This is a genomic window from Rhodobacteraceae bacterium IMCC1335, from assembly GCA_039640495.1.
Lineage (GTDB): Bacteria > Pseudomonadota > Alphaproteobacteria > Rhodobacterales > Rhodobacteraceae > Thalassovivens.
Genome location: CP046864.1, coordinates 230,687 through 346,029, shown reverse-complemented (window position 1 = coordinate 346,029; position 115,343 = coordinate 230,687). Strand labels below are relative to the sequence as shown.

Here is a 115,343-nt window from a genome sequence, read left to right as displayed (position 1 = left end):
CCTATGGGGTGAAGAAGTGCTGCAACACCTTCGCGATGGGTCAAGCCCCAAAGACTCGGTGAACCATGTCACGTCCCACGACCGAGGCTGCGCTTACCGGCAACTTGCTGCGATGGACCTTCTTGGCAATGCCGCCGCATTTACAGGCTCGGAAAATCAGGACATCAAAGGCAGCATCACCTTCGCCGGCGGTATCGCGTCAGGCAACATGCTGGGCAGTGACGCTGTTCTGGGGACCATGGCAGAGGCCTATGCCGCCTCGCATTATCCGTTCGAGCGCCGTTTGCTGGAGGCCCTCACGGCAGCACAGAGTGTGGGCAGCGATTTCCGTGGCCTTTTATCTGCCGCGATGTTGGTGCTACATCCAGACCGCCCGCCCTTGACTTTGCGGATCGACTACCATCCCAACGATCCGGTCACCGCCCTGGAACAACTCTACCAGAAAGCCACATCGGGCGACTATGACGATTGGGCTAGGCAAGTGCCAGTTCTGTCAGACAGAGAGCGCACCCTTGACTAACTGGGGCGCGCGGGCAGAGGCACTGCTGGAAGATCTCGCGGCATGTTCGGAGGCCGGGCCAGGCGTGACACGACTGCCGTTTACACCTGAACATCGCGCGGCAATCGACTTCCTTCGTTCGCTTATGGAAGCGGCTGGCCTGACCGTCGACATAGACGACGCGGGAACTCTGGTGGGTCGGTACGAAGGCCCGCCGGGCTCGAAAACTCTATTGATGGGGTCACATCTGGATTCGGTTCGTGAAGGCGGCGCATATGATGGGATGATGGGTGTCGTGCTACCTTTACTTGCGCTTGAAAAACTACGCTCGGACGCTGTGAGCTTGCCGTTCTCTGTCGAGTTGCTTGCCTTTGCTGATGAAGAGGGCGTTCGTTTCCCGACAGCGTTGGTCGGATCACGGGCGCTGGCGGGAACCTTCGACCCGGCCGTTTTGTCGATGCAGGATACCCAGGGCATAACACTTCGCAATGCGATGAAATCCTTCGGGCTGAATCCCGACCGAATCGATGCATTGGCGCGCGGTCCCGCCGACGTGATTGGATTTGTCGAAACGCATATTGAACAAGGCCCTGTGCTTGAGCGTGAAGGCGAATCCTGTGGGGTGGTAAGTGCGATTTGCGGGATCGAGCGTCACCAAATCGTGGTCACTGGAGAAACCGGCCATGCGGGAACTTTGCCAATGGCCGGGCGGCGTGATGCACTGGTTTCGGCTGCTGCCATTGTGGCCGAGGTGGACCGGTTGGGCCAGTCCACCCCCGATCTACGCGCCACGGTTGGATCGTTCACTGTCGCGCCAAACATGGTCAACGCAGTGCCGCGAATCGTCAGGATGACTGCTGAATTCCGTTCGCCTTGCGACGAGACCCGACACCACGCGGGCAAAACGCTGCGCCGGTTCACCGAAAAACTGGCAGCGCAAAAAAACCTGACAATCGAGGCCAATTTGACCTATGCTCAAATCGCTCAACCATGCGATGACAAGCTGTCCGCCCACCTGTGTGAAGCCATCCAGAAAGCGGATGCAAATGGCCTGTACCTGTCTTCCGGTGCGACCCATGACGCATCGGCCATGGCCGACCTTTGCCCGATCGCGATGCTGTTTGTCAGGTGCCAAGACGGGGTCAGCCACAAACCAGAAGAATTCACTTCGGCGCATGATATGGGTTTGGCCATTTCCGCTCTTGCCTTTTTCTTGAGGACATTGGGCTCCACTACCGACCATATCTAGATAATCTGAAAATCGGATCCCGCCCTTTGAAGCTTCGAGAAATCAGCCCTTCTATACAGTTAAATTTGCGTGGCGCTGAATGTCCACTAAGCAAGCTGATCCGGCACTAGGCGAGCAATATAGATGCCTGCTTTGTCCACAAAGCAGACCTCAGGCATTGGCCCTGCGAATGTCTGATTTGGGTTGCAAGGTACAAATCGAAACGCTAATTGCGATTGCAAATCAGGATCACTTTTAGGACCGCTTTATAATTTCAGTTTAAAAATAAGTATATGTAATTAAATAGAAGTATATAAAGTACGACGTCCTCTCCTGGGCACCATTTTTTAATATACCGCATTGTAATACCTCACTATTTTGACTTTGATAGTGAGCCGTAGACCATGCTGGCAACCAAATCTAATAGTTGCACATTCCAAAAAAAGCGGCGTTTGGTATTTCTCCCGTCGAGTACCCGCAGATTTACGGCGGCATTACAGAACGGGTAGGATTGCTTATTCTTTAAGAACCAAATCCATCAAGGATGCTCGTGTTAGGGCCATGAGTGATGCCTCTAAGTTAGACAGGCATTGGCATATTCTGCGGATTTCCTCCGAAGATTTACCAGGCAAGCATTTACTCGCTGATGCCGTTCAAGAGCCAGCAGCTGAGGCTTCTGTAGATACCCATTCGTTGAAAGCAGCTGTGGCTGTTTATCTGCGATTAAAAGGCAATCATCGTCCACCAACGTTTGAGGCTGCTGTACGGCGCTGTTGCGGCTATCTGATTGATTGCTGTGGAATGAAAAACCTCGACGAATATGTTCGGTCTGATGCTACGAAGTTCCGTGATTATCTATTCGCCAAAGGGCTGAATGGAGCATCTGTAGCAAGGGTGTTTGGTACTGTAAGAGCCGTTATCAACCTAGCCCTGAGTGAGTTTGGGCTATCAATCGTCAACCCTTTCTCGAATGTCTATTTTGATCCAAGTCAAGGGGTTAAGAAACGCATTCCGGTAAAGCCTGAAGACATCGAGAAGGTTCAACAGAAGTGTTATAAAGCTGATGATGAAAAGCGGTGGCTTATTGCTCTGATAGCTGACACGGGCATACGCTTGGGTGAAGGCGCTGGGCTGTTAAGGTCAGACTTCGTGGAACAGGATGGTATTCTATGCGTCAACATCAGGCCGCATCCTTGGCGATCATTGAAAACTTTAAGCAGTAAAAGGCTGGTTCCACTTGTTGGCTCGTCTAAATGGGCCACAGAGCGCATATTAGCCCAATCGACAGATAGTCGCTTTGCCTTCCCCAATTACAATGATGGCCAACGCACCAATGCCAACTCAGCAAGTGCTGCCTTGAACAAGTGGCTAAAGTTAAAGATTGGGCGAGGTTATACAATTCACAGCTTCAGGCATTCAATGCGTGATAGGTTGAGGGCGGTAGAATGTCCCAGCGAGATTATTGATCAGATCGGTGGCTGGCTGACGTACGGCGTTGGGAATAGCTATGGCAATGGGTATCCGGAACGCACCTTGTTACAATGGCTTCGAAAACTCTGTTGATGGCAGCGTGTTAAATTTGGTTTGAAATGTCTATGGGGCTACCGTCTGGATCTCGAACAATGATCACGCCATCTATTCACCGTGATGGAAACCGTCTGGACTTCTCTGACTTTGATCTGTCCGTTATCAGTTTTTTAAGACCCAAGAACGATAAATCCTGTTGAAAAAATCTGGCCCGCCACAACGGCGGGCCAAATCCTAGTTTATTAGGCGCTGCGATACAATTTGGTCATCGAGAATTCACGATGTCCAAGCGCTTCCGCTGCAGTATTGCGCCCATTCGCGGTGCGGCGGATCATTTCGATCAACGCATCACCCGCTTGATCAATCGTCATATCGCGACGCAAAATACCCGATACATCCACATCCACATGCTCGCTCATCGTACGAATTGTACGCGGGTTGGCGGTAATTTTGATCACAGGAACAATCGGATTCCCAATCACATTACCCTGACCCGTTGGGAATGTATGCAACACATAGCCACCGGCGGCCATCAAGGTCACACATTCGGCCGCGGCTGACGAACTGTCCATGAAATAAAGCCCCTTGCCAGCTTTTGGCGCTTCGGCGGGCTCCAAAATATCAATGAATTTTGAAGTCCGGCCGATTTTCTCTAGATTGCCCAGCGCTTTTTCTTCGATGGTGGTTAAGCCGCCCTCAATATTGCCTTTGGTCGGCTGGCTGTCTGAAAGGTCATCGGTTTGATGCGCAAAAATCACATCATCCTGATAGGCTTTCCACATTTTATACCAACGTTCGCCAACCTCTTCATTGATGGCGCGTTTTTGGCAAATATGTTCGGCACCGGTGATTTCCGACGTTTCGCCAAAGCACCCGTAAATGCCTTCTGGCAACAATTTATCGTACATATTCCCAACGGTTGGGCATGATCCCAAACCAGTGGTGGTGTCAGATTCGCCGCATTTGGTTGAAATCCACAGATCCGCGATCGAGCATTCTTCACGCTGCAATTCAGAAGCGAAATGCACCATGTCTTTCGCGGCGCGCGAGGCATCCATGATTGTTTTCAAATCGCCATTTTGCTCAATTGAAAATCCGAGAACCGGTTTGCCAGTTGCGGCAATGCCATCCACAACGCGCTTGGTCCAACCCGGTTCAATCCCGATAACCACAACAGCGGCCACATTCGGATTGGCGCCCGTGCCAATAATGGTGCGGAAATGTAATTCAAGATCTTCGCCAAATTGCAACCGGCCATAGGCATGTGGGATGGCCAAAGTGCCTTTGATGTTATTCGCAACGGCTTCACACGCCGCGTTTGAAATGTCATCCAATGGCAAAATCAACACGTGGTTTCGCACGCCAACACGCCCGTTTTCGCGGCGATACCCTTGGATGGTGATGTTTGAAAGTTCGCTCATGATAGGGGCTCCTTACCAGCGTTTCGTTTTACAATTATGCGTGTGCAGATGATGGCCTTTTTTAACATCATCGATCATCACGCCGATATCTTCGCCATATTTGAAGACGGTATCGCCTTTGGTCATATCTTGCAGCGCAATTTTATGGCCAATCGGGGCCGCTTGCTCTGAGGTCAAGCGAAAGGTTGAATTGTCATGCGTAACACAGACCAACATATCGGTGCCGGCTTCCAAACCTTCAACAACAACGACCCCGACGCTATCGCCTTGCTCGTGAACCAAAAGATGGGGGATTTCTGACATTGTGGTTTCCTTTTATCAGGGTTTCAAAACTATTTTCGGGGCCCTTATGGCACCTTTGCGGATATCGTGAAAAGCTTGTGCGCCCGCAGAAAGCGCACGGGTTTCAAACCAATCTAACGGGCCCAATTGGCCTGCAAACATGGCTGCAGCAGTGGCTCTGAAATCCGCCGCCGTGTAGGTATATGTTCCGATGAATGAAAGCTCTTGCAAGGTGGCGCGGCGGATATCCAAGCCACCTTCGCTGGATCCAAGCCCGATATGCATAATCACCCCGCCAGGGCGTACCACTTGCGAAGCGCTCGCGCGGGTTTGGACAAAGCCGACACCGTCAATCACCAGCTCAAACGGCTCTGTTTCTGCCAATCCATCAAGGTGCAGCACGGTAACCGACAGCTTGTCAGCCAAATATGTGCGGCGCAAATCATTGGGTTCCACCAGAGTAACATTTGATATGCCTTGCGCTTGCAAACACAGCGCAGACCCTACGCCAATTGCACCGCCCCCAAGCACCAGCGCGCGAGCTTGCTCTGGCGCCGTATGCAGGGCTTTGCGGGCCAATCGAACGGCGTGCCAGCCGCAGGCGATCGGCTCGGCAAGGCTGGCCGCCAACAGAGAAAACCCGTCAGGCACGGTGACCAAATTTTCAAGCGGCATTGAAATATAGTCGGCAAACCCGCCCTGCCGCGGTGGCATGGAAATGATCTGGCGATCCGGGCACAGATTATCGCGGCCCTCTAAGCAGGCGCGGCATGTCCCACAAGAGACCAAAGGGTTCACCGTGACGCGGCGCCCTGCCTCGGGCCCTTGGGCGATCGTGCCCGCCACTTCATGCCCCAAAATTAGCGGCGCCGGGCGCCGTTCATCATGGCCCAAAAATGCATGCATATCCGAGCCACAAATACCAACGCCTGCAACTTTGATCAAAACCTCTCCGCGTTCGGGCTGCGGATCCGGCATATCCTGGAACGACAAAACCTCTGGGCCCCTATAGACAAGTGCCTTCATGATGCGTTCCTCCCATTGGCCGCGTATTATACGCTTTTGGAATTTAGCGCCGCGATTTATCCGCTAGCTTACACTTTTCTGATCTAAGCCTTTGAGTGACAATGGGCGCAATGAAGCGCAGCTGCAACGACTCATTCAGTCTTGATTTGGTCCGTATGTAAGCGCTTACATTTTGGTTTACAATCCTTAATTTGGAATTTATCACGGAAATAAGAAAATTCGTTAAAATGAGACAAATCCGTCAACTAGGCGCGTTTCGATGAGCCTGTTCAACAAAATGCCCAAAGCTTAGAAAGACAGGCTTGTGTCGCACACCCCTCTTCCCACCCTTCAAGATGTTGCAGATTTGGCTGCCGTTTCAACAGCCACCGTCTCGCGGTGTTTGAACAATTCCGGGCATGTCACGGAAAAGACCCGCCTGAAAGTGCAGCAGGCTATACAAACGCTTGGCTATTCGCCCAATTTTGGCGCGCAGGCCTTGGCCGCCAAACGCACCAATACCATCGGGGCAATCATTCCCACGATGGAAAATGCGATTTTTGCCAGGGGCATGCAGGCTTTTCAGGAAACTTTGGCCGAAAATGGCATTACGCTGATTATCGCCAGCTGCTCGTATCGCCCTGAGTTAGAGGAAGAGCAAATCCGATCTCTCGTGGCGCGGGGAGCCGATGCTTTATTATTGATTGGCCAGTCGCGGCCCGATGCAACCTATCAATTCTTAGCGCGCCGCAATATTCCCTATGTTTTGGCATGGGCTTATAAAAAAGACAGCGAGCATTGCTATATCGGCTTTGACAACCAGGCCGCCGCGCAAACAATCACGCGTCAAGTCTTAGAGCTTGGGCATCGCAACTTGGGGGTTATCGTCGGTTTGACGCGAAATAATGACCGTGCGCGCGATCGCATCACCGGCATCGAGCACGCCATCGCAGATTATGGCGCCCAAACCGCCCCGCTGCAGGTGATCGAGGCCGCATATACCTTTCAAGAAGGGGCAAAAGCCTTAGACCAATTGTTGGCCAACCCCACCCCCCAACTGCGGTTATTTGCGGAAATGATGTTTTGGCGGTGGGCGCGGTAAAACGCGCCAAACAATTAGGGCTCGCGGTTCCAGAGGATTTATCCATTACGGGGTTTGCCGATATTGAAGTGTCTGAACTGATTGATCCTGAACTGACAACCGTGCATGTGCCGCACCGCGAAATGGGCATTGCCGCCGCAAAATCGCTAATTGCCATGCTGAAAACCCAAACCCCCGTGGAAAGCCATTTGCTGGAGACCCGGATCGTCAACCGGCAAACTCTTGGCCCGGTAAAACCGCATTAGCCCCCAGAAATTGAGCATTGAAGGCCAAAGAATCCTGCCGCGCGCGCCCTCTTCTGTGGCCATCACCGCAGCGCCCGGGTAAGGTTTGAGGATGCAGATCTTTAATGCCATTCTCACCGATCGCGGATCAAAATATTCGGTATCCGGCGCGCCGGTTAAAACCAAGCAAGAGGCCCTTTTGATAATCAAAGCGCTGAAAAAAAATAAAAAATACGCCAAAGCCAGCCATAATAGTTGGGCCGCAGTGCTGCGCGAGGATGGGCCGATAAAGCATGATGATGGGGAAGCCGGCGCGGGCATGGTGATCTTGCGCATGCTTGAGCGCGCCGAACTGGTTGATCATGTCATTGTGGTAACGCGCTGGTTCGGGGGCACGCCTTTGGGCGGCGATCGCTTCCGCCGGATACAAGATTGCGTGACTCATTATCTTAACCACCGCCGCACAACCTGACGATATAAAGCCGCGTGAAAAACAAAACTGACCGCTGCAGCTCTGCGCGGCCCGACAATCTGCTCTGCCTCGCCTGTGAGCATTTAAATTGCGAACATCCCCATATATCAGATAACGCGCCCGCTGTTTGTTACGAACAGCTATTTCAAAACAACTGGGTTGCCGCGCATTCTAAATCAACGTGCAAATCAACAAAGGCTAGGGTAAACACGGAAAATGCGACTTTATTTGGACACGGCAAACACGCAAGATTGGGCTCAGCTCCTGCCGCTTGGGGTGTTTTACGGCATCACAACCAACCCCCTCTTGGCGCAACGTGCAGGGCTGGATTATGCGCGCTCAGATTGGCGTGGGTTGCTGGCGCATGCCAAGGCGCTGGGCGCACAAGAATTGCATCTGCAAGCGTTTGGGGATCCCAGCACTTATGTAAAATGGGCCAGAGAAATTTACGACATCGCCCATCAAGAAGAAATCACCGCCGTGATCAAAATTCCACTTGTGCGGCCCGCCATTGCGCAAGTGCCAGATCTCAAAGCCTTAGGTGGGAAAATCCTGATGACCGCCTGCTATGATGCGGTTCAATGCCTCACCGCAATCGCGCTTGAGGCAGATTATCTGGCCCCTTATCTTGGACGTATGCAGGCCAAAGGCATCGATGCCTTGGGGCATCTTAACGCAATGAACATGATCAGTCAGGGCAGCGGCTGTGAGGTGCTCGCGGCCTCGATCAAATCGCTGGAAATGCTGCGCCAGATTGCGCAGGCCGGCACCCCCTGCGCAACGCTATCTCCCGATTTGGCCCGCGCACTGTTCGACAATAGTAACTCAACCGAGGCGCATCACGCCTTCGAGGCCACCTGCCAATCGAACAAATAAAGGCCAACAGCCTTTTCCTTTGAACAGGATCGCCCTCCAATATCTTGCAACCGCAATCATCTACGCTGCACAGTCTTTACGTTGTAAAGCCGGATGTCACACTGTTCAAAGCGGGCTGAGCCGCCAGCGTAAAACTGTTTCAAAGGTGAAATTTTTCGCAAGATCATACCAAACTACAAATCGCGCTTGCCAAAAATAATTCACAGATGTCAGGTTCATGTCAGGTTAACACGAAATACTCCGCGCGTTCGGGCAACGAGGCCCAAAAGAACATGGGAGGAAATATCAATGACTATTAAACTGGGCCGCCGGGCCCTGATCGCAGCGGCGTCAGCCGCTTTATTGGCTGGCCCTGTAACGGCAGGCGGACATCAAGTTGTAGACAGCATTCACTTTTTGATACCTGGTGGCGCAGGTGGCGGCTGGGATGGTACGGCACGCGGCACAGGTGAAGCACTGACCAATGCCGGCCTTGTTGGCTCTGCATCATTTGAAAATATGTCAGGCGGCGGTGGCGGAAAAGCCATTGGATATCTGATTGAGAATGCCGATTCAAACCACGGCACGTTGATGGTCAATTCGACACCAATCGTGATCCGTTCTTTGACGGGCGTTTTCCCGCATAACTTCCGTGATCTGACATTGGTCGCAGGCACAATTGGTGATTATGCAGCAATGGTTGTGGGCAAAGACAGCCCGCTGAACAATATGAATGATCTGCTGGCCGCATACAAAGCCAACCCGCGCGATACAGCCATCGGGGGTGGCTCTGTACCCGGCGGTATGGACCACCTCGTTGCGGCGATGGTCATGCAAGCGGCCGGCGAAGATCCAACAGCTGTGAAATACATTCCATATGATGCAGGCGGTGATGCGATGGCGGCGTTGCTGTCAGGGGAAATTAACGCACTGTCGACTGGATTTTCCGAAGCCGTGGCCTTGGCCGAAGCTGGCGAAGTTAAAATTCTTGGTGTGACATCTGATGCACGGGTGGATGCCTATGCAGACGCACCCACTATGAAAGAGCAGGGCATCGATACGGCCTTTGTCAATTGGCGGGGATTCTTCGCGGCCCCTGGTTTGCCGGCTGATAGGCTTGCAGCCTATCAGGATGCGCTGAGTAAAATGTATGACACGCCCGAATGGGAAGCCGTGCGTGCGCGCAACGGTTGGGTCAACATTCATAACAATGGCGATGACTTCCGCAGCTTTTTGGAAGGCCAGGAAACCGTCATTGGGGATCTAATGCGCAAACTGGGCTTCCTGTAAGTCAGGTTTCGACCCCGTAATTGGCCCCTTTACCAGGGCCAATTTTTTTCTTGTTACAACCGATACAAACGAGGGAAGCTGATGGCTTTAGATCGCTGGATCGCCTTAGTAATTTTGGGGGTTGCTTTGGCCTATGGCTATGCGGCTTTTTTCTTGATGGACCACCTCTTGCCGCCATTTATGCAGCGCAATCCAGTCTGGCCATCAACTTTTCCCAAAATCCTATCGGTTCTGGCAATATTGATTGCTTTGAGTATTTTATTAGGTGTGGAAAAGCCCGCCAAAGAAGCGACAAAACTCGATATCGATTACCGAAGATTGCAAGATTACAATTCAGGACAGGCTTTTTTAATGCTGGTGATGATGGTGCTTTATGCTTTCACGCTGCGCCCTTTGGGGTTCTTTATATCAACAATTGGATTTTTAAGCCTGTCTTCGATCATACTTGGCGAACGCGGTTTTATAAAATTACTTCTGATCACCGGCAGCGCCACGTTTGTCATTTGGTACCTGGTCGAGCAAATATTGGGCATATTCTTGCGGCCACTGCCCGCATTTTTAATGGGAATTTAGTATGTTAGAAGGTTTACTGATTGGTTTAGAAACCGCTTTTTCCATCAAAAATCTTTTGATGGTGATTGGCGGCTGTCTGATCGGCACCTTTATTGGCATGCTGCCAGGATTGGGGCCGATGTCGATCATCGCAATCATGATTCCCGTTGCCGTTACTTTAGGCGACCCCTCCGCTGCCCTGATTTTGCTGGCCGGGGTGTATTACGGCGCAATTTTCGGCGGCTCAACATCGTCTATTCTGCTGAATGCGCCAGGCGTTGCTGGCACCGTCGCCACCAGTTTTGACGGCTATCCTATGGCCCGGGCCGGTATGGCGGGTAAAGCGTTGACAATTGCAGCCATTGCTTCCTTTGCCGGCGGCACGATCGGCGCCATTTTGCTGATGATTTTCGCGCCAGCCCTTTCCTCAGTGGCCCTATTGTTTCACTCCGCTGAATATTTTGCGCTAATGGTGGTCGGCCTGGGAGCGATTGCCGCTTTTGCAGGCTCCGGGCAAGTGTCAAAGGCGCTTTTGATGACCATATTGGGGCTCATCATGTCAACCGTGGGCGAAGGAGCGCTGTTCAACATGCCACGCTTCACAATGGGGCTGATGGATTTACAATCGGGCTTTAGCTTCATCACGCTTGCAATGGCTATTTTTGCCCTACCAGAAGCTTTGTTTCTGGTCATGAATCCTAGCCGCGCGGCGCAAGGCCACAGCGCCAAAATTGAAAATCTGCGCATCAACAAGTCGGAGGCCCGCGCCATTGCCCCTGTGATCGGAAGGCAATCCCTACAAGGCTTTTTCATCGGCGTTCTGCCTGGCGCAGGGGCTACAATTGCCTCTTTTCTGGGTTATTCGGTCGAGCGTAATTTGGCCTCGGAAACAGAACGCCGCGAATTTGGTCAAGGTTCTATAAAAGGTCTGGCAGCGCCCGAAGCGGCGAATAATGCCGCCTGCACAGGCTCTTTTGTGCCCCTTTTAACGCTTGGTATTCCCGGTTCGGGCACAACCGCAATCTTGCTTGGAGCCCTTTTGGCTTTAAACGTTAATCCCGGCCCTCGCCTGATGACGGATGAACCGCAAATTTTCTGGGCGGTGATCATTTCTATGTACATTGGCAATCTGGTGCTGCTCGTTTTGAACTTGCCACTCATTCCCTATATCGCCAAGGTCCTTGCGATACCGCGCAATTATCTGATCCCGTTCATTTTGTTTTTCACCCTAATGGGCAGCTATATTGGGCAGAATAACGCGACTGAACTGTTAATCCTTGTAGGGTTAGGACTCTGCGCCACGGTTCTGCGCTTTGCCAATTATCCGCTGGCGCCGTTGCTGATCGGGTTTATTCTCGGCCGGATGCTGGAAGATAATTTCAGCAGGTCTATGCAGCTTTATGACGGGATGGCTTTTATTTTGGAGCGCCCGATGACGCTGGGATTATTGGTCTTGGCGGCGATTTTGATTATTATTCCTAGCTATCGAGCTCGGCGCGCGCGCATTGCAAAAGCAGGCATTGCGGATGGAGATTGAGCCCCGAGGCTATTTCGCTCATCTCGCATATCAAGCACGGATGCTTTCTGTAACCAGGCAGCACGCATATTTTGCCAGCTCATTTGATTTTGACAAATGCCCACAGCTGGTTAACGTTTGATCCAGCGCCAGACACCAACCCGAGGCGATGCGAATAGAATGAAAGTCTTGATTGTCGAAGACACGCAAAAACTAGCGGAATCGCTGGCAGAGCATTTTATCTTAGGCGGGCATGGAAGCGATATTGCAGGTTCTTTAGAAATCGCAGAAGAGCTGTTGGCGGTCACACATTACGATATCGCCCTCTTGGATATTATGCTGCCAGATGGCAATGGCGGCGACTTTCTCCGCCGATTGCGACGACGCAAAATCATGATGCCAGTCATCGTGATGACGGCACGCTCCGAAGTGTCGAACAGGGTCGATTTACTCGATATTGGGGCGGATGATTATATTATAAAACCATTTGATTTTGTGGAATTAGAAGCCCGGTGCCGCGCGGTGTTGCGCCGTCATATAGGTACTCAGCAAACAGAATTAACCGTTGGTGACATCACCTTAAACCCGCTCACGGCAGAATTGCGCACTCCGCTCGGGCAGCATATGCTGCGCAACCGGGAATTGCGTTTGCTAGAAATATTTATGAATGCCCCGCAGATTATTTTCACCAAAGATCAACTCACCGACCGGTTGCTCACAATTTCTGAGGCGGTAACCGAAAATGCGATCGAAGTGTATATTGGGCGTATTCGCAAAAAACTGACCGGGTGCGAAGCGAGTATAGAAACAATTCGCGGCCTTGGGTATAAATTGGTTATCGCATGAACACGCGATTGCGATACCCTTTATCCTTGCGATGGCGGCTTTTATTGCCGCTTGTGGTCACCGCCGTGATCATTTCTATCCTCTTATTCGTCACCATGCGCCAAGTCACCAAACAGGCGGTACAAGCCACCCAAGATGCCTTGCTCTCCACAGCCGTTAGCTCAATCTTGCAGCAAACCAGATCCCGTGACAGCAATGTTGATATTGATCTTCCTTATGATATTTTCACCATGCTCGGCGCGATCAGCCAAGACAAAGTCTATTATCGCGTTGATCTAGATGGCGTGTTTTTAACCGGATATGAGGATTTAGCGCCTTTGATGGATGGCCCGCTTTCGGATCGCCCCCTCCTAACCTCGCAAAGCTTCAAGGGCGAACACGTGCGCCAAGCCACCATCATACAAAGCTTTTTGATCGATGGTCAGGCAAAAATGCTGCGCGTTACCGTGGCCCAAACACAATTGTTTCAAGAAGCTATTCTGCGCGAAATATCGCGCAATGCCTCGATCATTGGGCTCAGCTTCTTTGGCTTTGCGATTTTCATGGCACTTTTGGTGACCACGTCTTTTTTGCGTCCGATCAACCTTTTGGCCGGAGCTGTCAGCCGCCGGGGCCCGCATGACTTGCGCGATGTGAAACACCCGACTCCCCCGGAATTGGCGCCTTTGCTCACCTCTTTAAATGGCTTTATTGGACGCCTTCGCAGCACGTTGGGGCAAACCGAGACCTTTATCGCAGAGGCCGCACATCATATTCGCACGCCCCTCTCCTTGGTGAAATCAGAAAGCCAATTGGTGTTGCGCAAATCGGTTGATCCAGACACTCGCAAACATTTGCACAACGTCATCACCTCGGTTGATGAAAGTATCCGATCGGCCAGCCAATTGCTGGATCATGCGCTTGTGCTGTACCGCAATGAGCAAGCCCAAAAAGACCGCCTAGATCTGCCACTCATTTTAACCCATGTGCTCTCTAGCATGGCCCCACCGCCGATCTTAAAGATATCACGTTGAATATCGATATTGATGACAGCCAACCGCTTTGGGTGATGGGCGATCGTGTTTTGATAGAGGTGGCGCTGCGCAATCTGTTGGATAACGCAATCAAATATTCAGATCCTGATATGCAGGTCACTATAAGCGCCGAGCGGCGCAAAGAGTTTGCAACCATCGCCATCACAGATCAGGGCCGCGGGATAAAGGGGCTTGATATGTGCAGCTTGAATAACCGCTTTCGCCGCGGCAGCAACGTTGATGATGTGATTGGATCAGGCTTGGGCTTGGCAATCACATCGGAAATTTGCACCGCGATGGGCGGGGAATTGGCGCTCACAAACAACAAAGGAGCTGGCGCATGCGCCGTTTTACGATTACCTGCCTGTTAGGCCTATGCGCGCTTGCATCCAGCGCTTTCAGCTTTGAAATCGAACTGAGCACGCGCTTTGGAGATGCCCAAAGCCCCGCCCAACTGCGCATCTTATCTTCAACCGATCTGGACCGGTTTCAACCCGTGATTTCAGAATTTCTTAACCGGAACCCAAAATTCTCAATCACCTATGTCACCGCGTCAACCAGCGAAATTTACAAAGCGATCGCAGAGGAAAAACAAAAATTTGATCTGGTGATCTCTTCCGCCATGGACCTACAAATCAAATTGGCCAATGACGGGTTCACCCGAACGGTGCCAAATGTAGAAACCAAAAATGTTCCGGCCTGGGCCCGCTGGCGGCATGAGGTGTTCGGCTTTGCCCTTGAACCGGTGGCTTTGCTTGTGTCGCGCCGCGACTTTGCCGATTTAGAGCCACCAAAAACCCGGCGCGATTTATTAGCCCTAATCCGCAATAACCCAACAGTTTTCCAAAACCGCATCGGTGCCTATGACCCGCACATTTCGGGGGCTGGGTATTTGTTTTCCACCCAAGATGCCCGCCAGTCAGATACGTTTTGGCGTTTGGCCGAAGTGATGGGCCGCGTGGGCACAAAACTCTATTGCTGTACCAGCCATATGATCCGTGCGGTAAATACAGGAGAGTTGGCGCTGGCCTATAACGTATTGGGCAGCTATGCCAACGCCACGCTACCTGCGGGCAGCAATGCAAAAGTTATAACCTTGCAGGATTATACGCATATCTTGTTGCGCACCGCCGTGATCCCAAATACGGCGCAAAACTTTAGCAGCGGGCAAGCTTTTTTGAATTTTCTGATCAGTGATGACGGGCAAAGCATTTTGGACCAAAAAGCCAAATTACCCGCTTTGAACAATTCGGATATCGCCCAGCTTGCCAATCGCAAACCGATCCGGCTTGATTCCGGGTTACTGGTTTTTCTAGACCGTTTGAAAAAGCAAAGTTTCCTAAGCGAATGGGATGCGGCATTGATCCAAAATTAACCCATATTTTGCGCAGGCACGACAACCCTATTCAAAAAACAGGCTTCCTTTTCCGCGATCCAGCGCGCCGCATGCAAACCAAACCCACATCCGACTCATTTTCTGAAAGCAGCCCTTATTTTGCAAAACGCATCGCATATTTATAGAACGCTCTTAACCTTGCTCATTGGCCTTGTCGGCGCTGTTATCTTTCACGTCATTGGCTTTCCAGTGCCCATGCTGACAGGGCCGGCGGTGCTGGTCAGCTGCGCTGGTTTGCTGGGGTTGCGCATGCAACTTCTCGGCCCGCTTAAACCCCTGTGCTTCACACTTTTGGGCATTGTGATTGGTTGTACTGTAACCCCCGATGCGATGCGCGCAGCGCTTGCTTGGCCGCTCAGTTTTAGCATTTTGGCCGTAAGCGTGGTTTGCACGACCCTTTTATGCCGCTGGGGGCTGTATCGGCTGTTCGGATTTGACTGGGCAACGGCCAGCCTATGCGCGCTTCCAGGGCATTTAAGCTTCGTGCTGGCCTATTCCGAGGATGTGGCCGCAAACACATCCGTGGTTGCGGTTGTACAAAGCATTCGCGTTCTGTTTCTCAGCTTAGGGGTGCCAGCCATTCTTGCCATGTTCTTTGCCGCGCCAAATTTTGCCGCCGCGCCCCTGCCGACGCTTAACTTCAAAGAAACCCTGACGCTGGCGATGCTGGCACTGGGAATTGGGCGCGTTTTTCAACATATGCGCTTGCCAGCAGGATTTTTGCTTGGCGGATTGGTGATATCAAGCCTTGGCCAATTGAGCAGCTTGGTTGATGGCCGCTTAGCAGACCCGCTGGAGGCGGCCGCATTGATCGCATTGGGCGCGTTAATCGGCAGCCGCTTTAATGGCATCCAGCCCTCAATGTTAAAATCAGCTTTTTTTGCGGGCTTGTTCCTCACCTGCCTGTCTATCGTGGTGGCAGCTCTGGGCAGTCTATCCGCTGCAGCTTTTCTGGATCTTGATCTGGCAATCTTGCTTGTTTCTTTCGCCCCGGGCGGAGTCGAGGCGATGGCCGCTATCGCTGCGGAAATGGGTTTAAACCCTGCCTTTGTCGCGGGCCATCACGTTTGGAGATTGATGATTCTGACGCTTCTGCTTCCAGCCCTAGGCCTGGTCAAGCCGCGGCGCTAGGCCACATCATGGTTCTTCTTCTAGCAAGCGTTCGGCCTTTGGATTGGCAAATTGCAAAATTTGGCGCGACGTTTTCAACTCGGCAAGCATTTGCTCAAGCAAATCCAAAATGCGCACCACGGCCAGAAATAAAACACCTGCCACCGCCACCGTAAAACCATACCCGACGATCTTATCTTCCTGACTGGAAAACCCCAAAAGAATCGACAACATACCGCCGATAATAAGCAAGGTTCCTATAATCGCGATCACCCATTTCATTTCATCATATCCTTATGCAGATCGGTGGCACCATTTTTCTGCCCATGTTTCAGCTGCTTCGCCACAGCTTACTCTGACTGAAAGGTTACCCCTATGGGGAAATCGCGGCAAGCGTCGCACAGCGTTTTTTCAGGATTACCGCCCCCAGCTGGTCAAAAAGCGTGAGCAGAAGATTTTACATTGCCTTGAGCCGAGCCCTATCATTTAAAAATATCAAATCAGGGTATCCCAACCAAAAAATTTCGGGCAATCTTGGCTCAAAGAAGATCACGCATCAAGGATATATGCCGCGAATGAGCCGCCCCAAACCCCCAATATTTTTGGCCGTTCAAGCCTTTATGATGGGCCTTATTCCGCTGGCTATAAGCGGCTATTTTCTGTCAAAACCGGATGTGTCTTTCTTGAATATATTTGACATAAACGGCTCGCTCGGCGCGATCAGCGTGGCCGCAATTTTAGCCATTTTGAACCCCATGCAAAATATGCAGCGCCGCCCGGTTGAACGGTTTCTTTGGGGATTATCGCTCTCGCATATTTTCATCTTTTTGATTTGCGTTTCAGCGGCGATCACGTTGGCAAACCGACCTGGTGATATTGGGCCGATTATTGCCTATAGCATCTGTGGGTATATTTTTTCGCTGGTGATTTACCTGCTCTCAACGGTGTTTCTGGAAATCACCAGGCCAGGCGATCAGCGCAACAGCCGCAGCTTTCTAATCTGCTCGGGCACGATTTTAAGCACCTTGGCCTATCCGCCTCTGTTCATCTTCACGCTTCAAGCTGATTTAGATCTGCCGCTCTTCAACCCGGTTGCGCTGCTGCGGGCGCTCGAGGTGCGCTTAACGCCGGATCTCTTTCTTTTTTCGGTTTCTACCGGAAGTTTTTTAATCTTTTTAGGGCTATATGCATGGCATAATCGCGGCGTTTCGATGCAGAAATCGCAGGTTTTTTTAGCGCATGTATTGCTACTGATTTATGCTATAAACGCAAATTTTTACATCATATACGCATTGTTAACCGCCGCAAATCTGGCCCAGTTCCTTCAAAGCTGTTGGAGCAATGCGATTGGGTTTATCGCTCTTTATCTCGGGCTTTATCTGCTGCAGACGCTCAATTTCAAAAGCATCGCTTCGCTGCAACGGGCGCGCTTTATGGCAAAACTTGGGCTCGCTCTAGCGGTTGGAGCACTTGCGTTTTTTTCCTTTGCCGCGATTGTTCCCGCTTCGGTTATGATCTTTCCTGTCTTTGGGGTTTTTATCATTGCTGGATTTTTGGCCTATGTGAACAATTTGGAAAGCCAAATTCTAAACCGCACGGCGCAAATCAACCTTGAGCGCAAAAAATCAGACGCGTTGCTGGCAAATATTCTGCCCAAATATGTGATCAATGATCTGAAAGAAAAGGGCTTTTCCGAACCACGCAGCTTAGAAAATATTTCGGTTATGTTCACAGATTTTGTTGGGTTTACAAAAATATCCCAAGAAATATCGGCCACGAAGTTGATTGAAGAACTTAACGAAATTTTCAGCGAATTTGATCGGATTACCGAAAGCCATGCCTCCGAACGGATCAAAACGATCGGGGATGCGTATATGTGCGTCAGCGGGCTTGAACGCTCAGCGCAGTCGCCACAGCGCAATTTGATTTCAATTGCTCTGCGGATGATTGCGTTTTTAGAAAACCGCAACCAGCAGAATGAACTAGAGTGGCACTTGCGGCTTGGCATTGCGTCGGGCGATTCAGTGGCTGGTATTGTCGGTCAAACAAAATACCTATTCGATCTATTTGGAGATGCAGTAAATACCGCCGCACGGATGGAAAGTTATTCTGAACCGCAATCCATCAACATAGATCAGAAAACCTATCTGGCCTTGGCCAATGCACCCGATTTGACATTCATCAAACGCCCAATCACCTTCGTCAAAGGCAAGGGCGATATGCAGATGTATTTTGTGACCCGCGCCGACATAGCAGATCCGGCAATTGTCGAAACTGTATAACCCCGTTTACTGGATAATTATATCTTCAGAATATTTTTGCCGCGCGGCCGAGCTAATTTGAACACTGACCGAACTGGTATCCGTTGCGCCAGAATTATCTGCGCGCAATTTGGCCACTTCTTCGCTTTCAGTTTTCAATCTGCCCAAAGCTGAAGACAGGCGTTGCCCAATGGCGGATTTATGGCCCGCGGCCGCCGCGTCGGGCGATGCACGCATTGCAGCCTGCGCCGCTTGGGCTTTCACATTGACCAGCACTGATTTAAGCGGGCCCGCAGCAGCTTGCTGCAGCGGTTGCGCGGGTTTTCCCGACTGACCAGCCTCAGATTGCTGAAGCCGCCCCAACGCATTGGAGAGCCGTTGACCAACCGATCCTAACCCATCTGCCATTTCGCAGCCCTATTTTGATAGGCGCAATGAAGCCATTGCCCAATGTCTAGTTTACGGCAAATCTCGAAAATCTTTAAGGAATTTCTTATCGCAGCCACAACAGGCCCGCGCAGAGCTTATCACCCGATCCTATCGGCGCTGAATTTAAGCCCAGAAAACAGCCCATAAAAATTTCTAATGACAGGATTTCCCCAGCGCTTTGAGCCGCCAATAATTATAGGGCAAAGGGGCCAAAAAGCCGGCCAAAAGCATAATCGGCACCACGAAAAGGGTAAGTTTTGCGCCACCAGTAATCGCCACATCCACCAGGTTCATCGCGGCTTCCATGGCCACCATAGAAATCAATGACATGCCCGCCGCGGTCTTTAAGGCCAGATTAAACGGCATCTGGCGCGCCAGAATTATTGTTTCCAACAGGATTGACGTCAAAATGCCGTTTATGATTGCCAAAAGCATTATGTTAAACACGGGCCAGTCGATGCCTGTCACCTGAAAATAGAAAATCGTTCCAAGATCGCCAATAGAGCATCCCAATAGGCACCAAAGCGTATTAAAAGACGCTTTGCGCCATGTTGGTATACATGACCAACTGATATTTAATTTCTGAACGATGGCATTCATGATTTTTTCACCCTAAGGATACGACGGGAAAAGTATAAAAGGGAATGCTGCACGCATCGCGGTCTGTTTGTCTTATACTCTATACTTCTTATTCGGGGAACAAAAACAGATAAGACCACCAAAAGTCTTTACACATCGCAACGATACAAGCGATCAGGCTTAACCAAATAGATCGAAGCGGCGCTCGGCACAAAACACTAAACATTTCTGCCTCTTTATTTTGGCCGCTGACACGTGGCAACCAGCGCATAAAAGGCCCAGAATATTCATTAAATTTAGCGTTTATACCGCTCTAGCTCTTGTTCAAGCCGAATGTTGTTTTTTTGTACGCGATCAAGCGCTTGCCGCAGTTCATCTTTTTGGCGATTGGCTTCGCGCAAGCGAATACCCACCGATCTGAAAATTCCCCGAATGGCCGGATCGGCAGTTTTAAACTTTTTTTCAAGCGTTTTTTTGGGAATTAAAATCAGCGTGCATTCGGTGCGCGTTACGGCGGTCACGCTGCGAAAGTCATCAATCACCAAACCCAATTCGCCAAACATCTCACCGGCGCCCAAAGTGACCAGCCGAAAATTTTCGGCCGTCATCAAATCCACTTTTCCAGACTGAATCAGGTAAGCGCCTTTTGAAACATCGCCCGCCTCATAAATCGTGGCCCCTGCGGGTAGTTCCTGCTGTGATGCCATAATGGGTAGCTCCAAAAACATATCATACGTTAGCGCAGCAGTTTTTTAGCGCCTTGGCGCAATATGCACAACGGCGTTTGTTTTTTGCAGATGCGGGCGCTGCAAAAAAACCATGGCCACAAAAAGCACCTTTATATTTTAAAGGCATTCACGCCGCTTGATTGATACTTTAGCGGATCAACACCTAGCGGGCCCGAGAATGCGGCATCGATCAACCAAGGGATGGAAATTACCACAGATGGGAACAATGGCTTAGGTACTGAGGCAACCCGGTGCGGGCCCGCAGACGCGGGCGCGCAACTGACCGATAAGGTTTGCTTATTCTTTAACTGATTGAGGCGGCACGCACATCATCATCAATAAAGGGTACGAATTTTGCGAAATTATCCGAGAACATATTAACCAATTTTTGGGCTTGTTGATCATAGGCCTCTTGATCGGCCCAGGTGCTGCGCGGATCCAGCAGGCCGCTGTCAACGCCCTGCGCCAACATCGGCACTTCAAAGCTAAAATTCGGATCCTTTCGAAAGGGTGCATCGAGCAAGCTACCGTCAAGAGCCGCGGTCAACAGCGCCCGCGTGGATTTGATTGGCATTCGTGATCCAACCCCATAGCCACCGCCAGTCCAACCCGTGTTCAAAAGCCAGCAATGGGATCCATGATTGGCGATTTTAACTTGCAAAAGCTTGCCATAAACTTCTGGGCGCAGCGGCATGAATGGGGCGCCAAAACAGGTTGAAAATGTAGGCTCAGGCTCGGTGACACCCCGCTCTGTACCCGCAATTTTCGACGTAAAACCCGATAAAAAGTGATACATCGCCTGCGCCGGCGCCAGCTTTGAAATCGGCGGAAGAACGCCAAACGCATCGCAGGTCAGCATAATAATATTTTTTGGATAGCCGCCCAGCCCTGTTTCCGACGCGTTTGAAATATAGTTTAACGGGTAGGAACAGCGCATATTCGGCGTCAGTGAACTGTCTTTAAAATCGAGCTCTTTGGTCTCGTCATCAAAGACCATATTTTCGATCACTGTGGCAAATTTTTGCGTGGTCGCATAGATATCAGGTTCGGATTCGGGGGTTAGATCAATGGTTTTTGCATAGCAGCCACCTTCAATATTGAAGGTACCACGCGCCGACCATCCATGCTCATCATCTCCAATCAGAACCCGATTTGAATCCGTAGAAAGCGTTGTTTTTCCGGTTCCCGACAAGCCGAAAAACACCGCTGTTTCTTCCGGATTACCCACCGCGTGGTTTGCCGAGCAATGCATCGACATCACGCCTTTTTCTGGCAAAAGATAATTCAGCAAGGTGAATACTGATTTTTTGTTTTCACCCGCATATTCGGTGCCGCCGATCAAAATAACGTTCTGCTCAAAATTTAGCACGACCACGGTTTCGCTGCGGCAACCATGGCGCTGTGGATCTGCCTTAAAGCTTGGGCAATTGATCACCGTCCATTCTGGTGTGAAACGGTCAAGCTCTTCCAGCGCCGGCCGGCGTAATAAATGGCGAATGAACAGGTTGTGCCAGGCCAATTCGCTGACAACGCGCACATCCAGCCGATGCTCGGGATCCGCGCCGGCAAACAGGTCTTGCACATAATAGCGCCCGCCCTGCATGTGCTGACGCATATCTTGATAGAGCAAATCGAATTTTTCGGGTTCCATTGGCGGGTTGTTATCCCACCAAATTTTATCAATCACATTCGCCGTACGGACCACAAATTTATCTTTCGGGCTGCGCCCCGTAAATTTCCCCGTCGACACCAATAAACTGCCACCTTGGCCCAACTGCCCCTCTCCGGCTGAGACAGCAAATTCCATCAAGGCGGGTTCTTGAAGGTTATAATAAACAGCGCCAAGCCCAGTGATACCCTGTTGCTCTAACGTGTTGTTATTATTTACCCGACCGTGGTTCATTCTCGCTCTCCTAATGGGGCTGCAGTGTTGCGCTATACAGGTTCCTAACACCATCGCTTCACCCAACGGAAGCTGCGATTTAAAGCGTTAGCGCAAACACATTGGTGTTAGCGCAATCACCTTGAATACTAACCGTTGATCTGCAGAAAATTCATGCAACTCTGCAGAAAGTCAGCCGAAAAAGCGCTTAAAAATGTGACTTTCTATCAAGGGGGCAGAGCAAGCGAATCATTCCGGCTTCTGAATGCAGCAAAATCTTGCCTTGCCCGCGCGTGCAATCAAGCAGCTTGCATTCCAATCAATTTTTGGGTCACAACGCGCCATGCAAAAGACACATTACACCACCCAAAATACCGCAAAATTATAGGGATTACCCGCAATGCGCGCGCCGCATCTCATCCAACCTTTTTTTGCAATCACGCCAAGGGCCATAAAATCAGCCCTTGCGGCTGAGGCTGATCCAAGCCCGCAGGGGTTTTAACATGGAGTCCAGCCTGATGTTTTGGGGCCTTGCCACCTTAGCCGCGGTGTTTGTCGGGCTTGGCAAGGGTGGCTTGCCGGTCGTCGCGGCTTTAGCGGTGCCAAGCTTGGCGCTGATCATGTCACCGATTGCGGCCGCGGGCTTATTATTGCCGGTATATATCGTGTCCGACGTGTTTGCTTTGGCTGCTTATAGGCGAGATTACAACAAGCAAGTGCTTAAAATCGCCGTAATCGCGATGAGCCTTGGCGTTTTGATCGGCGGCTTAACCGCGCATTTGGTTATTGAATGGATGGTAACCGCCTTGATTGGCCTGATGGGGGCTGTATTTGCCCTGAAACTGCTTGTGGAACCCAAGCAAAAAGCTCAGGCCACGCAGCCCATTCAAAAAGCTTCGGGCTATTTCTGGTGCACTATTGCGGGATTTACCAGCTTTATCAGCCATAATGGCGGACCGCCTTGGCAGATATTCACTTTGCCTTTGAACTTGCCAAAATCTATCTTCGTCGGCACTTCGGTGATTGCGTTCAGCTATTGCAACCTGATTAAGCTGATCCCCTATTTGTGGCTAGGGCAAGTGAACCTGGATAGCGTCTTCATGTCATTTTATCTGATGCTGCCCGCATCGATGGCGGTGTTTATTGGCGTCAAGCTGGTGCAACGAATCCCGGAATTGCTTTTCTTTAAACTTGTGACTTGGGCTTTGATGATCATTTCTTTGAAATTGATATGGGATGGGATCCACATCGGCTTGAGCTAAACCCAAAAGGGGCAATAGCCGCACGGATCCGGATTATCCTTTGCGCTTTGGCATCCAACTCGGTCTGGCAGGCGCCCTATAGGCCCGAACGCGCATCTGAAAGATAGGGGGCTTACTATGCGGGGCCATCGAACCGGAGGTATGCAAAGAAATAGCAGAGAGCCGCGTTGAGAATGCCCGCGTTGAGAATGATGGAATGTTCTAATCAGAAGCTGCAAATCAACCCAAATCCTCTGCTTCTGGGGTTTTGCCGCTTTACCACAAACGTACAAAGCGGCGCGTTGACCTGGCCAGCATAAGAGCGGGCGCGCTCAGCCTGCGCGATGGCCGTTTACAAGCGCCGCAGATTGCCCCCTGTGTATTGTATCACGCGGTATCTCTGCCGCGATTTATTTTGAAAAATGACGATAATTACAGCGAGGCGCTGCTCTGCTAAATCCATGCAAAACAACGCGCTCAAACGCTAATCGTTCAAAAAGCTGGCGCCGATGCTGACCGCTTTGATCTGTATCTGCACGGCGAAATTGAAACCATGGTTTTAGACATATGCTGCCGCGATCATTGGAAGCGCAGAGGAGCTCAAGATTATTCCTGCAGTGCCGGCCCTATGTAAAGGCTCCATAATAACGGAAAGAAGAGATTGGGATGATCGTGAAAATCCACAGCAAAATGTGATAACAACGATTAGCCAAAAATGTGTTCTAGCGTGGCGGGAGACAAAGCTCGCGCCGTCGACCGCAAGAGATTGATTATTCATTTCAGCGAATGACATGCAGATGCCATGACGACCATGGCGTTCTCATCAAAATGAAGTGTTTCGGCAGCTTTCACTTCATTATGATTCACATAGGTAATCACCATCATGTCTACTCCAGAAAATATATCTAAGACTTTAAAGTGTAGATCAGGTTGATTTTCAAGGGCACGGGACCAATATTTTCTTAGCGCAACAATACCCCTAATTTCAGCTTTTCCCATGATTGGGATTGCCTTATTAGAGCGAAAAAAATATCTTCACGATAATGCCCAACTATGTTTTCTATGTTGTGGCCGTTCCAGTCGCTCTCCCAGTTTTTTGCAAAGTTTAAGTAAAAAATATTATCCACTTGTAATTCCTTTGTATCGCATGATTCTTAAATATTCTCAGCTTTTAATTGAATTAATGAACTAATCTTCACTTTTACAAAACTCTCTGCGACACTTGTCTGAAACTTTTCGATTAGCAATGGCCAAAGGAAGAACCTATTGTCGGCGATGTCCGTCGTCAAATAAATTGGGACATAAGGTCGGCTTGAGCTATAGAGGCTCTGGTTCATCTGTTGGGTTGATTATGCAGCCTGCCTTTGATGTTGCAAGCGTCGATACTCGGGTTAGCATTAGACTGTTTGATCAACCCTTGGATGTCAGGATATTTTGGCGATCCCGAGAGGGTCGAAATCTGGCCGGCGCAAACCCATTTGCAGCCTACAGGTTGCTTTGAAATCGCATTGATACGCATGCTTGACGCTTGCGATCTGCTTTCCGCCCAGCGCACAAAAAAGAACGCGAGCGTGATCGTTGACTATAAAGTTGACCAAGCCGCACGGAAACAGGGCCTAGCCTAAGCTGGCATCGCTGTCGCCAATTGCACGGCGCAATTGCGCGCGGCGTGAGCACTGAAACCAATAATCCTACGGCAAATGGCGCAGACCACGAAGGGGGCGGGCGCTATTAACCAGCAAGCGCTTTGCGCGAATATTGCACAACTAGGGCAGAGTACTGATTAAAATCAGATTCTGCTAGCAAGACGTGAGCGGGTATAAAGATGGCTTTGATTTCTCATGCGGCATCTCAGCAGCATTTGGTGATTTCTCCAAAAGTCAGCGATAATAATTAAGGAAAATTTTTTACTTCCAAACCACCGTTTCAGTAATTAACGTATCACTGTGGTCTGGTATAAAAACCGGCCAAAACCCCGCATGCTCTCGACCTTGAAAAGGATGCGCCTATGTTTCGTAATCGATTGACCCTGTTTCAAAATAAATTGGCGGAAAAAAATATTGATTTGGCACTTATAACAGATGAGGATAATGTTTATTATCTCACCGGTTATTATGATTATTTGCATATGGAGTTTGGGCGCCCGACCATATTGGTCGTTCCCCAAAATGGCCCCGTCATTTTGATCACACCAACGATTGATTTAAACGCCGCGCAATCGGCGGCCCAGGTCGACCGAATTGCCCCTTGGAACGATGGGATGGGCAATGAATGGCGCGAAGAATTGCCCAAAGCGATCAGAAACACCACAACGATAGCCGTCGAACCGGATCATATGCCGCCAATGGTGCGCGCCTATGTGAGCGAAGTGATTGATACACAGAGATTAGACAATGCAACGCCTCTGCTCAGCGCCATGCGCATGATCAAATCGCCTGAAGAGCTGCAACTTGCCCGTCACGCAGGCGAAGTGGCCACAGCGATGATGGTGGCGGGGCGGGGCGCGATTGCAGATGGGGTGCCAGAATTCGAAGTGGCGATCGCAACCTCGCAAGCGGGAACGCGCAAAGCCGCAGATCTGCTGACGCGGCATTACGCTGATACAGATATGTCGCCCAACACCCATTTTCTGCAAATCATGGCTTCGGGCGACTCCATTATCAAAACCCACCACCGCGCCTCAACCCGGATTATGCATAAAGGTGATCCCGTATTCCTCTGTTTTTGCGGTATGACAAATTTTCATCGCTTCAAGCTGGGCTTTGATCGCACCTTCTGGATTGGCGATGCGCCAAAAGATCAAATCGCCGTATATGAAGTGGCGGTGGCCAGCCAAAAAGCCGCGCTGAACGCGCTGCGCCCCGGCGTCACCGCAGAAAGCATTCACGCCGAATATGCCAATGTCATCCAAGAGGCCGGCTATAACTATCCTTTCCGGTGTGGGCGCGCGACCGGCTTCAGCTTTCTGGAAACGCCGCAGCTTGTGACCGGAGATAAAACGATTATCCAGCCCGGTATGGTTTTGGCGATTGATGGATCGGTCTCAGTTGAAACCTTCAGGGCCCAAGTTGGGGATAGCGTGATCGTGACGGAGGATGGCTGGGAGCCGCTGACGCAACATACCAAAGCCGTGCAGGATGTGATTTTATAATGTTTCGATCCGGCGACACCGTATGTTCACAAAAACGGCAGCCTGAGCTGAATAAAGGGCGCCATCCTCGGGCAAAACTGGGCTTTATTCTAATGTCGACCGATCTTGCTGCCGAGGCCGATTTTTATGATATGGTGCCCGCTGGCGTGGCTGTGCATATCACCCGCCTGAAAACCGAGGATTACACCACCACGGAAACGCTCGCGCGCCATATTGATCATATGGCCGAGGCCGCCGCGCGCCTTCAGCCCGATGTAAAACCAGAGGTGATCAGCTATAGCTGCACCTCCGGCTCAATCGTGTGCGGTGAAGAACATGTTTTTCGTCAGATTAAACTGGGCGCGCCTTGGGCCCAGCCCATGTGCATTGTAACAGGCGTGGTGGATGCCTTGCGCGAAATTGGCGCCCAGAAAATTGTGGTGGGCACTCCTTATCTGGATGAAATCAACACCTCAGAAGCCGAGTTTTTGTTGCAAAAAGGCTTTGACCTTCTGGATATTCAGGGGTTGAACCTCACCACCGGAATCGAATTTGGCCAAGTGACACCCGCCTATTGGAAGCAATTTGCGCAAGAGCTAGACCGCCCTGATGCCGATGCTGTTTTTCTCAGCTGTGGCGGCATCCGGGCCTTGGAAGTTGTACAAGAAATAGAAGATGCGATTGGAAAACCCGTGATCACCTCAAACCAAGCGCAATTCTGGTCTTGTTTGCGGCGCGCGGGGATCATGGACAAGTTGTCCGGTTTTGGACAAATATTTCAATATTCCGGATCCCATCTGGCCCAAACAACGTGATGCTATGACCCGCTTTTCCGCATGGACCGTCTTTAAGGAAGGCATGAGGGGCCAAAAAGGCTGGGCCCGCCAATGGCGCGATCCGGATCTAAAAAAACACTATGATATTGTGATTGTCGGCGGTGGGTTGCACGGCCTTGCCACGGCTTATTATCTGGCAGAAAACCACAAACTTAAAAATATTGCGGTTCTTGAAAAAGGATGGATCGGCGGCGGAAATGCCGGGCGGAACACAACGATTGTGCGCTCAAATTACGCGCGGCCGGGAAATCGGGAATTCTATGAAGATTCGTTGAAGCTTTGGGAAAACCTGAGTTTTGAATTGAATTACAACGTGATGTTCTCGCAGCGATCGCATATCACCCTTTTGCACAGCCCGGGCGCAATTGATGAAGTTGCACGCAATTACAATATTATGCGCAGAACCGGGGCACCGGATGTAGAATTATGGGGGTTAGAGAAGCTTAAGAAAGCCGTTCCGCATCTAAATTATGCCGATAATGCGCGGTTTCCGATCTTAGGGGCGGCGGTGCATAAACGCGCCGGAACCGCGCGCCATGACGCGGTGGCCTGGGGCTATGCACGCGGCGCGGATAGCCGGGGCGTTGATATCATCCAAAATTGCGAGGTAACCGGGATGATCCGCGCGGGCGTAAACGTCACCGCGCTGGAAACCACGCGCGGCACGATCCGCGCGGGCAAAGTGGCTTTGGCGGTGGCCGGAAGCACCTCGCGCCTGTGGCAAATGGCCGGGTTGGGCGGGCTGCCGATCGAAACCCATAAATTGCAGGCCTTTGTAAGCGAGCCGCTAAAACCGCTTTTAGATCAAGTTGTGGTGTTCGGGATAGGCGGGGCGCATTTTTATATTTCGCAGTCGGATAAGGGCGGAATGGTCTTCGGGGGCGATCTTGACTGGTATAAATCCTACGCACAGCGCGGCAATCTACCGATCGTGCAGGATGTGACCGAAGCGGCGATGTCGATCTTGCCCTGTTTGGGGCGGGTTAAACTGCTGCGGCAATGGGCAGGCGTGGTCGATATGTCGATGGATGGCACACATTTCATCTGCAAAACGCCGCTCGACAACCTATATCTGAACGCGGGTTGGAATTATGGCGGGTTCAAAGCAACCCCAGCCTCAGGGTGGTGGTTTGCCGATTTGATCGCCCAAGACCGCCCCCATAAAATGATCCGCGATTTTGATCTAAAACGCTTTGAACGCGGGCTGCATATTGATGAACGCGGGGCTGGATCAGACCCCAAATTACACGGATAAGGAAGCAACGCATGATCCGAATTCCCTGCCCTTTTTGCGGCATCCGCGATCACAGCGAATTCAGCTATGGCGGCGATGGATCCATCGCCTATCCTGCCTTGGATGCCCCGATGAATGACTGGCATGACGCGGTATTTCTGCGCGATAATCTCTGCGGTGTGCAAACCGAAACTTGGCAGCATCTGCAGGGTTGCCGCATGTGGTTGCGGGTTGAACGGGATACGATGACGCATGAGATCCACTCGGTTACGCCCGCCCATCCTGGCATGGCCGCGGCGCTGGAGAGCGATCAATGAGCGCGTGCCGTCTTGCAACCGGCGGCCGGATTGATCGCTCTAAGCCGGTGAAATTTACCTGGGATGGCCAGGAATTGCACGGATTTCAGGGCGATACGCTGGCCTCTGCGCTGATGGCAAACGGGCAGCGCGTTTTGGGGCGCAGTTTTAAATATCACCGTCCGCGCGGCGTGATGTCCGCGGGCGTCGAAGAATCCGGCGCGATTGTCACGCTGGGCAGCGGCAATCGGGCAGAACCCAACGTCAAAGCCACGCTGCAAGAACTTTATCCCGGGCTTGAAGCCTATGGCCAGAATGCATGGCCCAATGTGCGCTATGATCTTGGCGCGGTTTCGGGCCTGTTCAGCCGATTTTTCGCTGCGGGCTTCTATTATAAAACCTTCATGGGGTTGCCGCCCTTTGAATGGGGGCGCGGCACCGGTATCTGGATGAAATATGAAAAGCTGATCCGCAAAGCCGCGGGTATGGGAACAGCCTCGCGCGCCGCCGATCCAGATACGTATGATCACGCGCATGCGTTTTGTGATATATTGGTTATTGGTGCGGGCCCGACAGGATTAATGGCAGCGCTGACCGCCGCCAAGGCGGGCAAAGACGTGCTTTTGGTGGAACAAGATTTTGAACTGGGCGGAGATTTGCTTAACTGCGCAGATGACACATCCGAAGCGCGGCGCCACTGGTTGATCCAATCGGTACAAAAAGCCGGCATTCGCATAATGACTCGGACCACAGCGTTCGGCCTTTATGATCACGGCACGGCGGGCCTGCTTGAAAAGGTGAATGATCATCAAGGCCCCCCGCCCCGTATCAGCCCAGACAACGGATTTGGACCGTGCGGGCGCAGGCCACGATCCTGGCCACGGGGGCAATTGAACGGAGCATCGCCTTTGGCGGCAATGATCGTCCGGGCGTGATATCGGTCAATGCTGGCCGCGCCTATCTCAACCGCTACGGGATTTTACCCGGGCAGCGGATCGTGATCGCAACCAATAACGACAGCGCGTATCCCGCAGCGCGCGATCTATCTAAAGCTGGCGCTGAAGTCACCCTGGTGGATGCACGTGCCACCAGCGCACCGTCTTTGCCGGATGGGTTGCGCCACGATAAAGGCTATGCACCCTTGCAAACCTTTGGCTGGAAAAACTTGTCCGGTGTGCAATTGGCTGAGCAGAGCAAAACAGGCTGGCACGCCGCGCAAACGTTAGATTGCGATTTGCTTTTGGTATCGGGGGGCTGGTCGCCCGTGGTAAACCTGTCCTCCAACCGCGGCGCGGCGCCGGGCTGGAACTCTGAAAATGCCTGTTTTTTACCAACACCCACAACAGAGCCGCTGTTCTCTGCCGGCGCGGCCTGCGGGATCTGGCAAAACGCAGCCTGCGAGGCTTCGGGGGTTGCTGCCGCGCAATCTGCGCTGGGAGAGCCCGCGCATCCGCCCAAACCTGGCGGGTGGGAAAACCCCATTCAGCCTGTTTATGAAGTGCGCCTGCCGGCACAGAACGCAAAATCATTTGTGGATTTTCAGCATGATGTTACCAGCTCTGATCTACGGCTGGCGCATCAAGAGGGGTTTGTTTCTGTCGAGCATATGAAGCGGTATACAACGCTTGGCATGGCCACGGACCAAGGCAAAATGGGCAATGTGATCGGGCTTGCTTTGATGGCCGAGGCTTTGGGAAAAACCATACCCGAGGTTGGCACAACGCGGTTTCGCCCCCCCTATACCCCCGTCGCGATCGGCGCTTTTGCAGGGCGGCAGGTGGGCGCTCATTTTAAAGCTTTGCGCCGAACGCCGCTGCATAACTGGAACCTCAAGCGCGGTGCGATCATGACCGATGCGGGCCTTTGGCACCGGCCTTGGTACTTTCCCAAAGCGGGCGAAACAATTGAAACCGCCTATATCCGCGAGGCGGGTCGCGTGCGCGAAACCGTAGGGGTCTGCGATGTTAGCTCGCTTGGAAAAATTGCCGTGCAAGGGCCGGATAGTGGCGCGTTTTTGAACCGCGTTTACGTGAACGGCTTTGGCAAACTGCCCGTGGGCAAGGCCCGCTATGGGGTGATGCTGCGCGATGATGGGATGGTGATGGATGACGGCACCACCTGGCGGCTTGGTGAAGATGAATATTTAATGACCACGACCACTACGAATGCTGGTAAAGTCATGGTCTGGCTGGAAGAGTTGTTGCAAACGCGCTGGCCCGAATTGCGCGTGCATCTGACCTCTGTTTCAGATCAATGGGCCGCGGTGTCTGTTGCCGGCCCCAAAGCGCGGCAAGTGATCGCCGATTGCCTGATCAACGCAGCCGTTATTTCGGCCGAGCACCTGCCCTTCATGGGCGTTACTAAAGCTTTGTTAAAAGGGGATATTTCGGCTTGGATCGCGCGGATCAGCTTTTCCGGCGAATTGGCTTTTGAGGTTTTTGTCGAGGCTGGATATGGCGAGGCCGTGATGGATCTGATCGACGGTGCCGCGAAGGCTGCTGATGGATGCCTCTACGGGTTAGAAGCGCTTGGCACGCTGCGCATCGAAAAAGGCCATGTGACCGGAGCGGAGCTTGACGGCCGCGTTACGCTGGATGATGCCGGTTTGGGTAAAATGGCCTCAAGAAAGAAAGCATTCATCGGCGATGCGCTGCGCAAGCGCCCCGAGTTAACCCGCGAAAACCGCCCCCAATTGGTTGGTATTTTTCCCAAAAACCGGTCGCAAAATTTCAATGCAGGCGCGCTTTTAATCAGCCCCGGCGATGAGAAGGGGTTTGGCGAAGGATGGGTAACGGCCGTAACCCATTCCCCCGCTTTAGGGCATTGGATCGGGCTGGGTTATATTTCGGGGGGGCATCGCCTTTGGGCCGATAAACAGGTTATGGCAACCGACCCGCTGCGTAAAAATGATATAGCGGTTGAAATTGTATCACCGCATATGTTTGACTCGACGGGAGAACGGATGCATGACTAGCCCCCTATCAGCCTTAAATCATCGCGCGCAATTGGCCGCATCGGCAACGCCGCAGATCCGATTGCAAGAGGTTCATCCCTTTTCACTGGTGCAAATCTCTGCTTGGCCCGATAGGCTGGATCGGGTTGGACAGTTGGCCGCGACAGCCGCCGGGTGCAGCGCGGTGGCGCGCCCTGGCCAATCGCTGCGTAGCGGCGGGCAACATTTGCTGCGCGTCGAGCCTTTGAAGTGGTGGGTGATCTCAGAGCGGGAAAATATGCACTTGCCTGACATAGATCGCCAATTGGGCACGGTTTTGGACCTATCGCATTCACGAACTTGGCTGCGCTTGAGCGGCGATAAAGCCCCGAGATTGCTCAACCATTTTCTGCCGATCGACTTGCGCGAAAGCGCCTTTGCGACGGGGGCGGTGGCCTCAACCGCTCTGCACCATGTTGGCGTTACGCTTTGGCGCGAAGCAAGTGCATATTCCCTTCTCATTCCGCGCAGTTTTGCCCTGTCACTCTGGGAGCTTGTGACTGAAACAGCCCAGCAATATGGTGTAGCAGTCAACTGAGTAGCGGATAATCCCGTCAGATACGGGCAGGTCAGCCTGCGCGGTAGAAGGCTTTGATACATCTTTAACCGGCATATATGCCGTTCCGCGCCAGCACGCTTGTGCCTGTATAAATGAATATCTCCACACCCCATTGCCTTTGGAGGGAAAACTCTCTTGCGCTAATCGACCCGCCAAAGTTGGATGAGATGTGGGTAAACTCCGTGTCAAGGCTTTTACGCCGGTATAGAGCGCTGCGCTGCTTGAGTGAGCATTTGCGCCACATGCGCCGTGCAGATCAGAGCAAGAACTTTTACGCATGGGTTTGGAGCAGCCTGGTCTTTACAGTCCAGCGCAGGGCAGCGGGCCAATGCGCCTATGATACCGGTATATTCAAAGCCGCCGCGTAGACGCCATAGCACAAATCTTCTGGGCGGCCCCGCCCGAACGGCGAGGCCGATCTTAAAGGTGCTAGCGCGTTTGTTCAGAAAGAAATGCCAGCAACGCATCTGGATGCGTATTGAAATACTGGTACCCATCAAACCGTTGGCCTGTACCAAACGGCGTATCTTGATCGGGGCCGATCCAAACAATGCTATGCTCCGTTGGGGTTGCATCCATGATTTCTTGAATATCGTTCTGCCCGGTCTTTTGGTTGAATGTATAAACGTCATTTTTCACCTGCGCATAGAGCACGGGCACCGTCAGACTTGGAACATAGTCAAGCGCTTGGGCAAATCCAAACCCATATTCTTCTTGCTGCGCCTCCAGCACACGGTCAACCAGATCCAATCCGGTTTTGGCGCGAATAAAACGATCAGTCATATTGTAAGACAATGTCGGCTGGTTGGCGATTAACCCTTTAATTTGGGGGTTCGAAAACAAGTCTGGTTCTTTTTCCAAGCCAGAAAAGTTGCATTGGCGCCCATACATTGGCTGAGGAAGAAAATATCGTCATCGCCAAACTGTGGATGCGCAAGCACATAACGCAGAGAGGCGGCAACATCCTGCCACTCGGTGACCCCTGCCCCAACCAATGCTTCGTTGCCAATCGCCTTTGAGCCGAGGCCGCCATCGCTTTCGCCTTGACTGCGATGATCATACATTACGATGTTGTAATTGGCGTCATACAAATGTTTCACCATAGGCAGAAATTCCGCAGCAACACCGTCAAGCCCGGCATCTGAACCATAGCGCGTGGTTGTCAATGGATGGTTCACGATCACCGTCTTATCCGACGGGGTCGGGCTTGGTATTTCCCATGCGCTCAGCCGAATATTATCCTCGGGAATAATATCGACATCGCTATAGAGCATCGCTTAATCGCTGGGGGTTTTGGGAATTGCTAAACGCTTGAGGGCCACGCGCATTTTCAAAATCTGGCTGACCAGCACCCGGTCTCTCAGATCAAACGGATTTGCAAACCATATAAACGCCGCAACGCCGGTAAAGGCTGTGAGCCCCGACAAGACCCAGATGAATATTTTTTTCATCCCTTACACTCCGGAAATATTGACACTGTCAATATGGGTAATAGGTGGCTTGTAGAGTGTCAATTTAAAATTTACACTGTAAATATATTCACAGGAAAGCTAATGGACGCTGCCCGCAAATATCACCATGGCAACCTCAAAGAAGCCTTTCTTAAGGCCGCCCGTGACCTGCTGGAACGCGACGGTCTTAGCGGATTATCTCTGCGCAAATGCGCCGAAAAAGTGGGCGTCAGCCATGCGGCTCCCAAAAACCATTTTGGCAATATGGCGGGATTGTTAACGGCCATGGTTACAACAGGATATGCAGAGCTCGCGGTTATGATGACGGCAGATGCCAATACAAACGCTGATCGCAAGCGGCGGCGAGATCAGGCGCTTTTGGGCTATGTCGACTTCGCGCAAGCCAATCCTGCGCTTTATGATTTGATGTTCTCGCGGGACCGTTTGGTGCAGGACGATCCTGACCTCCTACAGCAGATCAGAGCCTGTTTTGTGATATTGGCAGATTGTTCGGCTGAGCTTGGATGGCATCACGGATCGCTAGAGGACAAAGCGGGAAAGGGCCAAGTTGCAATATGGAGCCTTGTACATGGCTATGCGCAATTGGTCACGGCCGGGCGTTTCAAGAAAGACAATATGAAAGGCCTGTCAATTCTGGATATCCTGCCAATAACCGAACAGGATGACCAAAACTGAAACCACCGCAAAACATCGCCAATTGCCCCCTCCACAATCTGGTCAGCTGAAGATGACTGCAATTATGGCAAACAAAATCTGCCCCGGGGCGCAGCCTCGATCCCCAGGACACTTACCTGCGCTTGATCCAATCTTTGAAACCAAAATACCGATGCACAGCGGGTAAAAACCAAGGATTGCCATCATAAAAAGGGATCCGCGGCGGGGGTGGGCCCCAAAATGCACTGGGTTGGTTGCCCGTACCCATCGCGGTTTCAGCAATTTTTTTCCCCAGCCAACGCGCCCAAACCGTTCCAGATCCAGCATAGCCGGCCGCATAAAAAATACCGTCATTTTCAAAAAGCGTGGGTATTTGGGCGCGCGTAAACCCTACATTTCCAAGCCAGCAATACGCGATAGAACAGCCTGAAAGCTCTGGAAAAATTTGCGCCAGCTTCTGGTGCAGATACGCCACCGACCGTGCGCTGGGCCTGTGCCTATCAAAACTACGCGACCCTAAAAGAATACGATCGCGCGCAGGCGTGGGCCTGAAATAACTGTATAATTTCGCCGTGTTTCCATACATTCGCAATTTTGGCATCAGGTCTTTCACCGTTTCCGTGCCCAGCGCTTCTGTGACGATAATACAGCTTTGCGCAGGCACAAGACGGCGACGCAGAAATTTACCAAACTGATATTTGGTGCCCGTATAAGCGTTGGTGGCAATAATCACCTTTCCGGCTAAAACGCTTCCCCTATTCGTCACCACAGTTTTCTTGCTTGAAGACGTGCCGATAATGTCTTCAACGCAGGTTTGTGCGTGAATAACCGCCCCCGCAGCTTGCGTAGTTTTCAAAAGGCCTGCAAAAAATTTACCGGGATGAAACCCGCCAATTTCTTCGCGCACCATGCCGCCAAAAAACAGATCCGTTTTAATTTCACTCTGCTGGTAAGACTTTGGCACCATAAACGCCTTATGGCCATCTATTGTGTTCAGCCTATCCGCTTCGCGGCACTGAGTTTCATAATCTTTTGGACTCATCGCGCCGGTAAAGCGACCCGTCATCTGCAGATCGCATTCAATTTGTTCTTCGGCGCAAAATTTGGCAAGATCAAGCCGGGCTTCGATACCTTCGGCATAAACCGCATCGGCATAATCAATTCCGCATTTTGCGCTCAATGCGCTATGTGACAGCCTGATTTGACCACTGCAAATCCCACCATTGCGCGTTGACGCCGCAAAGCCAGGCACACCACTGTCCAGCACGAGCACTGAATGCCCCTGCCGAGAAATCGTTAGGGCAGCAGACAGCCCTGTATAGCCCGCGCCCACAATCACATAATCAGCCTCTAATGGCAGATTTACCTCGCCAGCCGCCTGCGCAAGCCCCTGCTCAATTTCCCACCAAAACGGACTGTATTTCATACTATGCCTCACCGCGCTGAAAACACACCAAAATGACAGGAGGCGAAAGTCAAGCAAAACCGCGGCACCGAAACCATGTGTGAACAGCGCAGCGCAAAATCCCAATGGCAGAGGGCTGCCCGCGATCAATCAAATAAAACCAAAAAAAGTTCTAAATTATGCACACTCCGCGCAAATGAATAAGCTCATTTTTTAGGCATATATCTGCGCAAAAAGAAGCTGATCTGAAAAAATATATCTCAAATTCATATTTATATAGCCAAATGCAGGCATCTACATTTACCTTATTTGGGCAGATCTATTCGGGAGGGAACAATGTTTTTATCAAGAAGAATAAGCACGCCATTCACCGGCAAACGCGAAATCGCAGCCGATCGCCTGCGCAATGCAGCCGGCATTATGATGCGCAATGGCGCTTTGGCAGCTTGGACGCAGCAAGTGTTGGGTGGTTATTATAGCCCCGGAACGCTGCTGTTGCACACCGCCTTTGACTCGATGGAGCACAGCATGACTGTGGGCCAAAATCTGATGAGTGATCCGGCTTGGGCCAAATTGATGCTCGAACGCGAATTATCGCCCTCTGCGGAAGTTGTTGGCCCAGAATTATTTAGACGGATTGCGGGCGAAGATGGCGCGGATGACAATGAAGCATCCATGGTGCGCGAATATGTGTTGCCGCGCGAAAACATCGCCAGCGCGGTTGCGCTGCTGCCCGAAGCTCAAAAAATGCTCAGCGGCCATAGCGTCAACGTGACCATGTGGGCCCCCGTTATCGCTGCAGATATGCAACGGTTTTATATCGTTTATTCAGGGCGCGATATTACGGCGCTTGGAAAGGCGGTGGATGAAGTGGGCGTGTCAAAAGAGTTTCAGGACATGCTTGTCAAAGCCTCGCAACTGGGAACGCTTGACCGCGCTTGGATGATGACAACGCTCAAATAAGCAAAATCGGGCGGCTTAAAGGCGGAGGAAGGTTCATCCAAATCCGGCGGCTGGCATATGGGCAAGCAATCACCCCCTTTTCATATGCGCTGCCTTGAGGCGGAGAGCTGGCTTATTTTAGCGTATCTTCCAGTAGGCGCTGTTTGGCATCCGCGCTCATGGAAACCACGATAGCTTTTGCGATATCGGAGACTGGCGAGACCTTCTTTTTGTCTTTTTCTTCAAAGCTATCTAAGCGCTGAGCCTCTTTTAACGCAGCGGCCAGCTGGGATGTGGTGTTTTGAGACGCAGGGTTCATAAAGCATCCTCCAAACGCTTTGATAGCGCAAAAACGAAAATCTGAGTAGGGAGTTTCAAAGATCTAATCCCTCTTCTGACCCTCATGCCCAAGAACAAGCGCGGGGTGCCGAGACGCCCCACGCTTTTCCATGTTCTATGACCTGTAGCGCGCTTGCAGCTTGGCGCTAGGCACCGCAATTCAATGTAGGTGCCAGAAAACCCCTCATAAAATTTACAAGCTTTGCAACACGCCGCTTTACCAGCAATAAGCCCTCCCTCACTTTGCGCTGATACTCACATTGATTGGAATTTGATCGCCAATACGATAGTTGTTGTAGGTATAACTTTTGCCGCGAATACCGTTCCACTCATAGGTAATGCGGTAGTTTTTTATATGCGACTGCTCAGTATTAACCTGAACGAGATTACATTGCTGCTCTGACCTATACCCCACGATAACCCGCTTTGTCTGCTGGCCCTGATCTGCCGCCATCAGGCCCCCGATCACGGCGCCGGCTGCAGCGCCCCTGTCTTTTCCAGAAACGGTTCCACCCAGAAGACCTCCGATAATCATACCGCCCAAAACATCGCTTGAGCTGGCGCCTCTGGTTTGCGAGGTTCCATAGATTGGCACCTCTATATTCTGACAGCGGCGCTGCGGTTCCGATATTGTTTTTGTCTGGTAATTCGGCTTGATCTTTATAACCGTTGCATAGCTTTCAGCGCTCAAAAACGCCGGACTTAACGTTGCAAGCAGGGCCGCACCCAATATATTTTTCATCATAATCTCCAATCTTGTTTCTGATTGATGACAGAAAACAATAAAAGATCATGTTATCCAAAAACCACCATTTGTTATTGAATAACGCGGCGAATTTGGTCAACTTTAGCAGGCCCTACACGCTAAGGATGTTTGCTATGACCAAAATGATTATCTCAGCTTTGGCTTTTTGGATCTGTATAAGCGGATCCGCAGCGCTTGCATCAGGCGAATGCTATTACCTATATAAAGCGAAAAAAAACCCCCCGCTCCAACTTCATTTGGGGATGATAAAAATTAATGATACCTGTAGCTCAGGGCCGCATAAGGCGCAGCTGTCAAACAGGCTAGCGCAAAACGGTTGGAAATTGATACAGATAGTCAAACAATATCCTAAAATTGATGGAGTGAAGTTCAAAAATGATTTGGGTGAGTTCTTTCTTAAATATTAAGCCGCAAACCCTTATCCTTTGGGTCGCCGCGATTATATTGCTTTTGATAATCAGCGCGTTGGCCCTGATACTATGGTCAGTTCCAGATCCACGCGTTTTCAATGACAATATTGAAAAGGTGTTTTTGGAAAATGATTTTTCAACCCAAACAGAAATCAAACTGCTGGAAGTTTTAGCCTCATCGGGCAGCCTTTTTGAAAGTTCGATCAGCCTCTATTCAAGCATTATCTTCACGCTGGTTATCATCACAATTTCTATGATGGTGATCAGTTTTGGCTCTTTGATGTCAAACATACATCTGCGGCAGCAATTCGTAGCGCTGAAAAACAGCGCGCTGCAGGTCAATGGGATCGAGTTAAGCCGTGCCGAAAATTCGGTGAAAATAAATGGCGATTGGCTGCACTTAACCAAAGGCAGCATGGAAACGTTAAGCGTACTTTTAGAAGCGACATTAGACGGTGATTTTCTATCCGGCTTAGATGTTGAAACTTTGGTTTCGGGAAAAAATGCCGCCAATTGTGAGGATGCCGCTGGCGTGATGCGGATCAAAAGGCTGCGCGATAATATCGGAAATCAGATTGTCGCGCAGCACCTCATTCAAAATATTCCGGGCAAAGGCTACCAGATTAAAGTTTCCAAAAATAATATTGTAATCAACTGACGCGCCGGCTGGCAGATGTTTGACCTGAGACGCCGGTAAATAACGCTCGACTCGCGATTGGATATACCGGTTCATATTAAATGAATTTAAGGTTGATCCATCTCAATCAGCGCAGCTATAAGAACTAAAGATTGTCATCAAAGGTGCGGATCGTAAATTTTTACCGCATCTTTCAAAGCGCGCTTCCAAATGCCAGAGTGATCAAAGGCAGGCCAATGTCATCTCCTGCGCAAATAAACGCATGCGCCGGTTCATCCGGCGCTTGTCTGAACGGATCAGATAGATAAAAAATTCTGGCATACTAAACGCGGGCAAAATCGGAACAAGCGCGCCCGTCTTCAAATTATCTTTCAAGATGAAATCGGGCAAATTGGCGATGCCCTGGCCTTGAAGCGCCACATGCAGCAAAAAATCTCCGCTATTGCTGTTCAACGCTGGCATAAACTCAACCGGATATGTTTTGCGCGTGGCCGTAGAAATCAATGGCCATCTTCCGCGCTTAGCGGCGCCAAAATAAAGTAGCTGATGCTCTTGCAACGCCTGCAGATTATTTGGCTTGCCCCACTTGGCCAAATACGCAGCCGAAGCACAAATATGGTGCCGCATAATTCCAATTTTTTCGGCAACAAGGGCTTGGTTCAATTGGGGTGTGATACGAATGGCAAAATCATAATTATCCCGTTCAAGGTCAACCAGTTGATCGTCAAAATCGACCGTTAATTGAATTTCAGGATATTTCTCTATGAAGCCCATCAAAGCTTCTTTAAGAAAAGAGATCCCGAATTCCCGCGGCAACGATACCGAAAGCGGCCCAGATATAGCCGCATGCGTGCTGCTGAAATCAGTTTCGATTTCTTCAAAATCATGAACCGCTCGCAAAGCCCTCTGGTATAATTCGCGGCCCGTTTCAGTCACGTTCCAGCGCCCCGGTGCACGATCAATCAACTTTGCTGAATAGCGGTCTTCCAAAAGGTGTAATCGCCGGCTGACCGCTGATTTTGCAATATTAAGCCGATCCGCTGCCTTTGAAATGCTATGATTTTCAACAATCACCGTGAACAGACGCAAATCTTCCATTTGCCCCATTGTGTTCTCCTTTTTAGATCATATCGTTCGTTTTTTAATATCTTATTCTTAAAGTAAGAACATGGCAGATTTGGTACAACTTGCCAGTTTATACTGCCATTGATAGAAAAAGGATTGGATAATATTTTGCCCTACAGGTTCTAAAATTTCGAACGAAATCGGCTAACCCACTGAAAAAATTACTTTTATGATTACTGCTGACCCTAGAAAGACAGAAACACCCCAATGACGCACTATTCCCCAAGCGCCGGGTACATGACTGAAACGATACAGCGCGGCTATATCGCTTATGCCATCACGCAAAACACGCTTCCCGCGCAGGCCCATCGTATGCCGCAGATTATTTCTTTGGTTGCCACAGAAGATCGTTCAAAACCGATCCAATTTTGGCAATTATTTTCCGTTATGGGGCAAAAGCGTATTCTGAACATCGTCCATGATTTTTACAGCCGCGTCTATGAAGACGAGGCTTGGTTTCGCGATGTTTTCGCCCGTGTTGGCGACGCAGCCCACCATGTCAGAACCCAATCGGCAATGTGGATTGATGTGATGGGCGGCGGCTTTCATTATCACGGGGCTGAGTTCAGGCTCAACTTTCATCATCAACATAATGCGTTCCAGCTGATGACCAATGAGGGCGCAGCGCGCTGGACAAAACTGATGATTGAAACATTGCAGGCCTGCGATGCTCAGATAAATCATGACCCACGCATTCGCCCGAGTATCAACACATTCTTGCAATATTTTATGTCTAAATATGCGGCTGAATTTGGTTTTCAGACCAGCCATCTCTTTGGCCCGACAAACCCAGCAGTTAGGCGAAAAATAAATTTTATGAATATGACGGATGCGGCAATTGAAGCCTTGTCTGATGCTGATCTGAAAGAGGGGCTGTTGGCGCGGGGGGTCGAATTGAGCAGCAGCCAAGAAAGACAGGCATTGATCAAGAAAGCCCAAAGCCTGTAACGCCGCGCCGCGTGACGGCGTTACCGTATAAAAAGGATCCATAAATGCACATGCAAAATCCGGACCGCTCTGTTGAAGAATCCCAAACCGATGCCGCTGCATGGCGCGCCAAGGGGGAATTTGTGCGCGGTGTCAGCCGGTTCCGAAGCGCGCTGGGCAGTACCGCCTTTCCCGCTGAAGCGCACCGCTATCATCTTTACGTGGCGTTGAATTGCCCCTGGAGCCATCGCGTGACTTTGGCGCGCAGTCTCTTAGGGCTGCAGCATAGCATCACGCTTGACGTAGCTTTTCCAAACCGCACCGATGAGGCTGATCCCGAGGGGCCAAACCACTGGCAATTCGCGCCAGAGCATATTGCTTCAATCAGCCAAGCTACGCTACCAGAGTGTACGCAGGAAACCGCGACCGGGCAAAACTTTCGGCTCCTTAAAAATATCTATGCCAAAGAAGGATCACAAGAGCGCTCAGTGCCCATGCTTTATGACAAGCACAGCCAAAGCATCGTTTCCAATGAGAGCGCCGAGATTGTAAGAATGATGAACCAGAACGTAGCCGCGCTGGGCAGTGGCCTTGCCCATGAAGAGCGCATCGATCTCTACCCTGCTGATCAAGGCTTAAGATCCCAAATTGACGCGCTGAATGGCCGTATTTACGAGGCGATCAATAATGGCGCCTACAAGGCAGGTTTTTCCTCTGACCAATCGGTCTATGAGGCGGCCTTTCATAAATATTTCAACATGCTGGAAGAGTTAAATGCGCTGTTGCAGGATGGCCGAGCCTATCTGACCGGTGAGGCGTTTACCGAAGCTGATTTAAGACTATTCCCAACCTTATATCGCCACGACCCCGTCTATTATCTCCGCATGAAGCTGAATGGTGCGAAAATATTCAATTACCCGCATCTGTGGCGATGGCTCTGCCGCGTCTACGCGCTGCCAGGAGTGGCAGAAAGCGGATCTTTGATGCATTGCCTGCAAGGCTATTTTGGACGGTCATGGAACGGCGTTATCCCGCTTGGCCCCCGCCAGCCAAGGCCCTATCCAGAGGCCTATCGCCATCCGGAACTGGCTGATTGAGCCAAATCTGAGCAGAGCGCAAGATATCGGTGAAACCCACTGCCACACATAGCTGCTTGGGCTTTTCCGGCACCAAAAATCAAGGCCCAACGCGTTGAAGCCAACTTGTTTTTAGCGAACAGCGCGCGATAAATTCGTATCAGCCAGATTGACGCGCGTGGGCCCAATAAGCACCTGCGGCGATAGAATGAGCGTTGCGATAGACGTGCGAGATCCCGTTCCGTAAGATCATCAGGGCTGACCCGCTTTACCTGCCATACTGCCTGTATAAGTAATTTCACAAAGAACCCGAAAACCTTTGGCGCCCGCAGATCAAACTGGGCCTTTTATCACTCGGCTTAAGAGATAAGCATTTGATTATTCTAAATATATAGGGTCTTATCGATCTTGAAGCCGCCGTTTGCAAATGGACCTTAACAGATATGAAACCAACCATCCTTTCCGCGCCGCATCCACGGTCTTTAGAGCTTATTTTTACCGCAAAGCGCCTTGCACAACTGCGCGATAGCTATGAGGTGATCGAGGTTTCTGAAGATGAGATATCAAACCTATCGCCACAAGTGCTCGCGCAGGTCCATTATATCATCGGCCAACCCCCGCTTGACCATCTTTTGCTCGAGCAGCTGAAACAGCTGAAATGCATTTTTAACGTTGAATCAAATTTGATGGATAACATGCCCTATGACACGCTATTTGAGCGCGGCATTCATGTTGTCACCACGGGCGCGGTTTTCGCGCAGCCCGTTGCCGAATTGGCTCTTGGCCTTGCGCTGGACCTCAGCCGACAAATTACCGCCGCGCATCAAGCCTTTGAGAACGGCATCGAAAAATGGGGGCTCGAAGGCAATCGGCTCGCAAAACTGTTGTTCAACGGCAGGATTGGCATGATCGGATTTGGGGATCTGGGCAAGGCTTTGGCGACAATTTTGGCCGGTTTTAAACCACAGATAAAAATATACGATCCTTGGCTTCCCAACTCTTTCTTATCGGGGATCGGCGCGCCCAGCTCTTTAGAAGATATATTCGACAGCTCAGATATGATCTTTGTGTTGGCCGCGGTCACGACTGAGAACCAACATTTTATAACTGCCGACCTTATCGCGCGCATGCCCCAAGGCAGCAGTTTGGTTTTGCTCAGCCGCGCCGAAGTGATTGATTTCCCTGCGCTGATCAACGCGGTTGAAAAGGGTCATATCACCGCCGCAAGCGATGTATGGCCGCTTGAACCGATGCCAGCAGATCATCCGGTGCGTCAGCTTCCGGGGTTTTTGAAATCTGCGCATCGCGCCGGCGCCTTACAGCAATGTTTTGAAGATATGGGGGAAATGGTCTGGGAAGACTTGCAGCTCTTAGATCGCGGCCTTCCGCCGCTGGTGTGCAAACGCGCGCAAAGGGAAACCGCAAGCAAAATGCAAAGCAAGCCGGTTTCGGAAAATTAATCTGATCGGGCCAAGGACCCCCTATAGGTTAAAGGCGCAGCTCGGCTTCAGAAGCGTTTCCTACCATTATATCGGCAGATACGGAATTGCCTAAAACCAATCGTGCATTTGGCAGGTCATTGGCCGTTACCTTTTCAAGCGCCGCTTCTTTTGACAGGTTTCCCCATCGCGCCAGCAGGCGTTGTTTAAGAATATCCATAGGCACGTCAAGCATCGCAGTAAGATCAAAACAGAGGCGTAAATCTTGCCAACCAGGCTGATCCAACAGCAGATAATTGCCTTCAACCAAAATGATTTCAGTTTTGCGTGAAATAATCCGCGCTGAGGCAAGCGAGAGATCCAAATCGCGGTCAAAAAGCGGTACCGCGATATCGCTGCCAGCCGCTTTCACACGGCTCAGAAGATTGGTTAACCCCTCTATGTTGAAACTGGCGGGGGCGCCTTTGCGCGCCTGCAACCCCAATGCGCTGAGCACCGCGTTATCGTAATGCCAGCCATCCATCGGGATGATTTGACACTGCGCAGCGCGCTCTTGGTTGAACCGCGCGCAAAGCGCATCGGCAAAGGTTGACTTGCCAGACCCTGGTGGCCCAGAAATGGCGATAATCCTGCGGTCTGCCGGGGTTAAGTTGTCAAGCTTGCGCCTGAACAAGGTAAAGGTTTCGTCACTCAGCAACATCACCCAAGTCTTTTGGCTTCATCGCTCCGGTCATCATCGCCACAGCCTCTGACATTTCATATTTTTTGGGATCAATAACGCAGAGTCGTTTGCCCAATCGGTGGATATGAATGCGATCAGCCACTTCAAACACATGCGGCATATTATGCGAAATCAAAACAATCGAAATGCCGCGTTCGCGCACATCCTTGATCAAATCAAGCACCCGACGGGATTCTTTGACTCCGAGCGCCGCAGTAGGCTCATCCATGATGATCACCCGCGACCCAAAGGCGGTGGCGCGCGCCACTGCGATGCCCTGGCGCTGCCCGCCCGACAGAGTTTCAACCGTCTGACCAATATTTTGGATCGTCAACAGGCCTAAATCCGCAAGCATTTGTTTGGATTGCCGTTCCATTTCGGCGTGATCAAGCTTGTAAAAAAGCTTGCCCATCAGACCTTTTGTGCGAATTTCACGACCAAGAAACATGTTATCTGAAATTGACAATGCAGGCGATAAGGCCAGGTTTTGATAGACCGTTTCAATGCCCGCAGAACGCGCCTCAAGCGGGTTGCTGAAATGTATCTTTTTGGTTTCAAAATGGATGTCACCCGTATCCAGTTGAATAGCGCCAGACAAAGCTTTGATCAGCGTGGATTTGCCCGCGCCATTATCCCCGATCACGCCCAAAACCTCACCCGGATATAAATCAAAGTCGCAATGATCCAACGCAACCACCCGACCATACCGCTTTACAGCGTTGCGCGCGTATAAAATTGGTTCCATCAGACCGCCACCTTTCTGATCCATTGATCAAGCGCAACGGCTACGATGATCAGCAATCCGATCAACAAATAGGTCCATTGCGGATCCGTACCAATCATTCTGAGCCCCAAAGAGAATACACCAACGATCAACGCGCCGCACAGCGCGCCTAAGATCGAGCCTCTGCCCCCGAATAATGAAATTCCTCCGATCACAACCGCGGTGATCGCCTCAATATTCGCGAACTGACCCGATGTAGGAGAGACAGAACCGATCCGCCCCACCAAGACCCACCCGGCCGTGGCGCAAATAAACCCCGACAGCATATAGACAGAGATCAAAACCCGTTTGGTTCGAACACCTGACAATTCCGCAGCATCCGGATCATCTCCCACAGCATAAACATGCCGCCCCCAAGCCGTATGGCGCAGCACATAGGCCAAAATGATCGCCAGCACGATCATCAAAATCACGCCATAGGTAAATACCGCGCCATAAATTTTAAACTTGTTGCCCATGAATTGGAAAATCGGCGCGCGTTCGGCAATATCAGCGCCGCGGATCGTTTCATTGGCAGAATAAATGAAATTCGACGCTAGAAAAATCTGCCATGTGCCCAAGGTTACGATAAAGGGAGGCAAACGCATGATTGCCACCAACACGCCGTTGATCGCCCCCATTAACGTGCCCGCCGCCAAGCCACAAATCAGAGAGATTTCCGGCGGTAACCCGTAGCGAAACGTAAATTGCCCCATGATCACCGATGAAAACACCATGATCGCGCCAACAGAAAGATCAATACCAGCGGTCAAAATCACCAAAGATTGGGCAAGCGCAACGATGCCAACAATCGCAACCTGTTGTAAAATCAATGTCAGCGCGAAAGGGGAAAAGAACTTACCACCAAGCAGTAACCCAAAGATTGCCAAAGAACAAAGCAAAACCACCAATGGAACCGCAGCCGGCGTTTGCCTCAGCCATAAGCGAACCCTATCAGACAACGTTTCTTCTTCGATAAACGCCGAAACTTCCTCTGCAGTGGGATCTAGCCCAAGGCCTTTTTCTTCGCTGATTGACACCGCTTTGCCCCCGAATTGCCATTTTGGTTATGGCATAATTTTATTAAGCCATGGACGATGCACGCACCGCCCATGGCAAAGTTTACAAAGATATCGCTAAAGATCCAGCTTTGATGTTTCTAGCGATCTTATCCCCAGCACAGATCTGTGCCCTTAGCGGTGTCGATCGAATCAACACCGGCAGCAGGCTTATCAGTCACCAAAGATACCCCAGTATCAAAAAAGTTCTTACCCGGAGTTGGAGAGGGCTTGGATCCATCATCGGCCCATTGTTTAATCGCTTCAACACCCAAAGAGGCCATCAACAATGGATATTGCTGCGAGGTGGCGCCGATGACACCGGCTTTAACATCCGCAATACCGGGGCAACCGCCATCGACAGACACGATCAAAACATCGTTTTCACGGCCAATCGCCTTCAGCGCCTCATAGGCACCGGATGCGGCTGGTTCATTAATCGTATAGACAACATTGATCATCGGATCTTTTGCCAACAGGTTTTCCATGGCTTTGCGGCCACCTTCTTCATTGCCGGCTGTTACATCATTGCCCACGATCCGGCTATCAGTTTCATCCCCCCATTTATTGGGGTCACCCAAATCGATTCCGAAACCTTGCAGGAAGCCTTGATCGCGCAAAACGCCAACAGAAGGCTGGCTCACAGCCAAGTCTAACATGCCGATTTTAGCATTTGCCGCATCAGCGCCTAAAGCCGCAGCAGCCCATTTGCCGATCAATTCACCAGCTAGGAAGTTATCTGTTGCAAAAGTTGCATCCGCTGCATCCATCGGCTCAAGCGGTGTGTCCAAGGCAATGACCAGCAAACCGGCATCGCGCGCCTGCGCCACAGGGCCCACGATGGCTTTGGTGTCAGAGGCTGTGATCAAAATACCTTTTGCGCCATCAGCAATACAGGTTTCAATCGCCGCCACTTGGCTTTGATGATCCCCATCGATTTTACCAGCATAGGATTTTAAAGTAATGCCAAGCTCTTCGGCTTTTGCAGTGGCCCCTTCTTTCATTTTCACAAAAAACGGGTTCGTATCCGTTTTGGTGATCAGGCAAGCCGAGATGCCATGCCCGCCTGCAAAGGCGACGCTAGAGGCCAAGGTTAATGCCGAGGCGGCGCACGCGGTTTTAAGCGCTTTGTTCAATGTGTGTTTCATACTTTTCTCCCAAAAATATTATCAGACCCCATGGATCACCCCATATGAACGATTCACTCCATAAGACCGACAGATCAGACCTTCCAATCTGACATAAAAGGACAATGATTCTGACGGACTGTCAATAATTAAATCACTCTTATTTAAGTTTAAAAATTGCAGTTTGAGAAACAAAGCTGTAAGAATAATATATAGAAACAAAGGGATTGGTTGCTTAAGGAAAATGAAAACGGCCGATTTAACATCGACTTATAGCGGCAATAACCACTATGCCCGCGGATCGAATCAAACCAAAGTGCGCGCTTATAATGAGCGGCTTGTGCTGACATTGATCCGACAAAACGGCCCGATGGCGAAAGCCGAGATCGCCCGCGCTACGGGTTTATCTGCACAAACCGTTTCGGTGATCACCCGCGCGCTTGAAGCTGATAAATTATTACAAAAAGAAACACCGATTCGAGGCAAAATTGGCCAGCCCTCTGTGCCAATGTCACTGAATAAAGAAGGCGCATTTTTTCTGGGGCTCAAAGTCGGGCGGCGCAGTTTGGATTTGGTTATCACTGATTTTACCGGCGCGATCCGCGCGCGGATCAACAAGCGGCACAGTTACCCCTCACCCGCTGCTGTGATCAAATTCACGCATATGGCAATCGAAAGGTTACTTAACACCCTAAACAATGAAGAGCGCGATCGCGTCGCGGGGCTTGGCATTGCCATTCCATTTCGCCTCTGGGAATGGGCGAAAGCATTGGGCCTTGACCCCAAAGATATGGAAGATTGGAAAACCGAAGATATTACCGAAAAAATTTCACAGAAATGGGATTTTCCAATCTATCTTCAAAACGATGCCTCCGCAGCCTGCGGCGCAGAGCTAGTTTTTGGCGCTCAAGACCGCCCGCGTGATTTTTTATATTTTTTCATCGGCTTTTTCATTGGCGGCGGTCTGGTTTTGGACGATTCGCTTTATACAGGCAAAACTGGAAATGCCGCTGCAATGGGCCCGTTGCCGATCCGCAAAAGCAATGGCACAACAATCTCGTTGATGGATCTTGCCTCGCTTGTGCGCTTGGAGCAGGCCGTAATTGAAGCGGGCGGCACCGCAGAAACAATTTGGGAAAACACCCAGAATTGGGCTATTGATCCGGCGCTGGTCGACACATGGATCACTGCAACCGTATCGGCATTGGTTGAAGGGATTATCGCCGCCTCTTGTATCATAGATTTCGAGTGCGTGATGGTCGAAGGGTGGTTACCAGAGGATATTCGCGCGCGGATCGTGGCTGGCGTCAATGCAAAGCTCAAAGGCGTTATTGCACCCGGGATCGATCTGCCAGTGGCCCGAGCAGGCACCATTGGCAGCGATGCAAGAGCCCTTGGTGGCGCCAGTTTGCCGCTGTCGGATCGCTTTCTTATAGACCGCCATGGTTTTGTGAATCGCTGATATTACTGCTCTGAAAGCACCTGAGGCAAAGCAAACGCTTCTATGAGAGTTTTTGCAGCACATGACGTAAGGCACAACCCAAACGGCGGGAAAGTATGCAGCAGCGCGTAACCAGTTTCAGAGGCGGGCGGTGCTTATCTTCTGATGAATTCTAACCGATCTTTGGTAAAACCACCCAAGTAATAGAAACGCGGGCTTTCAAGCGCCGCGCTTTGCATTATTGCTCAAGAAATCACGCAGTAAACTGTTGAACAAGTCGGGCTTTTCCAAATGCACAGCATGCGCACATCCGGGCACCACGGCCAGCTCTGCCTGCGATATCGAGCTCCAAAGCAAATGCGTTTGCTGCCAAGAATAGGTGCGATCCTGATCGCCCCAGAGAACCAAAGTGCGCAGATCAATCTCTTGTAAAAATGCCGCGCCCGTCCAAGCTTCCATCGCCGTCAGGCCCGCCTGAATCGCCGCGAGCGAGCTTTTTTCCGCGATCTGCGCGCAGGCTTCATAGCCCTCAGCTGCGGTGCGCTGCAAAAACCACATGGCAGAAATGCGGCGGGCGGTGGCGGTGGCGCCCTCTTGCGCGGCGCGTGCCTTACTGGTGGAAATGGTTTCAAAGCGCCCCGGTAAAATGCCCACACTGCCGGTGCTATACAGCACAAGGCTTTCAATCCGCTGGGCGTCGCGGCGCAGCATTTCCTGCACCACCATCCCCCCCATCGAATGCCCCAAAAGATGATATCGGGACAGATTTAACCGATGCAGCTCGGCGATGGCCCAATCGGCAAACCCCTCAATACGATCCAAAACAGGCAAATGCGCATTCTCGCCAAAACCAGGAAGATCCAGCGCAATAACCTCATAATCTTGCGACAAGGCCGCTTTTTGCCCGGCCCATTGCGCGCCCCCACCCATAAAGCCATGGACCAGAACCAGTGGGGTCACTTGCGCTGCCCTTGCACGATACGGTCTAAAATCATAGCGCAAAATAAAATCGCAAACCCTGCCAAAATACCTTGGCCCACATTGGCATATTGCAAGGCTTCAAGCACGTCTTCGCCCAAACCTTTTGCACCAATCAGCGAAGCCACCACCACCATCGCCAGAGAAAGCATGATCGTTTGATTAATTCCTGCGCGTATCGACGGGCTGGCAAGCGGTAAATCCACGCGCGTGAGTAAATACCATTTATTCGCACCAAAAGAAATCGCCGCTTCGCGCACGCTATCGGGCACGCCGCGCAACCCCAAAACGGTCAGGCGCACGACCGGCGTCCCCCCAAAAATCATCGTCGTGACAACGGCGGCAGGTTTGCCAGTGCCAAAAAAGGCAATAACGGGAATCATAAACACGAAGGCTGGCATCGTTTGCATGAAATCCATAATCGGTTGGATAAAGGCATAAAAACGGCGACGGCGGGCGCAAAACATCCCCAGAGGAATGCCAATTGCAATCGACAAACAGGCCGCCGTTCCCAATAAGGCCAAGGTTGTCATGGCTTTTTCCCAAAACCCCAACAGCCCCATGTAAGATAGGAAGGCCCCCGACCAAACGGCCGTGCGGATGCCCGCTGTCAACCATGTGAGAACAACGATGATTGCGGCAATCACGATCCAAGGGGTTTTCACGAAAATCAGCTCAAGCGCATCCAAGATCAACCGAATGCCATAGGTGATGAAATCAAAGACAACATCACCGTTGGCTACGCAAAAGGCAAAGAATGCTTCAACCCCCGCAATGCTCGAAAGCCGGTATTCTGGATCGGTTGGAAAATCGCTTAAAAACCCAAACCTGCCGGGAAAACTGTAATGCAGCATCGCCGCGGTGACGATCGCAACCACAAAAGCCGCGCTGAATAGAATTTGCGACACAGGCAGGCCAGAGCGCATGCTGCGATCTGAGACCCAATCGGAAAACCGCGCCTCTAACGCCCAATTGGCGACGGTTAATTGCACAGCCTTTGTTACCAATAACAATCCAAGCCCCAGCAAGGCAATCGTCACCCCTTGCTCAGACAGGGCCACGGCCTCAGCGCGAATATCGCCAATCGCAGCTTCAAGGGAATCCACTGTCCTTTGATAAACCGCCACTTTTTCCGAGCCTGCCTCAATGGCCGCGGCCAACTGCTTGCGGCGCAGTTCCAGCGTGCCCTCGATCGAGGCGATGCGCACAAACGCATCCGCCGCAAGATCGCCAAAAAGACCCCGCGCGATTTGCACAAAAGCCAGCGTTTCCAAAATGAGAAACGGCAGCGCCCAAGACCATAGCCCCCGCGCACCAAACCATATCGGGCCAAAAAGACCCGCCATAAGATTGGCCGTGGGCGTGAAATTTGCATTCTCGCCAATCCTATCAAATTGCGCGATGTAATAATCAGGATGCGTGCGCACGAAGGTTCGAATATCCTCTCGGCGCTCGGCTGCAAAGGCCAGCGCAGCGTCTGATTGCGGTTGATCAAGGGGGTTTTGCACGGGTTCACTCATGACATTTCGGTTCCTTCAACAACGGTGCGCAAGAGATCGGTACGAGAAATCACACCCACTGCCTGTTCATCAGACTCCACAATGATCGGGCTGTCATTATCGATCGCAAGCGTGATCAACGTGCTTAACGTTTCGTCCATTTGCACGCGCGGAGCCTGCGCATCCAAGGGCCCATTGCTTTGCACATAAGCCTCGATAGGCTGCATCACCGCATGCGCATGTACCACTTTAAGCCTCGAAATCCCTGCGACAAAATCGGCGACATATTCATCAACAGGATTCATCACAATCTCTTCTGCGGTGCCCGTTTGGATCAAGCGGCCATCGCGCATGATCGCGATGCGATCGCCGATCCGCACGGCTTCATCCAAATCATGCGTGATAAACACAGTGGTCTTTTTTAAGGTTTTTGACAGGCGTATAAACTCATCTTGCAATTGGCGACGGATAAGCGGATCTAAGGCGCTGAACGGTTCATCCATCAACAGCACATCAGGATTCGCTGCAAGCGCGCGCGCAAGGCCAACGCGCTGCTGCATACCGCCTGACAATTCATGCGCGTATTTTGAGCCCCAGGCCCCCAATTCAACAATATCTAAAATTGCAGCCGCCTGACGCATGCGATCATTCTTGCTGATATTTCGAATTTCCAGCGGCATCGCCACATTATCCAGCACCGACCGATGCGGCATCAGGGCAAAATTTTGAAACACCATACCGATCTTTTGGTTTCGAAACCGTTGCAGCTCATTCACGCCAAGGCCCATCACATCCGTGCCTTCGATCAGAATTTGGCCATCAGTGGGCTCTAACAGCCTGTTGAAATGGCGTACCAGCGTTGATTTTCCGCTGCCCGATAGACCCATAATACAAAATATTTCGCCGCGATTTACCGAAAGGTTCACATCTGCAACCCCAACAACCGCGTTATACTTTGCCAGAACCTGCGCTTTACTGAGGCCTTTATCGCGTATCGCGCGCAGCGCATCTTGCGGCCGCTCTCCAAAAATTTTCCAGACATTGGAGATTTCAATGACCGTATCCATGCTCATCCTACGACATCGTTTCAAAAATAGGGCGCAGGGCCCGTTTAAATATAAAGGATGGCCCCAATCCGCTTGAAGCCATCCATCTTAATGTTCAAGCCTGCCTTTTATAGACCAAGCCATGCATCAACGCGATCAGGGTTTGCCTCTACCCACTCGCGGGCAACCTCAGCCGGATCGCGGCCATTGCCGCTGATCTCAAAGGCAAAATTGCTCACATCATCAGCCGTTAACGCGAAGCGGCCAAAAAACTCAGCGATCGCTGGTGAGCGGCTCTCTAATGAATTTGACCAAGCAATCTGTACCTTTTTCAACGCATCTTTGGTTGCAACGCTAGATTTCTCATACCAATCGGCATCGTCCGAAGGCTGTACCATGACGTATTTGGCCGGATCATATGTTGGCTCGCTTAACATTTTCACATCAAACATGAACCACACCGCATGCGGCTTATAGCAATAAAACGCATAGCCTTCACCCTTGGCGATCGAATCCTTAATACGCGCGGTTTTCACGCTTTCTTCGGCGCGAATTGGCTCGATAAAATCAAGCAGACCATAGTCACGCGTTTTCACTTCATTTACATTTGCCGAGGCCCAGCCCGGCGCACCGATCCACATCTCGCCCTTGCCATTCCCATCACTATCCATCAACGCCGCCACATCGGGGCGGCCAAGATCGGCAATATCTGTTATATCATTGGCTTCAGCAAACGCGCTGGAAACGCAGAACCCTTGATTGCCCTCATAGGGGTTTGAAGACAGCGTGACAGAGCCGGCACCATCAACATATTTCTTTGTGAAGCTTTCTTGGTTGGGAAGCCATACATCAGGATGCACGTCAATATCGCCTTTGCCCTGATCCATACCTTGGAAAATCGTGGCGTTGTTACCCGGTACATATTCAACCGTACCGCCAATACGCATTTCAACAACGGCGCCCAAAAGATGGGCAATCGCCTGCGCCCCTGTCCAAGACGGCACACCGATTTTTACTTCTTCACCAGCGAAAGCCGGCACACTCATCGCGCTGAGCAATGAGGCTGTTATAAGTGATGTTCTGATTGACATGTTTTCTTCTCCTAGTTGGTTATCTTCTTTATGGTATTTGAGTGTGAATATCCGGGAAGGTCATAGATTTCTGGATACCCAAAAAGGGCAGCAGTGCCACCCGTATGCAGGAAAATAACGTTGTTCATTCCCGCGAAATAACCCTGCTTAACTAACGTGATCAAACCATCCAAACCTTTGCCCGAATATACGGGGTCGAACAAAAGACCTTCAGTTTGAGCCAATAATTTAAGCGATCTGACCATGCCATCACTGGGAAGTCCATACCCAGCGCCGACATAGCCACAATTTACATGCACATCTTTACGGGCGATTTTGACGCCGGTGCCAAGATGCTGCGCGGTGCGGTGTGCCAAGTTGAAAACCAATTGCTCTTGCTGGTCTTGCGCTGCGCGCACGCCGATGCCCAATAAATGAATATCGCTTTGAATGGCCGCCAATCCAACCAGCAAGCCAGCCTGCGTGCCTGCGCTATCTGTGGCATGCACCAACGCATCGATTTCAAGACCAAAATCAGCAGCTTGCTCGGCCAATTCTCTGGCGCAATTCACATAGCCCAAAGCACCCACACAATCAGATCCGCCCGTCGGAATAATATACGGTGTTTTCCCATCCTGGATCAGTTGATTGGCCAAACAGGCGATCTCAGCGCTTATATCAGCAGAAGGCTCAAATTTTGACACGCACGCCCCGTGCAAATGGTTTAAAAGTGCATTGCCACTCAGCGCATAACTATCCTTGACCACGCCCGAGCACTCTTCAAGCAAGATGTGGCAGCCCAGCCCAAGCTTGGCCGCGGCTGCCGCGGTTTGGCACGCATGATTTGATTGCATGGTGCCTTGGGTCACAATAGTATCCGCGCCTTGCGCTTGCGCATCCGCCATCGAAAACTCAAGTTTGCGGGTTTTATTGCCGCCAGATGACAAGCCCGTACAATCATCCCGTTTCACCCATAAGCGTGGCCCGCCCAATATCTCGCTTAGCCTGTCCAAAGGTTCAAGCGGAGTTGGCAAATGGCCAAGGCGTATTTTAGGAAACCGCGCCAAAGCCAAAGACAAATCTTTGCACAAGCTTTGGGACATTTCCGTCGACAAAAGGCTATTTCGAGCCAAAATTTGGGCAGCTTCGAACACACAGAACCTAAAATTGAAAATTTTCCATCCATAGCGTTGCAAATACCAAAGCAGAAAAATAATGCTTTTTTCTACGGATGCTCATACATATTGTTTGAGCAAAAGGGGGTAATCTTGTGGATCTGCGATGGCTTGATGATGTTTTGATACTTTTAGAGGAAAAAAACATGACTCGCGCGGCAGCGCGGCGCAATATTACCCAACCCGCTTTTTCCCGGCGTATTCGAGGCTTTGAAAATTGGCTGGGCATCGCCATTTTACAACGCGGAACCAATAAAATTGAAATAAGCCCCGCCCTTTTCTCTAACGAAAAGGAAATTCGGGCTTTGGTGCTGCGATTGCAAGATTTACGCAGCAAAATTGCCGATTTCAATCCCGCCAGCTTGACCGTGTCGATTGCGGCACAACATGCACCGGTGTTTTCCACTTTTCCCGATATGGCGCTCCGCGCAAATCATGTTTTTCCATCGCTTAAGTTTCGCTTGCAGGCGGATAACCTGCGCGATTGCGTAACAATGTTTTTGCGCGGCGATACGCATATGTTGCTTTGCTATGAATCCAAAAATGCTGGTCCATTACCCTTTGATGCATCCATCCGCCGCGGCCTGTGGGGGATAGATTATCTGGTGCCCGTTGTAGGAGGCAGGCTGCGCTATGCCGTGAAAGATAGCGGTGAAATAGCGCCCGCAACGCCAGCAATCGTATATCCGGATAACAGTTATTTTGGCGAGGTTTTGAACGCAGGCGAGCGCCTGTTTGGCACGCGAAATCACAGCAAGGATCCGGTTTGCGAAACCGCTTTTTCCAGCGGTATGAAAGAACTAACGCTAAAAGGTGTCGGCGTGGGTTGGCTGCCCTACAGCATGGTGCACCGCGAATTGGAAACCGGCGATTTGATTTCGCTTGCAAACACATATGGCCAAGAGCCGCTTGAGGTTGCGATTTACGCGGATATCAAAGAGGAAATTGCCCTAGCCGTTTTACAGGTTTGGAGCAAAGCGCCGAATATCAGGGAAGAGCAAACCGCCCAAGCGCTTTGATAGGCGGGCAGCCATCCCCTTAATAAGGCTCGATCCAAATATGTACCCAAAACCGCAAAAAAGTAGCAAGGCCGCGCGTCAACACCACGGGCAAATTCAACCTCTTTAAAAAACTTAGTCCCAGACATTTTAGCCAAGCCAACCCAAGCCGGCACTACGCCCAAAAGCGAATGCCCAGCTGCGCTTTGCATTGTCTTTTAGGATTTAGCCCGGCGAGGAGGCTGCCCGGCATCATGCGCCGCGGCGCGGCGCGCTTTATTCTTTTTGCTATTGGGCTTGCCCACAGAAGGTGCCAAATTTTTACCGCCTTTGGGCTTGCCTGGCCCCCCCCCGCGCTTGGCATCATAGGGCCCAGAGGATTTACCGACGGTTTTTCCAGCCGTTTTATTACCCGGTTTGCCTGAGGGTTTGCCAGCGGGCTTGGCACCGCGGGCTTTGCGATCAACAACTGCCCCATCATCGCGGGCCCGTTCTAAGGGCGAACGCGGTTTTTCGAAACGGCGCGAGACGTTCAACGCGCCGGGTTTACTGCCCGATTTTGCCCGCGATTTTGGTTGCTCCCCCCGATTTTGTACAACATTTTTTTGCGCCCCATCGCTTGGCACCGCGGGTTTAGCGGTCGCTTGCGGTGTTGCGTCATCCGGTTTGCCAGAAAAGGGCTGAGCTGTCTCTGCCTGCCCCTTATGCACCCCTTTGGGCTTGCCTGTTCGCCTGTCGGGCTTTGTCGCATCGCTTTTGGACGGGCCAGCCTCTGATTTTCGGCCTCGGGCCGGTTTCTGCGGCGGCTTGAAGGCAGGTTTGGGCCCTTTTGCAGCCGCTGGTACGTGGTTAAGCGCAGACACAACCAAACCCCCTTCGATTTTCATGTCAGCGCCCAGCGCCTGCGTGAACCCAGCAATCGCCTGTTGTGAAATCTCTACAAAAGTTTCATCATTTTGAATGCGGATCGCGCCAATATCGTCTTTCGTGATCTCGCCCGCATTGCATAAAATCGGCAAAAGACGGCGCACTTCAGCAGCTTGATTGCGGCCCTGATTGATTGAAAACCATTTTGAAGGGCCAAAGGGTGCAGCAGGTTTCGCAGCGCGAGCTTCGCCTGGCATTGAAAGCTCTTCGGGGGCTGAGACGCGTTGATTATACAAACGCAGATAAGCCGCCGCGAGCTGCTTAAGGTCAAATTTTTCAGCCAAGCGATCAACCATTTCTTCTTCACTCGCGGCAATCGGATCGTTCCACATCTGATCAGCAAGCAAGCGCTCTTGATCGCGCTGGCGAACCGCCTCAGCCGAGGGGGCCTCACCCCATTCAGCTACCAGTTTCGCAGCTTGTAAAATGCGTTCCGCCTTGCGTCGTAATTTAGCCGTTACGATCAAACAGCTTTCGCCTTTTCGTCCAGCGCGCCCGGTGCGCCCCGACCGATGCAACAAGGTTTCATGGTTGTTGGGCAATTCCGCATGCACCACCAAATCCAACCCCGGCAAATCTATCCCGCGCGCCGCCACATCTGTGGCAACACAGACCCGCGCGCGGCCATCCCGCATCGCCTGAAGCGCGTGGCTCCGCTCGGCTTGTGATAACTCACCAGATAAAGCCACGACCGAAAAGTTTCGGTTGGACAGCCGCGTGGTGACGCGATTGACCATGGCCCGCGTGTTGCAAAACACGATCGCATTGGGGGCTTCATAAAAGCGCAATATGTTGATGATTGCGTTTTCAGCATCATGATTGGCCACCGTCATCGCGTGATATTTGATATCATTATGCTGTTTGGTTTCAGCAACAGTGGTCACCCGCACCGCGTCGCGTTGATAGCTTTTTGCCAAAGTGGCGATTGCTTTGGGCACGGTTGCAGAAAACATAAGAGTGCGCCGATCGTCGGGAGCTTCGCCCAGAATAAATTCAAGATCCTCGCGAAATCCCAAATCCAACATTTCATCGGCTTCGTCTAAAACCACCCCGCGTACCGCCGATAAATCGATGCTGCCGCGCATAATATGATCGCGCAACCGACCCGGTGTGGCGACCACAATATGCGCCCCGCGTCCTAAAGCACGGCGTTCGTCGCGCATATCCATACCGCCAACGCATGACGCCATCACAACCCCGGCCGGCGCATATAGCCAGGCCAATTCGCGCTTTACCTGTAAGGCCAATTCCCGCGTGGGGGCGATAATTAACGCCAGCGGCGCCTCGGCGCTGCCAAAATTATCTTGCGTACCCAACAAGGTCTCGCCCAAAGCCAATCCAAAACCAACCGTTTTGCCCGATCCGGTTTGTGCCGAAACGAGAAGATCCGCATTCTGCAACTGGGCTTCCGTCACGGCCTTTTGAACCGGTGTCAATGTCTCATATCCGCGTTGTGTCAGGGCATCTGCAAGGGCTTTTTTCACGTGCGTCTTCTTTTCTAAGCTAAGGGGCGGTTCGATCTCCGCAAACCGCGTCCCTAAGCGGTTTGACCCGCTTTGTATAGGTGCAAGATCACGCTCTTGGCACGCAAAGCGCTTAGGTTTTGATTAAATTGATCGTTTCCAAGCTTTTAACGCGTGGTATCGGGGCAAAGCGCTGGTCTGACAAGGCGTAAAAACTGATACATGCGCGGCGCAAAGCTTCCGTATTAACCGGCAGGGCTGGATCACAGCGCGCACAGCCAGTTGCCGGATAACATTCTGCGACCTTTTGCGCCGCTGCAGGCGCCCCGGCAGGCTTCGATGCGCTCAAAGCCCTAAGATAGCAGCCATTAATATCAATTCAATCGATTTTTTAGCTTTAGACAGGCCATAAAGGTTGTCGCCGATATCTAAGAATATAAGCAATTGGCAGGTGGTTTGCGACATGGATGCCCCAGAAGGATCAGACGCAGTTGCGACCGCCTTAAAATAGACATTGGCCATTATGTTTTGTTTTTGCTGGATCGGTGCAGCGCCGCTGGGGCTTGTAGCGGTATTCATCAAGATGCTGCAATAGCGATGCAAACGCGATCTCTGCCGGCCCTGTCTTGAAAGATCTAAAGCAACCCTTCTGATCGAAAACTGAAACTGTCACCGCGGCCAATGATCAAATGATCGTGAATGCAAATGCCCACTGCATCGGCCGCCACCGCGATCTGCGCGGTCAGAGCTCTATCTTGGGGCGATGGCTGTGGGTTTCCTGAGGGGTGGTTATGCACCAGAATTAGCGCGGATGCATTGAGTTGTAGCGCACGTTTCAAAATCTCACGCTGATAAACCGGCACATGATCAACCGTGCCTTCACTCTGCTGCTCTTGCAGGATCAAAACGTTCTTTCTATCAAGAAACAGGACCCAAAACCCCTCTAAGGCGCGGTGGGCAATGGTGATTTGACAATGCTCTAACAACCGATCCCAACTGGAAAGGATTGGCCTGCCCAAAATGCGCGTCTGCGATAGACGATGGGCAGCCGCCTCAACGATTTTCAACTCGGTTACGACGGCGCCCCCGATACCCGGCACCGATAAGAGCTGATCAATCGGAGCAGAAATCACCCCGTTAAAGCCGTGAAACCGCTCTAATAAGCTGCGCGCTAAAGGTTTCACATCTTTGCGGCGCAGCGCCCGAAACAAGACCAGTTCCAGCAATTCATAATCCGGCATCGCCGCTAGGCCTGCGCGGTCAAAGCGTTCGCGCAGGCGTTTGCGGTGATCTTTCAAATAAGAAGGCAGCGGCTTGGCCGGGGCCGTCGATAATCCCGCAGCCTCAGAGGGAAACAATGATATCTGCTTTGGTGAAGAACGCTTGGAAAGGGCCATAGCCCATGCTGGAAGGGCCATGGTTAAGAAAGCCTTAACAGCGACCTTTTAACCTTTCATTGTGTCCCAGAAAGATTTTACAGATGAAAAGAAACTTTTGCTTTCAGGATTGTTATCTTCCGAAAGCGCTTCAAATTCACGCAGCAACTCGCGCTGCTTTGAGGTTAGGTTCACCGGTGTTTCCACCGCTATCTCGATAAACATATCGCCTTTTTGCGCTGATTTTATAGAGGGCATCCCTTTGCCGCGCAACCGCATTTGCCGGCCAGATTGGCTGCCAGCTGGAATTTTTACGCGGCTGCGGCCGCCATCCATCGTGGGCACTTCTATATCGCCGCCCAGCGCAGCACCCGACATTGATACGGGAATTCGGCAGAACAAACTGTTCCCGTCGCGTTGGAAAATTTTATGCTCGCGCACTTCGATAAAGATATACAGATCCCCCGCCGGACCGCCACGCAGCCCAGCCTCCCCCTCATTCGACAAACGAATGCGGGTGCCCGTTTCCACGCCCGCTGGCACATTCACGCTGAGCGATCGGTCTTTATTGGAACGCCCTTGGCCCCCGCAGCTTGAGCAGGGATTGCTGATCACCTGGCCCATACCGGAACAGCTGGGGCAGGTACGCTCAACCGTAAAGAAGCCTTGCGAAGCGCGCACTTTGCCCATTCCCGAACAGGTTGGGCAGGTGCTGGGTTCTGACCCTCCGGCGGCACCGCTGCCGTTACAAGGGCTACATTGCACAGAGGTGGGCACATTGATGGATTTTTGCAATCCAGAATAGGCATCTTCCAAAGAGATTTCTAAATTATAGCGCAGATCGGATCCACGAGAAGCCCGAGAGCGCCCGCCACCGCGCTGCCCACCTCCCATGAAATCACCAAATAAATCATCGAATACATCCGAAAATGCGCTTGAAAAATCGCCTTGGCGCTGGCCACCGCCGCCGCCCATACCCCCTTCAAAAGCCGCATGGCCAAAGCGATCATACGCCGCTTTGCGTTCGGGGTCTTTTAACACATCATAGGCCTCATTGGCCTCTTTAAACTTTGATTCTGCGCTGGGGTCAGAGGTATTGCGATCAGGATGAAGCTCTTTGGCTTTGCGACGATAGCCTTTTTTAATTTCATCCGCAGAGGCCCCTTTAGAAAGCCCGAGCACTTCGTAATAATCACGTTTTGACATGCACCATCTTTCCTTTTTAAGCACAAAACCGGCCTTCAATTACGAGGGCCGGTTTGCAAGGTTCAATGCCTCAGTTTAAGAGCGGTTGCGATCATCCAGATCTTCGAAATCCGCGTCGACGATATCATCTTCGCCTTCACCCATATCCGCCGCAGATGGCTCAGCGTCACCACCCTCTTCTTGGCTGGCCTTATAAATCGCCTCGCCCAGTTTCATGGCGGCTTCCGTCACGTTTTGAACGCCAGATTTAATTTTTGCGGCATTATCGGTTTCAAGATCATCCTTCAACGCCACAATCGCCAACTCGATCGCTTCGATTGTTGTTGGATCGACCTTGTCAGCATGCTCTTCCATCGACTTCTCTGTAGAATGGATCATGCTTTCCGCTTGGTTTTTAGCTTCAATCAGCTCGCGGCGCTCTTTGTCTGACTCGGCGTTTTCTTCCGCTTCGCGCACCATATTATCGATGTCTTCATCCGACAATCCACCCGAGGCTTGGATGGTGATGGTTTGCTCTTTACCGGTGCCTTTATCTTTCGCCGCTACCGACACAATCCCGTTGGCGTCAATGTCAAATGTTACCTCGATCTGCGGCATACCGCGCGGGGCCGGAGGAATATTTTCAAGGTTAAATTCGCCCAGAATTTTGTTATCCTGCGCCATTTCACGCTCGCCTTGGAAAACCCGAATTGTCACAGCACCCTGATTGTCTTCCGCGGTTGAGAACACCTGCGATTTCTTGGTGGGGATTGTTGTGTTGCGGTCGATCAACCGCGTGAACACCCCGCCCAAGGTTTCGATACCCAAAGACAAAGGCGTCACATCCAGCAGAACAACATCTTTTACATCGCCCTGCAAAACGCCGGCTTGGATCGCCGCACCCATCGCCACAACTTCATCCGGGTTCACCCCTTTATGCGGCTCTTTGCCAAAAAACTTGCTTACTTCTTCATGCACCTTAGGCATGCGGGTCATACCGCCGACCAAGACCACCTCATCAATATCGCTGGTGCTGAGACCGGCATCTTTCAAAGCCGCCTGACAAGGTTTCATAGAGGCTTTGATCAAATCGCCCACAAGGCTTTCCAATTTCGCACGCGTGAGTTTCATCACCATATGCAATGGCTGGCCGGTGCTGGCATCCATCGAAATAAACGGTTGGTTGATTTCGGTTTGCGTAGCCGATGATAATTCAATCTTGGCCTTCTCGGCCGCTTCTTTCAGCCGCTGCAGCGCCATCTTATCTTTTGAAAGATCAACGCCATTTTCTTTTTTGAACTCATCCGCAAGATAATTCACGATGCGCATGTCGAAATCTTCACCGCCCAAAAACGTATCGCCATTGGTAGATTTCACTTCGAACAAGCCATCATCGATTTCAAGAATGGTCACATCGAATGTGCCGCCGCCAAGATCATACACAGCAATAATTTTGGTTTCTTTTTTATCCAAACCATAGGCCAAAGCGGCCGCTGTGGGTTCGTTGATAATCCGCAGAACTTCCAAACCGGCGATCTTCCCAGCGTCTTTTGTAGCCTGACGCTGCGCGTCATTGAAATAGGCAGGCACTGTGATAACGGCTTGCGTCACATCCTCACCCAGATAGGCTTCTGCTGTTTCCTTCATCTTTTGCAAAATAAAGGCTGAGATCTGACTCGGGCTATAGGTCTCGCCTTGGGCTTTTACCCAGGCATCGCCATTGCCGCCATCTACCACTGCAAAGGGCAGGTTCTTTTTATCTTTTGCCAAATCAGCGTCATCATTGCGCCGCCCAATCAAACGTTTCACACCAAAAATGGTGTTTTCAGGATTGGTAACGGCTTGACGTTTGGCAGGTTGACCAACCAAACGCTCAGCATCTGTAAAGGCAACAATTGACGGTGTGGTGCGTGCGCCTTCAGCATTTTCAATCACCCGCGGCTGCGCCCCGTCCATAATTGAAATACAGCTGTTGGTCGTTCCAAGATCAATTCCGATAACTTTGGCCATAAATTTGATCCCTCTTCAATTCAGGCGATACAACCAACGTCAAGTCATGCGGCTTTGGCGCGGTGTATTAAATGTTTACGTAAATGCGCAAATCTGCGCCGTGTGTATATAGGCAGGGGGTTTGCGACCTGCAAGCTTTCACAGGGCCAAGAATGTCTAAATTTAAATACAATTTTGATTTAATTGACTTTTTCGTACAAATTAAACACAAAAATAGTGTTAAATCTTTGCCAGCCAGCTCGAAGACGCCCTTTGTCGGGTATAATATTCGCCAATGAAGCCAAGCATAAGCAAGCCTAAAGAAAAATATAACGGGTATAAAGGATCACTGTTGCGCGGCTGGTAGTTGATAAATGCAAAGCCGCGGGCCTGATCAATCACATGAAATAACGGGTTCCAGGTGAACATTACCAAAACCGATCCCGGCAAACTATTGGCGACAAACATCTTGCCCGATGCAACCATATTCAGGCGTTGAAACACGGTTTGCACCAACATGACCACATCGGGGGCCCAAGGCTTTAACGCATAAATCACCAAACCAATAGCGCAGCCGGAAAACCACGCGAGCACAAACATCATGAAGGTACCAAGCGGCTTCTCGATCACAAAAGGCGTAAAGGCAAAATAATAAAAGCCAAGAATGACGATAATGGAGAGCAGCTGCATATAAAAAGAACCCAACGCGGCCGAGGCAACCGCGATCACCGTATTCATCGGAGCATGCTGCATCATCGGCGACGCAGGGCCCTCGGCTGTGGCGACTGCCGAGATCGCGCCGACATGGGTCATAAATAAAAAAACACCGCTCATAATAAAAATAACGAAATCACCGCGAAGAGCCGATCCAGTGGCCCCCAGCACTTGAAACAACATGATAAAGCCGATGGTGAATATCACCGATTGGGCAATCACAATCAGCAGTGAAACGACCGGCAAACGGTGCTTTTTACGCACGCTGCGCACCGAGCCATGAAAGACCGCATCAAACAGTTGATAGCCCGCGCAACCAAGCGCTGCAAGGTTCCGCCAAACCCTCATTCAGCCGCTCTAGAGGTTACAAAACGCGCCATACCAGTTCCTTTTTGCGTGATGTAGCGCGCTGCTGCGCGGCATCCTAACGGCGCTGTGCGTGCTACGTGCCTCCCGCCTATACAAACAAGTCCTATCGCGGAAAAATGGCTTAATTAGGGCTAGATCACGGTAATAGCAGGCACAGCACGCGCGCAAAAGATTATTATTTCCACCCTAAATCTGGAGGCCATAGCGTAAAGATTTATCGCCAATAAATGACGCGAAGGATCACAGAAAGCGCGTGCGCTCAAAACAGGCCTAGCGTTTAGGCCCCAAAATATCCGGCCACCTAATGCATAAAGTGTCATAGATATTCCCCCAATATTTTCAATATGACCCAGGGAGAGCACCGGGCAAAAAACGATCAAAATTAAGACACAATTTTACCCTTTTTGACTTCTACCCCTGTTTAGACCCTGCATAAATTTCTACTGGGCTTACAACATAAAAACAGGCCGTTGGGGCGACATTTGCACGCGCCGCACCGTCTATAAAAGGAAATCCGCATGGCTCAGGCGACGCTGTGGTAAACATATTGGTCACCGGTGGGGCGGGATATATCGGATCCCATGCGTGCAAAGCGCTCAAAGCGGCCGGATACACGCCCATAACGTTTGACAACCTGAGCAGTGGCTGGCGCGATGCAGTTCAGTTCGGGCCGTTTGTTTTCGGCGATATAAATTCTCCGTCATGCCTCGAAAGCGCCTTTCAACAGTATCAACCGCAGGCCATTTGCCATTTTGCCGCCCGTAGCGATATTTCTGAAAGCCAGCATCAGCCGGCACAATATTGGCTCACCAATGTGATGGGCAGCTTGAACCTTTTGCAGGCTGCGCAACTAAACGGGTGCAAGAATATCATCTTCTCCTCAACCTGCGCGGTTTATGGGGATCAGCCGCGCGAACCACTGAGCGAAAACGCCCCGCTCAACCCAAGCAATGCCTACGCTGCCAGTAAGCTCGCCGCTGAGCATCAGCTACACAATTTTCAACATATTATGCCATTAAAATATCTGATCTTCCGATATTTCAACGTTGCCGGTGCAGATCCAACGGGCCGGCTGGGCGAATGCCATATGCCTGAAACGCATTTGATACCACGCCTTCTACAGGCGGTCGAGGCAGGCCAAGATATTCAAGTTTTTGGAACCAATTACCAAACTCCAGATGGCACATGTTTGCGCGATTTCATCCATGTCAGCGATATCGCGCGGGCCTATGTGTGCGGGGTGCAATGGCTGTTGCGCGGCAAAGCCAGCCAGATTTTCAATCTGGGCAGCGGTCGCGGATATTCTGTGCTGCAAGTGATTTCCGCGGTTTCAAAACTCACCGGGCAAAAAATCAAGCTAACCGCGGCGCCCCGGCGCCCCGGCGATTGTGCCTGGCTGCAAGCGGATATATGGCGGGTGGCCCAATCGTTGGGCTGGTCAGCGCAGCAATCGTCTTTGGATGTGATCATTCGAGATGCCCAGCGCTGGCAACAAGGGGGCGGCTATGCCCAATAATCGTATCCAGGTTACACGGTTGGCTAATTTACCAGCCACCGCCGCCACCGCGCGCCCGCTCAACGCGCTATATCAGGCAAAGGTAGCCTATCGCCTGCGCTGGCGTCGAAAATATTTTCTATGGCGTGCACAGCGAAAATCAAATTCGCTGCAGCCGGTGGCGCAACGCACCCACCGCATCACAGATGATATGATTTTGGGGGCAATGGTTCTTCGCAATGAAATTCAGCGCCTGCCAAGTGTATTGCAGCATTATCGCGCGCTTGGCGTTCAGCACTTCCTGATTGTTGATAATGGCAGTACGGATGGCAGCCTCGAGCTGTTGCGTGCACAAACGGATGTATCGCTTTGGCAAACCGCCGCCAGCTATCGGTTTTCGCGTTTTGGCATGGATTGGATAAATGCGCTGTTGCGCCGTTACGGGCATGGCCATTGGTGCCTGACCTTCGATGCAGATGAGTTGTTTGTTTATCCGCATTGGCACAGTCGGCCACTTTCTGCGCTGACTGACTGGCTCGAGCGCGGCAAGACAGACATGTTTGGGGCCATTATGTTAGAGCTTTATCCCACCGGTCGGTTGGACGAAGGTTCGCCACACAACAGCTTTGATCCACTGAAAGCCTTAACCCATTTTGACAGTGGCAATTACAGCATCACCTATCAAGAAAAATTATGCGCATTATGGGTTCAAGGGGGCCCAAGAGCCCGCAGCTTTTTTGCCGATCAACCGCGAAAAGCCCCGACCCTGAACAAAATACCCTTGGTCAAATGGCACAGGTCCTTTGCCTATAACAGCGCGACGCATAGTTTACTGCCGCGGCGCCTGAACAAAGCGTTTAACGATACTGGCGGTATGGCCGCCTCTGGCATTCTCTTGCACACTAAATTCCTGCCGCAGATCATCGAAAAAAGCCTTGAAGAAAAAAAACGCGGGCAACATTTTGCAAATAGCAGCCTTTATCAATCTTATTACGACAGTTTGATCAAGAACCCAACGCTCTGGACCCCCTATTCAACACGTCTGCGCAGCTGGCGACAATTGCAGCAGTTGGGGCTGATGTCGGCCGGAGGTTGGGGATGAGGCTGGGGGGAAGGCCAAACTGCAGCGCGCATTCTGCGTCTGGGCGCCAAACCCAAAACGGCGCCGCAAATGCCCGCCCGCACATGGGCCGCTGAGATGAGGCTTGCGCGTCTGCTCCAGCTACGAGCGCAGCGCCGCTGGCTGAATATGCGCATCTATCGCAAGGCGGCAGAGCTCACCCAGATCCGCAATCGCGGCAACACGATCAAACCCCATGACATTTTGCTTTTTGCAACTGTGAAAGATGAATATATCCGCCTGCCCTATTTTTTAGACTACTACCGAAAAATTGGTATAGGGCATTTTTTGATCGTTGATAATAACAGCCGAGACGGGGGCCCGAAATTTCTGGCCAATCAACCAGATGTCTCGCTTTGGTCAACGAAAAACAGCTATAAAGCTGCGCGTTTTGGGATCGATTGGCTGCACGGCTTATTGAACCGCTACGGGAATGGGCATTGGTGCCTGACAGTGGACCCGGATGAGCTTTTGGTTTACCCGCATCTCAACACGCGTCCGCTTTGCGCCTTAACCGCGTGGTTGGACCAGCAAGGCCAACGCAGTTTTCCCGCCCTGTTGCTGGATCTTTTTCCCAAAGGTTCAGTTGCAAAAGCTCAATATAAGCTTGGCCAAAACCCGTTGCAGATCTGCCGATATTTTGACGCGGGGAATTATCAAATCTCTCGAAATAACCGTGATAAAAACCTTTGGATTCAAGGCGGCCCGCGGACACGGCATTTCTTCAACGATCTGCCTCATAAAAGCCCTGCTCTGAATAAAATTCCCTTGGTCAAATGGCGGCGCGGTTGTGCCTATACCAGCAGCACGCACGCGCTGCTGCCATCACGCTTGAACGCAGTCTATGACCGGTCGGGGGGGCAAAAAATAAGCGGCGTGCTATTGCATGTAAAATTCCTGAGCACGCTTGAAGAAAAGCTCACTGATGCACTCAGCACTTCAGAACACTATTAGGAAAGTGCCGAATATCAGCGCTACACAGACCAAATGGCAAACAGCCCTACGCTTTTTATTCCCGGCGCTGGCACTTTCAAAACCTGGACACAGCTGGAAACTCTTGGCGTGATGTCAAGAGGCGCATGGGCTTAGCGGGACGATGGCACAATTGGGGATCATCCTGCTTCTTCATTCGTCCTTTGAACGTGCAGGCCAAACCGTGCGCCTGTGGCGCGATGCAGGATGCCCGGTTGTGGTTCATATAGATAAGGCCGCCCCCAAGGGGCCCGCCAAAGCGTTTCAAGATCAGTTTCAAAGCGATCAGCTAATCAGCTTTGTTCCACGCTACAAAACCGCTTGGGGCGGTTGGGGCTTGGTCAAAGCAAGCCAAGCTGCCGCGGCGCTTTTGCTGCGCAGATCACCAGAGCTTGGGCATATTCTACTCACCTCTCAATCATGCCTGATGTTGCGCCCGCCAGAGGAATTGATCGCCTTTTTGAAAAAAAACGCCCATACTGATTTCATCGAATCTGTCTGGATTGACAAAATTCCATGGCAAAGCGGGGGCTTTGAACAAGAACGGTTTTACTGGTATTATCCATTCAATTGGAACAGCCAACGGCATTTATTCGACGCGGCTGTGGCGTTTCAAAAAGCCTGTAAGATGCGCCGGAAACCACCATCAGATCTGCGCCTGCATTTGGGATCACAATGGTGGTGCCTGACCAGCACAACGCTGCGCACAATTTTAGAAACCCCCAAACGCAAGGGCTATGAGCGGTTTTTCAAATCGGTTTGGATCCCCGATGAAAGCTATTTTCAGACGCTGGCGCGCTTATATTCCGATAATCTCAAAAGCCAGTCGCTGACCTATTCAAAATTCGATCACCACGGCAAACCCTTCGTCTTTTATGACGATCACCTGCAGCTGCTGCAGCGCTCAAATCATTTTCTAGCGCGCAAAATATGGGCCAAAGCCGATGCGCTTTACAGCGCCTTTCCAAAACGCAGCCTCTCACCAGACAACCCGCCAAGCTCTTTCGCCTTAGACAGTATATTCAATCGGGCCAATACTATCGCCAAAATTGGCCGGCCCGGATTGGTAATGCAAAGCTCGGTTCCTGCGCCAAACCCGCGGCCCGAAAAAACCGCAGCACCCTATGCGGTTTTACACGGGTTTAGCAGCCTGTTTGACGGGTTTAGCCCATGGCTGCAAGCCGCCAGCAACGTGACCGTGCATGGGCATCTCTTTGCCAAGGATAAGGTATATTTTGAACATAATACGGCGGTTTATAAAGGCGGCCTGATTGCCTCGGCACCATTGCGTGACCGCGATCCTGAGGCATTTTTGCGCAACCTGATCTGGAATACCCAAGGCCGGTTTCAATGCCTAAATTTTGGCATGCAAGATAGACCGCAGATTCTGCCTTTTCTGGTGTCAGATAAGCGGGCGATCAAACTGATTATTACCGGAGCTTGGCTGATCGAACTGGCGCAGTTGTCAGCGCCGTTTGAGGTGATCCAAGATTTAGCCGCCACGTGGCACCAAAGCGAACTGGACTTAACCGCAGCTCTCCGCCAGCCCGCCGCCCGCGGCGTTATACAAATTTGGACCTTAGCAGAGGTTTTGAAAGCCCCTGAAACATGCCTTGGGCGCGTTCTACACCACCTGCCAAAGGGACAGCAGGGGGTTGCGTTTTGCACCCTTAGCCAAGATTTAACCGCTCTTAACGCGTTGCACAGCCGTTTAAATGACAGCGGCATTCCCCTCTCCCTACCGGGTGATCTGAGCAGCCGACGCGTTTTTGCGGCCCAAAAGACACATACCGGCCCAGCCAAACCCCGTGAAAGGTGAACAAGATGGCCTTTGCTTTTAAATATTTTGTAATCTTTGCAGAAATGCGAACCGGCTCGAATTTTTTGCAATCTCATTTAAACAAATTTCCTGACCTGCACTGCTTTGGCGAATTGTTTAATCCAGTGTTTATTGACCGTCCGGGCCAATCAAGCGCCTTGGGGCTTTCAATGGCTGATCGCGATAAAAACCCCCTTTCGCTGCTGCGAGAAGTAAAAAAAAATGGCGCGACGGTCCAGGGGTTTCGGTATTTTCACAACCATGATCCAAGGATATTAAGCGCGCTCTTTAAAGATCCAAGCTGCGCAAAAATCATTTTAACGCGCAATCCGATCGACAGTTTCGTCTCATTGAAAATTGCCCGCGAAACAGGCCAATGGAACCTCTTTGACACGCGCCAGAAAAAAACCGCGAAAGTCAAATTTGTTGCGGAAGAATTCGAAACGCGGCTTACACAACTGCAATTCTTTCAAGAACTTATTTTGCAGCGCTTACAAATGGCAGGCCAAACAGGGTTTTATTTACGCTATGATGATTTAAACAATTTGTCCGTGATCAATGGCCTTGGGAGCTATTTGGGCAGTGCGCATAAATTAAAGGATCTTTCTTCGCGCTATAAACCGCAAAATCCAACCTTTTTGCGCGAAAAAGTAGTAAACCCAGAAGACATGCAGACCGCATTGGCCAGTATGGATCCCTTTAAATTGAACAGCACTCCAAGTTTTGAGCCAAAACGTGCGCCAACCTTGCCAAATTCGACCGCAGCGGCGCATTCCCCTTTGTTATATTTATCGATCCCTTCTGGCCCCGATCTTACCGTCGAAAACTGGCTGGCCAGTTTGGATAGGGTTGAAACGGCGGCGCTGCAGAAACATTTTTCGCAATCTAGCCTTATTGATTGGAAACGCCGCCATGCCACGCACCGCAGCTTTACCGTTTTACGCCATCCGGTTGCCCGAGCGCATAGCTCGTTTTGCGCCTTGCTCACCTCGCGCGGGCAGCAACGCTCGCGGGTTTTACGGCAGCTTCTGGACGTTCAATATGATTTGCATCTTCCTGAAAAAATTGCGGAGTTTGATCCCGAGCTGCATCGCAATACATTTGAAAAGTTTATCGCGTTCATAGCTGACAATTTAAGGGGTCAGACACCATTGAGGATTGATCCGCATTGGGCCAGCCAAACGGCTCTTTTGCGCAGCTACTCTGCATTTTGCCCTACCGATATGATCATTCGCGAGGATGAACTGCAAACTCTTTTGCCCTTTTTGGCGCAGCTGACAGGGTATAAAAACCCCCCAACGCCGGTATTGGAACCAGAGGTGTCTTTGGCTTGGCTCACAGCCATTTACGACAAAAACTTGGAAACGCACCTGCAAGATATCTATCAACAGGATTATCTGACATTCGGGTTTGAAGCCTGGAGCACAACGTAGATTAGCCGATAGGCCAACCAACACAAAACGTTTACGCAGCCTGCATCGTTTGGGCTTCGGTCAATAAGGCATAGAGCGTTTTACTATTCGGATTGGCCCTCAGCTTGTCGCGCAGATCTATGTCGCGCAACAGCCGCGACACTTTTGCCAATGCGCTTAAATGCTCAAACCCAGCATTTTGCGGAGCAAACAATGCAAAAACGATATCAACCGGCAATTGATCCACGGCATCAAACATCACCGGAGTTTCCAGCAAAATGAAGCTGCCCATTACCCGCTCAACGTCCGGCAAGCGGGCATGCGGCAAAGCCACACCATTGCCCACACCGGTCGGACCCAAGCTTTCGCGCTGTTGCAGCGCGGCGACGGTATCGCCGGCATCCAAACCCAGCGCAGACTGCGCCAAATCGCCTAGGGCCGCAATCAGCCGCTTTTTGCTGGACACTTTGGACATCACCCGCACCGCTTCTGGCCGCAGAAGATCAAACAATTCCATTTCGTTATTCCCTAAATTTACCCCAATTCAGCGCCGATGATGTTACCGTGGTTCAATCCACCCTATATTTCCATCGTCGCGCCGATACACCACATTAACGCTGCTTTTTCCTTCGGTTCGAAACATCAAGAACGCAGAGCCTTTTAGTTCCATTTGCATCACCGCCTCACCCACAGAGAGCGTCGCAATATCATATTCAGTTTCCGCTATTATCACTGGCTCCAAGCTCTCAGGCTCGGCGTCATCGATGCCAGAATCGTTGGCGAGGGTATAAGAGGCTGCTTGAGAAAGTTCAACCGGTTCGCTGCGCTCTTTATGGTGGTTCTTTAAACGCCGCTTATAACGGCGTAATTGCTTTTCCAATTTTTCATTACAGGCATCAAATGCTGCATAGATTTCAGTATTATGCGCCTTAGCCTGCGCGCTCAAACCGGATGAAAGATGCAAGGTCGCCTCACACACAAACTCATGCGCATTTCTGGAAAATATCACCGTGGCATCGGTGGCCCGCTGCGCGTATTTATCAATAACCACACCCAACACCTCCTTTGCATGTGTTTGTAACGATACTCCAATGTCGATTTGTTTGCCTGAAATTTGATACCGCATAGAGACCCCTTATCTAGGAATTAAAGTCATAAGATTGTGTTAAGATTATGGTAGGCAACAGCATTGCCGACGATGGCGCTATGCCTTACGTCAAAGCCAATAAGCGGCTTTCTTCCCTGCAAAAGACTCAGCTGCAATCAGATGCATTACCCGCTATTCAAGGCGACAGAGGCGTCTGTGTCAATGGGCAGGAGCAAAAATCCGCCGCTAAAAAGCGGCTATCGCATCCGAAATGCATCGCCCAGATAAACTTGGCGCACATTGTCATTTTGCACCACCTCATCTGGCTTGCCGGATGTCAAAACCTTGCCATCGTGCAAAATATAAACCCGATCAACCAGTTCAAGCGTTTCCCGAACATTATGGTCGGTGATCAACACACCAATTCCACGCGATTTCAAATCCGTAACCAATTGCCGGATTTCTCCAACAGCGATCGGATCAACTCCGGCAAAGGGCTCATCCAAAAGCAAATATTTTGGATTGGCGGCCAAACAGCGGGCGATTTCCACGCGTCGCCTTTCGCCACCAGATAAAGCAATGGCTGGCGTGCGGCGCAAATGCTCGATTGAAAACTCGGCAAGAAGCTCTTCCAACCTTTCGCGCCGTTTATGGCGATCGCCAATTGCGATATCCAGAATAGCCCCGATATTCTGTTCAACGTTTAAGCCCCGAAAAATCGACATTTCTTGAGGTAGATAGCCAATTCCCATCCGCGCCCGCCGATACATCGGCAACGCCGTGATATCGTCGCCATCGATGCTCACTTTTCCGCCATCAGCAGAGACCAAGCCAGCCACTGCGTAAAATGTTGTGGTTTTTCCGGATCCGTTCGGACCCAACAAACCCACCACTTCACCGCGCTGTAAGGACATTGAGACATCCCGAATAACCACCCGCTTTCGGTAGCTTTTTCGCAAGCCGTGAATTTTCAAACCAATTTCAGGGTTCTCGCTGGCCAGCTCTGCAATATGGGCCTCCGGCTCATTCATCGCCCGTGCCCAAAACGGTTTTCACACGACCGCTAAGCGTCGCCGCGCCCGTTTCAAGATTGATTTCAGCCCGTTCGGCAGATAGTTTATTGCCCGCTTGTCGCACGAAGACATTACCCGTCATGATAATTTGGCTTGAATCCACCGCATATTCAGCGCGATCGGCTTTGGCTTCGTCTTCACCGGAGCGCAAAATAACCTCGCCTGTTGCCAGTAATGTTTGTATGGCGCCGCTTCCCGGCGTGTAGGTCGCTTGCACAAAATCGGCGTTCACGGATAAATCTCCTTGCAGAATTTCAACCATCCCGCTGAATTCCGTGACCCCGGTTTCATCATTTATGGCCAATTGATCCGCAGAAATTTCTATCGGCTGTTCACGATCCGCTGTCACAGATCCAAACCCCGTGGCGCTCTGCTGCGCGAAGGCCATTCCAATGAACACCCAGCCAACAAGACCAAAAATAACTGCTTTATTCACGCCATACTCTTTCATTTTCCAGGGTCGTATAGCAGTTTAATACCACCTTTGAAAACAATTTGCAGACCTTGTGTGGCTTCTTCACGAAAAATTTCCATTTCTCCTGCGGATAAACTGCCATTTGGAGCCCTACCTTCAACTGGCCCCTCTGCGCGCAACCATGTTTTGCTGAGCTTAACCAAAACTTTCGGGCTGCTCACCCGATAGCCCGCATCGCTGATGACCTCGACCAATTGATCGACCACCAATTCATCTTTTTCAACCTGATAGCGGCCCAAGCCCGCCGTGAGCCGTATCTGCTGAGCCTCCCGGGGCTTAATAAGCAGCGCTATATCTTCAACCAAAACCGTATCCTCTTTGGCAGGGTCTGGTAGGATCCGACGCGCCGAAAGGCTGACACTATCACCACCCGCTGTCATCCCAGAATAATAGGGGGCGGTTATTTTCTGATCTGAAATTAAATCAAGGCGCTTGGCTTCCGAAAAAGGCAATTGGCTTTGCGTGGGCATCGGCTTGGAAATCAGGAATAAAGTTGCCAAAAGCCCCAAAGCGCTGAGCGGCAGCACAATTTTCAAGGCTACGATCAGCGGGGAATAAGAGGCTTTAAGCTCTGCCATACTGCTTTTGTAAACGGTTTTGGGGTTAATGTGCAAAAATATCGACCTCGGGCCAGCCCGCAAGATCTAATTGCGCGCGCGTTGGTAAAAACGAAAAGCATCGCGCTGCCAAATCGCTGCGATTTTCACGCGCCAAGCGCGTGTCCAATGCGATGCGCAACTGATGCAGGTAAAGAACGTCAGATGCCGCATAATTCAGCTGGGCCTCGCTTAATGTTTCAGCCCCCCAATCCGATGATTGCTGGAATTTTGAGATATCAACCGAAAGCAATTCCTGCAGAAGGTTCTTAAGCCCGTGCCGATCTGTATAGGTGCGGGTCAATTTACTAGCGATTTTCGTGCAATAAACAGGCTCCGCCAACGCTCCAAATGCGTGATACATCGCCGCAATGTCAAACCGGCCAAAATGAAACAGCTTCAAAACATCTCTATCTTCAAGCAAGGCGCAGAGATTAGGCGCGGGCGCAGGCTCAGCTGCGATTTGCACCAAATGCGCATTGCCGTCGCCGCCTGACAACTGCACCAAGCACAGCCGGTCACGATGCGGGTTCAACCCCATCGTTTCGCAATCAATCGCGACCACCGCGCCCAGATCCAATTCATCGGGTAAATCGTCTTTATAGAAAAAATTGGCCACGCCCCTGCTCCTGTAAAAACCGCGCTGTCCAGGCACCCATAAAGGCAATCGCTAAGCCCCGCAACTGTTTGCGGCTTCTGTTTTGCGTACATAACCCGCGCCTGCGACCGCGTAAATTTAACCATAATGCATAGCGCGCGCCGAAAGCCCTCAAAAATTGTTTTCTACCAGAGCCTTGAACAATAACACGCTTATGGGCCATCATCGGCGTATCGCATTCGGGCTGCAGGCTCGATGTGCATAATCTTGAATAAGGGGAAGGTTATGCTTCCATCGACCCTTTTTGATTTGACTGGCAAAACCGCTCTTGTCACGGGCGGTGCAACGGGGATCGGAAAAATGGCGGCAACCGGATTGGCCGCGGCGGGCGCCAGCGTATTTATTGCCAGCCGTAAGGGCGAAGATTGCCGCAAAACCGCTGCCGGGATAAATGCGCTGAATTTTCCCGGATCGGTGGAAGGCTTCGCCGCTGATATCGCCACTCAAACGGGCATTGAAGCCTTGATAAACGACGTTCAAAAAAGAACCGCACGCTTAAATATATTGCTGAACAATGCCGGCCGCAGCTGGGGCGCCCCGCTGGGCGCCTTCCCGCATGAGGCTTGGGGCAAAGTGCTTGATTTGAACGTCACCGGTATGTTTCACCTCACGCAAGGCTTGATCGACATTCTGGCGGCCTCGGCGCAGCCAGAGGATCCATCGCGCGTGATCAATCTGGGCAGCGTGATGGGCGAAATCCCGATGGGAGATCAAGCCTATTCCTATTCTGTTTCAAAAGCCGGGGTCCATCACATGACCAAAATTTTGGCCAAAGAGCTTGGTCCGCGCCGGATCACCGTCAATGCTTTAGCACCAGGGCCCTTTCAATCGGGTATGACCAAATTTGCCCTTGGTGAAGACAAGGGCAGCGCGCGGGTGGCGGCGCGGGTTCCGGCGGGCCGGTTGGGACGCCCTGAAGATATCGCAGGCGCTATTCAATTTTTATGCGGCGCCGGAGGCGCCTATGTAACGGGGGCCATATTGCCGCTATCAGGCGGGATAAACGTTGCCACCGGCCCCTCAATATTTGGAGAGGATTAACCGATGCGCAGTCTCTCACCGAAAGCGTTTAAAGCCTGTGTAGGGCAAAGATTTGCCCCCTCACGCTGGTTCCAGATTGATCAATCCCGCATCGATGCTTTCGCGGCCACAACCGATGATCACCAATTCATCCATGTTGATCCAGAGGCTGCCGCGCAAACGCAATTTGCGGGAACCATCGCGCATGGATTTTTAACCCTATCGATGCTCTCAGCGATGTATTATGATGCCGTGCCCGCCATAGACGGCGCCGAACTTGGCGTGAATTACGGGTTTAATAAGCTGCGGTTTCTGTCACCTGTGAAAGCCGGGGCCTGTGTGCGTGGACATTTTACCCTGACCACTGTGCGCCAAATAAAAGACGATCAACTCACCAATATCTGGGATGTCAGCGTTGAAATCAAAGGCCAAGAGCGCCCGGCCTTGGTAGCTGAATGGATTGGGCAACAATATTTTTAACGCAGCGCCCAAAACAGCCTGTCGTCCGCAGGCATAACAGGGCCCGCTGATGAAAAAGCTAAAAGGGGTTAAATGGCCGAGCTTTACCTAATTCGCCATGCGCAAGCCAGTTTTGGCGCAGATAATTATGATCAATTATCCGACCTTGGCCATCTGCAAAGCCAAAGCTTGGGCAAGGCCTTGGCCGATCAAGGCGTAAGCCCCGATCTTTTCTACGCGGGTGATATGCAGCGCCACCGCGAAACTTTGGAGGGTATTCAAGCGGGGCTGGGACAAAAAAAAAGCCCCTTTATTCTTCATACTGGTCTGAATGAATTTGATTTCACCGGGCTTTTAAACGCCCGGTTTCGCAAAGGCGGAGCGCCTGCGCTGATGCATAAAGACCGCAAAGTGCATTTCAGAACCCTACGCGACACAGTTTTGGCTTGGCAGCAAAACCAAATCGAAGATCCACCAGAAAACTGGAGCGTATTTTGCGCTCGGATCGAAGCGGCGCGGCAAGCAATGATGATCGAAGGGCCCAAAACCGTGCTGGCTGTCAGCTCGGGGGGCGTGATTGCCCAAATGATCGCCGCGCTGTTGCAAACGCCGCCCGAACAGCAGATAAAATTGCAGCTTCAACTGAAGAATTGCGCGGTCAATCGGTTTATTTTCTCGGCGCGCTCTACCTATCTGCACGGGTTTAATGAAACCCCGCATATCACCGCCGCAAGCGCGCCCCTTTTATCTTACAGTTGAGGCTTTCCAGATGACGGATCACACCCCCCTTGATACAGATGCAGTGGCGCTGTGGATGACCGATCATATAAAGGGGTTTCAAGGCCCCGTATCTGCCATAAAATTCACCCTTGGCCAATCCAATCCAACCTATGCGTTAACCGCGCCGTCAGGGCGCTATGTTTTGCGGCGCAAACCGCCCGGTATCTTGCTCAAATCTGCGCATGCGGTTGAGCGCGAATTTCGCGTGCAAAACGCGCTTAGCGGCAGTGCGGTTCCCGTGGCCAAAATGTACAGGCTTTGTGAAGATCCCAGCATCATCGGATCGGCGTTTTACGTGATGGATATGATAGATGGGGTGACCTATAACGAGCCGCATCTGCCCTATCTCGCGCGCGACAAACGGCGGCCGATTATTCTGGAAATGAACCGCGTCTTGGGCGCCATTCATAACGTTGATTTAAGCGCAACGGGGCTGACCGATTTTGGCCCTGAGGGAAATTATTACCGCCGCCAAACCGACCGTTGGACCAAACAATATCGCGCAGGTGAAACCGAAACGCTGCCCGATATGGACGCATTGGCCGCATGGCTTGATCAGAATATGCCCGCAGACGACGGGCAGCGCAGCTTGGTGCATGGCGATTACCGGCTGGATAATATGCTGTTTGCAAAAGACGCGCCGAGCTGCTTGGCCGTCTTGGATTGGGAACTGTCAACGCTCGGCCATCCCTATGCCGATTTGGCAGGCGTGCTCATGCAATGGTCGATGCCCGTGGGGGCGCAGGGGCGCGGCTTGGCAGGGCTACAACGCAGCGTCGAAGGGTTAATGGAGGATCAAGAGTTTATCGATCTTTACTGCGCCAGGCGCGGTTTGGCGCAAATCGACCGGTTTGAGTTCTATCTGGCCTTTTGTTATTTTCGAATGGCCGCTATCTTGCAGGGCGTGAAAAAGCGGGCGCTGGAGGGCAATGCCTCTAATCCTGAAAAAGCGATGCAATTGGCCAAACATGTTCCTGCATTGGCCAGCGCCGGCATCAAGGCCGCGCAAGGCCTTTAAATTCTAAACCGCCAGTATAAAGGCCTTTCATTCAGATGACCTCTCAAAGCCCCCCCGAGAAGCCCCCTATCCTTTGCAGCGCCATTTAGGGTTTCGCGTCACCGATTGGCGGATTGATTACTGCCGGCTTGAATTGCCGCTTCAAGGCTTTTTAATGAACCGGCAAGGCATTCCACATGGTGGCATACACGCAACATTGATGGATACGGCAATGGGGTTTTCGGGCTGCTTTTCGGATGATCCAGAACGCCCCCGCTATGCCATGACGCTAAACTTATCCGTCAATTTCCTCGGCTTGCCAGAAGGGGATTTGCTGATCACGCAAGCCTGGCGCACCGGCGGCGGACAAAGCACGTTTTTTGCCGATGCCAAAGTCACCGATGAACATCAAACCGTTTTGGCCAGCGCAACGGGCGTGTTTCGCTATCGCAAAAAATTTACGAAAGGCCCAAACCATGGATAAGCCGACAATGCAGCATATTGTTCTATCCCAACGCCCCGAAGGCCCCGCCAGTGAAAACCACTTTCGACTTGAAACCAAACCCATGCCCGTACCAGCGCAAGACGACGTTCTGGTTGAGCTTGCCTATCTGTCGGTTGATCCCTACATGCGCGGGCGCATGGATGATGTAAGATCCTATGCAAAGCCCGTAGCCTTGGGCAGCACGATGGAGGGCGGCGCGGTTGGACGGGTTATCGCGTCGCGCAGCGCCGCTTTTGAAACCGGAGATTACGTGATGGGCCCCTTTGGATGGGCCAGCCATGGCTGTTGTCCGGCGCCCCATTTGCGCAAGCTGGATAAAAAAATAGCGCCGATCAGCACGGCATTAGGGGTTCTGGGAATGCCGGGATTTACCGGCTGGTACGGCTTTGAAAAACTGGGCCGCCCCAGACGCGGGGAAACGCTCGTGGTGGCCGCGGCCACTGGCCCGGTTGGATCTATGGTAGGGCAATTGGCAAAAGCCGCAGGCCTGCGCGCCATTGGGATCGCCGGAGGGGCAAAAAAATGCGCCTTGGCCATTGAACATTTCGGGTTCGAGCAATGCGTGGACCATACCGCCTTTGCAACCTCAAAAGATCTGCGCGCAGCGCTGAAAAGTGCCTGCCCCGACGGGGTAGATATTTATTTTGAAAATGTGGCTGGCAAAGTTCTAGAGGCCGTTATGCCTCTGATGAATACCGGAGGACGCATTCCGATCTGTGGCCTGATAAGTTGGTATGATGAGGGGGCTTTAGGGGGGCATGCGGCCGGTGGCGCTCAGGATAACCTGCCCAAGCTTTGGCGCAGCATTCTGGTCAAACGGCTTTCAATCAACGGCTTTATAATCTCAGATCACTGGGCGCTATTTGATGCATTTCTGGCGGATATTGCGCCGCGGGTGGCGGCGGGAGAGATCCGGTTCTACGAAGATATCACAGAAGGGCTTGAAAACGCCCCCAAAGCTTTGACCAGCCTGTTAAAGGGGCAGAATTTCGGAAAGCAGCTGGTCAAGCTTTAGCGCTTTTTCACGGCGCGCCTGCCTCGGCGTTATCCCGCCCAACCATGGAGGTTTTCGTCAATCACCGTGCATAACGCGCTTACATGCTCGGGGTCATCATTGAGGCAAGGAATATAAAGAAAATCTTCGCCGCCCGCTTCTTCAAAGCTTTCTTTAATTTCTTCATTGATCTCTTCGAGGGTTTCGATGCAATCGGCAGAAAACGCGGGTGCGATCACCGCGATATTCTTTTTACCCTCTTCCTCGGCAAGCCGGGCCACCTCTTCCACAGTGTAAGGCTTTAGCCATTCTTCGGGGCCAAATTTTGACTGGAAGGTTGTTCTTATTTCCGTATCTTGCCAACCTAAACGCTCTTTAAGAAGGCGCGTGGTTTTTTGACATTGGCAATGATAAGGATCGCCCTCGAGCAAATACCGCCGCGGCACGCCATGATAAGAGCACACCAGAACATCAGGCCTTTTTTCCGCCGCCGCATAGGCCCGCTCAACCGATTTTGCCAGCGCGTCAATATATTCTGGATGATCAAAATATGGCGCCACTGTGCGCGCCGATGGCTGCCATTTCTCTAGCATCAAAGCGCGAAAAAACTGATCATTCGCGGTCGCAGAGGTGGCCCCCGCGTAATGCGGGTAGAGCGGGAAAAACAGGATTTTGCTGCAGCCTGCTGCCGTCATTTCGCGCACTTTTGATTGGGTGGAGGGGTTGCCATAGCGCATGCAGAAATCAACCATCACCGACTCGCCGTAGCGTTTATGCAGCTCGGTTTTGATTTTATCGGTTTGATTTCGAGTGATTGTCATCAGCGGGCTTTCATCATCGGCCTCATTCCAAATCGACTTGTAAGCCGCGCCAGAACGAAATGGGCGCGAGGTTAGAATGACCAATTGCAACAGCGGCTGCCACAGCCAGGGCGAATAATCGATCACCCGCCGGTCCGATAGAAACTCGCCCAGATAGCGGCGCATGGACCAGTAATCATAATTATCCGGGGTGCCCAAATTGGCCAATAAAATGCCCACTTTTTGCTGTGGTACTTTCGGGTGATCTGGCGCGGCATGCACAGGGCAGGCGGCTGGAACCGTGGCGTCAAACATCATCTATTTCCAATTTTCTAAACATTGAGTGTCATTTAACTCTTTATAACTCTGGGTCAATCTTGCAGCGGCCTTTCGGGCACCTGCAGCGCATCGGACAGCCGCGTTTGCGCCGATCCGGGGCGCAAGGGCTGTTGCTGCGATGCATCTGGTGCCCAGCCGGTTAACCAAATCATTTCAAAAAGCACCGGTAGAAGACCGTCAGGTTGCGCAAAATGCTCAGCATAGATATCTTGCGCGGTTTCAAAAAGCCTGCGTGGAGTAAATTTTTTCAAACGGGCCTGTTGCGCGTTGCTTTCACCCATGGCCCGCAGATCGTGCATGATATGCCGCAAATCTTTATATTGGGCGGTGATTTCAAAGCTGTCCGCCACGGGCAGCGCCAAACCCGCACGCTGCAGCAAGCTTCCCAATTCACGAATTTCGGCCATTGGCAAAACGCGCGGAGACACCCCGCCCATCACGGCAATTTCTGCCTCGGCCAAAGCGCTGCGCAACTGAAACAAACTGCGCCCGCCCAATAAGGCCGCCAAGAGCAGCCCATCACCGCGCAAAGCGCGGCGGCATTGGATCAATTGCCCCAACGGATCATTCGCCCAATGCAGGGCCAATGCATGCACGATCAAATCACAGCTATCTGGCGCAAGCTCCAAAACATCGTCATCTGAAATCACCCGTGCTTGCGGGTAAGCCGCTGCCCATATTTCAGGATCTGCGGTAATAATCACCATATCCGTAAAGGCTTTTGTAACCATTAGCAGGCGATCTTGCAGATCTTCAAGAGCTGCAACCTGCAAAAAATCAGGGCGGCTGCGCTGCCGTCTAGCGCGCTGGCGCAAAAGCGCAGATCGATCAATCAAAGGGGCGGGTACGCTCATATAAGGCCCCATAAATGAAACCAACGCTTTTTGAAACCATGTTACGCAGTCTTTATCCGCCCTGCTGCTTGCTTTGCGCAGCGCCCGTGGATCGCGATTTTGGATTATGCCCACCCTGTTGGCGCGATATGCCCTTTATCAGCGGACCCGCCTGCATGTTTTGTGGATTGCCCATAACCGCAGATAAGCTTGAGGGGCCCACCCCCTGCGATTCTTGCTTTCGCGCCCCGCCAGCTTGGGAAGCCGGACGTGCGGCGCTGCTCTATCAACGCAGCGCAAAGGGGTTCATCCTTGCGATGAAGCATGGCGATCGGACCGATTGCTTCAAACCCGCCGCGTCTTGGCTTTTTGCGGCCTGCCAAGATCTTTTGACCCCCGATACGATCGTCACAGCTGTGCCTTTGCATTGGCGGCGCTATCTAAACAGAAAATACAATCAGGCGGCTTTCTTGGGCCAGCATGTGGCGCGACTGGCCAATATTTCATATGAGCCGTTTTTGTTAAAGCGCCGCCGCGCAACAGCCCCGTTGGACACCGCCTCAAGTGCAGAACGCCACGCGCGGATGCAAAACACCATTTCATTGAACCCGGCTCGGGCGAAGGCACTTTATAACAAACCGGTTTTGATCATTGATGACGTGATGACATCAGGGGCCACGTTAACCGCCGCGGCGCAGGCTTGCCGCGCCGGCCAACCTCAAAAAATTAGCGTAGCGACACTGGCGCGCACGCCCAAAAACGATTACTAGCAATCCCTTAAGGGGTCGCTCATATGCAAACTATCGAAATTTATACCACGCCATTTTGTGGCTATTGCTTGGCCGCCAAACGCCTTTTAAAACAAAAAAAGGCGCCGTTTCACGAAATCGACCTGAGCAAAAACCCTGATCGGCGAAAAGAAATGCAAAAACGCGCCGAAGGGGGCCGCACGGTGCCTCAGATTTTTATCGGCGAACTGCATATTGGCGGCTGCGCCGAGCTTTACCAGCTTGAACAGGCCAAAAAACTGGACGCCCTGCTTAACGCGGCATGAAACTGGCGCTTGTTCAAATCTGCAGCGGGGATAACCCAGCAAAAAACCTAGAAAAAACATGTGCTTTCATTCGCGAGGCAGCGCGGGCCGGGGCCGAGCTGATCGTAACCCCCGAAGTGACCAATTGCGTGTCTCAAAGCCGCGATCACCAACGTCAAGTTTTACAAACTGAGGCTCAAGATCTTACCTTGGCGCAGCTGCGCAAGCTGGCAGAACAGGAACGTATCTGGCTGCTGATTGGCTCTTTAGCGTTGAAAAATTCCGGGCCGGATGATCGGTTTTCCAACCGGTCTTTTCTGATTGATCCGCAGGGTCAGATTCAGGCCCGCTATGATAAAATTCATATGTTTGATGTCACCTTATCCGGCAGCGAATCATATAAGGAATCCGATGGCTACAAACCGGGCGATCGTGCGGTCTTAAGCCAAACGCCTTTTGGCACCTTGGGTATGACCATTTGCTATGATCTGCGCTTCTCTCAGCTTTACCGCGATTTGGCCCAGAAGGGGGCGCAGCTGATCAGCGTGCCGGCGGCGTTTTCCTGCACCACCGGCCCCGCGCATTGGGAAATATTACTGCGCGCGCGGGCGATCGAAACCGGCTGCTTTCTCTTAGCGGCCGCGCAATCCGGCACGCATGCAACAAGCAAAGGGGCAGCGCGCCGCACATATGGACATTCTATGGTCATTTCCCCGTGGGGGGAGGTTTTGCTGAATTTAAAATCCGCCCTCGGATTTGGCCTTGTTGAACTCAACCTCGAAGACGTTGACACAGCCCGCAACCGTGTGCCATCGCTACGGGCAGATACCCCATACGCCGGACCTTTGCATGAGTGATGCTCAAAACCCGCTTGCCATTTTGTTTTTCAGCGAATTGCTGACCGTTGAACAATTGCTGCGCAATCAACTGGCCCGCGCCCTGCCCAAAGGGATGGAATTATCTCATTTCTCAGTGCTCAACCAATTGGCGCATATCGCCAATGAACGCACACCGGCGCAATTGGCCAAAAGCTTTCACGTCACGCGCGGCGCAATGACCAACACGCTCAGCAAGCTTGAGATGGCTGGCTATGTTCATATCCGCCCAGATTGGGATGATGCGCGCCGCAAATTGGTTGCGCTCAGCCCTGCCGGCTCGCAGGCAAGAGATGCCGCACTCAGCGCGCTCACCCCAATGATACAAGAGGTTGTAGAACAAATGGGGGAAGATAAAACCCGCCTCTTACTGCCGGTTTTGCGAGATCTACGCCTGCGGCTTGGAGCCGGAACCGAGCCCAAAAAAACACCTAATGCATAAAACAAAATCGATATACGATTAAAAAACCGACGCGGTGCAAAAAAATCTTGAAAAGTTTTTTGTTCACTGGTGTACAGGATGATTTAAGTTTTATATACACTGCGCGCGTCCTCTTCCCCAGGGTGAGTAATCGCGTTTTAATAAAAAAGAGCAGCACCGTTGAGGAAACCTTCGTGAAGACCATCGCATCAGCTATATTTATGATCGCGCTTTGGCTTTTGCTGTCAGGCATTTACAAGCCGATGCTGGTGGGATTTGGCGTCGCCTCGATGATATTGGTGTTGTTTATTGTGCGGCGGATGGATCAAGTTGACAGTGATCACCTGACGGTTGCCTTAAACCCGATCAAATTTTTAACCTATTTTATATGGTTGCTGGGTGAAATTGCCAAATCGAATTGGGCGGTCACCAAAATTATCTTATCGGGCCAGGCGCCACAACGACAACATTTCTTTGATATTCCCTATTCTCAATCCACCGATTTGGGGCAGGTGATCTTTGCCAATTCGATCACCTTGACACCCGGAACGCTGACCGTTGAAACAGAGCAGGGTGATTTTCAAATCCACGCGCTTGACTATTCGGATGAAGATCTTGAGGCTTTGGCCGATATGGACCGCCGCGTCAGCGCGATTGAAACGGGGCGGGGCTGAGCTTGTTTGAGATTGCCGCCATCGCCATTTTTATTTCTATGCTACTGGTGCTGATCCGTTTGATCAAAGGCCCCACGCTCTATGATCGCGTGTTGGCCGGAAACGCTTTTGGAACGCATACCGTGCTGCTGATAGGCGTGGTTGGGTTTTTAACTGGGCGCCCGGATTTTCTGGATATCGCGCTGCTCTATGCGCTGATCAATTTTGTTGGCACGATCGCAATTTTGAAGTTTTTCAGATATCGGGCGATCGGCGACGCATTGTGGACGCCCAAGCAAGAGGAGCCAAAAGAATGACCTTGCCCGCGCTTGTCATCGATATCCTAAGCTGGGCAATGATCGTTGCCGGATCTTTTTTTGTGATTATCGGCGCCGTTGGTATTTTGCGCTTTCCCGATTTCTGGTCACGCTTGCATGCCGCCTCGGTGACAGAATCGGCGGGTATGATTTTGCTGCTGATCGGGATGGCGCTGCAAACGGGCTGGACATTGATCGCCTTTAAACTTGGCGTGATCGGTATTTTCATGTTGATCACCGGCCCAACCTCAACCCATGCCGTGGCCAATGCGGCGCTGGTATCTGGGCTTCGGCCTCCTAAATTGCCCCAAACCACGCCGCAAAAGGTTGCCGCAAAAGCGGCTGATAAAAATCAAATAGGTGACGCATAGAAAGCTTCATTAATATAGCCTTGTTCAGCATGTTGGTGATCACTGCTTTGGCAGTGGTGCGCACGCATTCTTTGTTTGCTATCGTGGCGCTATCGGGGGTGTTTAGCCTGCTTTCTGCCTTGCTTTTTATCACACTCGATGCCGTTGATGTGGCCTTTACCGAGGCGGCTGTGGGCGCCGGAATTTCAACCGTATTGATGCTTAGCACATTGGCGCTGACATCGCGCGCTGAGAAAGTCAGCCATAAATCAAACCTTATTCCCTTACTTGCGGTGATTGCCACCGGCGCTGCATTGGTTTACGGCACGCTCGACATGCCGAGCTTTGGCGCGCCTGACGCGCCCGTTCATACGCATCTTGGCCCAGCGTATTTGCATGATATTCCGCATGATATCCACGTGCCAAACGCAGTGACCGCAATTTTGGCCAGCTATCGCGGTTATGATACGCTGGGGGAAACCGCCGTGGTATTCGCCGCTGGGATTGGTGTGTTGATGCTGATCAGCGGATTGCGCCGCCGGCGGCGCCCCGAAGATCAAGACGATGATGCGCACAAGGGGGTCAGCTGATGCGTCACCATCTTATCCTGCGGGTGATCACCAAGCTTCTGGTAGGCACGATTTTCCTCTTCGCTTTATACGTTCAGTTCCACGGTGATTATTCGCCCGGCGGTGGCTTCCAAGCCGGCGTGATTATGGCTGTTGGGTTTATCATCTACGGATTGGTGTTCAGCTTAAAAAAGGCCAAGCAAGTGTTTCCACCTTGGTTGGTGCATAAATTGCTGGCCTTTGGCGTGTTGCTCTATGCAGGCACGGGGATTTACAGCTTGTTCATGGGCTATGCCTATTTGGATTATGCCGCGATTGACCCCCAACATCCCTCACATGGGCAACATTTGGGAATTTTGATCGTCGAGGCTGGCGTTGGCATTACGGTGACCGGGGTCATGGTGGCGATCTATTACGCTTTCGCGGCCCGCGCGCCGATTTTAAGCGATGAGGATTGGTAGGATGGATACGCCAATGCTTGAATTTGTGATAGGGCACGCCAATTACTGGTTGTTTATTCTGCTGATGATGACTGGCCTTTACATCGTGATTGCCAAAGGCAATCTGGTAAAGAAAATTGTTGGTCTGAATATCTTTCAAACCTCTGTTTTCATGCTCTATATTTCAATGGGAAAAATCGCCGGAGGCACCGCGCCGATCTTTCCTTTAGATTTGAAAGTTGATCCAGATACGCTTTATTCAAACCCGCTTCCGCATGTGCTGATCCTCACAGCGATTGTGGTGGGCGTTGCCACAACATCTTTGGGCTTGGCGTTGATTATCCGTATCCGCGAAGAATACCACAATATTGAAGAAGCGCAGATTGCTGAGGCCGAAGAGGCCTTGTTTCAATCTGAAATCAAAGCCTCGGATACTGCAATGAAAGAGGCCGTGTGATGGCAAGTGAAACCGTTCATCATACCGCGATGACGCTCAGCGAGCATTTGCCAATCCTAGAAATTCTGGTGCCCTTCGTCGCGGCGCCGCTGATTGTGTTCATCGGCCGCCGCGACCTGGCGTGGCCGATCGCCTTTATTGCCAGCGCCGCCTCCTTTGTGATCGCGGGAATGCTGTTAAGCCAAGTGATTGACGGCTCTGTTATTTCTTATCAACTGGGTGGCTGGGCGCCGCCTTTGGGCATCGAATACCGCGTCGACACAGCCAATGCATTCGTGCTGCTGCTGGTCTCAGGGATCAGCACCTTGGTGTTGCCCTACGCCAAATCCAGCGTGGCGCGGGAATTGCCCGAAAGCGCGCAGACGCTGTTTTACGCGCTGTTTTTGCTTTGCTTCACGGGGCTTCTGGGCGTTACGATTACGGGCGATGCCTTCAATGTGTTCGTGTTTTTGGAAATCTCGTCGCTCTCTACCTATGTGCTGATCGCGCAGGGTGCGCATCGTGATAAGCGGGCCCTGACGGCCTCGTATAATTATCTGATCATGGGCACGATCGGCGCCACATTCTTTGTGATTGGCGTTGGCTTTCTTTATATGGCCACCGGCACGCTGAATATGGCCGATCTCGCGGATCGCATCGAAAACCAATATGATAGCCGCACCGTGCGCGCCGCCTTTGCCTTCATCATGGTGGGCATGGGGTTAAAAGTGGCAATTTTCCCGCTGCATTTATGGCTGCCCAATGCCTATACATACGCCCCGTCTGCAATCACCAGCTTTCTCGCCGCGACGGCCACAAAAGTGGCTATCTATGTGATGCTACGATTCCTGTTCAGCGTTTTCCAGCCAGGGTTTCTGGCCGAAGTGCCAACGCTTGATCTTATTCTTTACCCTTTTGCGATTTTGGCGATGTTCGCTGCGTCTTACACGGCGATTTTGCAGCGTGATCTCAAGCGCATGCTGGCCTATTCCAGCATCGGGCAAGTGGGATATATGCTTTTGGGCATCGCGCTGCTGTCAGAAAGCGGGTTGATGGCAACGATGATCCATCTGTTCAACCACGGCATCACAAAAGCCGCGCTGTTCATGGGGGTGGGCGTCTATGTGCTGAATGGCGGCGGGTCGTTTTACCATAACTTACGCGGACGCGGAAAAACCATGCCTTGGACCAGCGCCGCGATGGTGGTGGCTGGGCTCTCTTTGATCGGCGTTCCAGGCACGGCCGGTTTTCTGAGCAAATGGCTTTTGGTTGAAGCCACATTGGAGCAAGGCCTCTGGCCAATCGCTTTGTTGATCGTCGCCTCGTCTTTGCTGGCTGTGATCTATGTGTGGAAATTGATCGAAACGCTGTATTTGGCGCAACCTGCCGAGGGCCTGCAAGATCAAAACGTGCCCTTAATGATGATGATCCCACTTTGGGTTATGGCGTTAGCCTGCATCTATTTTGGCTTTGACACCGACATCACGCTCAGTGCAGCGCGCAGCGCAGCGGAAGGTCTTTTGGCCGGATCCGCAGGGATGCGCTAGGGGTATATGGCAATGGAAACATCCTTCGCAATTCTGCTTTCAATGCTGCTGCCCGGCGCGGCTGTTCTGAGCAATATGCTGCTGCGCAACAGCCCCGATCTGCGCGACGGGCTGACATTGGGTGCTGCGATTGCCACTTTCATGGTGGTGCTGAACATTCTGGCCAATGTGGGCAATACAACCACAGAAACCTTTACCTTCCTGACGGTTATGCCGGGTCTGGAATTGGCCTTCAATGTTGAACCCTTGGGCTTGATGTTTGCGCTTTTGGCCTCGGGGCTGTGGATCGTCACGCATCTCTATGGCCTTGGCTATATGCGCGGCAATAATGAAGACAATCATGCAAGATTCTTTGCCTGTTTCTCTTTCGCGATTTTTTCGGTTATGGGCATCGCTTTTGCCGCCAATATGTTTACCCTCTTTCTATTTTATGAGGCGCTGACGCTCTCAACCTACCCGCTGGTGGCGCATAAGGGCAATATGGCTGCGATTAAAGGCGCGCGCACCTATCTGGGTATTTTGATCGGTACGTCCATCGGCTTGCAATTGGTGGCGATCATCTGGACCTATGCGGTTGCAGGCACGCTTGATTTTGCTAAGGGCGGCATTTTGCAAGGGCTGATCGCGGGGCCCAGCGCTGCCATCCTGCTGGCGCTTTACGCCTTTGGCATTGGCAAAGCCGCTCTGATGCCTTTTCACCGCTGGCTGCCCGCGGCGATGGTCGCCCCGACACCGGTGAGCGCTTTGTTGCACGCCGTTGCCGTTGTGAAAGCCGGCGTCTTTACCATGCTGAAAGTTGGGATCTATATTTTTGGCATCGAGTTTCTGGCCGAAAGCGGCGCCTCAACCTGGTTGATGTGGCTCGCGGCCTTCTCGATCCTGGCCGCCTCTTTGATTGCCATGACCAAGGATAATTTAAAGGCGCGGCTCGCGTACTCCACGATCAGCCAATTGTCTTACATCACGCTGGGCGTGGCGTTGGCCAATTCCATGGGGATATTGGGCGGCGGGCTGCATGTGGTCATGCATGCGATGGGTAAAATCACCTTATTCATGTGCGCTGGCTCGATCTATGTTGCCACCCACCGCACTGAAATCAGCCAGATGACCGGTTTGGGGCGGCGTATGCCAATCACATTTATCGCCTTTTTGATCGGCGCTTTATCGATCATTGGTTTGCCACCTTTTGGCGGCTCTTGGAGCAAATGGCTGCTGATGGTGGGTGCGGTGGATGCCGAACATCTGTTTATACTGGGCGTTTTGCTGGTGAGCTCGCTGTTGAACGTGGCGTATTTGCTGCCGCTGGTGGCAAAGGGGTTTTTCTTGAGCAATGATACAGATGCCGAACTGGCACAATCTGCAGAGGCCTCGCCGCTGGTCTGGGGGCCGCCAGCCGCAACCGCCTTTGGCTGCGTGGTGCTGTTTTTCTATGCCGGGCATATTCAAGATTTTCTAATGCCGATCGTGGCCACAAATTAAGGAGGCGCAAATGGATCAGAACCATCCCGAAGACACCAGCGGATATAGCCCTCTTGCGAAACTGTTCGTATGGTTTGTAACGCCTGCCAATGCCAATAAAATTTTTGCCGCGCTTATTGCATTATGCCTGCTGCTGTTTCTGTCAGATTATACCTATAAGAAATACGGCCATTTCCCGATCGAAAAGATCCCCGGATTTTACGGCGTCTATGGGTTTGTCATGTTCACGGCGTTGATCTTAGCCGCCAAAACGCTGCGCCTCTTCATCAAACGCGACGAGGCCTATTACGGCGAAAAATCAGTCGATCGCGAAGAATATCCGGCCGATCAATTGGACATGGGGCAACATGATGATTGAGACGATGCCAACGTTTTATCTTTTTGCTTTGGCCGCGCTGGGCGTGGGCCTGTTGCCCAAAGGTTCCCTGCGGGCGGCGCTTTTGCTACTTGTGCCGGTTCTGGCAGCGCTTCAGATCTGGTCCTTGCCCGAAGGAAACCTGTATCAGGTTGAACTGTTGGGGCAGCAACTTGAGCTGATGCGGGTGGATAAACTCTCGCGCGTCTTTGGGCTTATTTTCTGTATTGCCGCGCTTTTGGGCAATCTCTACGCATGGCATATCAAAGATACAGTACAGCAAATTGCCGCCGTGCTTTATTCTGGTTCGGCAATCGGGGCCGTGTTTGCCGGAGATCTGGTGACGCTGTTTTTTTACTGGGAAGGCACCGCGATCGCATCTGTGTTCTTGATCTGGGCGCGGCGCACTGAGGGCGCGTATCATACCGGGATGCGCTATTTGATCATTCAAATCACCTCGGGTGTGATTTTGCTGGCGGGCACAGCGCTGCTCTATCGCGAAACGGGCTCTATCACTTTTGAGCAAATGACGCTTGGATCCTTGGCCACCTGGCTGATCTTTTTATCCTTTGGGATGAAATGCGCTTTTCCGTTTTTGCACAATTGGTTGCAAGACAGCTACCCTGCTGCCACTATCACCGGCACGGTCATCCTCTCTGCCTTTACCACCAAATTGGCCGTTTATGCTTTGGCCCGCGGCTTTGCCGGCACTGAAATATTGATTTATATCGGCGCCGTGATGACGCTATTTCCAATTTTCTTTGCCGAAATTGAAAACGATCTGCGCCGCGTTCTGGCCTATAGTTTGAACAACCAGTTGGGCTTTATGGTGGTGGGCATTGGTGTTGGAACCGAAATGGCACTGAACGGCACCGCCTCTCACGCATTCGCGCATATTCTTTACAAAGCACTATTGTTTATGAGCGTCGGCGCGGTGCTGTTGCGAACCGGCACGTCAAAAGCCTCAGAGCTGGGCGGCCTCTGTCGTACCATGCCGCGCACGGCCCTGTTTTGTTTGATCGGAGCCGCCTCAATTTCGGCCTTTCCGCTTTTTTCTGGATTTGTCACCAAGTCTCTGATTATGGATGAGACCGCAAACGAACATTATCCAATCATCTGGGCCATCTTGGTGTTTGCCTCAGCTGGTGTTTTGTCACATTCAGGGATCAAAATCCCGTATTTCACATTTTTCGGCCATGACAGCGGATTGCGCCCCAAAGAAGCCCCATGGAACATGCAGCTGGCAATGGGGATTACGGCGTTTCTGTGTATTTTCATTGGGGTTTACCCCGATCCGCTCTACGCGCTTTTGCCCTATGACGTGGTTTATAAACCCTACACAACCAACCATGTGGTTGCCCAATTGCAATTGCTATGCTTTGCCTTATTGGCTTTTGCGGTTCTAATGCGCAGCGGCATCCATCCGCCCGAAATACGCGCAGTGAACTTAGATGTCGATTGGATTTATCGGCGCTTGATCCCGGTGCTTTACCGCCCGATCGCCGCGTTGATTGGCTTGATTTGGACCGCGTTAAGCGAGGCGGCTTTGAAAAACCTTGGGCAGTTTCAGAATTTGTTATACCGCTGGCACAGCCCGGAAACCGGAATGGCCCGCGTGCGGCCAACCGGCGCTATGGTGATTTGGGTTGCGATCCTATTGGCGGTGACTTTGATCGCCAGTTATTTTTAAAAGCGCTTAAAGTTTAACCAACCATCCACCGCATGAAAGCCCCAAAGCCAAAGCCTTAAATCTTAGCAAAAAACCACCTCAGGGTTTTCAAATAGGCATCGGGTTTGCGCCACAGCAGCGGCAGAATTGCCGCGCTTAAGACAAAATAAAAACATATTTTATGCGTAAACAACCTCCTAAGCGTTTGTTAAAGCCTTGTTGTTACAGCTGGGGCTTGCGCAGCTTAAGGTCGTTTATCGATGATAGAGTTTCGGAATGTCAGTAAATCCTTTTGGACGGGCACGCGCCGAAAAATCATTCTGAATAATGTGTCTTTCCGAGTAGAGCTGGGGCTATCTTTGGGTATTTTAGCCTCAAATGGCACGGGCAAAACAACCTTAATCAATATGATCGCGGGGTTGGAAAAACCGGATGAGGGCCAGATCACGCGGGCCTGCAATATATCCTTTCCTCTGGGATTTATGGGCGGCGTTGTTCCCAAACATACGGGCCAAGAAAATGCGCGCTATATCGCCAAACTCTATGGTATGGATCCAAATTTTGTAGAGGCGTTTTGCCGCTGGTTATGCGGTTTAGAAGAATATTTTGACCAGCCGCTTGGCACTTATTCTTCGGGTATGCGCGCGCGATTTACGTTTTCGCTGATGCTGGCGATGGATTTTGACGTCTATCTGATCGATGAAGGCATGCCCACCAGTACGGATGTCGAGTTCAACCGAAAAGCTGGTGAAATCTTAGCGGAACGATTGCAAAGCACCACCACCATTGTGGTCTCACATCAAGCAGAGGTATTGGAACAATATGCGCAGAAAGCCGCCGTGCTTACCGATGGCTCTTTATATTTCTTTGATAGCCTAGACGACGCGAAAGTACTGTATGACTACCACACCCAAAGCACATAAATTTCAGCTGGGCGCAAAGGCGCCAAAAGGCGCAGATGTCGCCGCTGACCAGGCAAAGGGCCCCAAACCCACCGCAAAAACGCCGGGCATAACTTCGGGCTTAGATTCGGGTAATGCGGAAGAACTGCTTGCGCGGTCTGCCGCAGATTCCGGCGAAACACACGCCACATTGCTGCGCCGTGCACGCAGGCTTGCCACCCATTATGGCCTGCCTTTTGACACGGATGACGAAGCTGTAGATATATTACGCCAGCATAATATCGATCCCTTTCAACTGCCGGCCATGATGCACCGCGCGGCCCCGTCTCAACAAACCCAACCCGCGCGCAGCGAAAAGCCGCTGCAGGCGCCCCCCTCATCGCCGCAAAGACCCTTTAGAAAAGACTACCCCAAACCCCCGCATATTTCGCTTTCACCAGGTCAAAAATCGCCACAAGGCACGCCGCATACGTTTCCAAATGCAGCCCAAAGAAGCGAAGAGATTTTAGCGCTGCAAAAAAGCATGACGCGGCGACGGCGACGGCTGATCCAGAAACTAATCCTCCGCCTAAGCATCTTTATTCTGCTGCCAACATTGGCCGCAGGCTATTATTATAGCTTCATTGCAACGCCAATGTATGCCACGGATACGGCCTTCCAAATCACCACGGGTGATAGCACAAATCCAAGCTCACTTTCTATGTTTGGCGGTAGTCAATTCGCCACAACACCCGATGCCATCGCAGTGCAAACCTATCTCCAATCAAAAGAAGCGATGATCCGCCTGCAAGATAATGAAGGGTTTAAGGCCACCTTCTCGGATCCCGCAATTGATTGGTGGCAACGTTTGCCTGCAGAGGCTTCATTTGAAGAAACGTATAAAACCTATCTCAAGCATATCAAAATCGCTTTTGACCCCACCGAGGGCATGATCAATATGGAGATCAGCTCCCCCTCACCCGAATTGAGCGTGTTATTTTCAAAAGCGCTTCTGACCTATGCCGAGCAAAAAATCGATGGGCTTTCGCAGCGCAAACAAGAAAATCAATTGTCTGATGCCCGCAAATCTTTGGCGACGGCAGAAGACGCGCGCGTAGACGCGCAGCGCCAGTTAATAGCTTTGCAACAATCCACGCTTCTTGATCCGGAGGCATATGCCACAAGCCTTCGAGCGCAAATCAGCGGGCTTGAAGAAAAAGCGCTGCAAAAAACCATCGAGCTTCAGGCGTTTCTGGATAATGCCAATCCCAATAGCAGCCGCGTTGCGGGCTTGCGCGCCGAAATCCAGCGCCTCCAAAATGCCAAACGCGAAACCGAGGCAAAAATGATTGCGCAAATGCCTAATGGGATGACGTTGCCCGAGTTGCTTGCGCGCTTGCAAATGGCGGCTTCTGACGTTGCGACGCGTGATTTGATGCTGCAATCCGCTTTAGAGCAGCTGCGCGCAACGCAAATTCAAGCCACATCGCAATCGCGCTATCTTACCGTCGCGGTAGAGCCTATTGCACCGCAAGATCCGGCCTATCCGAGGCATATTCATGATACGCTTCTCGTGTTTTTGATCCTTTCAGGCGTGTATCTCATAATTTCAATCACGGCCTCCATTTTACGCGAACAAATCTCATAATCAGAACAAATACCTCGGGCCCTGATGCAGCGCATGCCACCTTAAAGCGGGCGCGCACCCAAGCGGTGCTGATGAAAATGGCGTAAATGATCCACTACCGATTGAAGGAGCACCGGCTTACTTAAATAATGATCCATGCCAGCGGCCAAAATGCGCGTTTCATCCCCCGGCATGGCATGGGCTGTTAAGGCAATGATCGGCGTATATACCGCGATAATTTCATCCAAACCACGGATCACTTGGGCAGCTTGCAATCTATCAAGCTTGGGCATTGAAATATTCATAAAAATAATATCAGGGGGCTGCGCTTTACAAAGATCAACCGCGTGCCGCCCATCGCAAACCAATGTCAAATTGACGCCAAGGCGCTGCTTCATTTTGGGAAAAATCAACCTGTTGGTTTTGTTATCTTCCGCAAGAAGAACCCGCAATTGGAAGGTTTCAGCCCCCTCATCTATGATGCCAGGCGGATTGTCCGCCTGCAACGGAACGGCGGGGTGCGCAGGTTTGATGGCAACCTTTGGTTTTTGCAACGGTTCTAACAGGCTTTAATGAGAAAAAACCAGCTCAAATGAAAGCGCCAACGCTTCCAGATCAGGTTGTACCCCCGCAGGAGCTTTGCTCAAAAAAATTCTTTTCTCTGCCATTTTATCCGCGATGCGGGGCGTTACCTGTTGCATTAACAGCTCTATTTTGGATCGCTCCTGTTCGGAAAATTATATGGCTGAGGTTTTCGCCGTGACCGCCCGCAACGCGGCCTGAACGGATCAAACCCGTTTGACCCTGCCACCCAATTCGACGATTTGATTGAGCAGAATGCCCTATTTCATTGGACATTTTGACATGACAAGAACATGCGATCATTGCGGCTTGACCGCGTGCCATTCATCCTGCACCAGCTTGCAGGGTTGACGTTTGATCGTACAGCCAACTTCAGCCCCCCCGCAAGCCGACGCCTCAACCCAAATATCGCCTCCCATCAACGAGACCAGTTTTGGGCAAATCGCCAAACCCAACCCTGTGCCCTCGCCGCAAAGATTTCCGCTCGCTTGTGCGTTTTCGGTTGCAACTGGGTAAATTCTTGAAACACATACTTCCTTTGATCGGGCCGAATACCAACCCCCGCTTCGATCACGCAGATCTGTACCTTGCTGGGGCGGTTCTGTGCTCCGAATAGCTTTTTTCCCCAACCGCGATATGGCCGTGACATGTAAATTTTAAAGCGTTTCCAATGAGGTTTATCATAATTTGCCGTATCCGGCCCGGATCACCGATAAAATCAGTTTCGCATGCGCCGTCATAATCCAAAAAAAGCGGCAGACCTTTGGCTTGTGCTTTATGCGATAAAACAGACAGCACATCATGGATCGCCACCTCAAGATTAAATTTTTGGCGGCGCAAGTTTAAGCGATCTGCCTCCATCTTTGAGCAATCCAGCACATCTTTCAAAATCACCAAAAGCGTTTCACTGGAGGTTTTAATCGTGTCTGTAAATAGCTTTTGCTCTTTGCTAAGCGCTGTAGAGGAAAGCAAATCAGCCAACCACACTACCCCATGCAAGGGCGCGCGGATTTCATGGCTGATATTTGCCAAGAATGAGGCTTTCGCCCGCATATTTGCCTCGGCGGTTTTGCGCGCGGTTTTCAAAACTGTCTTTTAGCGCAGCGCCGCTGTCACATCATGCGCCAAACTTACCATATCACCCATTGGGCCCCGCTAATCGATCAGCCGCAACATTTGGGAATTCCACAATTTTATATTTTTGGTTTCGGCTGCGCTGCGTGCCAGCGCTGCAGCATCATCTGGCGCCACTGCGCCGCGCCCAGATGGCCAGTATCAACAATACCTTCTTGGGTTAAAAAAGATAAAATATCCGAATATGAAACCCCAGGGCGCATCGCCTGCAAACTATCAAAGATTGCAAAATAAGCCGAATTGGCAATCAATAACCGCGAAGAGGCATCAACAACAGCAAAGCCATTTTCAAGCCTTTCTAAGGCCCGAAAAAGCCGTTATTCGGCAATCTGCACCTGTTGCATGGCAGCGCCTAAATCAGAGATCATCCGTTCATTTTGGCTACGAACCGTATCAATCTCAACGCTCAGCGCTTTGGCGCGCAGCCCAAGCTTCTGGTTTGCCAACGACAATTCAGCCTACTTTAAGATCAGCAGGCCTTCTGCGCTTAGGCGCGCGCGGCGCTCAGCAATAAGTTGGCGGGCCAAAGTCATCGCTGGGGTCTCTTGGGAGCCAAGCAGTTAATCCCAAGAAAATATCCCAAGCAATCTTCAAAACTGTTTAAAACCCGCGCATCTTCTTTAACAAAGCAGCCTGGATTAGGCCGCAATCCGCTCGATGGCCAAAGCGATCCCCTGACCACCCCCGATACACATGGTGATCAAGGCGCGGTTTGATTGGGTGCGTTCCAGCTCATGCAAAGCTTTTATCACCAAAATCGCGCCAGTGGCGCCAACCGGATGGCCTAGCGCGATCGCGCCGCCATTGGGGTTCACCCGCGCCGCATTCAGCCCCAAGGCTTTATTAACCGCCAAAGCCTGCGCTGCAAAAGCTTCGTTGGATTCAATCACATCAAAATCTTCAACGGTCAGACCAGTTTTCTGCAATAGGTTTTGCACGGCGGGTATGGGCCCAATCCCCATCACCTCGGGGCGCACACCCGCATGCGCATATCCCAATACCCGCGCCCGCGGGCGTAGCCCTGCCATTTGCGCAGCGGAGGCTTGCGCCAAAACCAAAGCAGCGGCGCCATCATTGATCCCCGACGCATTGCCCGCCGTCACCGAACCATCTTTTTGGAACACCGGGCGCAATCCGGCCAAAGCGGCCTCATCCGTCTGTTTGGGGTGTTCATCGCAAATAAAATCAACCTTATCGCGCTTCACTTTCACCGATACCGGGGTGATCTGATCTTCAAAACGCCCATCACGGATGGCCGCAGCCGCGCGGGTTTGGCTGGTCATCGCAAACGCATCTTGTTGTGCCCTTGAAATATCATGCTCTGCGGCCACATTTTCCGCCGTAACGCCCATATGACCGGTGCCAAAAGGACAATTCAGCGCCCCAAGCATCATATCCAACGTACGGATATCGCCCATTTTTGCCCCCCAACGCTGATCCTGCAAAATAAACGGAGAGCGGCTCATATTTTCTGCACCGCCAGCCAATCCAAAATCGGCATCCCCCAGCATCAAAGATTGAATAACCGAAACAATCGCTTGCGCCCCGGATCCGCAAAGCCGGTTCACATTCATTGCCGCTGTCGTTTCAGACACACCAGCCTGTAGGGCGGCAACGCGGCTTAAATACATATCTTTAGGTTCCGTATTGATCACATGACCAAAGACAACCTGGCCAATTTGTGCGCCCTCAACCCCGGATCTTTCCAGCGCCGCTTTGCTCACAACCGTTGCCAATTCTATGGGAGAGGTTCCGGCCAACATCCCGCCAAAAGTTCCAATTGCGGTGCGTGCGCCGTCTAAAATCACAATCTCGTTCATCTTCCACCTCTGTTATCTTTCCCGTAGTGCTAAAAGCCAAAACGCGACCTGTCAGCCAAAACGTTCCGTCACTTATCATACAAATTCCTAGCTATGGCGCCGCCCGCCGAAAAACCGCAATCTTTGCAAGATCAGCCCTATGCGACCCGCGTGCCTGCGCGCCGTAAATGGGCACCTCAAAAACTTTTAAATCCGAAATTACGCCGGCCAGGGTGGAAAATTTTTTCGCAAAGCTTTGGCTTTGCCAATGCGCGGCATTGATGGAAACGACAAACAACGCCGAGGGTTTGCCCAGGTCTATAAGCGCATCCAGAACATCCGGGCCCAAATGACCATTGGTAAATGTACCCGCGCTGACCACCGCGCCATAATGCGCGGCCGGCAGCGGCAAAGCTTGAAGTAAATCCGCTGCAATCAAATCGCGATAGATATTCTTTTGTCGCGCAACCTCAAGCATTTCAGACGAAAGATCCAGCGCATCAATTGGGCCAGCACCCTGATCCGCTAAACAAACGCCCAGCAAGCCGGTGCCCGCCCCGACATCTATAACGGGCCCCTCAGAATCAAACCTACTAAAATATAATGCCACGTGTTGGGGTAAGATATAATCCATATCCGCCGCAAAGCCTCGATCATAATCGGGCGCCCAACGCGCATAGAGCGCCCTGTTTTCTTCGGCGCCAGACAGGGCATAAGCCGCTTCTAAATCAGGATCTTTTTCACTCATCCAGCCAGTGCAGCAGGACGGTTGTGAAAAATCAAGCAAAATTATCAAAGCCGCTTGCAGGCTTTGCGCGAACATGGGCAAATAGCCTATGCAGAAACATCTTTTTTCATTCGGACATGGATATACGGCGCAAGCGCTTTCACGCATGCTACCCAAAGCAGATTGGACCATTACGGGCACCACCCGCAAGCCTGAAAAGCAAGAGCAGATGCGCCAAAACAACGTTACCCCTCTGCTTTGGGACAGCCCCGATATCGACGCCGCTTTGGCGCGTGCAGACGCGGTTTTGATTTCAGCCGGGCCCGAGGCGCAGGGAGATCCGGTTCTGGGCCGGTTTTCGTCTTTCTTTAAAAAACAGGGGCCTAAACTGGACTGGCTAGGTTATTTATCCACCACGGGCGTCTATGGCGATCATGCGGGCAATTGGGTCGATGAAACCACGCCTCTTACCCCGTCGACCCGCCGGGGCAAGCTGCGTTTAAACGCCGAGCAGGCCTGGCGGGCAATACCAGATTTGCCTTTGCATATTTTTCGTTTGGCCGGAATTTATGGCCCTGACCGGGGCCCGTTTTCAAAGGTGCGCCAAGGCACAGCCCAGCGCATTGTAAAACCCAAACAAATCTTCAGCCGCATCCATGTGGCCGATATTGCACAAGTGTTAAAAGCCTCGCTGCACTCGCCCAATCCTGGCGCGATCTATAACGTATGCGATGATGATCCGGCCCCTCCACAAGACGTGATCGGACATGCGGCCGCCTTGCTGAACACGCCTTTGCCGCCGGAAATCGCGTTTGAAAAGGCCGATCTAAGCCCGATGGCGCGCAGTTTTTACGCCGAAAGCAAAAAAGTTCGCAACCATCGCATTAAAACCGAGCTTGGTGTAAACCTGCTTTATCCCAGCTATCGTGACGGTTTGCCCGCCTTGTTGGAAGAAGAAACCAACAACCAATCGTAACTGAACGGCGCTCGCAAAGACGCCATGGAAGATAGCCGTTTATCAACGCGGCTTTTACGCCCACGCCGCCAGGCTTCACCACGGCGGATAAAGAGGGCGCATAACTTCCTTTTCATAGCCGTTCAGAAAATATTTTAAAAAAGCTGAAATCCTTTCAACCAGACCGGCGCCGGCCCTCTTTACAAAGGTTTGGCCGTTTTAAGTCAACGCCATCCATCCCAAGCAGAGTTTTGGGAATTTTGAAATTCTCTCGAACCAGATGCGGCCAATGCTTTAGACCTGCAAACGGTTTTTTCGTTTCAGTATAAAACAGGCAGGACGCGTCGGTTTAACCCTGCGCAATAGCTTTTTTCTGCTGCAACAAACCCATGACTTTTTCGGCGATATGCTGCGCGTTTAAACCAGCCGTGTTATACATATCCGTCGGGCTTGCCTGATCAATAAACTCATCAGGAAACACCATTGAGCGGAATTTTAAGCCCGCATCAAAAACGCCGTGATCGGCAAGCAACTGCATAACATGCGAGCCAAAACCACCAATAGCGCCTTCCTCAACGGTGATAAACGCCTCATGGTCTTCTGCCAAAGATAAAATAAGCGCCTGATCCAGCGGTTTGGCAAAGCGCGCATCGGCGATGGTGGGGGTGATGCCCTGCGCGTTTAAAAGTTCAGCCGCCTTGATCACTTCGCCCAACCGCGTGCCAAAAGACAAAATCGCCACGCGGTTGCCTGCTTGAATATGCCGGCCTTTGCCAATTTCCAACACCGTTCCGCGTTCGGGCAACTCGACGCCTTGGCCATCTCCACGCGGATAACGAAAAGCAATCGGCCCCGCATCATAGGCGGCGGCTGTGGCCACCATATGCACCAGTTCAGCCTCATCCGCGGCCGCCATCACCACCATTCCGGGCAAATTGCTCAGATAGGCCACATCAAAACTGCCAGCATGCGTAGCACCATCTGCCCCCACCAGACCGGCGCGATCAATCGCGAAACGCACAGGCAGATTTTGGATCGCCACATCATGCACGATCTGATCATATCCGCGTTGTAAAAAGGTAGAATACATCGCGCAAAACGGCTTCATACCGCCAGCCGCCAAACCGGCAGCAAAAGTCACCCCATGCTGTTCGGCAATGCCCACATCAAAACAGCGCGACGGGTAACGCTGCGCAAATAAGTTCAATCCAGTTCCGTCTGGCATCGCAGCTGTGACGGCGCAGATGCGGGGATCTTCACCGGCTTCGCGCAGCAGGCTATCGGCAAAAACTTTCGTATAGCTGGGTGCGTTTGACGCCGCTTTTTGCTGCGCGCCCGTCATCACATCAAATTTTGCCGTTGCATGGCCTTTATCGCGCGCCTGTTCTGCAGGGCCGTAGCCGCGGCCTTTTTGGGTGATCACATGCAGTAAAATTGGCCCATCGGCTCGCTGCCGGACAGTGCGCAGAATTGGCAGCAACTGATTCAGATCATGGCCATCGATAGGCCCCAGATAAGAAAACCCCAACGCTTCAAACAAAGTGCCCCCGACGGCCATGCCTTTGAGCATATCTTTTGCCCGTTTGGCGCCTTCGCGAAAAGGCTCGGGCAGAAAACTTATCGCGCCTTTTGCCACATCTTTAAGATCTTGAAAGGGTGCCCCAGAATATAGCTGTGACAAATAGGTTGACAGCGCACCAACGGGCGGCGCGATCGACATTTCATTATCGTTCAAAATCACGATCAGCCGCTTCTTCAAATGGCCCGCATTGTTCATCGCCTCGTAAGCCATGCCCGCGCTCATCGCGCCATCGCCGATCACCGCAATCGCATCCCCATGACCAGTCTCGCTTTGCCCGCCCAAATCCCCGGCAACCGCAAAGCCCAACGCTGCGCTGATCGACGTGCTGGAATGGGCGGCGCCAAACGGATCATAGGGGCTTTCGCTGCGCTTGGTGAAACCGCTGATCCCATTTTTCTGGCGCAAGCTGCGCATCTTAGCACGCCGACCGGTTAAGATCTTATGCGGATAACTTTGATGGCTGACATCCCAGATAAGCTTATCTTTGGGCGCCTGAAACACCGCGTGCAGCGCCACAGTTAATTCAATCACGCCCAAGCCAGCACCCAAATGCCCCCCCGTCTCGGAAACAACTGAAATGGTTTCAGCGCGCAATTCCTCGGCCAATTGACGCAACTCAGCATCGCTGAACGAATTTAGATCCGCCGGCTCATGCACTTGATCCAGCAAAGGGGTATAGGGGCGCTCAGTCATCTGGCCTTATCGCTTTGTTAATTGTCGCGGGCAATAATGAACTCGGCGCAGCGCTGCAAGCTGTTTGCCTCAGATCCAAAGGGTGCCAATGCGTCGCAGGCGCTGGCCACCAGCGCTTTGGCGCGCCGCTTCGCACCGTCTAAACCAAGCAACGTTACGAATGTCGCCTTGCCGGCCGCCTCATCTTTTTGCAACCGTTTGCCGGCTTTTTCCGGGTCCCCCTCAATATCCAGAATGTCATCAGCAATTTGAAAGGCCAAACCGATTGCGCGGGCATAGGCCGTTAATGGCGTGATATCCGCAGCTGCCAATCGCGCGCCGGCTTCTGCCGACCAAGCAATCAACGCGCCGGTTTTTCCCTGTTGCAGCGCGATAATTTCTTCAAGCATTAAAGGCTGGGCCGCAGTTTCGGCTGCGATATCCAAAGCCTGCCCCAAAACCATACCCTGTGCGCCCCCGGCTTGCGCCAATGACAGCGCCAGATCCGCGCGAATCGCCGGATCAGGGCTGGCCTGCGGGTTTAAACTGAGCTCGAAGCCAAAAGCGTGCAGCGCATCACCTGCTAAAACGGCCGTGGCCTGATCCCAGGCCTTATGCACCGTTGGTTTGCCGCGGCGCAGATCATCGTCATCCATGCAAGGCAGATCATCATGCACTAGGGAATAGGCATGCACCGCTTCAATGGCGCAAGCGGGCCAAATGGCCTGGCTGGGGCCAATATCGAACAGCGCCGCGCTCTGCATGACCAAAAACGCCCGCAGACGCTTTCCCCCTTGCAGGCTATAGGCCATCGCTTTGGTCACCTCTGAGGTTTTAAGCAAGGCCAATTGCTGATCCAAATGCGCTTGGACATGCGCAGCGTTGGCCTCAAGTGCGGCGCGAAACATCAAAGATCGGGAACGGCAGTGGTGCCGCTGGCGGCGCCATTGGCGTCTAAAGTGATTGCATTCACTTTTTCTTCGGCTTCTTTCAATTTATCCGCGCAGCGTTTTTTCAACTCAGCCCCGCGTTCATAAAGCTGAATTGATTGCTCTAAGGCAACATCCCCGCGCTCAAGCTGACCAACCACCTGCTCAAGTTCGGCCATTGCTTGTTCAAAACTCATTTGATCTACAGGGGTTTGGCTCATTTTGTCGCCTCCAATAATTTTTCAACATGGGCTTTGGCCGATGCAGCCAAAGCAGGCAAATCATAGCCGCCTTCGAGCACCGAGACCACCCGTCCTTGGCAGAGTTCTGCCGCCAAAGCGCATAATTCCTGCGTGAGCCACGCAAAATCTTCAACGCGCCAGTTTAATTGCGCCAAAGGATCCGAAGAATGCGCGTCAAACCCGGCTGAAATAATCAGCAAATCGGGCTGGAACGCCCGCAAATGCGGCAAGACGGATTGGCGATACAGCGTCCGCATCGCTTGCCCATCGGTTTCAGGCGCTAGCGGCAGGTTCATAATATTGTCAAACGCACCTTTCTCGTCCGGCGCACCGCTACCTGGCCAAAGTGGCATCTGATGCGTGCTGACAAACAAAGCGCGCGGTTCCTCCCAAAGCAGATCCTGCGTGCCATTGCCGTGATGCACATCAAAATCCACCACAGCCACGCGCTGCAATCCATATCGATCTAGCGCATATTTTGCCCCCAAAGCAGCATTGCCAAAAAGGCAAAACCCCATCGCTTTGGCGGTTTCAGCGTGATGTCCAGGCGGGCGCGTGGCCACAAAAGCGTTTTGCGCAGCGCCCGATAGAACCTGATCGACAGCCAATAAAACGCCGCCGGCCGCCCGATAAGCCGCCTTCAACGAACCCGCCGACAGATGCGTATCTGCATCCAGCGCAGCGTTGCCATGCACCGGGGACGCTGCGCGCAGCGCGTCAAGATATTGCTGTGGATGCAGCCGCAAGAGATCGGCCTCTTGCGCCAAAGGTGCTGACAAAAACGCCACGGGCAAACGCTTAAGCTCCTCTAACACTACCTCTAACCGGGCTATTTGTTCCGGATGGCCTGGCGGTGTTTCATGGCCGAGGCAATCAGGATGCGTGATCAGAAGAGTGGTTGAAGACATAATTTTAATCGCTTTTTGGAATTATCGTATTTGCGACATTTTATTGAAAAAAAAATGGCAACAGCAAGGCAGAATCATCCCAACACTCCGTTTAAATTGGCTCGTCAATCAACTGCAAAAACGCTCATGCGCAACGCCAATGTCGTTTTTGACCTAAAAAGCGCTGTCTATTGCCATATCTATAACCATATGTTTGAATTATCCCAACCGAGAAACAATTCACACTGGTAGGTGCCTTTTGACAACTCACTCTGGCGAAACGGGATTCGTAGAATTCACCAAAGTACAAAAAAGTTATGACGGAGAAAATCTAGTTGTTAAAGATTTAAACCTGAGTGTCGGCAAAGGTGAATTTTTAACGATGCTGGGGCCCTCTGGGTCGGGCAAAACAACCTGCCTTATGATGTTGGCCGGTTTCGAAACAGCCACCCATGGTGAGATTTTATTGGGAGGCAAACCGATCAATAACATCCCCCCTCACAAGCGTGGCATTGGCATGGTGTTTCAAAATTATGCGCTATTTCCGCATATGACGGTGAACGAAAATCTGGCCTTTCCTTTAGAAGTGCGCGGACAGAGCAAATCAGAGCGGGAAGCCAACGTTAAAAAAGCGCTGGACATGGTGCAAATGAGCGCCTTTGGCAATCGCCGCCCCGCACAGCTTTCTGGCGGACAGCAGCAACGGATTGCTCTGGCGCGTTCTTTGGTATTTGAACCCGATCTGGTCTTAATGGATGAACCCTTGGGGGCGCTTGACAAACAGCTGCGCGAACATATGCAATTTGAAATCAAACATTTGCATGACAGGCTTGGCGTCACCGTTGTTTATGTGACGCATGATCAATCCGAAGCGCTCACCATGTCAGACCGTATCGCAGTGTTTGACGATGGCATTATCCAGCAGCTGGCGCCGCCAAGCGATCTGTACGAACGGCCTGAAAACGCCTTTGTGGCACAATTTATCGGTGAAAATAATCGCATTGAAGCCACCGTTTCCGAGCTGAAAGGCGACACCGCCATCGTTGATTATGGCAATGGTTCAAAAGGCCAAGCGCTGGCGATTAATTGCGGTGGCGTGGGCACAAAAACGGTTTTGTCGATCCGCCCCGAGCGGGTACAATTGGGGCAAAATAACGGCTCAAATGCGATTGATGCAGAGGTCAAAGAACTCATTTATCTTGGAGACCATATCCGCTGCCGCATGAACGTTATGGGCAACGAAGATTTCGTTGTGAAAGTTGCCAACTCAGCCGGCCACACGCATTTGAATGTGGGTGAAAAAACCACCGTCAGCTGGGATGTAAGTGATTGTCGTGCGCTTGATGCATGATGAAGATTTGTGAGCAGGCTTTTGCCGTTCACATTAGAAACCCCGGCGAACCGGGGAACCAACAAGGAGAGTATAAATGAAGCTATCAAATACGTTTAAAATGGCTGCTGCAACGATCGCATTGACGGCGACCGGCGCGCTAGCATCCGACCTGACCGTAACATCATGGGGTGGTGGTTACACGGCGTCGCAGCAAAAAGCCTATGGTGAGCCATGGGAAGCCAAAACCGGCAAGTCAATCCATTGGGAAAACTACAATGGTGGTTTGGGCGAAGTCAGAACACAGGTTGAAAGCGGCAATGTAACTTGGGATATCGTTGACGTTCTTCCCGACCAAATCCGTACCGGCTGTGACGAAGGCCTGTTCATCGAAGTACCAGATGAAATCTTTGTAAAAACTGCTGACGGCAAAACCATGGATGAAGACCTGATGGTGCCGCGTCCTAATAAATGTGCGATCCCACAAATTTGGTGGACATATCAAGCGTTCTATAATGAAGGCACCTTTTCTGGTGAACAGCCAGACACAATCATGGATTTCTTTGACACTGCAACTTTCCCTGGCAAGCGCGGCGTTCACACATGGGCAAACGCGATCCTAGAAATGGCCTTGTTTGCCGATGGTGTTGCAAAAGAAGATATCTATTCAACGCTTGAAACTGAAGAGGGTGCAGACCGTGCCTTTGCAAAGCTTGACACAATCAAAGATGACGTTGTGTTCTGGTCTGCTGGCGCAAAACCGCTTGAGCTGGTTTCTTCCGGTGAAGTCTCAATGTCATTGGCCTATAACGGCCGTGTGGGCGGCGCAAACCTGAATGACGGCACAAAGTTTGTGTCTATTTGGCATGGTCAAGTTCTGGAAGAAGAATGGATCGGCATCGTGTCCGGCGCTCCAAACATGGACGCAGCTCTTGACTTTGCTGGCTTTGCCTCTTCTCCCACTGCGCAAGCAGAACAAGCACGCTGGATCAATTATGGCCCAATGCGGACATCCGCTTTGGATATTATCGCCGCCGGTGAGCCTTGGTTCAACACGGGTGTGAATATCCTAGAGCATATGCCAAACCGCGCCGACGTGATGGCAGATTCAATCGTTGCTGACCCTGATTGGTGGGCGGATAACGGTGATGAATTGCAAGAGCGTTACCAAGCGTGGATGGGCCAATAAGCCTTTGACGTAAGCTTTTACAAAGGGCGCGCGAGCGTGCGCCCTTTTTTAATTTCCGACTATTTCGAAAGTTCTTTCGCATGAGTGATGTCGCAGCCAACGCGCAAGCAGGACAAATGATGACGGCGGACGGTATTCCGCTGAAAAAAAGCCTAAAAGCCTCTTTGAGGCGGGAAAAGCTTCGCGCCTTTGGCCTAGTGGCTGGACCGGCTCTGTTCATTCTAATTTTGTTTGTATGGCCGATTTACGCGCTCTTTCAAAAAAGTATTGATGACAGTTTTGTCAATGACGTCTTGCCCCGAACGATGGCGATTTATGAGCAGTGGGATGGTGTTGACCTACCCGGCGAGCCACATTTCGAGGCAATGTATTTGGATCTTACATCGGCCGAGAAACTTGAAATCGGCAAAGTCTCAACCAGAATGAACTATGCAAAATCAGGCTGGAAAAGCCTGATTAAAAAATCAAACCGCAAATTCAAGAAGATCGACGCTGAACAACCCATTCAACCGCAAATGATAAAGGCCGATAAGCGCTGGGGAGATGTCGAGTTCTGGAAATCTCTTGGAATTATGAAAGACAGAACCACAGCCGGGTATTATTGGAACGCGATTGACCGCACCTATGATGATAAAAAAAACGTAATCATGCAGCCAGAAAACCGCCGCGTCTACGTCATGTTTTGGAAACGCACGCTGCTGGTCTCAACCATCGTTACGATCGCCTGCCTTGTCTTGGCCTTTCCTGTTGCCTATCTGCTGGCCACCTTGCCTTTGCGGATTTCAAACCTGCTGATGATCTGCGTTCTTATGCCGTTCTGGACGTCGCTTTTGGTGCGTATCGTGGCTTGGATGATTATGCTGCAACAGCAGGGGGTATTGAACGATTCGCTGGTTGGTTTGGGGATTATCAGCGATGAAAATCGCCTGCCCTTAATGTATAATTTCAATGGTACGCTGATCGTGATGACGCAAGTTTTGTTGCCCTTTATGATCCTGCCGCTCTATTCGGTGATGCGCGGTATTCCCCCAACTTATATGAAAGCCGCGCAGAATTTAGGGGCAACCCCGGCGCGCGCCTTCATCCGGGTCTATATGCCACAAACCATTCCCGGTATTGGGGCAGGCGTGATTTTGGTGTTTATCGTGGCGATCGGCTATTTCATTACGCCCGAATTGGTCGGTGGGAAAGATGGCCAGATGATCGGCAACCAAATCGCCTATCATTTGCGAAAATCGCTGAACTGGGGGCTGGCATCCGCTATGGGCGTGATCCTGCTGTCAGCAATTCTAATCCTATATTGGGTTTATGATAAGATCGTCGGTATCGACAATATGAGGTTGGGATAACAACATGGCGCTTCCTATTTATGCAACCACCGGTCAGCGTATCTGGCATTATACTTATCTAACGATCTGCGGGTTGGTGCTATTCTTTCTTGTGGCCCCGCTGATTATCGTGATCCCCCTCTCTTTCACATCAAGCCCCTTCCTGAGCTTCACACCGGAAATGTTGGCGCTAAAAGCCGAAGGGTTTTCCGTGCGCTGGTACCAAAACCTGTTTGGAATGTGCGAGGATATTAAAACCACGGTGTGCAGCGACAAATGGATGATCGGGTTCAAAAACTCGATCATAATCGGTATTTTCGCAACCCTGTTATCCACCGTGTTGGGCACGCTGGCCGCTTTGGGCTTAAGCCGCTCTCATATGCCGGGGCGTAAGCTTTTCATGGCGCTGCTGATTTCACCAATGATCGTGCCTTTGATCATCACTGCGGCTGGATTTGCCTTGTTTTCAATCACGATATTTGGTGCACGCTTCGACCTTGTCGCCTCGCATGTTGGATTGGTCATCGCGCATGCGATCTTGGGCTTGCCCTTCGTGGTGATCACAGTGACGGCCACATTGGTTGGCTTTGATGACAATCTGCGCAAAGCTGCGGCCAATCTTGGCGCTGGCCCAACGCGGACGTTTTTTAAAATTCAAATGCCCTTGATCTTGCCAGGTGTGATCTCAGGCGGACTGTTTGCCTTCATCACCTCATTTGATGAAGTGGTTGTAGTGATTTTTCTGGCCGGGGCCGACCAGTTGACGTTGCCCCGCCAAATGTGGGCCGGTATCCGCCAAGAAATCTCGCCCACCATTCTGGCGGCGGCGACGATCTTGGTCATCATCTCAATCGTTCTGTTGACGGTGGTGGAATTGTTGCGCCGCCGCTCCGAGCGGCTGCGCGGCGTAAGCCCGGGGTAACCTGATTGAACGGGGCTGTTGATCCTTACAAAGGTTTTGGCCCTAGGCGGCGCTGTAAAGCGCCGTGTCCACCTGATTACCCAATATGTTTACGTTCAAAATTGGGCGTTTTGCCGCAGCGAGCGCGGCGCTGGGAGCTGACCCATGGATGATATAAATATCGGCCTTTATGACGGAGATTTGACCTATGATCCGCCTGATAAAAACAAAAAAATTGGCGTTATCGCTCTGTCAACAGATGTGACGGCAGAGCGCGATTTTGCGCGTATCCTGCCGATGGAAACGCTGGGTGTTTACGTAACGCGGGTGGCGTTTGAAAATCCAACCACGCCTGAAAATCTACGTAAAATGGCACCGCTGATCACCCAAGCGGCGGGGCTCATTCTGCCAGAGGAACAGCTCGACGCAATTTGCTACAGTTGCACGGCCGCCTCGGTGGTGATTGGGGATGATGCGATCAAGGCTTTGGTGCATGCGGCGCGCCCAAATTTGCCCGTGGTGACCCCCAGCGGGGCAGCAGTCCGGGCCCTAAAAACGCTGGGCGCAAAGCATATTTCGGTGGTGACGCCCTATTTGGTGGAAACCAGCCAGCCCATGGCCGCCTATTTCCAAGCCCAAGGTTTGTCATTGGCGAAATTTCTTTGTTTGGGGCTTGAAAGCGATTTGGATATGGCGCGCGTTGATCCTGCAAGCATCATCAAAGCGGCGCTGTCCAGCCAAACCAACCAAACCGATGCCTTCTTTTTATCCTGTACCGCACTGCAAGCTGCGGATGTGGTCGCCGAGTTGGAACGCCAAACCGGCAAACCGGTTGTGACCTCGAATCAAGCCTGTGCTTGGGAATTGGCGCATCATACAAATTTACGGGTAGATGCCGGTAAATGGGGCCGATTGTTCATGCATGCTATGCCATAGGAGCCCCCAAATGGCCTTTCAAAGCCCCATCGAGCTGAGTGATATCAAAACTGCGGCGCAACGCATCGCGCCCTGCATTCGAACAACCCCTCTGGTCGCCTCAGAAAGCTTAAGCAGGCTGACCAATAGCCCGGTTTACCTCAAGTTTGAACATCATCAAATCACCAATAGCTTCAAATTACGCGGTGCCAGCAACGCTGTCATGGCTTTGCCCGAGGCGGCAAAGCAGCGCGGCGTTGTCGGGGTTTCGACCGGCAATCATGGCCGCGGCCTGGCCCATGCCGCGCGAGAAAACGGCGTCCGCTGCATCATCTGCATGTCACAATTGGTTCCACAAAATAAAATCGATGGCATTAAAGCGCTGGGCGCAGAAGTGCGGATTGTCGGTCAGTCGCAAGATGACGCACAAATCGAAGTCGATCATCTGGTGGCAGCACAGGGCATGACGATGATTCCACCTTTTGACCACCCTGATATTGTGGCCGGACAAGCCAGCCTTGGCCTTGAGCTGTTTGAGGCACTGCCCGAGCTTCAAAACGTTTTGGTGCCCGTATCAGGCGGTGGTCTTATTTCAGGCGTCGCCAGCGCATTGAAAGCGTTAAAAAAAGACGTGAAAATCATTGCTGTCAGCATGGAGCGCGGCGCCGCAATGCATGCCTGTTTACAAGCCGGCAAACCGATTTTGGTGAAAGAAGAAGCCACGTTGGCGGATTCTCTGGGGGGCGGTATTGGCCTTGATAATCAAATCACCTTCAATATCACCCAAAACCTTGTAGACGAGTTTATCTTGGTCAGCGAAACAGAAATCGCGCAGGCCATCCACCATGCCTATTGGCAAGAACGGCAAATCATCGAAGGCTCTGGTGCCGTTTGTTTGGCCGCCTTGCTCAGCCAAAAGGTCAAGCCCGAAGGCAATACCATTGCCTGTGTGACCGGTGGCAATATTGACCTTTCCGTGCATCACCGCATTATTTCTGGCGAAAACATTAATATATCAGACCCATAGGAGCATTCTATGCCAGAAGTCACGTTGTTAACCCAAGATGAATTGCGCAGATTGGTGCCGCTAGATCTGGCCGCGATCAACTGCGTGGAACAGGGTTTTAAAGCCTTGGCGAGCGGGCAGGTTGTGATGCCGCCAATCCTGTCAATGGCGATTGCCGAACATAATGGCGAAGTGGATGTGAAAACCGCTTATGTGCCCGGCATTCCGTCCTTCGCAATCAAAATGTCACCTGGGTTTTTTGACAATCCCGCCTTGGGTCTGCCGAGCACCTCAGGCCTGATGGTGGTGTTCAGCGCAAAGACCGGCATGCTGGAGGCACTGCTTTTAGACAACGGGTATCTCACCGATATCCGCACCGCAGCCGCGGGCGCTGTGGCCGCGAACTGTTTAGCACGCCAAAACTCGAAAACCGCCTGCATCATCGGCGCGGGCACGCAAGCCAAGCTGCAGCTGAAAGCTCTATGCTTGGTGCGCGAAATCAAGCGGGCCAAAATCTGGGCCCGCGATGCCGCAAAAGCAGCCGCCTGCGCCAAAAGCCTCAGCGCAGATTTAAACATCCCTATCACGGTTGCAGAAACGGCCAAAAATGCGGTGCAAGGGGCTGATATTATCGTCACCACAACCCCATCCGCGTCACCACTCATCCAAGCCAATTGGCTGCAACCGGGTCAACATATTACCGCCATGGGCTCTGATCAGGATCATAAATGCGAATTAGAGCCGGCCTGTTTGGCGCGCGCGGATCTCTATGTGCCGGATCGACAATCACAAACCAAAAAATTGGGGGAATTGCGCAGCGCAATTGCGGCAAATCATGTCGCAGATACCAAAATCTTTCCCGAACTGGGTGATATCGTTGCTGGTACAGCCCCCGGTCGGCAATCCGCCGAACAAATTACAATTGCCGATCTTACCGGCACCGGGCTTCAAGATACAGTAATCGCTGCTTTTGCGCGCCAACGCGCCCAAGAATTCAAGCAGGGATCGGTTTTTAGGAGTTGAACCAATGGTCGCACCGGTTTTACATTTTAGCCGCGCCGAATTCGAACAGCGCATTAAAATCACCCGGCAGGAAATGGAGGCGCGTGGCCTGTCCTTGCTGATCCTTTCGGATCCCAGCAACATGAACTGGCTGACTGGCTATGATGGCTGGTCATTTTACGTCCATCAATGCGTGGTTTTGGGCTTGCATGGGGATCCGATTTGGTTTGGCCGCGCGCAAGATGGCCGCGGCGCCTTGCGCACAGTCTTCATGCCCGAAAGCAATATTATCGGCTATCCGGATCACTATGTACAATCCACCGAGCGTCACCCGATGGATTATCTTGCGGCGCAAATAACCACGCTGGGGCTTGATGGCGCGCGTATTGGCGTTGAAATGGACAATTATTGGTTTTCTGCCGCCGCCTACCAAGCCCTTCAGAGGCATTTGCCAAATAGTAAATTCCAAGATGCAACAGCGCTGGTGAATTGGCAGCGCGCGGTCAAATCAGAGGCCGAGCTGGCCTATATGCGGCAAGCCGGCAAAATCGTCGGCCGGATGCATGAGCGGATTCGACAACGCGCAGAGGTTGGGATGCGCAAATGCGATCTTGTGGCCGAGATTTATGATGCAGCTTTGCGCTATGATGCCGATATTGGCACGGGTGGCGATTATCCAGCTCTGGTGCCTTTATTGCCCTCGGGGCCAGATGCCGCCGCGCCGCATCTGACATGGGATGATCAGCCCTTGAAGCGCGGCGAAGGTACGTTTTTTGAGATTGCCGGCGTGGTGCATCGCTATCATTGCCCGCTTTCGCGCACGATGTTTTTGGGCAAACCAACCGATACATTTCTGAACGCTGAGAAAGCCGTTTTGGAAGGGATGGACGCGGGGCTTGAACAGGCGCGCGCCGGCAATCTTTGTGAAGATATTGCCACTGCATTTTTTGGTGTTTTGAAAAAGTACGGCATCGAAAAAGACAACCGTACCGGTTATTCTATCGGCGCCAGCTACCCCCCCGATTGGGGAGAGCGCACCATGTCTTTACGCCCAGGGGACAAAACCGTGCTGCAGGAAAATATGACCTTCCATTTCATGACCGGGCTGTGGATGCAAGATTGGGGCTTTGAGATCACCGAAAGCATCCGCATCACACAGACCGGCTATGAGTGCTTGGCAGATGTGCCCCGTGAATTGTTCGTAAAGGAGTAAGATATGAATGCCTCTCCGATAAGCGCCAGCGTTGCCTTTGACGCAGATGGCGTGCAACATGGTCATCTCACGTTGCCCTATAGCCATGATTCCAGCGCTTGGGGAAAGATTATGATCCCGATCACTGTGATCCGCAACGGCGCCGGGCCTACAGCGCTGCTTACCGGGGCCAATCACGGCGATGAATATGAAGGCCCGGTTGCGCTGCAGGAGCTGGCTTTAACGCTGGATGCCAGCGCGATCAGGGGCCGCGTGATTATCGTGCCGGCGTTTAACTTCCCAGCGTTTAAAGCCGGCACCCGCACCTCTCCAATCGATCAAGGCAATCTGAACCGGCTGTTTCCCGGGCGCCCAGATGGCAGTATCACCGAGAAAATCGCGGATTACTTTCAACGTTATTTACTGCCCATGGCGGATATTGTGCTGGATTTTCATTCCGGCGGGCGCACGCTGGATTTTCTTCCCTTCGCGGCGGCGCATATTTTGGAAAACCCGGACCAGCAAGCCGCTTGCGTGGCGGCGCGCAACGCCTTTAATGCGCCATTTTCAATGATGCAGCTCGAAATTGACAAGACCGGCCTATATGATACAGCCGCCGAAGATATGGGAAAAATCTTTGTATCAACCGAGCTGGGCGGCGGCGGGTCCGCCACTGCAAAATCGATTGCCATTGCAAAAAAAGGCCTGCGCAATCTGCTTATCCATGCTAAAATACTGAACGCGCCCTTAGCGTTAGAACCTTCTGTTGAAATCGATATGCCCGATGGTGATTGCTTTACCTTTGCTGCGGGCGAGGGCCTGTTTGAACCAATGGTCGATTTGGGGGATCCTGTGGAAAAAGGCGATATCACCGCCCGGATATGGCCAAAAGATCACACCGGACGCGCGCCCGAACATTGCTATGCGCGCCGCTCTGGTATTCTGGTAGGACGGCATTTCCCCGGGTTGATTGCCATGGGCGATTGCGCCACCGTAATCGCAGAAATAATCGGTGACGTGGATTTGCCAGATCCAGCTTAGGGCGATTATACAAGGCGTTTATAAGGAATAAACATGTTGAAAAATGACCGATTGGAAAGCTGGGATCGCGAAAACTTCTTTCATCCCTCCACCCATCTGGCAGAGTTTTCCCGCGGTAATTTGGCCCAGCGCGTGATCAAAACAGCGTCGGGCTGCCATATCACAGATCGCGATGGCAACCGCCTGCTGGACGCATTTGCCGGTCTTTACTGCGTGAATGTGGGCTATGGTCGATCAGAAATCGCAGAAGCGATTTCAAAACAAGCGCATGAATTGGCCTATTACCACGCCTATGTCGGCCATGGCACCGAAGCCTCAATCACCCTGTCAAAAATGGTGTTAGAGCGCGCACCCGACCACATGTCGAAAGTCTATTTCGGGTTGGGGGGCTCGGATGCCAATACAACCAATGTGAAGCTGGTTTGGTATTACAACAATATTCTGGGGCGCCCTGAAAAGAAAAAGATCATCTCGCGCTGGCGGGGGTATCACGGCTCGGGCTTGGTGAATGGATCTTTAACCGGGTTGAAAATATTTCACGAAAAATTCGATCTACCCTTGGATCGGATCCTGCACACCACCGCGCCTTATTATTACCGCCGCGATGATCTAAGCCAAAGCGAAGAAGGCTTTGTCGGCCAATGCGTGGCAGATCTGGAGGCGATGATTGAAACAGAAGGCGCAGATACGATTGCCGCCTTCATTGGTGAACCGGCTTTGGGCACAGGGGGGCTTGTACCACCGCCAAAAGGCTATTGGGCCGCCATTCAAGCGGTTTTGAAAAAGCATGATATTTTGCTGATTGCCGATGAAGTGGTCACTGGCTTTGGCCGATTGGGCAGCATGTTTGGCAGCGATCATTATGAGCTAAAACCCGATTTGATTACGATTGCCAAAGGCTTAACCTCGGCTTATGCGCCCTTATCAGGTTCAATCGTCAGTGATCGCATGTGGCGCGTATTAGAACAAGGCACGGATGAATTTGGCCCCTTTGGACATGGCTGGACCTATTCGGCGCATCCGATTGGTGCGGCGGCCGGCGTGGCGAATCTAAGCTTGCTGGATGATTTGAACTTGATCGAAAATGTCCGCTCAATGGGGCACTATTTTACCGCCGGCTTGCGCGATGCGCTTGGGGCGCATAAAAATGTTGGAGATATTCGCGGTGAAGGATTGCTGGGCGCTGTCGAATTGGTGGCAGATCGCAACGACCGGGTGTTCTTTGAACCAAGCGCGATGATTGGCGCAAAAGTAAACGCGGCTTTGCTCAACCGCGGTGTGATTAGTCGCGCGATGCCCGAAGGCGATATCTTAGGATTTGCGCCGCCTTTCTGCCTAACGCAAAGCGAAGCTGATGAAATCATCGCCAAATTGCGCGATGCGATCATTGAGGTGCTGGGGTAAAACATTTTTTGTTTCCCCAATTTTTCAGTATTAGAGCAGGCAATAATATCTGGGGCATATCTAAGCAGCCCCAATGCAAGAGGTTCGAATGAGCAAGAAAAACGCGGTAATGCTGATCCTTCTTGGGGGCACATTTATGAGCTTTGTGGGGCTTTACATGCGCCTTGTCACCGATGCGAATGGTTTTCAGATCTTATTTTACCGCTCGCTGAGCCTCTGCGCAATCGTGGGCCTTGTCAGCTGTTTGCGCCGCCGCATTGGACCGGTCCAGTTTTTACGGCGCTTGGATCAAGCAGATTTCAAAATGGGCTCGGCGCTGGCACTGGCTTTTACCTGCTATGTCTTCGCCATGCTTTATACCAGCATTGCCTCAACTCTGTTTATCCTCTCGGCCACGCCCTTTATAGCGGCAATAATCGGCTGGGTTTGGATCAATGAAAAGCCGCAGAATGTCACTTGGATTGCGATGATCTTTGCCTCCTGCGGGGTTTACCTTATGGTGCGCGAAGGGGCTCAGCTTGGCCAAAGCTTTGGCAATGTGATGGCCTTAATTTCCGCCGCCTGTTTTGCCTTAATGCTGGTTCTGGCGCGCAAAAGCGGCAAACAAGATGTGCTGGGTGGAACCTTCACCGGCGGTGCGATCTGCGCGCTGATGGGCGCGGGCGCAACCCTTTTTTCAGGGGCCGGTTTTGCTATATTGCCGCAGGATTTAGTGATCATTTTGATCATGGGCGCTTTTGGGATCGGCATCGGCATTGCCTTTGTCACATGGGGGGCGAGCTATGTTCCGGCCGCCGAAGTCAGCCTTTTGGTTTTGATCGAAAGCGTTCTAGGCCCCATCTGG

General features: G+C 51.7%; 112 protein-coding genes and 6 pseudogenes (2 of these 118 running past the window's edge). 69 read left to right on the top strand and 49 right to left on the bottom strand.

Annotation, left to right across the window (positions count from 1 at the left end):
* The 3 genes from GN241_01655 to GN241_01645 form a co-directional block, all read left to right on the top strand.
* Window positions 1-520: the 3' portion of a DUF1028 domain-containing protein gene (locus tag GN241_01655; GenBank protein ID XAT56180.1), read on the top strand. The gene continues 146 nt to the left of window position 1, outside the view; 520 of the gene's 666 nt are visible here — the last part of the coding sequence; its start codon lies off the left edge, out of view; the stop codon is at window positions 518-520.
* Window positions 513-1,748 (top strand): hydantoinase/carbamoylase family amidase, encoded by a 1,236-nt coding sequence (locus GN241_01650; protein ID XAT56179.1) that lies wholly within the window; start codon window positions 513-515, stop codon window positions 1,746-1,748. The genes GN241_01655 and GN241_01650 overlap by 8 nt, the downstream gene beginning before the upstream one ends.
* Before the next feature lie 780 nt (window positions 1,749-2,528).
* Window positions 2,529-3,290 (top strand): tyrosine-type recombinase/integrase, encoded by a 762-nt coding sequence (locus GN241_01645; GenBank protein XAT59139.1) that lies wholly within the window; start codon window positions 2,529-2,531, stop codon window positions 3,288-3,290.
* A gap of 206 nt (window positions 3,291-3,496) precedes the next feature.
* Here the strand turns inward: GN241_01645 and GN241_01640 are convergent, their stop codons facing one another.
* From GN241_01640 to GN241_01630, 3 genes are read right to left on the bottom strand one after another with little or no spacing between them, the layout of a single operon-like run.
* Window positions 3,497-4,678, bottom strand: a complete 1,182-nt coding sequence (locus GN241_01640; protein XAT56178.1) for a D-galactarate dehydratase — start codon at window positions 4,676-4,678, stop codon at window positions 3,497-3,499.
* A 9-nt stretch (window positions 4,679-4,687) separates the two neighbouring features.
* Entirely contained in the window at window positions 4,688-4,978 is a 291-nt protein-coding gene (locus GN241_01635; protein XAT56177.1) for a flagellar biosynthesis protein FlgA, read from the bottom strand.
* 15 nt (window positions 4,979-4,993) lie between these two features.
* Entirely contained in the window at window positions 4,994-5,983 is a 990-nt protein-coding gene (locus GN241_01630; protein XAT56176.1) for an alcohol dehydrogenase catalytic domain-containing protein, read from the bottom strand.
* Between the two features lie 304 nt (window positions 5,984-6,287).
* On the opposite strand from GN241_01630, the pseudogene GN241_01625 reads away from it, so the two are divergent.
* The 11 genes and pseudogenes from GN241_01625 to GN241_01575 all read left to right on the top strand — a co-directional run bounded on the left by GN241_01625 (window position 6,288) and on the right by GN241_01575 (window position 16,359).
* Window positions 6,288-7,309: pseudogene (locus tag GN241_01625) on the top strand (LacI family DNA-binding transcriptional regulator).
* A 91-nt stretch (window positions 7,310-7,400) separates the two neighbouring features.
* Window positions 7,401-7,760, top strand: a complete 360-nt coding sequence (locus tag GN241_01620; protein ID XAT56175.1) for a YigZ family protein — start codon at window positions 7,401-7,403, stop codon at window positions 7,758-7,760.
* Window positions 7,761-7,976: 216 nt separating this feature from the next.
* Window positions 7,977-8,636, top strand: coding sequence for a transaldolase (locus GN241_01615; GenBank protein ID XAT56174.1), 660 nt, complete (start codon window positions 7,977-7,979; stop codon window positions 8,634-8,636).
* A 288-nt stretch (window positions 8,637-8,924) separates the two neighbouring features.
* Window positions 8,925-9,905 carry a tripartite tricarboxylate transporter substrate binding protein gene (locus GN241_01610; protein ID XAT56173.1) on the top strand — a complete coding sequence of 327 codons (981 nt, stop codon included), beginning with the start codon at window positions 8,925-8,927 and terminating at the stop codon, window positions 9,903-9,905.
* A gap of 81 nt (window positions 9,906-9,986) precedes the next feature.
* On the top strand, window positions 9,987-10,478 hold the full coding sequence (locus GN241_01605) for a tripartite tricarboxylate transporter TctB family protein (GenBank protein ID XAT56172.1): 492 nt from the start codon (window positions 9,987-9,989) through the stop codon (window positions 10,476-10,478).
* Window position 10,479: 1 nt separating this feature from the next.
* Window positions 10,480-11,994 (top strand): tripartite tricarboxylate transporter permease, encoded by a 1,515-nt coding sequence (locus GN241_01600; protein ID XAT56171.1) that lies wholly within the window; start codon window positions 10,480-10,482, stop codon window positions 11,992-11,994.
* Window positions 11,995-12,153: 159 nt separating this feature from the next.
* Window positions 12,154-12,819, top strand: coding sequence for a response regulator (locus tag GN241_01595; protein XAT56170.1), 666 nt, complete (start codon window positions 12,154-12,156; stop codon window positions 12,817-12,819).
* On the top strand, window positions 12,816-13,832 hold the full coding sequence (locus GN241_01590; protein ID XAT56169.1) for a HAMP domain-containing protein: 1,017 nt from the start codon (window positions 12,816-12,818) through the stop codon (window positions 13,830-13,832). The genes GN241_01595 and GN241_01590 overlap by 4 nt, the downstream gene beginning before the upstream one ends.
* Window positions 13,829-14,203 carry a hypothetical protein gene (locus GN241_01585; protein XAT56168.1) on the top strand — a complete coding sequence of 125 codons (375 nt, stop codon included), beginning with the start codon at window positions 13,829-13,831 and terminating at the stop codon, window positions 14,201-14,203. Before GN241_01590 ends, GN241_01585 begins: the two co-directional genes overlap by 4 nt.
* On the top strand, window positions 14,173-15,207 hold the full coding sequence (locus GN241_01580; protein ID XAT56167.1) for an ABC transporter substrate-binding protein: 1,035 nt from the start codon (window positions 14,173-14,175) through the stop codon (window positions 15,205-15,207). Before GN241_01585 ends, GN241_01580 begins: the two co-directional genes overlap by 31 nt.
* Window positions 15,208-15,327: 120 nt before the next feature.
* Window positions 15,328-16,359: an AbrB family transcriptional regulator gene (locus GN241_01575; GenBank protein ID XAT56166.1), complete on the top strand. Its 1,032-nt coding sequence runs from the start codon at window positions 15,328-15,330 to the stop codon at window positions 16,357-16,359.
* A gap of 6 nt (window positions 16,360-16,365) precedes the next feature.
* On the opposite strand, the gene GN241_01570 is transcribed toward GN241_01575, so the two are convergent.
* Complete coding sequence (locus tag GN241_01570) at window positions 16,366-16,620, bottom strand: hypothetical protein (GenBank protein XAT56165.1); 255 nt, start codon at window positions 16,618-16,620, stop codon at window positions 16,366-16,368.
* Between the two features lie 284 nt (window positions 16,621-16,904).
* Between GN241_01570 and GN241_01565 the strand changes: the two genes are divergently transcribed.
* Complete coding sequence (locus tag GN241_01565) at window positions 16,905-18,620, top strand: hypothetical protein (GenBank protein ID XAT56164.1); 1,716 nt, start codon at window positions 16,905-16,907, stop codon at window positions 18,618-18,620.
* A gap of 6 nt (window positions 18,621-18,626) precedes the next feature.
* Here GN241_01565 and GN241_01560 read toward each other — a convergent pair whose 3' ends face one another.
* The 4 genes from GN241_01560 to GN241_01545 form a co-directional block, all read right to left on the bottom strand.
* A complete protein-coding gene (locus GN241_01560) occupies window positions 18,627-19,007 on the bottom strand; it encodes a hypothetical protein (protein XAT56163.1) in 381 nt (126 codons plus the stop codon).
* Between the two features lie 174 nt (window positions 19,008-19,181).
* Window positions 19,182-19,628: a DUF4396 domain-containing protein gene (locus tag GN241_01555; protein XAT56162.1), complete on the bottom strand. Its 447-nt coding sequence runs from the start codon at window positions 19,626-19,628 to the stop codon at window positions 19,182-19,184.
* Window positions 19,629-19,903: 275 nt separating this feature from the next.
* Window positions 19,904-20,335: a cyclic nucleotide-binding domain-containing protein gene (locus tag GN241_01550; GenBank protein ID XAT56161.1), complete on the bottom strand. Its 432-nt coding sequence runs from the start codon at window positions 20,333-20,335 to the stop codon at window positions 19,904-19,906.
* A gap of 304 nt (window positions 20,336-20,639) precedes the next feature.
* Window positions 20,640-22,238: a phosphoenolpyruvate carboxykinase gene (locus GN241_01545; protein XAT56160.1), complete on the bottom strand. Its 1,599-nt coding sequence runs from the start codon at window positions 22,236-22,238 to the stop codon at window positions 20,640-20,642.
* Between the two features lie 482 nt (window positions 22,239-22,720).
* Between GN241_01545 and GN241_01540 the strand changes: the two genes are divergently transcribed.
* Window positions 22,721-23,479 carry a TSUP family transporter gene (locus GN241_01540; protein XAT56159.1) on the top strand — a complete coding sequence of 253 codons (759 nt, stop codon included), beginning with the start codon at window positions 22,721-22,723 and terminating at the stop codon, window positions 23,477-23,479.
* Window positions 23,480-24,232: 753 nt separating this feature from the next.
* Here the strand turns inward: GN241_01540 and GN241_01535 are convergent.
* Window positions 24,233-24,576: pseudogene (locus GN241_01535) on the bottom strand (nuclear transport factor 2 family protein).
* An 890-nt stretch (window positions 24,577-25,466) separates the two neighbouring features.
* Here GN241_01535 and GN241_01530 point away from each other — a divergent pair.
* The 6 genes and pseudogenes from GN241_01530 (at window position 25,467) to GN241_01505 (ending at window position 32,484) form a co-directional block, all read left to right on the top strand.
* Complete coding sequence (locus tag GN241_01530; GenBank protein ID XAT56158.1) at window positions 25,467-26,609, top strand: M24 family metallopeptidase; 1,143 nt, start codon at window positions 25,467-25,469, stop codon at window positions 26,607-26,609.
* Window positions 26,609-27,403: an arylmalonate decarboxylase gene (locus tag GN241_01525; GenBank protein ID XAT56157.1), complete on the top strand. Its 795-nt coding sequence runs from the start codon at window positions 26,609-26,611 to the stop codon at window positions 27,401-27,403. Before GN241_01530 ends, GN241_01525 begins: the two co-directional genes overlap by 1 nt.
* Window positions 27,404-27,407: 4 nt before the next feature.
* The gene (locus tag GN241_01520; protein XAT56156.1) at window positions 27,408-28,679 is read left to right on the top strand and encodes a sarcosine oxidase subunit beta family protein; all 1,272 of its coding nucleotides are present in this window, start codon (window positions 27,408-27,410) and stop codon (window positions 28,677-28,679) included.
* An 11-nt stretch (window positions 28,680-28,690) separates the two neighbouring features.
* A complete protein-coding gene (locus GN241_01515; protein ID XAT56155.1) occupies window positions 28,691-28,975 on the top strand; it encodes a sarcosine oxidase subunit delta in 285 nt (94 codons plus the stop codon).
* Window positions 28,972-31,928: pseudogene (locus GN241_01510) on the top strand (sarcosine oxidase subunit alpha family protein). The gene GN241_01515 and the pseudogene GN241_01510 overlap by 4 nt, the downstream one beginning before the upstream one ends.
* Window positions 31,921-32,484: a sarcosine oxidase subunit gamma gene (locus GN241_01505; protein ID XAT56154.1), complete on the top strand. Its 564-nt coding sequence runs from the start codon at window positions 31,921-31,923 to the stop codon at window positions 32,482-32,484. Before GN241_01510 ends, GN241_01505 begins: the two are co-directional and overlap by 8 nt.
* Window positions 32,485-32,934: 450 nt before the next feature.
* On the opposite strand, the gene GN241_01500 is transcribed toward GN241_01505, so the two are convergent.
* From GN241_01500 to GN241_01490, 3 genes are read right to left on the bottom strand one after another with little or no spacing between them, the layout of a single operon-like run.
* Window positions 32,935-33,288 carry a hypothetical protein gene (locus GN241_01500; GenBank protein XAT56153.1) on the bottom strand — a complete coding sequence of 118 codons (354 nt, stop codon included), beginning with the start codon at window positions 33,286-33,288 and terminating at the stop codon, window positions 32,935-32,937.
* Window positions 33,289-33,317: 29 nt separating this feature from the next.
* On the bottom strand, window positions 33,318-33,779 hold the full coding sequence (locus tag GN241_01495; protein ID XAT56152.1) for a hypothetical protein: 462 nt from the start codon (window positions 33,777-33,779) through the stop codon (window positions 33,318-33,320).
* Between the two features lie 3 nt (window positions 33,780-33,782).
* Window positions 33,783-33,956 carry a hypothetical protein gene (locus GN241_01490; GenBank protein XAT56151.1) on the bottom strand — a complete coding sequence of 58 codons (174 nt, stop codon included), beginning with the start codon at window positions 33,954-33,956 and terminating at the stop codon, window positions 33,783-33,785.
* 33 nt (window positions 33,957-33,989) lie between these two features.
* Between GN241_01490 and GN241_01485 the strand changes: the two genes are divergently transcribed.
* Window positions 33,990-34,652, top strand: a complete 663-nt coding sequence (locus GN241_01485; protein XAT56150.1) for a TetR family transcriptional regulator — start codon at window positions 33,990-33,992, stop codon at window positions 34,650-34,652.
* A 112-nt stretch (window positions 34,653-34,764) separates the two neighbouring features.
* Here the strand turns inward: GN241_01485 and GN241_01480 are convergent, their stop codons facing one another.
* Window positions 34,765-36,057, bottom strand: coding sequence for an FAD-dependent oxidoreductase (locus tag GN241_01480; GenBank protein XAT56149.1), 1,293 nt, complete (start codon window positions 36,055-36,057; stop codon window positions 34,765-34,767).
* 315 nt (window positions 36,058-36,372) lie between these two features.
* Here GN241_01480 and GN241_01475 point away from each other — a divergent pair, with 315 nt between their 5' ends.
* A complete protein-coding gene (locus GN241_01475) occupies window positions 36,373-36,999 on the top strand; it encodes a hypothetical protein (protein XAT56148.1) in 627 nt (208 codons plus the stop codon).
* A gap of 112 nt (window positions 37,000-37,111) precedes the next feature.
* Here GN241_01475 and GN241_01470 read toward each other — a convergent pair whose 3' ends face one another.
* Window positions 37,112-37,297, bottom strand: coding sequence for a hypothetical protein (locus GN241_01470; protein XAT56147.1), 186 nt, complete (start codon window positions 37,295-37,297; stop codon window positions 37,112-37,114).
* A 258-nt stretch (window positions 37,298-37,555) separates the two neighbouring features.
* Window positions 37,556-38,059 carry a hypothetical protein gene (locus GN241_01465; protein ID XAT56146.1) on the bottom strand — a complete coding sequence of 168 codons (504 nt, stop codon included), beginning with the start codon at window positions 38,057-38,059 and terminating at the stop codon, window positions 37,556-37,558.
* A 408-nt stretch (window positions 38,060-38,467) separates the two neighbouring features.
* On the opposite strand from GN241_01465, the gene GN241_01460 reads away from it, so the two are divergent.
* Window positions 38,468-39,151, top strand: a complete 684-nt coding sequence (locus GN241_01460; GenBank protein XAT56145.1) for a hypothetical protein — start codon at window positions 38,468-38,470, stop codon at window positions 39,149-39,151.
* Window positions 39,152-39,352: 201 nt separating this feature from the next.
* Here GN241_01460 and GN241_01455 read toward each other — a convergent pair whose 3' ends face one another.
* Complete coding sequence (locus GN241_01455) at window positions 39,353-40,237, bottom strand: LysR family transcriptional regulator (protein ID XAT56144.1); 885 nt, start codon at window positions 40,235-40,237, stop codon at window positions 39,353-39,355.
* Between the two features lie 225 nt (window positions 40,238-40,462).
* Between GN241_01455 and GN241_01450 the strand changes: the two genes are divergently transcribed.
* The 3 genes from GN241_01450 to GN241_01440 all read left to right on the top strand — a co-directional run bounded on the left by GN241_01450 (window position 40,463) and on the right by GN241_01440 (window position 43,718).
* Window positions 40,463-41,203, top strand: coding sequence for a hypothetical protein (locus GN241_01450; GenBank protein ID XAT56143.1), 741 nt, complete (start codon window positions 40,463-40,465; stop codon window positions 41,201-41,203).
* A gap of 44 nt (window positions 41,204-41,247) precedes the next feature.
* Window positions 41,248-42,279: a glutathione S-transferase gene (locus tag GN241_01445; GenBank protein XAT56142.1), complete on the top strand. Its 1,032-nt coding sequence runs from the start codon at window positions 41,248-41,250 to the stop codon at window positions 42,277-42,279.
* A gap of 422 nt (window positions 42,280-42,701) precedes the next feature.
* Window positions 42,702-43,718, top strand: coding sequence for a hydroxyacid dehydrogenase (locus GN241_01440; protein ID XAT56141.1), 1,017 nt, complete (start codon window positions 42,702-42,704; stop codon window positions 43,716-43,718).
* 28 nt (window positions 43,719-43,746) lie between these two features.
* Here GN241_01440 and GN241_01435 read toward each other — a convergent pair whose 3' ends face one another.
* The 4 genes from GN241_01435 to GN241_01420 form a co-directional block, all read right to left on the bottom strand.
* Window positions 43,747-44,397, bottom strand: a complete 651-nt coding sequence (locus GN241_01435) for a nucleoside/nucleotide kinase family protein (GenBank protein ID XAT56140.1) — start codon at window positions 44,395-44,397, stop codon at window positions 43,747-43,749.
* Window positions 44,384-45,166, bottom strand: coding sequence for an ATP-binding cassette domain-containing protein (locus GN241_01430; protein XAT59138.1), 783 nt, complete (start codon window positions 45,164-45,166; stop codon window positions 44,384-44,386). The genes GN241_01435 and GN241_01430 overlap by 14 nt, the downstream gene beginning before the upstream one ends.
* Window positions 45,163-46,221 carry an ABC transporter permease gene (locus GN241_01425; GenBank protein XAT56139.1) on the bottom strand — a complete coding sequence of 353 codons (1,059 nt, stop codon included), beginning with the start codon at window positions 46,219-46,221 and terminating at the stop codon, window positions 45,163-45,165. Before GN241_01425 ends, GN241_01430 begins: the two co-directional genes overlap by 4 nt.
* Before the next feature lie 128 nt (window positions 46,222-46,349).
* Window positions 46,350-47,387 carry a substrate-binding domain-containing protein gene (locus GN241_01420; protein ID XAT56138.1) on the bottom strand — a complete coding sequence of 346 codons (1,038 nt, stop codon included), beginning with the start codon at window positions 47,385-47,387 and terminating at the stop codon, window positions 46,350-46,352.
* A 223-nt stretch (window positions 47,388-47,610) separates the two neighbouring features.
* Here GN241_01420 and GN241_01415 point away from each other — a divergent pair, with 223 nt between their 5' ends.
* Window positions 47,611-48,828, top strand: a complete 1,218-nt coding sequence (locus GN241_01415; GenBank protein XAT56137.1) for an ROK family protein — start codon at window positions 47,611-47,613, stop codon at window positions 48,826-48,828.
* Between the two features lie 198 nt (window positions 48,829-49,026).
* On the opposite strand, the gene GN241_01410 is transcribed toward GN241_01415, so the two are convergent.
* The 5 genes from GN241_01410 to GN241_01390 all read right to left on the bottom strand — a co-directional run bounded on the left by GN241_01410 (window position 49,027) and on the right by GN241_01390 (window position 54,503).
* Window positions 49,027-49,767, bottom strand: a complete 741-nt coding sequence (locus GN241_01410; GenBank protein ID XAT56136.1) for an alpha/beta fold hydrolase — start codon at window positions 49,765-49,767, stop codon at window positions 49,027-49,029.
* The gene (locus tag GN241_01405; protein ID XAT56135.1) at window positions 49,764-51,305 is read right to left on the bottom strand and encodes an ABC transporter permease subunit; all 1,542 of its coding nucleotides are present in this window, start codon (window positions 51,303-51,305) and stop codon (window positions 49,764-49,766) included. The genes GN241_01410 and GN241_01405 overlap by 4 nt, the downstream gene beginning before the upstream one ends.
* Window positions 51,302-52,357: a betaine/proline/choline family ABC transporter ATP-binding protein gene (locus GN241_01400; GenBank protein ID XAT56134.1), complete on the bottom strand. Its 1,056-nt coding sequence runs from the start codon at window positions 52,355-52,357 to the stop codon at window positions 51,302-51,304. Before GN241_01400 ends, GN241_01405 begins: the two co-directional genes overlap by 4 nt.
* Window positions 52,358-52,458: 101 nt before the next feature.
* Window positions 52,459-53,421: a glycine/betaine ABC transporter substrate-binding protein gene (locus tag GN241_01395; protein ID XAT56133.1), complete on the bottom strand. Its 963-nt coding sequence runs from the start codon at window positions 53,419-53,421 to the stop codon at window positions 52,459-52,461.
* 11 nt (window positions 53,422-53,432) lie between these two features.
* A complete protein-coding gene (locus tag GN241_01390; GenBank protein XAT56132.1) occupies window positions 53,433-54,503 on the bottom strand; it encodes a D-cysteine desulfhydrase in 1,071 nt (356 codons plus the stop codon).
* A gap of 167 nt (window positions 54,504-54,670) precedes the next feature.
* On the opposite strand from GN241_01390, the gene GN241_01385 reads away from it, so the two are divergent.
* Window positions 54,671-55,594 (top strand): LysR family transcriptional regulator, encoded by a 924-nt coding sequence (locus GN241_01385; GenBank protein ID XAT56131.1) that lies wholly within the window; start codon window positions 54,671-54,673, stop codon window positions 55,592-55,594.
* Between the two features lie 197 nt (window positions 55,595-55,791).
* Here GN241_01385 and GN241_01380 read toward each other — a convergent pair whose 3' ends face one another.
* The 6 genes from GN241_01380 to GN241_01355 all read right to left on the bottom strand — a co-directional run bounded on the left by GN241_01380 (window position 55,792) and on the right by GN241_01355 (window position 63,575).
* The gene (locus tag GN241_01380) at window positions 55,792-57,984 is read right to left on the bottom strand and encodes a DEAD/DEAH box helicase (GenBank protein ID XAT56130.1); all 2,193 of its coding nucleotides are present in this window, start codon (window positions 57,982-57,984) and stop codon (window positions 55,792-55,794) included.
* A 324-nt stretch (window positions 57,985-58,308) separates the two neighbouring features.
* Window positions 58,309-58,542, bottom strand: a complete 234-nt coding sequence (locus GN241_01375; GenBank protein ID XAT56129.1) for a hypothetical protein — start codon at window positions 58,540-58,542, stop codon at window positions 58,309-58,311.
* 56 nt (window positions 58,543-58,598) lie between these two features.
* Complete coding sequence (gene radC, locus GN241_01370) at window positions 58,599-59,360, bottom strand: DNA repair protein RadC (protein ID XAT59137.1); 762 nt, start codon at window positions 59,358-59,360, stop codon at window positions 58,599-58,601.
* A 48-nt stretch (window positions 59,361-59,408) separates the two neighbouring features.
* Window positions 59,409-60,545 (bottom strand): molecular chaperone DnaJ, encoded by a 1,137-nt coding sequence (gene dnaJ, locus GN241_01365; GenBank protein ID XAT56128.1) that lies wholly within the window; start codon window positions 60,543-60,545, stop codon window positions 59,409-59,411.
* A gap of 75 nt (window positions 60,546-60,620) precedes the next feature.
* Entirely contained in the window at window positions 60,621-62,534 is a 1,914-nt protein-coding gene (dnaK, locus tag GN241_01360) for a molecular chaperone DnaK (GenBank protein XAT56127.1), read from the bottom strand.
* 219 nt (window positions 62,535-62,753) lie between these two features.
* Window positions 62,754-63,575, bottom strand: coding sequence for an ABC transporter permease (locus GN241_01355; protein XAT56126.1), 822 nt, complete (start codon window positions 63,573-63,575; stop codon window positions 62,754-62,756).
* A 556-nt stretch (window positions 63,576-64,131) separates the two neighbouring features.
* On the opposite strand from GN241_01355, the gene galE reads away from it, so the two are divergent.
* From galE to GN241_01330, 5 genes and pseudogenes are all read left to right on the top strand, one after another.
* Window positions 64,132-65,112 carry a UDP-glucose 4-epimerase GalE gene (galE, locus tag GN241_01350; protein XAT56125.1) on the top strand — a complete coding sequence of 327 codons (981 nt, stop codon included), beginning with the start codon at window positions 64,132-64,134 and terminating at the stop codon, window positions 65,110-65,112.
* Window positions 65,102-66,193 (top strand): glycosyltransferase family 2 protein, encoded by a 1,092-nt coding sequence (locus GN241_01345; GenBank protein ID XAT56124.1) that lies wholly within the window; start codon window positions 65,102-65,104, stop codon window positions 66,191-66,193. Before galE ends, GN241_01345 begins: the two co-directional genes overlap by 11 nt.
* Before the next feature lie 69 nt (window positions 66,194-66,262).
* Window positions 66,263-67,300 (top strand): annotated as a pseudogene (locus GN241_01340) (glycosyltransferase family 2 protein).
* A gap of 7 nt (window positions 67,301-67,307) precedes the next feature.
* Window positions 67,308-69,002, top strand: coding sequence for a glycosyl transferase (locus GN241_01335; protein XAT56123.1), 1,695 nt, complete (start codon window positions 67,308-67,310; stop codon window positions 69,000-69,002).
* 5 nt (window positions 69,003-69,007) lie between these two features.
* On the top strand, window positions 69,008-70,435 hold the full coding sequence (locus tag GN241_01330) for a nodulation protein NodH (GenBank protein XAT56122.1): 1,428 nt from the start codon (window positions 69,008-69,010) through the stop codon (window positions 70,433-70,435).
* 31 nt (window positions 70,436-70,466) lie between these two features.
* Here GN241_01330 and GN241_01325 read toward each other — a convergent pair whose 3' ends face one another.
* From GN241_01325 to GN241_01300, 6 genes are all read right to left on the bottom strand, one after another.
* Entirely contained in the window at window positions 70,467-70,931 is a 465-nt protein-coding gene (locus GN241_01325; protein XAT56121.1) for a PTS lactose transporter subunit IIC, read from the bottom strand.
* Window positions 70,932-70,973: 42 nt separating this feature from the next.
* Window positions 70,974-71,540 (bottom strand): ribosome-associated translation inhibitor RaiA, encoded by a 567-nt coding sequence (raiA, locus tag GN241_01320; protein XAT56120.1) that lies wholly within the window; start codon window positions 71,538-71,540, stop codon window positions 70,974-70,976.
* Window positions 71,541-71,758: 218 nt separating this feature from the next.
* Window positions 71,759-72,532 carry an LPS export ABC transporter ATP-binding protein gene (lptB, locus tag GN241_01315; GenBank protein XAT56119.1) on the bottom strand — a complete coding sequence of 258 codons (774 nt, stop codon included), beginning with the start codon at window positions 72,530-72,532 and terminating at the stop codon, window positions 71,759-71,761.
* Window positions 72,525-73,025, bottom strand: a complete 501-nt coding sequence (gene lptA / locus GN241_01310) for a lipopolysaccharide transport periplasmic protein LptA (protein XAT56118.1) — start codon at window positions 73,023-73,025, stop codon at window positions 72,525-72,527. Before lptA ends, lptB begins: the two co-directional genes overlap by 8 nt.
* Window positions 73,022-73,627, bottom strand: coding sequence for a hypothetical protein (locus GN241_01305; GenBank protein ID XAT56117.1), 606 nt, complete (start codon window positions 73,625-73,627; stop codon window positions 73,022-73,024). The genes lptA and GN241_01305 overlap by 4 nt, the downstream gene beginning before the upstream one ends.
* Window positions 73,628-73,652: 25 nt before the next feature.
* The gene (locus GN241_01300) at window positions 73,653-74,264 is read right to left on the bottom strand and encodes a ribonuclease D (protein ID XAT56116.1); all 612 of its coding nucleotides are present in this window, start codon (window positions 74,262-74,264) and stop codon (window positions 73,653-73,655) included.
* Window positions 74,265-74,528: 264 nt separating this feature from the next.
* Here GN241_01300 and GN241_01295 point away from each other — a divergent pair, with 264 nt between their 5' ends.
* The 6 genes from GN241_01295 (at window position 74,529) to GN241_01270 (ending at window position 79,079) form a co-directional block, all read left to right on the top strand.
* A complete protein-coding gene (locus tag GN241_01295) occupies window positions 74,529-75,344 on the top strand; it encodes an SDR family oxidoreductase (protein ID XAT56115.1) in 816 nt (271 codons plus the stop codon).
* A gap of 3 nt (window positions 75,345-75,347) precedes the next feature.
* Complete coding sequence (locus GN241_01290; GenBank protein ID XAT56114.1) at window positions 75,348-75,803, top strand: MaoC family dehydratase; 456 nt, start codon at window positions 75,348-75,350, stop codon at window positions 75,801-75,803.
* Between the two features lie 72 nt (window positions 75,804-75,875).
* Window positions 75,876-76,541 carry a histidine phosphatase family protein gene (locus GN241_01285; GenBank protein XAT56113.1) on the top strand — a complete coding sequence of 222 codons (666 nt, stop codon included), beginning with the start codon at window positions 75,876-75,878 and terminating at the stop codon, window positions 76,539-76,541.
* 10 nt (window positions 76,542-76,551) lie between these two features.
* A complete protein-coding gene (locus GN241_01280) occupies window positions 76,552-77,580 on the top strand; it encodes a phosphotransferase (GenBank protein ID XAT56112.1) in 1,029 nt (342 codons plus the stop codon).
* A gap of 16 nt (window positions 77,581-77,596) precedes the next feature.
* Entirely contained in the window at window positions 77,597-78,043 is a 447-nt protein-coding gene (locus GN241_01275) for a hotdog fold thioesterase (protein ID XAT56111.1), read from the top strand.
* A 7-nt stretch (window positions 78,044-78,050) separates the two neighbouring features.
* Entirely contained in the window at window positions 78,051-79,079 is a 1,029-nt protein-coding gene (locus GN241_01270) for a zinc-binding dehydrogenase (protein XAT59136.1), read from the top strand.
* Window positions 79,080-79,108: 29 nt separating this feature from the next.
* Here GN241_01270 and GN241_01265 read toward each other — a convergent pair whose 3' ends face one another.
* Together GN241_01265 and GN241_01260 are read right to left on the bottom strand one after the other, a co-directional pair.
* Window positions 79,109-80,173: a ferrochelatase gene (locus GN241_01265; GenBank protein ID XAT56110.1), complete on the bottom strand. Its 1,065-nt coding sequence runs from the start codon at window positions 80,171-80,173 to the stop codon at window positions 79,109-79,111.
* 56 nt (window positions 80,174-80,229) lie between these two features.
* On the bottom strand, window positions 80,230-81,051 hold the full coding sequence (locus tag GN241_01260) for an SAM-dependent methyltransferase (protein XAT56109.1): 822 nt from the start codon (window positions 81,049-81,051) through the stop codon (window positions 80,230-80,232).
* A 14-nt stretch (window positions 81,052-81,065) separates the two neighbouring features.
* Between GN241_01260 and GN241_01255 the strand changes: the two genes are divergently transcribed.
* The 16 genes from GN241_01255 (at window position 81,066) to GN241_01180 (ending at window position 93,703) form a co-directional block, all read left to right on the top strand.
* Entirely contained in the window at window positions 81,066-81,800 is a 735-nt protein-coding gene (locus tag GN241_01255; GenBank protein XAT56108.1) for a ComF family protein, read from the top strand.
* Between the two features lie 23 nt (window positions 81,801-81,823).
* Entirely contained in the window at window positions 81,824-82,084 is a 261-nt protein-coding gene (gene grxC / locus GN241_01250) for a glutaredoxin 3 (GenBank protein XAT56107.1), read from the top strand.
* Window positions 82,081-82,920, top strand: coding sequence for a carbon-nitrogen hydrolase family protein (locus tag GN241_01245; protein ID XAT56106.1), 840 nt, complete (start codon window positions 82,081-82,083; stop codon window positions 82,918-82,920). The genes grxC and GN241_01245 overlap by 4 nt, the downstream gene beginning before the upstream one ends.
* The gene (locus GN241_01240; protein XAT56105.1) at window positions 82,913-83,380 is read left to right on the top strand and encodes a MarR family transcriptional regulator; all 468 of its coding nucleotides are present in this window, start codon (window positions 82,913-82,915) and stop codon (window positions 83,378-83,380) included. The genes GN241_01245 and GN241_01240 overlap by 8 nt, the downstream gene beginning before the upstream one ends.
* A 200-nt stretch (window positions 83,381-83,580) precedes the next feature.
* Window positions 83,581-84,033 carry a hypothetical protein gene (locus GN241_01235; GenBank protein XAT59135.1) on the top strand — a complete coding sequence of 151 codons (453 nt, stop codon included), beginning with the start codon at window positions 83,581-83,583 and terminating at the stop codon, window positions 84,031-84,033.
* 38 nt (window positions 84,034-84,071) lie between these two features.
* Window positions 84,072-84,329, top strand: coding sequence for a pH regulation protein F (locus GN241_01230; protein XAT59134.1), 258 nt, complete (start codon window positions 84,072-84,074; stop codon window positions 84,327-84,329).
* Window positions 84,326-84,700 carry a sodium:proton antiporter gene (locus GN241_01225; protein ID XAT56104.1) on the top strand — a complete coding sequence of 125 codons (375 nt, stop codon included), beginning with the start codon at window positions 84,326-84,328 and terminating at the stop codon, window positions 84,698-84,700. The genes GN241_01230 and GN241_01225 overlap by 4 nt, the downstream gene beginning before the upstream one ends.
* Complete coding sequence (locus GN241_01220) at window positions 84,697-85,269, top strand: DUF4040 domain-containing protein (GenBank protein XAT56103.1); 573 nt, start codon at window positions 84,697-84,699, stop codon at window positions 85,267-85,269. The genes GN241_01225 and GN241_01220 overlap by 4 nt, the downstream gene beginning before the upstream one ends.
* On the top strand, window positions 85,266-85,709 hold the full coding sequence (locus GN241_01215; protein XAT56102.1) for a Na(+)/H(+) antiporter subunit B: 444 nt from the start codon (window positions 85,266-85,268) through the stop codon (window positions 85,707-85,709). The genes GN241_01220 and GN241_01215 overlap by 4 nt, the downstream gene beginning before the upstream one ends.
* 1 nt (window position 85,710) lies before the next feature.
* On the top strand, window positions 85,711-86,145 hold the full coding sequence (locus GN241_01210) for a Na+/H+ antiporter subunit C (protein XAT56101.1): 435 nt from the start codon (window positions 85,711-85,713) through the stop codon (window positions 86,143-86,145).
* Window positions 86,145-87,671: a monovalent cation/H+ antiporter subunit D family protein gene (locus tag GN241_01205; GenBank protein XAT56100.1), complete on the top strand. Its 1,527-nt coding sequence runs from the start codon at window positions 86,145-86,147 to the stop codon at window positions 87,669-87,671. The genes GN241_01210 and GN241_01205 overlap by 1 nt, the downstream gene beginning before the upstream one ends.
* A gap of 12 nt (window positions 87,672-87,683) precedes the next feature.
* Window positions 87,684-89,150: a monovalent cation/H+ antiporter subunit D family protein gene (locus GN241_01200; GenBank protein ID XAT56099.1), complete on the top strand. Its 1,467-nt coding sequence runs from the start codon at window positions 87,684-87,686 to the stop codon at window positions 89,148-89,150.
* 10 nt (window positions 89,151-89,160) lie between these two features.
* On the top strand, window positions 89,161-89,508 hold the full coding sequence (locus tag GN241_01195; protein XAT56098.1) for a hypothetical protein: 348 nt from the start codon (window positions 89,161-89,163) through the stop codon (window positions 89,506-89,508).
* Window positions 89,498-91,195, top strand: a complete 1,698-nt coding sequence (locus GN241_01190) for a Na(+)/H(+) antiporter subunit D (protein XAT56097.1) — start codon at window positions 89,498-89,500, stop codon at window positions 91,193-91,195. Before GN241_01195 ends, GN241_01190 begins: the two co-directional genes overlap by 11 nt.
* 239 nt (window positions 91,196-91,434) lie before the next feature.
* Window positions 91,435-92,097 carry an ATP-binding cassette domain-containing protein gene (locus GN241_01185; GenBank protein ID XAT56096.1) on the top strand — a complete coding sequence of 221 codons (663 nt, stop codon included), beginning with the start codon at window positions 91,435-91,437 and terminating at the stop codon, window positions 92,095-92,097.
* Window positions 92,072-93,703, top strand: a complete 1,632-nt coding sequence (locus GN241_01180) for a capsule biosynthesis protein (protein ID XAT56095.1) — start codon at window positions 92,072-92,074, stop codon at window positions 93,701-93,703. The genes GN241_01185 and GN241_01180 overlap by 26 nt, the downstream gene beginning before the upstream one ends.
* A 41-nt stretch (window positions 93,704-93,744) precedes the next feature.
* On the opposite strand, the gene GN241_01175 is transcribed toward GN241_01180, so the two are convergent.
* The 6 genes and pseudogenes from GN241_01175 to GN241_01150 all read right to left on the bottom strand — a co-directional run bounded on the left by GN241_01175 (window position 93,745) and on the right by GN241_01150 (window position 97,945).
* On the bottom strand, window positions 93,745-94,248 hold the full coding sequence (locus GN241_01175; protein ID XAT56094.1) for a response regulator: 504 nt from the start codon (window positions 94,246-94,248) through the stop codon (window positions 93,745-93,747).
* Window positions 94,249-94,653: 405 nt separating this feature from the next.
* Window positions 94,654-94,731: pseudogene (locus GN241_01170) on the bottom strand (hypothetical protein).
* Between the two features lie 103 nt (window positions 94,732-94,834).
* Entirely contained in the window at window positions 94,835-95,350 is a 516-nt protein-coding gene (locus GN241_01165) for a hypothetical protein (GenBank protein ID XAT56093.1), read from the bottom strand.
* Between the two features lie 107 nt (window positions 95,351-95,457).
* Window positions 95,458-95,700, bottom strand: a pseudogene (locus GN241_01160) (hybrid sensor histidine kinase/response regulator).
* Window positions 95,701-96,036: 336 nt separating this feature from the next.
* The gene (locus tag GN241_01155; GenBank protein ID XAT56092.1) at window positions 96,037-97,218 is read right to left on the bottom strand and encodes an acetyl-CoA C-acyltransferase; all 1,182 of its coding nucleotides are present in this window, start codon (window positions 97,216-97,218) and stop codon (window positions 96,037-96,039) included.
* Window positions 97,219-97,309: 91 nt separating this feature from the next.
* Window positions 97,310-97,945, bottom strand: a complete 636-nt coding sequence (locus tag GN241_01150; protein ID XAT59133.1) for a methyltransferase domain-containing protein — start codon at window positions 97,943-97,945, stop codon at window positions 97,310-97,312.
* Window positions 97,946-98,033: 88 nt separating this feature from the next.
* On the opposite strand from GN241_01150, the gene GN241_01145 reads away from it, so the two are divergent.
* Complete coding sequence (locus GN241_01145) at window positions 98,034-98,900, top strand: NAD(P)H-binding protein (protein ID XAT56091.1); 867 nt, start codon at window positions 98,034-98,036, stop codon at window positions 98,898-98,900.
* Between the two features lie 328 nt (window positions 98,901-99,228).
* Here the strand turns inward: GN241_01145 and dxs are convergent, their stop codons facing one another.
* The 4 genes from dxs to GN241_01125 are packed head-to-tail and all read right to left on the bottom strand — an operon-like array spanning window position 99,229 to window position 103,212.
* Complete coding sequence (dxs, locus tag GN241_01140; protein XAT56090.1) at window positions 99,229-101,154, bottom strand: 1-deoxy-D-xylulose-5-phosphate synthase; 1,926 nt, start codon at window positions 101,152-101,154, stop codon at window positions 99,229-99,231.
* A gap of 17 nt (window positions 101,155-101,171) precedes the next feature.
* Window positions 101,172-102,041 carry a polyprenyl synthetase family protein gene (locus GN241_01135; protein XAT56089.1) on the bottom strand — a complete coding sequence of 290 codons (870 nt, stop codon included), beginning with the start codon at window positions 102,039-102,041 and terminating at the stop codon, window positions 101,172-101,174.
* Window positions 102,041-102,283, bottom strand: a complete 243-nt coding sequence (locus tag GN241_01130) for an exodeoxyribonuclease VII small subunit (protein XAT56088.1) — start codon at window positions 102,281-102,283, stop codon at window positions 102,041-102,043. Before GN241_01130 ends, GN241_01135 begins: the two co-directional genes overlap by 1 nt.
* Window positions 102,280-103,212: a histone deacetylase family protein gene (locus GN241_01125; protein ID XAT56087.1), complete on the bottom strand. Its 933-nt coding sequence runs from the start codon at window positions 103,210-103,212 to the stop codon at window positions 102,280-102,282. The genes GN241_01130 and GN241_01125 overlap by 4 nt, the downstream gene beginning before the upstream one ends.
* A 217-nt stretch (window positions 103,213-103,429) precedes the next feature.
* Here GN241_01125 and potA point away from each other — a divergent pair, with 217 nt between their 5' ends.
* From potA to GN241_01070, 11 genes are all read left to right on the top strand, one after another.
* The gene (potA, locus tag GN241_01120; protein XAT59132.1) at window positions 103,430-104,542 is read left to right on the top strand and encodes a polyamine ABC transporter ATP-binding protein; all 1,113 of its coding nucleotides are present in this window, start codon (window positions 103,430-103,432) and stop codon (window positions 104,540-104,542) included.
* Between the two features lie 76 nt (window positions 104,543-104,618).
* Window positions 104,619-105,710 (top strand): extracellular solute-binding protein, encoded by a 1,092-nt coding sequence (locus GN241_01115; GenBank protein XAT56086.1) that lies wholly within the window; start codon window positions 104,619-104,621, stop codon window positions 105,708-105,710.
* An 80-nt stretch (window positions 105,711-105,790) separates the two neighbouring features.
* A complete protein-coding gene (locus GN241_01110) occupies window positions 105,791-107,059 on the top strand; it encodes an ABC transporter permease subunit (protein ID XAT56085.1) in 1,269 nt (422 codons plus the stop codon).
* Between the two features lie 4 nt (window positions 107,060-107,063).
* On the top strand, window positions 107,064-107,960 hold the full coding sequence (locus GN241_01105) for an ABC transporter permease subunit (GenBank protein ID XAT56084.1): 897 nt from the start codon (window positions 107,064-107,066) through the stop codon (window positions 107,958-107,960).
* 144 nt (window positions 107,961-108,104) lie between these two features.
* Window positions 108,105-108,875: an ectoine utilization protein EutA gene (locus GN241_01100; GenBank protein ID XAT56083.1), complete on the top strand. Its 771-nt coding sequence runs from the start codon at window positions 108,105-108,107 to the stop codon at window positions 108,873-108,875.
* A gap of 10 nt (window positions 108,876-108,885) precedes the next feature.
* Window positions 108,886-109,881, top strand: a complete 996-nt coding sequence (eutB, locus tag GN241_01095; protein ID XAT56082.1) for a hydroxyectoine utilization dehydratase EutB — start codon at window positions 108,886-108,888, stop codon at window positions 109,879-109,881.
* 9 nt (window positions 109,882-109,890) lie between these two features.
* On the top strand, window positions 109,891-110,883 hold the full coding sequence (locus GN241_01090) for a cyclodeaminase (GenBank protein XAT56081.1): 993 nt from the start codon (window positions 109,891-109,893) through the stop codon (window positions 110,881-110,883).
* A gap of 4 nt (window positions 110,884-110,887) precedes the next feature.
* Complete coding sequence (doeA, locus tag GN241_01085; protein ID XAT56080.1) at window positions 110,888-112,075, top strand: ectoine hydrolase DoeA; 1,188 nt, start codon at window positions 110,888-110,890, stop codon at window positions 112,073-112,075.
* A gap of 3 nt (window positions 112,076-112,078) precedes the next feature.
* Window positions 112,079-113,095, top strand: coding sequence for an N-alpha-acetyl diaminobutyric acid deacetylase DoeB (doeB, locus tag GN241_01080; GenBank protein XAT56079.1), 1,017 nt, complete (start codon window positions 112,079-112,081; stop codon window positions 113,093-113,095).
* Between the two features lie 33 nt (window positions 113,096-113,128).
* Window positions 113,129-114,499, top strand: coding sequence for an aminotransferase class III-fold pyridoxal phosphate-dependent enzyme (locus GN241_01075; GenBank protein XAT56078.1), 1,371 nt, complete (start codon window positions 113,129-113,131; stop codon window positions 114,497-114,499).
* A gap of 88 nt (window positions 114,500-114,587) precedes the next feature.
* Window positions 114,588-115,343 carry the 5' portion of an EamA family transporter gene (locus GN241_01070; protein ID XAT56077.1) on the top strand. Its footprint extends 138 nt past the window's final position, so the window shows 756 of its 894 coding nt (coding positions 1-756); the start codon lies at window positions 114,588-114,590; its stop codon lies beyond the right edge, outside the window.

Bases quoted from the DNA above. Each gene is read 5' to 3' on its own strand.
- GN241_01260 (XAT56109.1), bottom strand. From the start codon at position 81,051: ATGAGCGTACCCGCCCCTTTGATTGATCGATCTGCGCTTTTGCGCCAG.
- GN241_01480 (XAT56149.1), bottom strand. From the start codon at position 36,057: ATGAAATACAGTCCGTTTTGGTGGGAAATTGAGCAGGGGCTTGCGCAG.
- dnaJ (XAT56128.1), bottom strand. From the start codon at position 60,545: ATGTCAAAACGTGATTATTACGAAGTGCTCGGGCTTTCTAAAGGGGCC.
- GN241_01475 (XAT56148.1), top strand. From the start codon at position 36,373: ATGTTTTTATCAAGAAGAATAAGCACGCCATTCACCGGCAAACGCGAA.
- GN241_01645 (XAT59139.1), top strand. From the start codon at position 2,529: ATGAAAAACCTCGACGAATATGTTCGGTCTGATGCTACGAAGTTCCGT.
- GN241_01145 (XAT56091.1), top strand. From the start codon at position 98,034: ATGCAGAAACATCTTTTTTCATTCGGACATGGATATACGGCGCAAGCG.
- doeA (XAT56080.1), top strand. From the start codon at position 110,888: ATGGTCGCACCGGTTTTACATTTTAGCCGCGCCGAATTCGAACAGCGC.
- GN241_01285 (XAT56113.1), top strand. From the start codon at position 75,876: ATGGCCGAGCTTTACCTAATTCGCCATGCGCAAGCCAGTTTTGGCGCA.
- GN241_01395 (XAT56133.1), bottom strand. From the start codon at position 53,421: ATGTCAATCAGAACATCACTTATAACAGCCTCATTGCTCAGCGCGATG.
- GN241_01295 (XAT56115.1), top strand. From the start codon at position 74,529: ATGCTTCCATCGACCCTTTTTGATTTGACTGGCAAAACCGCTCTTGTC.
- GN241_01205 (XAT56100.1), top strand. From the start codon at position 86,145: ATGGCAAGTGAAACCGTTCATCATACCGCGATGACGCTCAGCGAGCAT.
- GN241_01195 (XAT56098.1), top strand. From the start codon at position 89,161: ATGGATCAGAACCATCCCGAAGACACCAGCGGATATAGCCCTCTTGCG.
- GN241_01390 (XAT56132.1), bottom strand. From the start codon at position 54,503: ATGTCCCAAAGCTTGTGCAAAGATTTGTCTTTGGCTTTGGCGCGGTTT.
- GN241_01555 (XAT56162.1), bottom strand. From the start codon at position 19,628: ATGAATGCCATCGTTCAGAAATTAAATATCAGTTGGTCATGTATACCA.
- grxC (XAT56107.1), top strand. From the start codon at position 81,824: ATGCAAACTATCGAAATTTATACCACGCCATTTTGTGGCTATTGCTTG.
- GN241_01490 (XAT56151.1), bottom strand. From the start codon at position 33,956: ATGAAAAAAATATTCATCTGGGTCTTGTCGGGGCTCACAGCCTTTACC.
- GN241_01450 (XAT56143.1), top strand. From the start codon at position 40,463: ATGACGCACTATTCCCCAAGCGCCGGGTACATGACTGAAACGATACAG.
- lptB (XAT56119.1), bottom strand. From the start codon at position 72,532: ATGAATGAGCCGGAGGCCCATATTGCAGAGCTGGCCAGCGAGAACCCT.
- GN241_01600 (XAT56171.1), top strand. From the start codon at position 10,480: ATGTTAGAAGGTTTACTGATTGGTTTAGAAACCGCTTTTTCCATCAAA.
- GN241_01470 (XAT56147.1), bottom strand. From the start codon at position 37,297: ATGAACCCTGCGTCTCAAAACACCACATCCCAGCTGGCCGCTGCGTTA.
- GN241_01580 (XAT56167.1), top strand. From the start codon at position 14,173: ATGCGCCGTTTTACGATTACCTGCCTGTTAGGCCTATGCGCGCTTGCA.
- GN241_01330 (XAT56122.1), top strand. From the start codon at position 69,008: ATGGCCTTTGCTTTTAAATATTTTGTAATCTTTGCAGAAATGCGAACC.
- GN241_01265 (XAT56110.1), bottom strand. From the start codon at position 80,173: ATGTTTGACGCCACGGTTCCAGCCGCCTGCCCTGTGCATGCCGCGCCA.
- GN241_01500 (XAT56153.1), bottom strand. From the start codon at position 33,288: ATGACTGATCGTTTTATTCGCGCCAAAACCGGATTGGATCTGGTTGAC.
- GN241_01110 (XAT56085.1), top strand. From the start codon at position 105,791: ATGAGTGATGTCGCAGCCAACGCGCAAGCAGGACAAATGATGACGGCG.
- GN241_01180 (XAT56095.1), top strand. From the start codon at position 92,072: ATGACTACCACACCCAAAGCACATAAATTTCAGCTGGGCGCAAAGGCG.
- doeB (XAT56079.1), top strand. From the start codon at position 112,079: ATGAATGCCTCTCCGATAAGCGCCAGCGTTGCCTTTGACGCAGATGGC.
- GN241_01345 (XAT56124.1), top strand. From the start codon at position 65,102: ATGCCCAATAATCGTATCCAGGTTACACGGTTGGCTAATTTACCAGCC.
- GN241_01465 (XAT56146.1), bottom strand. From the start codon at position 38,059: ATGAAAAATATATTGGGTGCGGCCCTGCTTGCAACGTTAAGTCCGGCG.
- GN241_01615 (XAT56174.1), top strand. From the start codon at position 7,977: ATGCGACTTTATTTGGACACGGCAAACACGCAAGATTGGGCTCAGCTC.
- GN241_01605 (XAT56172.1), top strand. From the start codon at position 9,987: ATGGCTTTAGATCGCTGGATCGCCTTAGTAATTTTGGGGGTTGCTTTG.
- GN241_01135 (XAT56089.1), bottom strand. From the start codon at position 102,041: ATGTTTCGCGCCGCACTTGAGGCCAACGCTGCGCATGTCCAAGCGCAT.
- GN241_01190 (XAT56097.1), top strand. From the start codon at position 89,498: ATGATGATTGAGACGATGCCAACGTTTTATCTTTTTGCTTTGGCCGCG.
- GN241_01560 (XAT56163.1), bottom strand. From the start codon at position 19,007: ATGGCAGATGGGTTAGGATCGGTTGGTCAACGGCTCTCCAATGCGTTG.
- dxs (XAT56090.1), bottom strand. From the start codon at position 101,154: ATGACTGAGCGCCCCTATACCCCTTTGCTGGATCAAGTGCATGAGCCG.
- GN241_01540 (XAT56159.1), top strand. From the start codon at position 22,721: ATGGAGTCCAGCCTGATGTTTTGGGGCCTTGCCACCTTAGCCGCGGTG.
- GN241_01420 (XAT56138.1), bottom strand. From the start codon at position 47,387: ATGAAACACACATTGAACAAAGCGCTTAAAACCGCGTGCGCCGCCTCG.
- GN241_01305 (XAT56117.1), bottom strand. From the start codon at position 73,627: ATGGCAGAGCTTAAAGCCTCTTATTCCCCGCTGATCGTAGCCTTGAAA.
- GN241_01270 (XAT59136.1), top strand. From the start codon at position 78,051: ATGCAGCATATTGTTCTATCCCAACGCCCCGAAGGCCCCGCCAGTGAA.
- lptA (XAT56118.1), bottom strand. From the start codon at position 73,025: ATGAAAGAGTATGGCGTGAATAAAGCAGTTATTTTTGGTCTTGTTGGC.
- GN241_01505 (XAT56154.1), top strand. From the start codon at position 31,921: ATGACTAGCCCCCTATCAGCCTTAAATCATCGCGCGCAATTGGCCGCA.
- GN241_01105 (XAT56084.1), top strand. From the start codon at position 107,064: ATGGCGCTTCCTATTTATGCAACCACCGGTCAGCGTATCTGGCATTAT.
- GN241_01610 (XAT56173.1), top strand. From the start codon at position 8,925: ATGACTATTAAACTGGGCCGCCGGGCCCTGATCGCAGCGGCGTCAGCC.
- GN241_01590 (XAT56169.1), top strand. From the start codon at position 12,816: ATGAACACGCGATTGCGATACCCTTTATCCTTGCGATGGCGGCTTTTA.
- GN241_01130 (XAT56088.1), bottom strand. From the start codon at position 102,283: ATGAGCCAAACCCCTGTAGATCAAATGAGTTTTGAACAAGCAATGGCC.
- GN241_01375 (XAT56129.1), bottom strand. From the start codon at position 58,542: ATGAATACCGCTACAAGCCCCAGCGGCGCTGCACCGATCCAGCAAAAA.
- GN241_01440 (XAT56141.1), top strand. From the start codon at position 42,702: ATGAAACCAACCATCCTTTCCGCGCCGCATCCACGGTCTTTAGAGCTT.
- GN241_01530 (XAT56158.1), top strand. From the start codon at position 25,467: ATGTTTCGTAATCGATTGACCCTGTTTCAAAATAAATTGGCGGAAAAA.
- dnaK (XAT56127.1), bottom strand. From the start codon at position 62,534: ATGGCCAAAGTTATCGGAATTGATCTTGGAACGACCAACAGCTGTATT.
- GN241_01185 (XAT56096.1), top strand. From the start codon at position 91,435: ATGATAGAGTTTCGGAATGTCAGTAAATCCTTTTGGACGGGCACGCGC.
- GN241_01125 (XAT56087.1), bottom strand. From the start codon at position 103,212: ATGTCTTCAACCACTCTTCTGATCACGCATCCTGATTGCCTCGGCCAT.
- GN241_01550 (XAT56161.1), bottom strand. From the start codon at position 20,335: ATGTTTTTGGAGCTACCCATTATGGCATCACAGCAGGAACTACCCGCA.
- GN241_01630 (XAT56176.1), bottom strand. From the start codon at position 5,983: ATGAAGGCACTTGTCTATAGGGGCCCAGAGGTTTTGTCGTTCCAGGAT.
- GN241_01115 (XAT56086.1), top strand. From the start codon at position 104,619: ATGAAGCTATCAAATACGTTTAAAATGGCTGCTGCAACGATCGCATTG.
- GN241_01635 (XAT56177.1), bottom strand. From the start codon at position 4,978: ATGTCAGAAATCCCCCATCTTTTGGTTCACGAGCAAGGCGATAGCGTC.
- GN241_01520 (XAT56156.1), top strand. From the start codon at position 27,408: ATGACCCGCTTTTCCGCATGGACCGTCTTTAAGGAAGGCATGAGGGGC.
- GN241_01290 (XAT56114.1), top strand. From the start codon at position 75,348: ATGCGCAGTCTCTCACCGAAAGCGTTTAAAGCCTGTGTAGGGCAAAGA.
- GN241_01200 (XAT56099.1), top strand. From the start codon at position 87,684: ATGGAAACATCCTTCGCAATTCTGCTTTCAATGCTGCTGCCCGGCGCG.
- GN241_01210 (XAT56101.1), top strand. From the start codon at position 85,711: ATGGATACGCCAATGCTTGAATTTGTGATAGGGCACGCCAATTACTGG.
- GN241_01495 (XAT56152.1), bottom strand. From the start codon at position 33,779: ATGCTCTATAGCGATGTCGATATTATTCCCGAGGATAATATTCGGCTG.
- radC (XAT59137.1), bottom strand. From the start codon at position 59,360: ATGGCCCTTTCCAAGCGTTCTTCACCAAAGCAGATATCATTGTTTCCC.
- eutB (XAT56082.1), top strand. From the start codon at position 108,886: ATGGCCTTTCAAAGCCCCATCGAGCTGAGTGATATCAAAACTGCGGCG.
- GN241_01255 (XAT56108.1), top strand. From the start codon at position 81,066: ATGAAACCAACGCTTTTTGAAACCATGTTACGCAGTCTTTATCCGCCC.
- GN241_01230 (XAT59134.1), top strand. From the start codon at position 84,072: ATGCTACTGGTGCTGATCCGTTTGATCAAAGGCCCCACGCTCTATGAT.
- GN241_01515 (XAT56155.1), top strand. From the start codon at position 28,691: ATGATCCGAATTCCCTGCCCTTTTTGCGGCATCCGCGATCACAGCGAA.
- raiA (XAT56120.1), bottom strand. From the start codon at position 71,540: ATGCGGTATCAAATTTCAGGCAAACAAATCGACATTGGAGTATCGTTA.
- GN241_01090 (XAT56081.1), top strand. From the start codon at position 109,891: ATGCCAGAAGTCACGTTGTTAACCCAAGATGAATTGCGCAGATTGGTG.
- GN241_01570 (XAT56165.1), bottom strand. From the start codon at position 16,620: ATGAAATGGGTGATCGCGATTATAGGAACCTTGCTTATTATCGGCGGT.
- GN241_01155 (XAT56092.1), bottom strand. From the start codon at position 97,218: ATGAACGAGATTGTGATTTTAGACGGCGCACGCACCGCAATTGGAACT.
- GN241_01400 (XAT56134.1), bottom strand. From the start codon at position 52,357: ATGAGCATGGATACGGTCATTGAAATCTCCAATGTCTGGAAAATTTTT.
- GN241_01545 (XAT56160.1), bottom strand. From the start codon at position 22,238: ATGAACCACGGTCGGGTAAATAATAACAACACGTTAGAGCAACAGGGT.
- GN241_01150 (XAT59133.1), bottom strand. From the start codon at position 97,945: ATGAGTGAAAAAGATCCTGATTTAGAAGCGGCTTATGCCCTGTCTGGC.
- GN241_01240 (XAT56105.1), top strand. From the start codon at position 82,913: ATGAGTGATGCTCAAAACCCGCTTGCCATTTTGTTTTTCAGCGAATTG.
- GN241_01325 (XAT56121.1), bottom strand. From the start codon at position 70,931: ATGGAATTGTTTGATCTTCTGCGGCCAGAAGCGGTGCGGGTGATGTCC.
- GN241_01235 (XAT59135.1), top strand. From the start codon at position 83,581: ATGATCGCGCTTTGGCTTTTGCTGTCAGGCATTTACAAGCCGATGCTG.
- GN241_01415 (XAT56137.1), top strand. From the start codon at position 47,611: ATGAAAACGGCCGATTTAACATCGACTTATAGCGGCAATAACCACTAT.
- GN241_01355 (XAT56126.1), bottom strand. From the start codon at position 63,575: ATGAGGGTTTGGCGGAACCTTGCAGCGCTTGGTTGCGCGGGCTATCAA.
- GN241_01455 (XAT56144.1), bottom strand. From the start codon at position 40,237: ATGGGGCAAATGGAAGATTTGCGTCTGTTCACGGTGATTGTTGAAAAT.
- GN241_01485 (XAT56150.1), top strand. From the start codon at position 33,990: ATGGGTAATAGGTGGCTTGTAGAGTGTCAATTTAAAATTTACACTGTA.
- GN241_01445 (XAT56142.1), top strand. From the start codon at position 41,248: ATGCACATGCAAAATCCGGACCGCTCTGTTGAAGAATCCCAAACCGAT.
- GN241_01335 (XAT56123.1), top strand. From the start codon at position 67,308: ATGGCACAATTGGGGATCATCCTGCTTCTTCATTCGTCCTTTGAACGT.
- GN241_01245 (XAT56106.1), top strand. From the start codon at position 82,081: ATGAAACTGGCGCTTGTTCAAATCTGCAGCGGGGATAACCCAGCAAAA.
- GN241_01620 (XAT56175.1), top strand. From the start codon at position 7,401: ATGCAGATCTTTAATGCCATTCTCACCGATCGCGGATCAAAATATTCG.
- GN241_01405 (XAT56135.1), bottom strand. From the start codon at position 51,305: ATGAGTGAACCCGTGCAAAACCCCCTTGATCAACCGCAATCAGACGCT.
- GN241_01595 (XAT56170.1), top strand. From the start codon at position 12,154: ATGAAAGTCTTGATTGTCGAAGACACGCAAAAACTAGCGGAATCGCTG.
- GN241_01225 (XAT56104.1), top strand. From the start codon at position 84,326: ATGACCTTGCCCGCGCTTGTCATCGATATCCTAAGCTGGGCAATGATC.
- GN241_01075 (XAT56078.1), top strand. From the start codon at position 113,129: ATGTTGAAAAATGACCGATTGGAAAGCTGGGATCGCGAAAACTTCTTT.
- GN241_01435 (XAT56140.1), bottom strand. From the start codon at position 44,397: ATGTTGCTGAGTGACGAAACCTTTACCTTGTTCAGGCGCAAGCTTGAC.
- GN241_01100 (XAT56083.1), top strand. From the start codon at position 108,105: ATGGATGATATAAATATCGGCCTTTATGACGGAGATTTGACCTATGAT.
- GN241_01525 (XAT56157.1), top strand. From the start codon at position 26,609: ATGTTTCGATCCGGCGACACCGTATGTTCACAAAAACGGCAGCCTGAG.
- GN241_01280 (XAT56112.1), top strand. From the start codon at position 76,552: ATGACGGATCACACCCCCCTTGATACAGATGCAGTGGCGCTGTGGATG.
- GN241_01565 (XAT56164.1), top strand. From the start codon at position 16,905: ATGCCGCGAATGAGCCGCCCCAAACCCCCAATATTTTTGGCCGTTCAA.